Below are 115343 nucleotides of genomic sequence, written 5' to 3' on the forward strand. Positions count from 1 at the left end.
GGCGGCAAAGCTGGGTATTGCCAAAGAGCAAACCGTGGCTATTGGTGACGGTGCCAACGATCTTAAAATGATGGCAGTGGCAGGAATGGGTATCGCTTTCCATGCCAAACCGAAAGTTTACCAACAGGCTGAAGTCAGTATTCGCCATGCCGATTTGATCGGTGTGCTCTGTATTCTCAGCGGCAGCCTGGCGTAAATCGGAACAACCGGGCGTTCGCGTCCAAAATAAGAGGTTAGTTGTGGCAAAAGCAGCAAAACGCGCGTTTGTGTGTAATGAATGCGGCGCAGATTATCCGCGCTGGCAGGGGCAATGCAGTGCCTGTCAGGCCTGGAACTCCATTACCGAAGTCCGTTTGGCTGCCTCTTCTCCCGGCGTAGCGCGCCCTGACCGTCTTAGCGGTTATGCTGGCGACGCCGGAGTGAGTCGTGTGCAGAAACTGTCGGATATCAGCCTGGATGAGCAACCGCGTTTCAGTACCGGCTTTAAAGAGTTTGACCGGGTGTTGGGCGGCGGCGTGGTGCCTGGCAGCGCTATTCTGATCGGCGGCAATCCCGGGGCCGGTAAAAGTACGCTGCTGTTGCAGATCCTCTGCAAACTGGGCCAAAGCATGAAAACGTTGTACGTCACCGGTGAAGAGTCCTTGCAACAAGTGGCGATGCGCGCACACCGTCTCGGCTTGCCTACTGACAATATGAATATGTTGTCGGAAACCAGCATTGAGCAGATCTGCCTGATTGCCGATCAGGAGCAGCCGAAACTGATGGTTATCGACTCCATTCAGGTGATGCATATGGCGGATATTCAATCATCCCCCGGTACCGTAGCGCAGGTGCGGGAAACTGCCGCTTATCTCACCCGCTTTGCCAAAACCCGCGGCGTGGCAATCGTGATGGTCGGCCATGTCACCAAAGACGGCTCGCTGGCCGGACCCAAAGTGCTGGAGCACTGTATCGACTGCTCGGTGCTGCTTGACGGTGACGCCGATTCACGTTTTCGCACGCTACGCAGCCATAAAAACCGCTTTGGTGCCGTCAATGAACTGGGCGTGTTTGCCATGACCGAGCAGGGGCTGCGTGAAGTCAGCAACCCCTCGGCGATCTTCCTCAGTCGCGGCGACGAGATCACCTCCGGCAGTTCGGTGATGGTGTTATGGGAAGGTACCCGGCCATTGCTGGTGGAGATCCAGGCGCTGGTGGACCATTCGATGATGGGCAACCCGCGTCGGGTGGCTGTGGGACTGGAGCAAAATCGCCTGGCCATTTTATTGGCCGTGCTGCATCGCCACGGCGGTTTGCAGATGGCGGATCAGGACGTGTTCGTCAATGTGGTCGGCGGTGTAAAAGTGACGGAGACCAGCGCCGATCTGGCGTTGCTGCTCTCGCTGGTTTCCAGCCTGCGCGATCGTCCGCTGCCGCACGATCTGGTGGTATTTGGCGAGGTGGGTCTGGCTGGTGAGATCCGTCCGGTGCCCAGCGGCCAGGAACGTATTGCCGAGGCGGCAAAACATGGCTTTAAACGGGCGATCGTCCCCCATGCCAATGTGCCGAAAAAAGTGCCGGATGGCATGAAAGTATTTGGCGTCAAAAAATTGGCTGATGCATTGGCGATCCTCGACGATCTCTGAGCAGGGTTGACACTTTAGGCTATCGCGCATGTGTGATATCGCCAATCAATACGAGGACAAGGCATGCCGCAATTCGATTATCTGAAGGCAGCGATTAAACAACAGGGATGCACACTGCAACAAGTGGCAGAAGCCAGCGGCATGACCAAGGGCTATCTCAGCCAACTGTTGAATGACAAGATCAAAAGCCCCAGCGCACAAAAGCTGGAGGCACTGCACCGTTTTCTCGATTTGGAGTTTCCCCGTCGCGAGAAAAAGGTGGGTGTGGTGTTTGGCAAGTTCTATCCGCTGCATACCGGCCATATCTACCTGATCCAGCGTGCCTGTAGCCAGGTGGATGAATTACATATTATTCTTGGTTTTGATGAGCCTCGCGACCGGCAACTGTTTGAAAATAGCTCGATGTCCCAGCAGCCGACGCTGAGTGACCGCCTGCGCTGGCTTTTGCAGACCTTTAAATATCAGAAAAATATTCGCATCCATGCCTTTAACGAAGAGGGCATGGAACCCTATCCCTACGGTTGGGATATCTGGAGCGAGGGCATTGGCGCCTTTATGCAGCAAAAAGGTATTCAGCCCAATACCATCTATACCAGCGAAGCAATAGATGCGCCGCAGTACCGCGAACATCTGGGGATTGATACGGTGGTCATCGATCCGAAACGTTCCTTTATGAATATCAGCGGTGCGCAGATCCGTCGCAATCCGTTCCGTTATTGGGACTATATCCCAACGGAAGTGAAGCCATTTTTTGTGCGTACCGTGGCGATCCTCGGCGGCGAGTCCAGCGGCAAATCGACGCTGGTCAACAAGCTGGCCAATATTTTCAATACTACCAGCGCCTGGGAATATGGCCGCGAATATGTATTTTCCCATCTTGGCGGCGACGAAATGGCGCTGCAATATTCCGACTACGATAAAATTGCCTTAGGTCAGGCGCAGTATATTGATTTTGCAGTAAAATACGCTAATAAAGTGGCCTTTATCGATACCGATTTTTTAACCACCCAGGCGTTTTGCAAAAAGTATGAAGGGCGGGAACATCCCTTTGTGCAGGCGCTGGTGGATGAATATCGCTTTGACCTGGTGATCTTGCTGGAGAACAATACACCGTGGGTAGCTGACGGTTTACGCAGCCTGGGTAGCTCGCTCGATCGCACCGCCTTTCAACAGCTGCTGATCGAAATGATGAATAAAAACAATATCCCATTTACCCATGTGACTTCTGCCGATTACGATCAGCGTTTTCTCGACTGTGTCGAATTGGTGCAAAATATGCTCGGCCATGATGGTTCGACTATCGGTGCCTGAAATAAAAGAGCGACAAGGTTGTTGTAAAAAACTTTATTAATATTTCCTCATTTTATATAACATTTACCCTGATAGAGAATATTCTCTATCAGGGTAAGAATTTTCTTTCTTTACCCTGTAGTCTATTTTTTATATTGATTAATGTTATCCTGCCGCCCTTATATTGCATTCCGCAGTCAGTTTTTTTCTATTTCACGGTAGCATCATGACGTTCAATACTTTACTTAGAGGGCTGGTGTTTTCTACGGCTCTACTTTCTGCTAACACTTTTGCCCTAATTATCAATCACTCAACGTTTATAAAAAATGGCGGGGATATTAATAATATTCCTAATACGCTGGAGCATGCTTATGAACCTCTGCGCAAGCAGAGCATGTTGGCGCCATTTGCGGCCGTTGGCAAAATTTATGCCTGTACCGCCACCTGGTTAGGTGACAGTCCGGATGGTAAAAAAAGCTATATTCTTACCGCAGCCCACTGTGCGGAGTATAAAGATCCCTCTGTCTCCAGCGGGCGTTATAGCGGGCAATTTCGCGATCGTCACGATCGCCTGATTGCCCAAGACGGTGTCTATTATCTGGGTCCATATCGGGTGAATCGACCGGACGGTTTTGGCGGAGCCTCAACGGATATTGCCCTGCTGGTATTGAATAAAAAAGCCACCATGACCGATGATCAAGGCCAGCCACTGAGTCAGCCCTGGCTTTATGATGGCGCTGCCGAGCTGGGGCAGAACGTGAGTTTATTGGGCTATGGCAATTGGGGAACAGGCCAGGTTTCGCCACAAAGTAACGCCTCTTCAGCGGACCATTTTTTACCGGAGAAAGGCAGCATGCGTGCCTGGGGCGAGAGCTATATCGATGCTATCTGGGAGATGGACCACGGTATGAGTGCGCCTTATCAACCAGAACAGCCCTCAAAAGCCTGGGCGCGGCTGGCTCCAGGTGACAGCGGTTCCGCCTGGTGGCAACAGCATCAGGGATTCTGGACTATTGTTGGTGTCACCAACGGTGGATCGGAAAATTCATCCAATGCGGCACGCGTCAGCCAGTATGTTGGCTGGATCAAAAGCCTCTATCCGCAGGTCCGCACTTTAAGCGAGATGACCACGGTGACGGCCTCGCAGACGCTGGCCCTGCCCGATTTGGCCAAGGAAGTGAGTGAAGGTTCGGTGACTTACCGGGTTCCGCAGCAGGATAATGCGCGCGGACCCCATGATGTCCACTGGGATTTGGGACCGGGCGAGAGTGAAATACGTATTAACCTGCAAGATATTAATAGTGGTGAATATCATCCACTGACGCTGCGCGCCTGGCGTGATGTTGGCTGTGATAAAGCGCCAATGAACAGTGCTGTTAACTGCGGTAATAAGCAAAGTCCTTTGCTGCTGAAATATCTTGGTGAAGATAATAAAGCCTTGCCGTCGGGACATTATAAAGGGAGCTTTTATATTTTGGCCGAGGGTTGGCATGATAAGAGTTATAAAAACAAATTAATGTTGTCGGCGGATATTAATATCAGCGAGGGGCATAACAGTAAGCCGCGCTATCCTTTGTATCAACCCGGTCAGTATTATAAGGCTGGCGATCGGGTCACCGACAGGCAGGGGAATATTTATCGCTGCCGAAACTTCCCCTACAACCGATTTTGCCAGGGGGAGAGTCGTTTTTATGCGCCAGGTAGCGGCACGCACTGGTCAACGGCCTGGAGCCGGGTACGCTGATTTCTGAACATAACAGGCCATCATGCAGATGGCCTGTTAATTGCCGGAGGATATCAGCAGGTAACAACCACTTTACCCTGCATATGACCCGCCAGCACTTGATGGTGCGCGGCCTGGATACTGGCTACTGTCAAACCATTGAGCGTTGCGGTTAGCGTCGTTTTTACCTTACCGGCGTCAACCAGCTCGGCGACCTGCTGGAGGATCTTGCCTTGTTGTGCCATATCCGGCGTGCTGAACATGCTGCGGGTAAACATAAATTCCCAGTGCAGCGAGGCGCTTTTCAGCTTTAACTGGTTTTGATCCAGCGGTTGGGCGTTTTCTACAATGGTACAAACCGTCCCCAGCGGGGCGATCAGTTGACTGATGGCTGGCCAGTGACCGTCGGTGTCATTTAGACAGAAAATATAATCCACCTGCTTGATACCATGACTGGCCAGTTCGCCGACCAGATCCTGGTAATTGACGGTCAGGTTGGCACCGCGCTCCAGGCACCAGGCTGCAGATTCAGGGCGTGATGCGGTGGCAATGATCTTGACCTGACTGTTCAGCGCAGCAAAAGGGATAGCCAGTGAGCCGACGCCACCGGCACCGCCAATGATCAGCAGAGTTTTCTCGGCGCTGGCATCCTGAATTTTCAGGTGTTCAAACAATCCTTCCCAGGCGGTCAGTGCGGTCAATGGCATTGCCGCCGCTGCAGCCCAATCCAGCGAACGCGGTTTTTTAGCCACAATGCGGTAATCAATCAACTGCTGGCTGGCATTGCTGCCAGGGCGGGTAATATCTCCGGCGTACCAGACTTCATCCCCCGGCGCGAAGCCGCTGACGTTTGGCCCCACGGCTGTGACGATGCCGCTGGCATCCCAGCCGAGAATTTTAGGTGCTTGTAGGCCATTTTTGATCGCCCCCTGATGCACTTTGGTATCAACCGGGTTAATGGAAACCGCTTTTACGGTCACCAGCAGATCATTTTCCCCCACCTCGGGCTGCGGTAATTTAATGGCGATAAACTGCTGCGGATCTTTTGGGTCAACGGCAATAGCGTGAATGCTCATCAGGTCACTCCAATAATAAATGTGGGTTGTGTAGATAACATCAGTGTAGCCCCCGTCGGGGTAGCTGATAAGATGGACAATCATTAACAAAGTGTTCGTCTGAGGTGAACAATCATGTTTAAGCAGCTACAGGATATGGCGCTGTTTGCTTTGGTGGCGGAATGCGGCAGTTTTACCCTCGCAGCCCGACGCGCAGGTTGCCCCAAGTCCAGCGTTAGCCAGCGTATCAGTCAGCTTGAGCAGAAGTTGGGGATCCGTCTACTCAACCGCACCACCCGGCAGTTGAATCTGACCTTTGCCGGTGAACGTTATCTGGTGCACTGTCAGGAGATGCTGCAGGCCAGCGAACGAGCGGAACTGGCGATCCTGCGCCTGAAGGATAATCCCAGTGGTCGCTTGCGTATCACCAGTCCGGCAGGACTCGGGGCGACGTTGCTGGCGCGGATGAATGCGCAATTTGTGCAGCGTTATCCCGACGTTTCGCTGGAAGTCTCGGTGTCGGACAGCATGATAGACTTGGTGCAGGAAGGGTTTGACGTCGCGCTACGTACCGGTAAACCCCATGACTCATCGCTGATCGGCCGCCCGCTGGGACACTGCCCACGCTATTTGCTGGCCTCGCCGGACTATATTGCCCGTCACCCGGCGCTGACCACACCGCAACAGCTGGAAATGCATCGCTGTATCGCCCATCAGGCGTGGAGCGAATGGGTTTTACACCAGGGAGAGACCTATCACCGCTGGGTGCTGCCACCGGCGCACAATACCGACAATCTGATCTATGCGCGCGAGTGTGCCATTGCCGGAGCCGGGATCACCTTGCTGCCAGCCTTTTTATGTCATGATGAGGTGGCCAGAGGGTTGCTGGTTCGCGTGCTTCCAGAGTGGGAGGCAGAAAGTAACGATCTCTATCTGGTCTATCCAAGCCGTAAACTCAACTCCCCGGCACTGGCCTGCTTTATTGATTTTATGCTTAACGACTATGTTTTCTCCGACCACTATACGGCGACGCTGGCCTAGCCCCGGGCATAAAAAAACCCGGACTGACTGCGCCCGGGTTGCTTGCCGCTGACAAAAAGCTTATTTGGTGATCTTTTTGTATTTGATGCGGCGCGGTTCCAGGGCTTCGGCACCCAGAGTACGTTTTTTGTATTCTTCGTATTCGGTAAAGTTACCTTCAAAGAATTCCACTTTGCCTTCATCCTGATAGTCGAGGATATGGGTGGCGATACGGTCGAGGAACCAGCGGTCATGGGAAATAACCATGGCACAGCCCGGGAATTCCAGCAGGGCATTTTCTAATGCGCGCAGCGTTTCGATATCCAGGTCATTGGTCGGTTCATCGAGCAGCAACATATTGCCGCCAACTTGCAGCAGTTTTGCCAGATGCAGACGACCACGTTCACCACCGGAAAGCTCGCCAACGCGTTTACCCTGATCGACGCCTTTAAAGTTAAAGCGACCGACGTAGGCACGGCTTGGCATTTCAATGGTGCCGACGCGCATAATATCCTGGCCGCCGGAGACTTCTTCCCATACCGTTTTGCTATTGTCCATGGCATCACGGAACTGATCGACAGACGCCAGCTTAACGGTATCACCCAGTTCGATGGTGCCGCCGTTAGGTTGTTCTTCGCCTGCCATCATACGGAACAGCGTCGATTTACCGGCCCCGTTAGGACCGATAATACCGACGATGGCTCCTTTCGGTACCGAGAAGGAGAGGTCATCGATCAGTACGCGGTCACCGTAAGATTTGCTCAGATTCTTCACTTCTACCACTTTATCGCCCAGACGTGGACCAGGTGGGATAAAGAGTTCGTTGGTTTCGTTACGTTTCTGATAGTCGGTATTATTGAGTTCTTCAAAACGAGCCAGACGCGCCTTGCCTTTAGACTGACGGCCTTTTGCCCCCTGACGTACCCACTCCAGCTCTTTCTCGATAGATTTACGACGAGCGGCTTCCGATGAGGCTTCCTGCGCCAGACGTTCATCTTTCTGTTCCAGCCAGGAAGAGTAGTTACCTTCCCATGGAATGCCTTCACCACGGTCAAGCTCGAGGATCCAGCCGGCGACGTTATCAAGGAAGTAACGGTCATGGGTGATTGCCACCACGGTGCCTTCGAAGTCGTGCAGGAAGCGTTCCAGCCAGGCCACGGATTCGGCATCCAGGTGGTTGGTTGGTTCGTCGAGCAGCAGCATATCCGGTTTTTCCAGCAGCAGGCGACACAGCGCAACGCGACGACGCTCACCCCCGGACAGATTGGCAATTTTGGCATCCCAGTCTGCCAGACGCAGCGCATCGGCGGCACGTTCGAGCTGACTGTTGAGGTTATGACCATCATGGGCCTGGATAATCTCTTCCAGCTTGCCCTGTTCCGCAGCCAGCTTGTCGAAATCGGCCTCAGGATCGGCGTAGAGCGCATAAACTTCATCGAGACGTTTTAGCGCGCCGACTACTTCGGCTACCGCTTCTTCCACCGACTCACGCACGGTGTGTTCCAGGTTGAGCTTGGGTTCCTGTGGCAGATAACCGATCTTCAGCCCGGGCTGTGCGCGAGCTTCACCTTCGATATCGGTATCAATACCGGCCATGATCCGCAGCAGGGTAGATTTACCTGAGCCGTTAAGACCGAGTACGCCGATTTTTGCACCCGGGAAGAAACTGAGTGAAATATTCTTCAGAATATGACGCTTTGGCGGCACGATCTTGCCAAGGCGGTGCATGCTGTATACGTATTGAGCCACGTTGTTTTGAGCCTCTTGCTTGCAGGCCGGTTGCCGTGCGCAGGTCAGGTAGACGCCACGCGCGATCCGGCAGATTAACGCCAGCCCCGCCTGACTACGGCATGACTGATATGTGTTCCGACTGCGAAGTTTAGCCTGTTTCCGGTCGCGATCCCAACTATCAACCAGTAGTAAGGCAGAGAATATTGAGTAAGTGTGATTGTTACTGGGGAAGTTTGCCTGCTCAGGTTGAAAAATTCCTGAGCAGAGCATAAGCGTCTTCTGAGATTTACCCTGCCAGATTGGCTCTTTCTAATGAGTTTGCGGCCTCGAGGTAGGCACGCGAACGGTTGATATAGACGCCGGTGGTCAGGGTGTCCGTCAATTTAACAATATGATAAATCGCTTGTTTATTATGAATTTTAACTTTGCGTTTAATATTTCCCTTGTGCGAGGAAACTGTTTTTTCTTTGATATTCAACTGTCTGGAGATCACCACCGTATCCAGCCCCGACATCCACATTTTCAGGATATCCGACTCGGTGCGGCTCAGGCTGACCGGGGTCAAATCCAGCGGTTCCTGCTCTTCCTGCAGACGTTTTTGCTTGAGGTTATGCTCAAGCAGGCGATCGACAATCTCGGTGCGGATCGACTTTGACAAAATAATAATGTTGTTTCTGATCGGGATATAATTTTGATAATTCAGATTCTCTTTGGAGATAAAGATAAAGAACAGAGTATCTGGATGCGCATTGATGATGCTGCGTAAGCGTTCACCTTCGGCACTGTCCAGCAGGAAACATTGTTCATTAATGAAAATGATTTCAGGTGCTTGGGTGTTGCAGCACTCTTGCAGTGAGCTGATATCCGTAAGTGAAAGTATGTCTTTCTTTTTTAGTCCGTTATGTTGCAAAAGAGTCTGCAATGCCAGCTGCGTGTAATAGCACTTATCTACAATGAGCGATGACATTGTTTATCTACCTATCATTACGTACTTAGGCATCAAGTACAGGGGTGAGTATTCTCGTTTTTATCGACGCTTAAACATGCGTTTCTCTGCGGCGCTGTTCCGCTCAATATTGATTGAGTAAGGGAAATGTAATTGTTATACGGAAGCGGCCTTGGTAAAGAGTAATAATGGTCGTAGGCGAAGATGTAAATGACCGGTTATAACATTGGGACGTAGAGTGAGACATTTGAGACACTATGGTAGTTTTTGGTTTTTTTTTAACCTTACCCTGTTGGCGTACCCACTTTACTGCCCGCAGGGAGAATGCCGGGTTTACCGGCATATCAGCAGTGGCGGATCGCGAAGATAGGGCTTCGGGAGGGAAAACCGCCGTCGCTTAAATCTGACGGGTTTCACCGCCTAGTTCCAGATATATCTGCGCCAGATTTTCATATTGTTTCAGCAAATTCTCCTCTATGGCCAATTCGGCGCTCAGGCGTTGCTCTTGCGCATCAAGCAAAAAATTAAGCGCGATTTTTCCTTGCCGATAGCGTATCTCGGTCAGCCGTTCGGCTTTGCGTGCCAGCGTAAGCAGTGCCTGCAACTGCTGTTGCCTGGCCATAAGCTCGCTGCGTTGTGTTAGCGCATTATCGACATCTGCCATGGCTTTATATAAAACCTGGGTAAATTCGATGGCCTGTTGCTGATAGTTATTGCGGGCCAGCTGGTTATTAATTCCCATGGTTCGCCATTCCAGGAAAGGCAACGACAATGAAGCGCCCAAGGTGGCCAACGGCTGACTCAGTAGTTTTACCAGGGTTGCACTGCTGGTCCCCAACTGACCGGTCAGACTAAATGAGGGATAATATTCCAGGCGTTTGCTATCCATCTCATTGAGTGCTTTCCGCAACCGGTATTCTTTGGCTCTGACATCGGGACGGTTATGCAACACTTTGACTGAGATCCCCGCGCGGATACCGGGCAGCCGGTTTTGGGATAACGGGGGGGGATCTTCAACGTCACTGCCCGGTGGGGCACCCAGCAGCAGGCTTTGCTGGTTAAGCAGTCGTCGACGTTCATTCTGCACCTGAAGATAATTTTTTTCCTGCTCCAGCAGGTTTTTTTCGGCGGTGACTTTATCCAAAAAACCGACTTTGCCCGCCTGATAGCGCGAGTTGACCAGTTTTAACGTTCTTTCGGCATTCTCAATACGCTGCCTGGCCACAATGCGCTGTTGATTGATAAAACCCAACTGCCAGTAGTTTTTGCTGGCGCTGGCTAACAGCAGCAGACGCGCCGACATCAGGTCCTGCTCGCTGGCCTGCTTTTCCCAATCTGCCGCCTCGCGCTGGCGCGCCAATTTGCCCCACAGATCCAGCTCATAGCTGGTGGACAGGTTTGTTGTACCGGTTTGCGACCAGGAATCTGCAGTGGATAGCGCACGTCGTTGTGACCCCGAAAGCGTAGCCTTCAGACCCGGTGCCTGACCTGCAGCAGTTTTTTCTGCCGTTAACTGCGCCTGATAGAGTCGTAGTACGGCCAGCGCTACATCGTTGTTATTTGCCATTACCCGCTGTAACCAACGCGTAAGCTTGGGATCGGCGAAATCTTGCCAGGAGAACGGCAGATTACTGTCGCTGGATGGCGTGTCGTTGGGCCATTGTGGCGGGTAATTCAGCCTGGGTGGGTCCTCATGGCTTTTCAGCCAACTGCCACAGCCATTGAGCAGCAGGACCATAACAAGTAGATAGGAACGGGGTAATAATGTCATGCGGTTACTCGCTTGCCAGTGAAACAACCGGGTCCATCCTGGCGGCATGGCGCGCCGGAAGATATCCAAAAACCATGCCGATTAAGGTGGAGCAAGAAAAAGCGATAGCCGCGGTCTGCCAGGAAAATATGGTGGTCAAGATGCCCCCGGCCATTAAGGTAAACAGCGGACCGGCTACCAGGGAGAGGGCAATACCCTGGGTTCCGCCGATCAGACAGATCAACACCGCTTCAATCATAAACTGCTGCATAATGTCACTGCGTCGTGCGCCTACCGCCATGCGCACTCCAATTTCATGGGTGCGCTCGGTGACCGACACCAGCATGATATTCATCACCCCCAGACTGCCGATCATCAGGGCAATGGACGCGACCATCAGGATCAGCACGCTAAAGATCATCGAAGTGCGTTCAAGGGATTTTCGGTATTGATCGCGATTAAAGATCATAAAGTCTTTGACGCCGTGCCGCTGTAGCAACAGGCGGTTGATGGCCTTGACCGCGCTGACGCTATCGGTATTGTCCCTGAGGCGAATACTGATACTGGTGAGCTTGGGTTCTGCACTCATGCGGTAGAGCACCGTGGAGTAGGGCAGCCAGACGAAAAGCGCATTTGGCGGGGCGTTCTTGTAACTTTCGGCAATCGCTGTCACACGCACCGGTACCGCGCCAACAAAGATAATCTGGCCAAGTGGGTCAATGTTATGTTTGGCAAACAATGCCCTGCGGGTATTTTCATCAATGATCGCTTCCTGGTAAGCGTTACTGTCATTATGAAAAACAGCGCCCTGTAAAATGGTGATGCCATTGATACGGAAGTAATCACGGCCGACCCCGGTTACCGAGGCGTTAACCGATTTTTTAGCAAACAGCACCTGTTGTGAGTTGGCGATTTCCGGGCTGAGGCTATCAACATAACTTTGCGTGGCCAGTGCCTGTGCGTCGGCGAGCACCAGGGTCCGGTCAGATGCTGACCAACTGTCCATAAAGCTGTTACCGGGATAAATGCTGACCACATTGGCTCCCAGCCCTTCGATCTCGCTGAGGGTTTTTTGTTTCGCCCCTTCGCCCAGTGCGGCAACGGTGACCACGGCGGCAATGCCAAAGATAATGCCCGCCATGGTCAGCAGGGTGCGCAGTCGATGGGCGTTCATCGCCTTGAGTGCCATTTGCAGCGCGTCCTGTGTGCGGTCCAGTCGGCTCTGCCACAGGCTTTGCGTGGCGCGATGACGGGACGGTGACGAAAGCGTCGGCGGCGGCTCACTACGCGTATCGTCGACGATTTCGCCATCACACAGGGTGATCACCCGCTGGGCATGCCGGGCGACATTACTGTCGTGGGTGACGATGATCACCGTGTGGCCTTGCTGATTCAGTTTTAGCAGCGTTTGCAGCACCTCCTGGCCAGAGGTGGAATCCAGTGCGCCTGTCGGTTCATCCGCCAGAATAATTTCTCCGCCGTTGATCAAGGCGCGCGCAATGCTGACGCGTTGCTGTTGCCCACCGGAAAGTTGACTCGGTTTATGATGTTCACGACCCCGTAACCCCAACTGCGCCAGTAAATCCCTGGCTCGCTGACGACGCTCACTGCGCGCCGCGCTGGCATAGATGGCGGGGATCTCGACGTTTGCCAGCGCCGAGATATCGGGCATCAGGTGATAACGTTGAAAAATAAAACCGATATGCTCACGACGTATTTTGGCCAGTTTATCCGGAGTGAGTTGCGCGGTGTTCTGATTGTTGATTAATAATTCGCCGCCATCGGCAATATCCAGGCAACCGATAATATTCATAAGCGTTGATTTGCCCGAACCGGAGGCCCCCATGATCGCCACCATCTCACCGGCCGCGATAGTCAGATTGATGTTTTTCAATACTCTGACCGGCTCTTCCCCATTGGCATAGGTGCGATGAATATTTTTTAGCTCAATAATATTCGTCACTGGAAAATACTCTCTTGCCTGGTGGCGCCGTTGCTATCTGTCTGATCCACGATCAGCACGTCACCGACGTTAAGGCCTTCAGTAATTTCGATATCGACATTGTTGCTGATGCCGGTCTTTACCTCGCGTACGGTTATTTGCTGTTTTTTATCAATGAGTTGTACCTGGGATTTACCCTCGACGATCTGCACGGCATGGACGGGCACCAGCAGCGCATTTTTTGCCTGATTTAGAGGCAGCGTAACCTGGGCGGTCATGGCAATGCGCAGCTTGTTATCGGGATTGGGGACATCCAGCAGCGCATCATAATAAACCGAGGTGTTGGTCGATCCAGAACCGCTGCCAGAGGGGAGCGCATCATCTTTCATTACCGATTCCGGTGCCAATTCCACCGCCCGCAGCGTAGCGTCATAGCGTTTTTCCGGTTCGGCGAAAATGCTGAAGTAGCCTTTTTGCCCCGGTGCAATGCGGGTGATATCCGCCTCGGAAATTTGTGCTTTGATGGTCATCACGTCCAGTCGGGCAAGTTTGATAATGGTGGGGGCATTTTGACTGGCGTTAACGGTTTGCCCTTGCTGGGTGATCACGGCAATCACTATGCCATCCATCGGTGCCAGGACCTTGGTGTAACTCAAATCAAGTTTTTTCTTATCGACTTCAATTTGTGCCTGGATCAGGCGGGCACCCAAAGCAACCAACTCGGCCTGGGTAGTTTTTAGCGTGGTTTCGGCATTTTCATAGTCTTCGCGTGAGCTGGCGTCCTCTTTTAACATACGTTGCTGGCGGGCAAACTGGGCACGGGCCTGTTTCAGGACGGCCTGTTTGGCAAGCTGATCTGCCTGAACGACTTTTAACGCCGCCTCGGCATTACGCAGGTTATTACGTTGCTGCAGATCGTCAATTTCGGCAATCAGCTGCCCCTTAACCACTTTATCGCCCATTTTTACCTGCAGGGATTTGACTTGTCCGGTGACCTGGGCACCGACATTGACGCGTTCAATGGCATAGATTTTTCCGGTTGCCAGCACGGCGTTTTCAATATCGCCACGACGGACAGTGGCAGTATTATGATTGTTTTTTGCCGGTTCCAGTAACCAGGATAAATAAAAATAGAAAGAAGGAATAATAAGAAGGAGTAAAATAAATAGCGTCTTTTTTGACGTTAATTTTCCTTTTTTGATATTTTTCAATTTACTTTTCCAGGCATCTTATATTATCCAGCCTGAATGGTACATGGACAGGCTGGATGGGTGAATCAATAAAAGATAAACATCTTGCCAATTTCTACCGGTTACGGATTGATTTGCCTTTCGCAACTAATACTGAAGAGTATGGCTCTGCCGTGAAATACTGAAAATGCAGCAAAGGTTGCGCCGATGGGTGTAAAGGCACTGACGTAAACAGGCATCAGTTGCAAGCCGCTGAAACGGTCGGTGCCTTGACATTGATAGCTATTTAGCCAGAAAAAAAATGGGCTGGTGGCTGTGGCCTGTGTGGCAAACGAGCAGCCAAGGAGTAAAGAAGCCAACAGCGTTTTGATAATGATTTTCATCGTAACATCCTTATTTTATACTCTGTTTGGGAGATCTTTGCGTCTGTTGATAGCAGATTTTTTGTTAACCTGTTCCACCCTCTGCTATCGACCGGATAATATGTTTTTTAATGAATAATGATACTGAGTTTTGTGTGAAGAATGCTGATGTTTGTAATTTTTATATTATGAAAGTTGAAGCACCGGAAAATTCATGCTGTACTCATGATGGTAAATAAATTGTTATATTTGAATTTTTTAATTTCCCGATTTTATTTATTGCCTGGAATTTATTTTTAGAATGGATGCATTGATTGGGGTTATTTAGGTAATGTGGGTATCTCGCTAATATGATGATGGGATCTGCCCGGCGGTTCAGGGAGTAAGGGATATTTTTACTTTATCCTGTTATATGAGCGCGATGACCTGTCGCCGGCTTCTTTTATGCGCTGGGGGAGAGCAATGGCCGATCTTGCCGCCAACCTTTGCCGGTCTGCTCCGGGAAAGGGCTTTCGTTGGCTGCAGACACCGCGCATTGTTTCTCGTCTAAGGGTGCAAAGTGCGGTTGATCCCGTCACACTGTGTAAAGTTTGTGACGCCGCAAGGGCATTTCTTCATTTCTTGGTGCGAATAGATTAGCGTATGCATTATCAATCAGACTGCGCATTTTTGGCAGTCAGAGACATTTTTATCGGTGAACAGCCAGTGATACAACCAGCGAGGATAAAGGCAAGTATGGTCAAGGCGGACAAGTGGCGGTTTCTGGCAGTAGGTTTTTTGTTCGTTGCGGTATCAGGCGCGGCCAAGGCTGATTCTCTTGATGCCCAGCGGCAGCGTTATATGCAGATAAAACAGGCGTGGGACAGTAATCAGCTGGATGTCGTTGCGCAGTTAATGCCGACGCTGACGGATTATCCTCTCTATCCTTATCTGCAATACCGACAGTTGACACAAGATATCGCATTGGTAACGCCACAGCAGGTAACGGCTTTTGTACAAGCGAATCCGACATTACCGCCGGCGCGTTCCTTGCCGGCCCGCTTTGTGAATGAGTTGGCGCAACGTCAAGACTGGCAGGGTCTGCTATCTTTCAGCCCGCAGGCACCCAAGCCGGTAGCCGCGCGCTGTAATTACTATTTTGCCAAATGGTCAACGGGTCAGCAGCAGGTGGCCTTTGATGGTGCCAAAGATATCTGGTTGACCGGCACATCATTGCCGACAGTCTGCGATAAATTATTTACGGTGTGGCAACAGGCGGGCAATCAAACCCCATTGACCACCCTGCAGCGTATTGGTCTGGCGATGAAGGCGGGTAATACCAGTCTGGTTAGCTTCCTGGCCAAACAGCTGCCAGCGGATTACCAGACCATGAGTGATGCACTGGTGAAATTGCAAAACGATCCAACCAGCGTTGAAAGTTTTGCCCGCACCGTCGGACCGACCGATTTTACCCGCAATGCGGTCACCCTGGCCTTTGCCCGTATTGCTCGCGATGATGTTGAAAACGCCCGTTCGATGCTGCCGGTGCTGGTGCGCTTGCAGAAAATGGATGATAGCGACCGCCTGGTGCTGGAAGAAGCTGTTGCCTGGCGTCTGATGGGGTCTGATGCCACACCAGAGCAAGCTGCATGGCGTGACAGCGTGATTTTGCGCAGTCATTCCACCTCGTTGGTGGAGCGCCGTATTCGTATGTCGCTGGCCAGTGGCGATCGCAAAGGATTAAGTCAGTGGATAGCCAGATTGCCGGCTGACGCCATGCAGGAAGATGAATGGCGCTACTGGCAGGCATCGCTGCTGATCGATCAGGGGCAGCGGGCAGAAGGAGAGAGCATGTTGCGTTCCCTGATGCAGGGACGTGGCTTCTATCCGATGGCGGCGGCACAAAAGCTTAATGTTGCCTATCCGCTGACCATCTCTGTGACTGCCCGGCCGGACAGCAGCCTTGACCAGCTACCGGAAATTGCGCGCATTCGTGAGTTGATGTATTGGCAGATGAATAATCTGGCCCGTAGCGAATGGAGCTATCTGATACTCAGTCGCAGCAAGCCCCAGCAGGAAATGCTGGCGCGTTATGCCTATGAAAACAACTGGCCGGAACTGAGCGTACAAGCCACCATCACTGGCAAGCTATGGGACGCTTTGCAAGAACGTTTCCCGCTGGCCTGGTCAAACGAGTTCCGTCAGGCCACGGAAAACAAAGGGATCACGCAAAGTTATGCCATGGCCATTGCCCGGCAGGAAAGTGCCTGGGATCCGCAGGCGCGCTCGCCGGTCGGTGCTGCGGGGCTGATGCAACTGATGCCGTCCACGGCGGAGCATACGGTGCAGATGAACGGTATTCCCGGGTATATTAACAGCAGCCAGCTGTTTGATCCGCAGACCAATATCACCATCGGCACCGGCTATCTGGAGTATGTCTACCAGATGTTTGGTCGCAACCGTATTCTCTCCAGTGCGGCGTACAATGCCGGACCTTCACGGGTCAATACCTGGCTGGGTAATACCGGCGGTCAGGTAGATGCGGTGGCTTTTGTCGAAAGCATTCCTTTCTCGGAAACTCGCCGATATGTTAAAAATGTGTTAGCATATGATGCATTCTATCGCTACTTTTTGCATCAGCCAGCCAAAATTCTGACCGATGCAGAGTGGCAGCGGCGTTATTGATATTTACGCCATTATGGTATGCTGCTGTACTAGTTCAATAGTATGGCAGCGTATCGATGGCACAAATATCTCTAAACGACCCGGCTCTTTCCCAACAAGGCAATGAGGACTGGCAATGCTTTATGGCATTGCTACAGCAAGCTTTTGCTGAAAATTTGCACACTTCTCTGTTACAGCTGTTTTTAACGCCGGATGAACGTACCGCGTTGGGGACCCGGCTAAGAATTATTGAAGAGTTGATGAAAGGGGAACTGAGCCAGCGTGAGTTGAAAAACCAGCTGGGGGCGGGGATTGCCACCATTACTCGCGGCTCTAACGGCTTAAAAGCCGCGCCGCCAGAATTGAAAGCCTGGTTGGCAGCGCAGTTACTTGAGCCTGCAAAAAGGGATAATCCGCAGTAGGATGGCGATCAATGCGTTTGTGAACGCGTTTGATAAATCGCATTATGAAAAGGTGCCAGTGCTAACACCAATGCCTGATGATATACGCTGGTGCGCGTCAGTTTGCCGGCGGTAAAGATGCCAATCGCGCCGCCTTTTCTTTTTACTTCGGCAATACCGGTAAGTTTCTCCATTTCATCACCTAATTCCCCCCCCTGATTGATCTCCTGTAATATAATTTCAGGCAACATAAGGCTGGCAGAACGTGATTCGCCGCGTTGGTGCATATTTTCTATCACCATCCAGGCAAAGGTCATGTTGTCTTCTATACCGGCCTCAACGCCGACCCAAAAGTCAGCTTCCGGCCGCACCTGTCGAGCACTGATCACGCGATGGCGGGCACCGGTGCGGGTCTCGATGCTGCCAATCGGTTGAGCGGGAACGCCACTGTCGACGTCTACGCCTTCAATGCGAAAGGTGTCCGCGCCGAAAATGTCCGCAAATGCCAGCTCAATAGCTTTAATTTTGGCAGGGTTAGTCGTAGCAGCGATAACGTGATACATAGATTTTATTGTCCTTAAGCTTATTTCACGCAGTATAACGGAAAACACTCATGTTACAGGTATATCTCGTCCGTCATGGCGAAACCGAATGGAATGCCGCACGCCGAATTCAAGGCCAGTCTGACAGCCCATTAACCGAAAAAGGCATCTTTCAGGCACAACAAGTCGCCGAGAGGGTGCGTAATGAGGGTATCACACATGTGATAGCCAGCGATCTCGGACGAACTAAACACACTGCAGAAATCATCGCCGATGCCTGTGGTTGCCAGGTAGTGACTGAACCCAGATTGCGTGAACTGCATATGGGGGTGCTGGAAGCGCGCAATATCGATAGTTTGACGGCAGAGGAAGAAGTCTGGCGCAAGCAGATGGTTGATGGCACGCCGCGTGGCCGCATCCCTGAAGGGGAGACCATGAGCGAACTGGCAGCGCGCATGCGTGAGGCACTGAATAACTGCCTCAGTCTGCCGGCTGGCAGCAAGCCGCTGCTGGTCAGTCACGGTATTGCCCTCGGTTGCCTGATCAGCACCATTTTGGGCTTGCCGGCTTATGCCGAGCGTCGCTTACGCTTGCGTAACTGTTCGATCTCGCGAGTGGATTATCAGCAAAGTGACTGGCTGGCGTCGGGATGGATAGTGGAAACCGCCGGGGATATTTCACACCTTGATCTGCCGGCATTAGACGAACTGCAACGCTAAACTGAGGCCTGGCTTGTGTATTCACGTTAAGCCGGGTTGATTGCCTGCCTGCAACGACCATGATCAAAGGGCTTGTCTTCAAGTCATTGGCGTTGCGGCAGTTGACCCGCCAAGCACAGCGACTATGCTGTGATTAGCGTCTGATAGGGATCAGATAGTCGCACTCAAGTTCGGTAGGAGAGGTTGGACCCATCACTTTACGTTGCGTATGGAAACGCTCAATATCCTGACCTTTGCGGCGGATCAGTTTCAACATCGGCAAGCAGGTACCGTACAGGGTGAGAATAAATTCCTGCAGGCCTTCTGGCGAACCCTTAAAGCGGAATAGCGCGTATTCCCCCTCGTTGAGCACAATCTCCTGTCCTTCGGAGATATTGTCGGTGAGGTGGCTTGGCTCAATGGCGGTGGTATACATCACCTCCTGCTCGTCGTCCTTCTCCTGACTTGGTCGGGAATGGTGAAGACCATAGAGCAGTGGCGGCAGGGTGGTGTCTTCGCCAATATATTGTCGCCAGAAATGCTCGCGCATTTCATTACGATAGGTTGTAATTTGCTCCAGCGTACAGGAGTAGCTTTGTGTCACGCCAATCAGATGCTTCTCTGGCAGTGACAGGAACTCGGCCTGCGGCAGAATAAAGGCCCCGAGCCGAATGGGCGGACAGATGCCAAACGAATGCCAATCTTCAGAGCGACGATAAAGTGCCGGGGTTTGCGCAAATTGTTTTTTAAACGCGCGGGTGAAAGTCTGCTGCGAATCAAAACGGTATTGCAGAGCAATATCGAGAATAGGTCGACTGGTCAGACGCAGTGCTACAGCAGCTTTGGAAAGCCTGCGAGCCCGAATGTAAGCACCGATAGCATTATTCGTGACGTCTTTGAACATTCGCTGCAGGTGCCATTTTGAATAACCTGCTTTTGCGGCAACGTTGTCGAGTGATAACGGCTGGTCCAAATGTGTTTCTAACCAGCTGAGAAGATCACGAATGATTCCTGCTTGATCCATAGATCATCCTCGTTGAACTAATATGGCATAGAGTGTAAACCCGTCCATAATAGCAATTTTTTAACAGTAAAACTCTCAGATATTTTTTAGCTTACTGTGCGATTTGAAAGCGAATAGGGTGAAATGATTTCAACTTTGTGAACACGCGCAAGTTGTTACAGTAAGACGCTGCGCTGTTCGTTCAATAAATGGACTTGAGGTAACTCGATGAAAAAGTGTTGTATTTTTGTTATTGTAACATTGTCTCTGTGCGCAACATTTGCTCAGGCAGAGCAAGTCGGATCCGTGGACACGGTATTTAAACTGTTTGGACCAGACCATAAAATCGTGGTGGAAGCCTTCGATGATCCGGATATTAAAAATGTAACCTGTTATATCAGCCGGGCAAAAACCGGCGGCATAAAGGGGGGACTTGGGCTGGCGGAAGATACCTCGGATGCCGCAATATCCTGTCAACAAGTCGGAGCAATCGAGCTTGCTGATAATATCAAACAGGGCGGGGATAAAGGCACCGTTGTTTTCCAGAAACGGACCTCGCTGGTATTTAAAAAGCTGCAGGTGGTACGTTTTTATGATGCCAAACGTAATGCGCTTATTTACCTGAGCTACTCCGATAAAGTTGTCGACGGCTCCCCTAAAAATGCCATCAGCGCAGTACCGATTATCCCCTGGGGTAATCGCTAGTATTGGCAGATGCTCTCTTGGGGCAGTAACTAAAAAGGCCAGCATAAGCTGGCCTTTCAGACTGCTGACAAAGTCCATTATTAGGGAGAGTGCACCGTTGGGGTCGTAGCGGCTTGCCCGCCGGAGCGCCCCTGGGTGTGCTATGCCCGGGTATCTCGATCATCAAGACGACTTTGTCATCAAAGTCAAAGGCCAGCATAAGCTGGCCTTTTTTACTGTTACAAACCGGTTGGCAACCCGTGTGTTAACGATGTTATGTTCTGGAGAACTCGACCAGACGCTGAGTCAGCAAGCTGTCTCGATGGCGATTAGTCTTCCAGATCGCCGCAGAAACGATAGCCTTCACCGTGGATAGTGGCGATGATTTCCGGGGTATCCGGCGTAGCTTCGAAGTGTTTACGAATGCGACGGATGGTGACATCGACGGTACGGTCATGAGGTTTGAGTTCACGGCCGGTCATTTTCTTCAGCAAATCGCCACGCGTTTGAATTTTGCCCGGATTTTCGCAGAAGTGCAGCATGGCGCGGAATTCACTGCGTGGCAGCTTGTATTGTTCGCCAGTCGGGCTGACCAGTGAGCGGCTATTGATATCCAGCTCCCAGCCGTTAAAGCGATAGCTTTCAACCAGGCGGCGTTCTTCGCCTACCGGGCTCAGATTCATGGTGCGGGTCAGCAGATTACGCGCACGGATAGTCAGTTCACGCGGATTGAACGGCTTGGTCATATAATCATCGGCACCGATTTCCAGACCGAGGATTTTGTCGACTTCGTTATCACGGCCAGTCAGGAACATCAGAGCGACATTCGCTTGTTCGCGCAACTCACGGGCCAGCAGCAGGCCATTTTTGCCTGGCAGATTGATGTCCATAACAACCAGATTAATATTATTTTCGGACAGCAGGTGATGCATTTCTGCACCGTCATTGGCTTCAAATACCATGTAGCCTTCTGCTTCGAAAATACTTTTTAGGGTATTGCGTGTTACCAGTTCGTCTTCGACGATAAGAATGTGGGGGGTCTGCATTTTTGCTACCTAAGATTGCCAACAAATAGAAAACAGGAGTACAGAAGTCCTTGTTATCACGGTGATTTTTGGCAGTTTCTTATCCTGCCTCACTCGCTATATGACTAAAGTACGTAAACGCGTTCTTGATGCACTTTCCATCAACGGCAACAACATCGCCAGCTCAGTCAGGGATACCACTTCCTGCAGTCCCGTTGGTACCTTGAGCGGCGCATATCCTAACCCTATTAACAGCAATATAACAGCGAGTACCGTAACTACCACTCAACAAAACTACGCTTTGTTGACATATATCAATTTCAATTGTAGCACGGTAACAGAAAGGTGAAAAATACTTAAAATACGGGGCTTGAAGGCTACATTTCATCTTTTATTAACCCATATTGGCCAGTTCAATAACTTTAAGTTTCTTAAAAGTTAACCAGCTTTTTTAACTGTTATATCATTATGATTTGTAATGATAAATTTTTATCGTCATGGTGAAAAGTGCGATTGGCGTAGCGATGTCGCGGCAACGACCATTTCTTGCGGCTATAGGCAGACATAATCAAAGACTGTTAAACGGATGTGAATTATAATTCCCGTTTTCGGACCGGTCAGTGGGTATCAAAAAGGCCTATGGCGGTCTACTCTGTCATCTTTATTTTTCAGGTACTGCTCATGCAACTTCATATTGTTCTTGTCTCCCCGGCTCGGCCCGAAAATGTGGGCGCCGCGGCGCGTGCAATGAAAACCATGGGCTTTGCTTCGCTACGTATTGTTGATAGCCATGCCCATTTGCAGCCCGAGGCCGGTTGGGTTGCCCACGGCTCGGCGGAGATTTTGCAAAATGCCCAGCACTTCGACACCCTCGGTGAGGCTCTGGCCGATATGGATTTTACAGTGGCCACCACCGCCCGCAGCCGGGCGCGTTTTCATTACTACTGTACCCCGCAACAACTGGAAGTGCAGTTGACTGAGCGTCAGGCATGGGCCAACAACGTCGCGCTGGTATTTGGTCGCGAAGATTCGGGGCTGACCAATGAAGAGCTGGAGTTGGCTGATCTGTTAACCGGCGTGCCAATGGTCGCGGATTATCCGTCACTGAATCTTGGGCAGGCGGTGATGGTGTTTTGCTATCAACTGTCGGCATTGAACCAGATCGCGCTCAAGCAACCAGTGCCACCCCAGGCCGGCCAACTGGAGGCGTTGCGTGGCAGAGTTTCCCGTTTGCTGGTGGATCTCGGGGCGCAAGACGACCAAAAACTTGGCGATTGGCTGCATCAGCGATTGGGCGTTATCGAGCAAAGAGATGCGGCGATGCTGCATACCTTGTTGCACGATATTGAAAAAAAACTCGCTGACTGAGGTAGCAGGTCTTTGCCGCACTGCCGAGTGCTTTTTCTATACTTTTTGTCCATTAGTGGTATTTATTGCTGCCTGAATGGCTTTTTTCTGGTGTTATATGCTGTCCGTTGGTCGGGTGATTTTTGCCGCCAAAAGAGAAAAAAATTGACTTGTGATGCCTTATGCTTTAGCTAATAGGGTAGACAGCGTAAAAACCTATAAGACAAACACAAAACAAATGCGACACATCAGCCTGATTATCACAATTATTACCACCACCATTACCACAGGTAACGGGGCGGGCTGACGCGTACAGGAAAAACCAAAAAAAGCCCGCACCTAACCAGTGCGGGCTTTTTTTTCGGCTAATTTTTCTCGAAAAGAGAGCAGGAGAAACCAGAAATGCGAGTGTTGAAATTTGGCGGGACCTCAGTAGCAAATGCCGAACGCTTCTTGCGGGTGGCGGATATCATGGAAAGCAATGCAAGTCAGGGACAGGTAGCTACGGTATTGTCAGCCCCGGCTAAAATTACCAATCATCTGGTCGCGATGATCGAAAAAACCATAGTCGGGCAGGATATCCTGCCGATCATGAGCGATGCGGAACGCATTTTTGCCGATCTGATTAACGGACTGGCCGCGGCTCAGCCCGGTTTTGATCTGCCTGCGGTGAAAAAATTTGTTGAGCAGGAGTTTGCCCAGCTCAAACAGTTGCTGCACGGTATCAGCCTGTTGGGCCAGTGCCCTGACAGTGTTAACGCCACTATCATCTGCCGGGGTGAAAAGCTCTCCATCGCCATTATGGAAGCGGTATTCAAGGCCAAGGGTTACGGCGTGACCGTGATTAACCCGGTAGAGAAACTGTTGGCCGTCGGTCACTACCTGGAGTCCACCGTCGATATCAACGAATCTACGGCGCGTATTGCTGCCAGCGCCATTCCTCCTGGCGATATCGTCCTGATGGCCGGTTTCACCGCCGGTAACGATAAAGGCGAACTGGTGGTGCTGGGTCGTAACGGTTCCGACTATTCCGCAGCGGTATTGGCTGCCTGTCTGCGCGCCGATTGCTGCGAAATCTGGACCGACGTTGACGGGGTTTACACTTGCGATCCGCGCACCGTGCCGGACGCCCGCTTACTAAAATCCATGTCCTACCAGGAGGCGATGGAGCTGTCCTACTTTGGTGCCAAGGTGCTGCACCCGCGTACTATCACTCCTATCGCGCAGTTCCAGATCCCCTGTCTAATCAAAAACACCGCCAATCCACAGGCCCCCGGTACGCTGATTGGCAGTCAGGGCGTCGATAAAGATGCCGAAGATAAAAACACCCCGGTGAAAGGCATCACCAACCTGAATAATATGGCGATGATCAACGTTTCGGGACCGGGAATGAAAGGCATGATCGGCATGGCAGCCCGCGTGTTTGCGGTGATGTCCCGTTCCGGCATTTCGGTGGTGCTGATCACTCAGTCTTCTTCCGAGTACAGCATCAGCTTCTGCGTACCGCAAAGCGAATTGCTGCGTGCGCGCAAAGCGCTGGAGGATGAGTTCTATCTGGAACTGAAAGACGGCCTGCTGGAGCCGCTGGACGTGATGGAAAAACTGGCGGTGATCTCGGTGGTTGGCGACGGTATGCGCACACTGCGCGGTATCTCTGCCAAATTCTTCTCGGCGCTGGCCCGCGCCAATATCAATATTGTTGCTATTGCGCAGGGTTCGTCCGAGCGTTCTATTTCCGTGGTGGTCAATAACGATGATGCCACTATGGGCGTGCGTGTCAGCCATCAGATGCTGTTTAATACCGATCAGGTTATCGAAGTCTTTCTGATTGGTGCGGGCGGCGTGGGCGGCGCGCTGATTGAGCAAATTCGTCGTCAGCAGGCATGGCTGAAAGCCAAACATATCGATTTGCGCGTATGCGGTATTGCCAACTCCAGCGCCATGCTGACCAATGTGCACGGTATTGCGCTGGAAAACTGGCGTGAAGAGCTGGCGGTAGCAAAAGAACCCTACAATATTGGCCGTCTGATCCGCCTGGTAAAAGAGTATCACCTGCTTAATCCGGTGATCGTCGACTGTACCTCCAATGAAAGCATTGCCGGGCAGTATGCCGATTTCCTGACCGATGGCTTCCATGTGGTCACCCCGAACAAACGCGCCAATACCTCATCAATGAACTATTACCATCAGCTGCGCAAGGCGGCGGAAGGTTCTCGTCGCAAGTTCTTGTATGACACTAACGTCGGTGCCGGGCTACCGGTGATCGAAAATCTGCAAAACCTGCTCAATGCCGGTGATGAACTGGTGCGTTTCAGCGGTATCCTGTCCGGGTCTCTGTCGCTGATTTTTGGCAAGCTGGATGAAGGCATGTCTTTGTCGGAAGCCACGCTGGCAGCACGGGAAAGCGGTTTTACCGAACCGGATCCGCGTGACGATCTGTCGGGAATGGACGTCGCGCGCAAGTTATTGATCCTGGCCCGCGAAGCCGGTTACAAACTTGAACTGTCCGATATTGACGTCGAGTCGGTGCTGCCTGCCTCCTTTGATGCCAGCGGCGATGTTAACCGCTTCCTGACCCGCCTTCCCGAGTTGGATGCCGAGTTCCGCCAGCGCGTCGCCGATGCTACGGCAGCGGGTAAAGTGCTGCGTTATGTCGGTGCCATTGATGAAGGGCGTTGTAAGGTGAAGATCGAGGCCGTTGACGGTAACGATCCGCTGTATAAAGTAAAAAATGGCGAGAATGCGCTGGCGTTCTATAGTCGCTATTATCAACCTATTCCTTTGGTTTTGCGCGGCTACGGTGCCGGTAACGACGTTACCGCCGCAGGCGTCTTTGCCGATCTTTTGCGAACGCTGTCATGGAAGTTAGGAGTTTAATATGGTTAAGGTATATGCCCCAGCCTCGATAGGTAATGTTAGCGTCGGGTTTGATGTGCTGGGTGCAGCCGTCTCGCCGGTAGATGGTTCGCTACTGGGTGACTGCGTCAGCGTAGAAGCAGCGTCGGAGTTTACGCTGACCAACTCCGGGCGCTTTGTGTCCAAGCTGCCCGATCGGATGGAAGAGAATATCGTTTATCAATGCTGGCAGCGTTTCTGTCAGGAGCTTGGCAAAGAGATCCCGGTGGCCATGACCCTGGAAAAGAACATGCCCATTGGTTCCGGTCTCGGATCCAGTGCCTGTTCGGTGGTCGCCGGTCTAATGGCGATGAATGAGTTTTGCGGCAAGCCGCTCAGTGAAACCACCATGCTAACGCTGATGGGCGAGCTGGAAGGTCGAATTTCCGGCAGCGTGCACTATGATAATGTGGCCCCTTGCTATCTCGGTGGCTTACAGCTGATGCTCGAAGAGTTGGGGATTATTTCCCAGCGCGTTCCCTGTTTTGAAGATTGGTTGTGGGTGATGGCCTACCCGGGCATTAAAGTGTCCACTGCCGAAGCACGGGCTATTCTTCCGGCGCAATACCGTCGTCAGGATTGCATTAGTCATGGCCGCTATCTGTCGGGGTTTGTGCATGCCTGTCATACGCAACAACCGGCATTGGCCGCTAAATTAATGAAAGACGTCATTGCTGAACCTTATCGCACCCGTTTGCTGCCGGGTTTTGCCCAGGCGCGAACCGCCGCCGAAGATATTGGCGCGCTGGCCTGCGGTATTTCAGGTTCCGGCCCGACGCTGTTTGCCGTCTGTGATGACAGCGCCACGGCAACGCGCATGGCTGATTGGTTGCAGAAAAACTATCTGCAAAATGACGAAGGTTTTGTTCATATTTGTCGCCTGGATACCACAGGCGCGAGACTATTGGGATAATCGATGAAACTGTATAACCTGAAGGACCACAACGAGCAGGTCAGCTTCGCGCAAGCCGTGAAGCAGGGGCTGGGCAAACAACAAGGACTGTTTTTCCCGCTGGAGCTGCCGGAGTTTGAGCTGACGGAAATCGACCGCCTGCTTGATCTGGATTTTGTAACGCGCAGCAGCCGTATTCTTTCCGCTTTTATTGGTGACGAAATTCCGGAAGCGCAGCTGTACCAGCGGGTGAAAAATGCCTTCGCTTTTCCGGCGCCGGTAGCAAAAGTACAAGATGATGTCGCCGCGCTGGAGCTGTTCCATGGTCCAACCCTGGCGTTCAAGGATTTCGGCGGCCGTTTTATGGCGCAGATCCTGACTGAAGTCTCAGGCGATCAGCCGGTGACCATTCTGACCGCCACTTCCGGGGATACCGGTGCCGCTGTCGCTCACGCTTTCCACGGTCTGAAAAATGTACGTGTGGTGATCCTGTATCCGCGTGGCAAAATCAGCCCGCTGCAAGAGAAACTGTTCTGTACCCTGGGTGGCAATATTCACACCGTTGCCATTGACGGCGATTTTGACGCCTGCCAGGCGCTGGTGAAACAGGCTTTTGACGACGAAGAGCTGAAAGTGGCCCTGAGCCTCAACTCCGCCAACTCGATCAATATCAGCCGTCTGCTGGCGCAGATCTGTTATTACTTTGAAGCCGTGGCCCAGTTGCCGCAAGAAGCGCGCAATCAGCTGGTGGTCTCGGTGCCTAGTGGTAACTTTGGCGATTTGACTGCCGGGCTGCTGGCTAAATCATTGGGGCTGCCAATTAAGCGTTTTATTGCCGCCACCAATGCCAATGACACCGTGCCGCGTTTCCTGAGCAGCGGCGAATGGACGCCAAACAAGACGGTTGCCACCCTGTCGAACGCCATGGACGTCAGTCAGCCTAATAACTGGCCGCGAGTAGAAGAACTCTATCGCCGCAAGATCTGGCAACTGAAAGATCTGGGTTATGCCACCGTCAGTGACGAGACGACCAAAGAGACCATGCGTGAGCTGGCCGATCTGGGCTATATCTCTGAACCACACGCTGCCATTGCCTACCGTGCGTTGCGCGACCAGTTGCAGGCCGGTGAGTTTGGTCTGTTTATCGGTACTGCCCATCCGGCCAAATTCAAGGAGAGTGTTGAAGCCATTTTGGGACAAACGCTGCCGTTACCGAAAGAATTGGCCGATCGCGCGGACTTGCCGCTGCTGTCGCACAACCTGCCAGCGGAATTTAGCGCCATGCGTCAGTTCCTGATGGCACTGCCGAAATAAGCGCTGCTCTTTGGGGCGTTATCAAAAAAAGGCCATCAATGATGGCCTTTGCTCTTTTTGCGGGGCAGGGCGTTATTGCTCCGGGCGGGTAAAGACCAGCTCATTGCCTTGCGAACGTGAGGCATCATACTGATAGCCTTCCAGGCAGAACTCTTCCAGCTGTTTACGCTGGGTCAGACGCTCTTTGATAATAAAGCGGCTCATCAGCCCGCGCGCTTTTTTGGCGTAGAAGCTGATCACCTTGTAGGTGCCGTTTTTCTCATCAAGAAATACCGGCTTGATCAACTCCGCCTGCAGTTTGCCCGGTTTTACCGCTTTGAAGTATTCGTCCGAGGCCAGATTTATCAGGATATTATCCCCCTGTTCCTGCAGAGTGGCATTGAGCTTTTCGGTCAGCAGTTCGCCCCAGAAGGCATAAAGATTGCTGCCCTGCGGATTATTCAGGCGGATCCCCATTTCCAGCCGATAAGGCTGCATCAGGTCCAGCGGACGCAGCAGACCGTAAAGGCCCGACAACATGCGCAGATGCTGCTGGGCAAAATCAAAATCCTGCTCGCTGAAATCTTCGGCCTGTAGCCCGGTATAAACATCGCCTTTAAAGGCCAGAATCGCCTGACGTGCATTCTCCGGGGTAAAATCCGGCTGCCAGTCGTTAAAACGCTGGGCGTTAAGGATCGCCAGTTTGTCGCTGATGCCCATCAGGCTGGAGAGGTCAGCCGGGGTCAGCTTTTTGGCAATGGCAATCAGCTGGCTGGATCGGTCGAGCAATTCCGGCTGGCTAAAGCGCTGGGTGGCAAGCTCACTTTCATAATCGAGAGTTTTGGCTGGGGAGAGAATAGTCAGCATATTGGCGTCCGGTTAGTCTGTGAAGTCAGGGTGCCGCAAATGGCGTATTTCCTTACTTTAACAAAAAAGTTACCTCGGCGGGCGGTGAAGCGCAATCACCGCCATTGCCTCTTTTATTGCGCGGAGGAGTCGGCCCTTGAAGCCGGTTTTTCTGGCTGCCAGATACCGGGCTGGCAATGATCTTTCAACTCGGGAAAGCTTTGCGGATTAAACACCGGTTCTTTGCCGATCAACAACTGGCGTTCATAGTCCTTCACCACTTTTAACGCCAGACCGGAAAGCAGCAGCAGGGCGGTCAGATTGATGATGGTCATTACCGCCAAAAAGATACTTGCCGTCTGCCATAGCCAGGTCATTTGCGTTAGACACCCCACGAGCAACATCAGCATCATCGCCAGCCGCAGCAGGTAAACGGACCCGGTGCGACCATGTTGTAAAAACAGCAGGTTATTTTCGGCATACAGATAACCGGCAATGATGGTGGTAAAAGCAAACGCCAACACAAAGAGAGCCACCCACTGCGGGCCACCGCCGCCAATGCTGAGTGTAATCGCCCGTTGCAGCAGGTCGGCACTGTTGTGGTCGCTGGGCGCATTGAGCAGACCCGAAGAGAGGATGATCATCGCCGTGGCGCTACAGAGCACAAAGGTATCAACAAACACCCCCAGCATTTGCGAGAAACCTATTTTCGTCGGATGTCGCACCGCTGCCAACGCGGCGACATTAGGCGCTGACCCCACCCCGGCTTCATTGGCAAACAGGCCCTGTTGAATGCCCTGAGTCATGGCCAGGGTGACGCCATAGCCAAATGCGCCGGCGACAAATTCTTGCAGGCCAAAGGCGCTTTTAAAGATCAGCAGGAATACCGCGGGCAACTGTTGCAGATTGGCAATCATCACCCAACTGCCCAGGGCGAGATAAGCCAGACTCATGATCGGCACCAGCCAAACGGACATGCTCACTATCGCGCGCAGACCGCCAAAAATAACCAAACCGAAGATTATCACCAGACCCAGGCTGGAATAGAGCGGTGGAATTTGAAACGCCGCGTTTAGCGTCGCGGTGATGGCATGGGCCTGCAGCGTATTAAAAATGAGCCCCACCGAGAAAATCATCAGCAGGGCAAAAAGTACGCCCATCCAGCGCATACCCAGACCACGGCTCATATATTCCGCCGGACCGCCGCGGAAACGTCCTTGCTGATCGCGGGTTTTAAATACTTGTGCCAGGGTGGTTTCAATTAAGGCGATGGGCATACCCAGCAGCGCGATAACCCACATCCAGAAAATGGCCCCGGGCCCGCCTGCGGTGAGCGCCATGGCCACGCCAAACAGATTACCTACGCCGATTTTGCCCGATAGTGTGACGGACAGAGTTTGCCAGGCGGACAGACCGCGCGGATCGCTATCAGTTTGCGGTTTCAGGCTGGTAAACATTTCCCGCCAGCGTCTGAACTGAATAAATCGAGTCCTGATGGTAAGATAAATACTGTATCCCAGCAGGAAATAAATCAGTATTGATTCCCAGAGGATCTCGTTGAGAAGGTTAAACAAACTTGCCATTTACTGCCCTATTCCCTGAAAAATGCCAGGTTCTATCCCATTGGTCATTCTGTTGGCAACCTGCCAGATTTGCCTGGCGGCCATCTGAAATCCAATGACGATAACTCCTCATTCTTCGCTTTTTTATTCTTCAATTATTGAGTTGATTAACGGCTTTTATCGCCGAAAATATTGACCGCCATAACTGCCTTGCGGATGTCTTCGTGCATGTTATCATCAGGAGAAGGCAAGGCATGAAAATGCCTCAACGATAATCTACAAACGATGAGATATGCCATAATGACCGATAAACTTACTTCTCTACGCCAACTGACCAAGGTAGTTGCTGATACCGGGGACATCGCGGCAATGAAGTTGTATCAACCGCAAGATGCAACGACCAACCCATCACTGATCCTCAATGCAGCGCAGATCCCTGAATACCGCAAACTAATCGATGAAGCTATTGCCTGGGCACGTGATCAAAGCAGCGATCGCGCTCAACAGATTATAGACACCGCCGACAAGCTGGCGGTAAATATCGGTCTCGAGATCCTCAAACTTATCCCGGGCCGTATTTCTACCGAAGTCGATGCACGTCTGTCTTATGATACCGACGCCAGCGTTGCCAAAGCCCATCGTCTGATCAAACTTTACAACGATGCCGGCATCAGCAACGATCGTATTCTGATCAAACTGGCTTCCACCTGGCAGGGTATTCGTGCCGCCGAGAAGCTGGAAAAAGAAGGCATCAACTGTAACCTGACCCTGCTGTTCTCCTTTGCTCAGGCGCGTGCTTGTGCAGAAGCGGGTGCTTATCTGATTTCTCCGTTTGTTGGCCGTATTCTTGACTGGTACAAAGCCAATGGCGACAAGAAAGAGTTCGCGCCACACGAAGATCCAGGCGTGGTTTCCGTTACCGAAATCTACGAATTCTACAAACAGCATGGTTATGAAACCGTGGTGATGGGCGCCAGCTTCCGTAATATCGATGAAATCATCGAACTGGCTGGTTGCGATCGCCTGACCATCGGGCCTGGGCTGCTGAAAGAGCTGTCAGAAAGCGAAGGCGCGTTGGAACGTAAACTGTCTTATACCGGTGAAGTGAAAGCCCGTCCGGCACCACTGACCGAAGCACAGTTCTACTGGGACCACAACCAGGATCCAATGGCCATCGACAAACTGGCTGACGGGATCCGCAAGTTTGCCGTAGACCAGGGCAAGCTGGAAAAAATGATCGCCGACCTGCTGTAATCAGGCAGGGGTTAAGCATTAAAAGGTGGCTAAGGCCGCCTTTTTTTATCTCTGCGTTTATGAAATCCCGATCCCCGCTCTACCGCCTGGCAAGGTTATCGATATACTTAGCTTTTAGATGTCCTGGAGGGGAACAATGGATAAATTACGTATAGGTCTGGTATCGGTATCCGATAGGGCTTCAAGTGGGGTCTATGAGGATAAAGGCATTCCGGCATTGGCTGCCTGGCTGGAAGAGGCGTTGATTACCCCTTTCTGTCTTGAACAACGCCTGATCCCTGACGAACAGCCGTTGATTGAGCAGGCGCTGTGCGAGCTGGTGGATGAAGCGGGATGCCATCTGGTACTGACCACCGGTGGCACCGGCCCGGCCCGCCGCGATGTCACGCCAGATGCCACGCTGGCGGTGGCCGATCGTTTAATGCCTGGCTTTGGCGAGCAAATGCGCCAGATCAGCCTGCATTTTGTGCCTACCGCGATTTTATCGCGTCAGGTTGGGGTGATCCGCAAGCAGGCGCTGATCCTCAATTTGCCTGGTCAGCCGAAATCGATCAAAGAAACCCTGGAAGGACTGAAAGATCCGCAAGGCAAGGTTATCGTGTCAGGAATATTTGCCAGCGTCCCCTATTGTATACAGCTGCTGGATGGCCCGTACATTGAAACGGACAGCCAGCTGGTAGCAGCATTTCGCCCAAAGAGCGCCATACGCGACACAAAAATCTAAAGATCGATTATTTCTAAGATAAGATCCAAACTGGGTGGTGTGAAAATTATTTGCCGCTTATGGTAATGTTTAGTTTACATAATAGCGGCAAAATTTTACTTCAACCTGGTGCGATACGGTATCTTATGCAACACGACAATCATCGCCGACTGAATCGGCAGGACTACAAAACGCTCTCTCTCGCTGCCTTGGGTGGCGCGCTGGAGTTCTACGATTTTATCATTTTTGTCTTCTTTGCTGCGGTCATCGGCGATCTGTTTTTCCCGGCGACTATGCCGGACTGGCTGCGCCAGGCGCAAACCTTTGGCATTTTTGCCGCCGGTTATCTGGCTCGTCCGCTGGGCGGCGTTGTGATGGCGCACTTTGGTGATTTGGTCGGTCGTAAGCGCATGTTCAGCTTAAGCATACTGTTAATGGCGCTGCCCACCCTGGCCATTGGTATGCTGCCGACCTATTCCTCGATTGGCATTGCCGCTCCCTTGCTGTTGTTGCTGATGCGTGTGCTCCAAGGGGCGGCGATTGGTGGCGAAGTGCCGGGGGCCTGGGTATTTGTCGCCGAACACGTTCCTCGCCAGCGCATGGGCTTTGCCTGCGGCACCCTGACGGCAGGCCTGACTGCCGGGATTCTACTTGGGTCAGTCGTTGCCACCCTGATTAACACCCTGTTGCCAGCAGCGACCATTGTGCATGGCGGCTGGCGTATTCCCTTCTTTCTCGGCGGTATTTTTGGCCTGGTTGCCCTCTATTTACGCCGCTGGCTGCAGGAAACCCCGGTTTTTATCGCCATGAAATCCCATAAAACCCTGGCCGAAGGCTTGCCGCTCAAGTCGGTGATTGCTCATCACAAGAAAGCCATTGTGGTATCGATGCTGATGACCTGGCTGCTCTCTGCCTGCATTGTGGTGGTGATCCTGATGACCCCCACCTATCTGCAAAAACAGTTGGCCATCCCTGCAACTTTGACTTTGCAGGCCAATAGCCTGGCGACCATTGCGCTGATTTTTGGCTGTATTACCGCCGGTTGGGTGGTCGATCGTCTCGGGGCGAGTAAAACCTTTATTATTGGCAGTCTGTTTTTTGGCGTCTGTAGCGGGTCGTTTTACTATCTGGTGGCGCAAAATCATGAGCTGCTGAGAGTGATGTATACCCTGGTTGGTTTCAGCATTGGGGTGGTGGGGGCGGTGCCCTTTGTGCTGGTACGGGCCTTTCCGGCGGAGGTGCGCTTTAGCGGTATTTCCTTTTCTTATAATTTGGCCTACGCCATTTTTGGTGGCTTGACGCCGATTTTTGTCACACTGATTATGCGACTGACGCCAATGGCACCCGCCTATTATGTGCTGGCACTGGCAATGATCGGTCTGGGGCTGGGGATTTACCTGCGTCGGGAGGTCAATCCGCTCTCGCAGATTGAAACCCGGCTGGCGGATCCGTTGTCATCGGGGAACTGAAGCATTAAAACCGCATCCTTGCGGTAGGGGGGCTGCCTTATTTGGCGCCCACAGGCATAAGCGCGTAACCGCATTGCGCGTTTATCACCTCTGCCATTGCCAGATAGATGGCGCTGGCGCCGCAGAAGATACCTTCATAGCCAGCCAGGTGCAGCAGGGCGGCGTTATCGGTGAGATGTCCAACGGCCAGCATGCCGAACAGCACCGTCAGGGTACCAAACACCACCTGCAGGCCACGGCTATGTTGCAGTGAGCCAATAAACATAAACAGGGTGAAGATGCCCCACAGAGCGAGGAAAGCGCCGAGTTGTTTGTCATCGGCGGCTTCTGCCAGACCCATTTTAGGCAGCAGCAAGATACCAACCAGGCTTAACCAGAAAGCGCCGTAGGAGATAAAGGCAGTCATGCCGAAGGTATTACCTTTTTTATACTCCAGCAGGCCGGCCAGGATCTGGCTGATGCCACCAAAGAAAATGCCCATACTGATGATGACTGAAGTCAGTGGGAAAAAACCGGCATTGTGCATATTCAGTAAAACGGTGGTCATGCCAAATCCCATCAGACCGAGGGGGCCTGGATTGGCCAATTGTGTGTCGCGCATAAGATATCCCGAAGTGTTTGAATGTGAATTAAAATCTCAGAAACAAGAAATCGGTGATTATCCAGTCATGATCTGAGCGACGGGCATCATAGAGAGGGGCGCAACGAGATATATTGATCTTAAAGGGCAATTAAGACGATTTTTTTTTGTCTTCCCCCTTGATGCTGCGTTGCATGACCCCATCTTATTCTCAACCGCAGTTGTTACCGCCGGTCTTATGCAATATCGGACAGTTGAAAACCAAGAAACCGTCCGCATATAGAGTAGCAACCTGAACGAATATGAATTTTAGTGGAGACGTTTTAGATGGGTAAAATTATTGGGATCGACCTGGGTACTACCAACTCTTGTGTAGCGATCATGGATGGCACTACGGCACGTGTGCTTGAAAACGCTGAAGGCGACCGTACAACACCTTCTATCATTGCTTATGCGCAAGATGGCGAAATCCTGGTTGGCCAACCGGCTAAGCGTCAGGCTGTCACTAACCCGCAGAACACGCTGTTTGCTATCAAGCGTCTGATTGGTCGTCGTTTTCAGGACGAAGAAGTTCAGCGTGACAAAGGCATTATGCCTTACAGCATCGTCAGTGCTGATAACGGTGACGCCTGGATTGACGTAAAAGGTCAAAAAATTGCACCACCGCAGATCTCTGCCGAAGTGCTGAAGAAAATGAAGAAAACGGCTGAAGATTACCTGGGTGAACCAGTGACTGAAGCGGTTATCACTGTTCCGGCCTACTTTAACGATGCGCAACGTCAGGCAACCAAAGACGCCGGCCGTATCGCAGGTCTGGAAGTAAAACGTATTATCAACGAACCTACCGCCGCTGCACTGGCCTATGGCCTCGACCGCGAAGTGGGTAACCGCACTATCGCCGTTTATGACCTCGGTGGTGGTACTTTCGATATCTCTATTATCGAAATCGATGAAGTTGATGGCGAAAAAACCTTTGAAGTTCTGGCAACCAACGGTGATACCCACTTGGGTGGTGAAGACTTCGATAGCCGTCTGATCAACTACCTGGTTGAAGAATTCAAGAAAGACCAGGGTATGGATCTGCGTAACGATCCGCTGGCAATGCAACGTCTGAAAGAAGCCGCAGAGAAAGCCAAAATTGAGCTCTCTTCTGCACAGCAGACTGACGTTAACCTGCCGTACATTACTGCTGACGGCAGCGGTCCGAAACATATGAACATTAAAGTAACCCGTGCAAAACTGGAATCTCTGGTTGAAGACCTGGTTGCCCGTTCTATCGATCCGCTGAAAGTGGCACTGAAAGATGCTGGCCTGTCTGTTTCCGAAATCCAGGACGTTATCCTGGTTGGTGGTCAGACGCGTATGCCAATGGTTCAGAAGAAAGTCGCTGATTTCTTCGGTAAAGAACCACGTAAAGACGTTAACCCAGATGAAGCAGTGGCCATTGGTGCTGCGGTTCAGGGCGGCGTGTTGTCAGGTGATGTCAAAGACGTGTTGTTGCTGGATGTGACTCCACTGTCCCTGGGTATCGAAACCATGGGCGGCGTGATGACTCCGCTGATCACCAAAAACACCACCATCCCGACTAAACACAGCCAGGTGTTCTCTACCGCAGAAGACAACCAGTCTGCGGTAACCATTCACGTGGTTCAGGGTGAACGTAAACGTTCAATCGACAACAAGTCGCTGGGTCAGTTTAACCTGGATGGTATTCAGGCTGCACCACGCGGTATGGCGCAGATCGAAGTGACCTTCGACCTCGACGCCGACGGTATTTTGCACGTGTCTGCCAAAGACAAGAATACCGGCCGTGAACAGAAGATCACCATCAAGGCTTCTTCTGGTCTGAGTGAAGAAGAAATTCAGAAAATGGTTAACGATGCCGAAGCCAATGCGGAATCGGATCGCAAGTTTGAAGAGCTGGTGCAGACCCGCAATCAGGCTGACCATTTGATCCACGGTACGCGCAAACAGCTGGAAGAAGCCGGTGACAAACTGCCTGCTGAAGACAAGACCGCGGTTGAAGATGCACTGAAAGCGCTGGAAGTATCAGCAAAAGGCGAAGACAAAGCGGATATCGAAGCGAAAATCCAGGCGCTGGTCCAGGTTTCTGGCAAGCTGATGGAAATGGCTCAGCAGGATGCACAGGCTGCAAGCGGCGATGCCAGCGCGAAGAAAGATGACGACGTTGTCGATGCTGAATTTGAAGAAGTCAAAGACAAAAAATAATTGCCCTTAAGCGGGCACAGTAATCGCGGTATGGCCAAATATCTTCAAGAGAGAGAAAGTTAACACTACTCTCTTTTGAAGAATAAAGAGGATACTCGGTTATTGATAACCAGCACGGGCGTCGAGGAAACTCTGCGCCCGTGCACGCATGTTGAGGGTAGCAAAGGCATGGCTAAGCAAGACTACTATGAGATTTTGGGCGTCGCCAAAACAGCGGATGAGCGTGAAATCAAAAAGGCTTATAAGCGCCTGGCGATGAAACATCACCCGGATCGCAATCAGGGTGATAAAGCATCAGAAAGCAAATTTAAAGAAATTAAAGAAGCCTATGAAATTCTGACCGATGCGCAAAAGCGTGCGGCTTATGATCAATACGGTCACGCAGCCTTTGAACAAGGCGGTATGGGTGGCGGTGGCGGTTATGGCGGCGGCGCAGGCGGCGGAGACTTTAGCGACATCTTTGGTGACGTCTTTGGCGATATCTTTGGTGGCGGCCGTCGTCAACGCGCCAGCCGTGGCTCAGATCTGCGTTACAACATGGACCTGACGCTTGAAGAGGCGGTGCGTGGCGTAACCAAAGAAATACGCATTCCAACACTGGAAGAGTGTGACGTTTGCCACGGCAGCGGTGCCAAAGCCGGCAGCAAGCCTGTCAGTTGTCCAACCTGTCACGGTGCCGGCCAGGTGCAGATGCGCCAGGGCTTCTTTACCGTACAGCAGGCCTGTCCGACCTGTCACGGCCGCGGCAACATCATCAAGGACCCTTGCACCAAATGTCACGGTCATGGTCGCGTAGAGCGTGCCAAGACCCTGTCTGTCAAGATCCCGGCGGGTGTGGACACCGGTGACCGTATTCGTCTCGAAGGTGAAGGCGAAGCCGGTGAGCATGGTGCGCCAGCGGGCGACTTGTACGTACAGGTTCAGGTCAAAGCGCATAAAATCTTTGAACGTGAAGGCAATAACCTGTACTGCGAAGTGCCAATCAATTTTGCGATGGCAGCCCTGGGTGGCGAGATTGAAGTGCCGACCCTGGATGGCCGTGTCAATCTGAAGATCCCTTCAGAAACGCAAACCGGCAAACTGTTCCGCATGCGTGGACGTGGTGTGAAATCCGTTCGCGGTGGCGCGCAAGGCGATCTGCTTTGTCGCGTGGTGGTTGAGACGCCAGTGAGTCTCAACGATAAACAGAAACAGCTGCTTCGCGACCTGGAAGAGAGTTTTGGTGGTGTGTCGGGAGAGAAAAACAGCCCGCGCTCTAAAAGCTTTCTGGACGGTGTGAAAAAGTTTTTCGATGATCTAACGCGTTAAATTTTAAATATATTTAATGTGTTGAAACTCAATCCCTGACTGCAAAGTCGGGGATTTTTATTTATGTATATAATTATAGGGTAAATTTCCCAGACCCTCACCCGGTAAGCGCATAAACGGCTTTTGCTGTCGTCGACATCTGAGTACAATTCGCCACTTATTCCGTGCGATGTGATTTCACGGGTGTCATTTTTAAAAGGAGTACAAAAGAGTGACAAACTTGATTCGTCAATTCTTACGTATGGAAGCCTCGGGCGGTATTGTGTTGATTGTTGCCGCTGTTATTGCCCTGCTGATGGCGAATACTTCGTTAAGCAATCTCTATCTTGAGTTTCTCAATACGCCGGTGACTGCGGGCATTGGGCATTTTATGCTTAACAAACCGCTGTTGCTGTGGGTCAATGATGGACTGATGGCCATTTTCTTTCTGATCGTTGGCCTGGAAGTGAAACGCGAGCTGCTGGAAGGTGCGTTATCCAGTCGTGAACAGGCGCTGTTCCCGGCGATTGCCGCTTTGGGGGGAATGATTGCTCCCGCGCTGATTTATCTGTCATTTAACGGTGCCGATGAGCTGGCGCGTCACGGCTGGGCGATCCCTGCGGCGACCGATATTGCCTTCGCCCTCGGGGTGATGGGGCTGCTAGGCTCACGGGTTCCAACCAGCCTGAAGGTCTTTTTGCTGGCGCTGGCCATTATTGACGACCTCGGTGCTATCGTGATCATTGCCGTGTTCTTCAGCCACGATGTTTCCATATTGGCGCTCACGCTTTCGCTGCTGTCGATTGCTATTCTGGTCTGGCTTAACTGGCGCGGGGTCAGCCAGTTAACCCCATACGTGATTATGGGCATTATCCTCTGGCTGTGTATTCTGCAATCGGGGATCCACGCCACGCTGGCCGGGGTGATCCTTGGTTTCCTTATCCCATTGAAAACGCCAGAAGGGAAGTCGCCGGCACGCCGCGTCGAGCATGGTATTCATCCCTGGGTTGCCTGGCTGATTTTGCCGCTGTTTGCGTTTGCCAATGCCGGGGTCTCCTTGCAGGGTGTCTCGACCGAAGGCGTGTTGTCTCTGTTGCCAATGGGCATCGCTGCCGGGTTACTGATTGGTAAACCGGTGGGTATTATGCTGTTTTGCTGGATCTCGATAAAACTGGGTATTGCCCAGTTGCCGTCGGGGGTTCGCTTTAAGCATATTGCCGCCGTTTCGGTACTTTGTGGTATTGGCTTTACGATGTCGATATTTTTGGCATCGCTGGCATTTGGCGACGCGGACGCATCGATGATGATTTATGCCAAGATCGGCATTTTGCTGGGATCGGTGTTGTCGGCGGTGGCGGGCTATCTGTTGCTGAGTCAGGTGTTACCGGCAAAATCGGTGCAGAAGGCGGGGTAAAATGCGGGGGCCTTGGCCCCCGTTTTACTGCCAAGGGTGCTGGCGCTGATAATCTTGCTTGCCAAAATTTGGGCATAAAAAAACCGGCAAAGCCGGTTTTTTTATCAAGCTCTCAACAGAATGCGATTATTGCATTGCGTTGATTTGCGCAGTCAGGTTTGACTTATGACGCGCAGCTTTGTTCTTGTGGATCAGGCCTTTACAGGACTGACGGTCCACAATTGGTTGCATTGCGTTGAATGCATTTTGTGCAGCTTCTTTGTCACCAGCTGCAATAGCCGTGTGTACCTTCTTGATAAAGGTACGCATCATTGAACGGCGGCTAGCGTTGTGCTGACGGCGTTTTTCTGATTGTACGGCGCGTTTCTTAGCTGATTTGATGTTAGCCAAGGTCCAACTCCCAAATATTTTTCTATTGAGGACAATTCGAAGGCCGAGGAATATGCCTTTTCGGACTTCTTTTGTCAACGGATTTGTGCAAATAAGCGCCGTTTCTCTATGTTCGAACTTCAGATTATTTCATCCGAACTTCAAGCGACACTTGTTACGTTGTGATGGCGCAGGATTTTAACAGCTTCCAGCCACAGAATACAGCCCATCGCAATAAAATTCAGTCAAGAAGTGATTATTCTTCCAACAGAGATTGTTAATGCTGAGTTTTTTTGAGAAAACAGAGAAGGCGTGATGAAAAAGGGGTTTCAACGAAGCCCCGCTGTTTTTCAGGACCCAGTATAGAGATAATCTGCCGACAAGTCGCCCTGATAGCAAAAAAACTGCGTTATCACTGAGAGAATCCTGCGATCCCGCCAATCGCTGGTTAACCTTATGGGCTGTACAAGGTATAATCCGCCGATTTCCTCTGTTTTGAGCCAGCTATGGATTTGAGCCTGTTATGGAGCTAATTCGCGGGATACACAATATTCGGGCACGTCACCACGGGTGCGTACTCACTATTGGCAATTTTGACGGTGTACACCGTGGCCATCAGGCATTGATCGAACAGTTGAAACTGCAAGGTCTACGTCTGGGGTTGCCGGTGATGGTGATGATTTTTGAACCTCAGCCGCTGGAGCTTTTTTCAGCCGAGAAAGCGCCTGCACGCTTGACCAACCTGCGCGATAAGGCAAAGTATCTCGCCGAATGCGGGATTGACTATTTGCTGTGCGTGAAATTTGATCCGCGTTTTGCCGCCAACAACGCGCAGGCATTTGTCTCGCAGCTGCTGGTAGAAAAACTGGGGGTCAAGTTTCTGACCGTTGGCGATGATTTCCGCTTTGGCGCAACGCGTCTCGGGGATTTTACTCTGTTGCAAAAAGCAGGGACGGAGTACGGTTTTGACGTGGTCAGCACGCAGACCTTCCGTGAAGGCGAACGACGCATCAGCAGCACGGCGATCCGTGATGCGCTGCGCGATGACCGCCTCGATCTGGCCGAAAACCTGTTGGGTCATCCCTTCAGTATTTCTGGACGGGTAGTCCACGGTGACAAGCTGGGACGTACGATCGGTTTTCCCACGGCCAATGTGCCGCTAAAACGCCTGGTCAGCCCGGTGAAAGGGGTCTACGCGGTAGAGGTACTGGGCGTTGCGCCACAGCCTATTGCCGGCGTAGCCAACATTGGTACACGGCCTACGGTCAACGGTGTCCGCAAGCAGTTGGAAGTCCATCTGCTTGACACCACATTAGATTTATATGGGTGCCACATTGATGTGGTGCTACGCGCAAAATTGCGCAGTGAACAACGTTTTGCATCGCTCGATGCGTTAAAGCAGCAGATTGCCAACGACGAGCAGACAGCCCGGGAATTTTTTGGGCTAAAGACTTTTTTGGGCTAAAAACCTAGCGCAATCCCCAATAGTAGCCCGGCATTGAGCCGAAAAATGGAACCGAGAATCTATGAGTGACTTTAAGAATACCCTGAACTTACCGGAAACAGGGTTCCCGATGCGCGGCGATTTGGCCAAGCGCGAACCTGCCATGCTGGATAACTGGTATCAGCAGGATCTGTACGGGATTATCCGTGCTGCCAAAAAGGGCAAAAAATCCTTTATTTTGCATGACGGCCCTCCGTATGCGAATGGCAGCATTCATATTGGTCACTCAGTTAACAAGATCCTCAAAGACATTATCGTCAAGTCAAAAGGCATGGCGGGTTTTGATTCGCCGTATGTCCCTGGCTGGGATTGTCACGGTCTGCCGATCGAGCTGAAAGTTGAACAACTGATTGGCAAGCCGGGCGAAAAAGTGACCCCTGCCGAGTTCCGCGCTGCCTGCCGTAAATATGCTGCCGAACAGGTTGAAGGCCAGAAGGCCGACTTTATCCGTCTGGGTGTGCTCGGTGACTGGGATCATCCGTACCTGACCATGGACTTCAAAACTGAAGCCAATATCATTCGCGCATTGGGCAAAATCATCGGCAATGGTCACCTGCTGAAAGGCGCCAAGCCGGTGCATTGGTGTACCGACTGCGGCTCTTCACTGGCAGAAGCCGAAGTGGAGTATTACGACAAGACCTCTCCGGCCATCGATGTGGCATTCAATGCCGTCGATGCCAGTGCCGTTGCGGCGAAGTTTGCCGTCACCACCTTTACCGGACCTATTTCACTGGTTATCTGGACTACCACGCCGTGGACCATGCCAGCCAACCGCGCGATTTCCCTTAACGCCGAGTTTGCTTATCAGCTAGTGCAGATTGCCGATCAATGTCTGATCCTGGCAACGGAACTGGTAGCCAGCGTAATGAAACGCATCGGCGTCAGCGAATGGACAGTTCTTGGCGAGTGCAAAGGTGCCGATCTGGAACTGTTGCGCTTTACGCATCCGTTCCTGGCATTTGATGTGCCGGCAATCCTTGGCGATCACGTTACCCTCGACGCCGGTACCGGTGCGGTGCATACCGCGCCAGGCCACGGTCCTGACGACTTTGTTATTGGTCAGAAATACGGTTTGGAAGTCGCCAATCCGGTCGGCCCGAATGGCTGTTACCTGCCGGGCACCTATCCGTCTCTGGATGGCAAGTTTGTCTTTAAAGCCAACGATCTGATCGTGGAAATCCTGCGTGAGCATGGTGCCTTGCTGCATCTTGAAAAACTGCTCCACAGCTATCCATGCTGCTGGCGTCATAAAACGCCAATCATTTTCCGTGCGACGCCACAGTGGTTTGTCAGCATGGATCAACAGGGTCTGCGTGCCAAATCGCTGCAAGAGATCCAAGGTGTGCAGTGGATCCCGGATTGGGGCCAGGCACGTATCGAAAGCATGGTGGCCAACCGTCCTGACTGGTGTATCTCCCGTCAGCGCACCTGGGGCGTGCCGATGTCGCTGTTCGTGCATAAAGAGACTGAGCAGTTGCATCCGCGTACCCTTGAGCTGATCGAAGAAGTCGCCAAACGCGTGGAAATAGACGGTATCCAGGCCTGGTGGGATCTCAACCCGGAAGATATTCTCGGTGCCGATGCTGCCCATTACAGCAAAGTCCCGGATACGCTGGACGTATGGTTTGACTCGGGTTCAACCCACTCTTCTGTGGTTGATGCCCGCCCTGAATTCCATGGTCACGAACCCGATATGTATCTGGAAGGTTCCGACCAGCACCGCGGCTGGTTTATGTCATCGCTGATGATTTCAACGGCAATGAAAGGCCGCGCGCCTTACAAGCAGGTACTGACTCACGGCTTTACCGTGGATGGCAATGGCCGCAAGATGTCAAAATCTATCGGCAACACCGTCAGCCCGCAGGATGTGATGAACAAGCTTGGCGCTGATATTCTGCGTCTTTGGGTCGCCTCAACCGACTACACCGGCGAGATCGCGGTGTCCGACGAGATCCTCAAACGTGCTGCCGACTCTTACCGTCGTATTCGTAACACTGCCCGCTTCCTGCTGGCTAACCTTAACGGTTTTGATCCGGCGCAGCATAGGGTAAAACCGGAAGATATGGTGGTGCTGGATCGTTGGGCGGTAGGCCGCGCCAAAGCCGCACAGGAAGAGATCGTTGCCGCTTACGATCGCTACGATTTCCACGGTGTGGTGCAGCGTCTGATGCAGTTCTGTTCAGTGGAGATGGGATCCTTCTATCTGGATATCATCAAAGATCGTCAGTACACCGCCAAGAGCGATGGCGTGGCGCGTCGCAGTTGCCAGACCGCGCTCTACTATATCTCCGAGGCGCTGGTTCGCTGGATGGCACCGATCATGTCCTTTACGGCTGACGAAATCTGGGGCTTCCTGCCGGGTGCGCGTGAGAAATTTGTCTTCACCGAAGAGTGGTACGATGGCCTGTTTGGTCTGGCTGACAACGAAGCCATGAACGATGAGTTCTGGGACGAGTTGCTGAAAGTACGTGGTGAAGTCAACAAGGTGCTGGAGCAGGCTCGTGCCGACAAACGTCTGGGCGGCTCCCTCGAAGCCTCGGTAACGCTGTATGCGGACGATGCTTTGGCTGGCAAACTCAATAGCCTTGGCAACGAACTGCGCTTTGTGCTGCTGACCTCTGGCGCGAAAGTGGCAGCACTGTCTGCGGCTGACGACACGGCAATCGCCAGCGAATTGGTGAAAGGCCTGAAAATCGGTCTGGAAAAAGCGCAAGGCGACAAGTGTCCGCGCTGCTGGCATTACACCACTGACGTCGGTCATGACGCTGCCCAGCCAGAAGTTTGCGGGCGTTGTGCCACCAATATTGCCGGTGATGGCGAACAGCGTGAATTTGCATAATGACTAAAGTAATGTGTTCAACCGGACTCCGCTGGCTTTGGCTGGCGGTTATCGTGCTGGTGCTGGATCTGGGCAGCAAAATATGGGTTATGGGACATTTCCAGTTGGGCGAATCAATGCCGCTGATCCCGTTTTTCAATCTGACCTATGCCCATAATCCAGGGGCGGCGTTTAGCTTTCTGGCCGATAAAGACGGCTGGCAACGTTGGTTTTTTGCGGGGATTGCCCTGGCCATTGTGATTGCCCTATTGGTGCTGATGTATCGCAGCAGCGCCGCGCAACGCCTGAATAATATCGCCTTTGCGATGATTATCGGCGGTGCGTTGGGCAATCTGTTTGACCGCATGGTCCATGGCTTTGTTATCGACTTTATTGATTTTTACGTCAATGACTGGCATTACCCTATATTCAACCTGGCCGACAGTTTTATCTGCGTCGGGGCGGTGTTAGTTATCCTTGAAGGCTTTATCGCCTCCAAGGATAAAACGGCAAACAATAAGGGATAAGACAATGGCCGAGCAGGTGAAACACGATAGCGCGGTACTGGTGCATTTTACGCTAAAGCTGGAAGACGGTTCGACGGCGGAGTCGACCCTGAGTCACGGCAAACCCGCGTTGTTTCGACTGGGGGATGGCAGTTTGTCTGATGCGCTGGAAAACCAACTGCTGGGGCTGCGCGTAAAGGATAAAAAAGCCTTTACCCTCTCTCCGGAATCGGCGTTTGGCATGCAAAGCCCGGATTTGGTTCAGTTCTTTTCTCGTCGTGACTTTATGGAAACCGGCATTCCCGATGTCGGTACCATTATGTTATTCACTGCCCGCGACGGCAGTGAGATGCCCGGCGTGGTGCGCGAAGTGACAGAAGATTCGATCACTGTCGACTTTAATCACCCTTTGGCCGGGCAGCATATTGATTTTGATATTGAAGTGCTGGCCATCGATCCGCAAATGGAGGCATCCCATGCAAGTGTTACTGGCTAATCCTCGCGGTTTCTGTGCCGGTGTCGACCGCGCCATTACCATTGTGGAACGTGCCCTTGAACTCTATGGCGCACCGATTTTTGTGCGCCATGAAGTGGTACACAACCGTTATGTGGTCGATAGCTTGCGTCAGCGCGGCGCGGTATTTATTGAGCAAATCGATGAAGTGCCGGACGGTTCTATTCTGATTTTCTCCGCCCACGGCGTGTCACAGGCGGTAAGAACGGAAGCCAAATCGCGCGATCTCACGGTATTTGATGCCACTTGCCCGTTAGTGACCAAAGTACATATGGAAGTGGCGCGCGCCAGTCGTAAAGGCACCGAGGCTATTCTGATTGGCCATGCCGGACACCCGGAAGTAGAAGGCACCATGGGGCAGTATAATAATGCTCGTGGCGGGATGTATCTGGTGGAGTCACCGGCGGACGTTGCCCGGCTTCAAGTGAAAGACCCGAATAACCTGTGTTTTATGACCCAGACCACGCTGTCCATTGATGATACCTCGGAAGTGATCGACGCCTTGCGTAGTCGTTTTCCCAAGATCGTCGGGCCGCGTAAAGACGATATCTGTTATGCCACCACTAACCGTCAGGAAGCGGTGCGTAATCTCGCCGATCAGGCTGATGTGGTACTGGTGGTCGGCTCTAAAAACTCTTCCAATTCCAATCGACTGGCGGAACTGGCCCAGCGCGTGGGCAAACCTTCTTACCTGATCGATTCTGCTGCCGATATTCAGGAGCACTGGGTAAAAGGCGCGCTTGGCGTTGGCGTAACGGCGGGCGCTTCGGCTCCGGATATTCTGGTGCAGGAAGTGATTGATCGTCTCAAGACATTGGGTTGTCTGGAGGTGATCAATATGAGCGGACGCGAAGAAAATATCGTGTTTGAAGTGCCGAAAGAACTGCGTATCGATGTGAAGGCGGTTGACTGATCACGCCGACTTGAAAAATCAATTTTAGTAGCAGTCTGATGCCGGTGTTTATCACCGGCATTTTTTTATCTGTAAAAACTGCTAGTGGTTGGCAGACAGACGGAACAGATGCTGTCCCGCGCCCCGAGTGGCAGTGTTGACCTGCAACAGTGCGCCATCGATATCGCCAGGAGTCGCCAGGCCTTTGCGCGCCGAGGTAATAAACAGCTGACGCATATCGGCACCGCCAAAGGTACAGCAACTGGGTTGCGCTACCGGCAGTGACAAGGTATCCAGCGTCAGCAATTCTCCCTGATTAATTTGCTGACGGAGCAGGCAGTGACCTCCCCAACAGGCGGTGAGCAGCAGGCCATCTTCGCTTAATGTCGAACCGTCTGGCGTTTTGTCACCGGAGGAAAAACAGGAAATTTTCAGCGGGTTGATACGACGGGCATTACCAGAATAGAAGCGGTTTTGCATACTGTCAGCAAACCAGACTTTACCTTCATACCAGGCCAGCGTATTGGGGATCCCCACCTTATCCATCATCACTAGCGGTAGTTCATCACCCATTTCAAAACGATACCAGGCACCAATTTTCGCCTCTTCTTGCCGATCCATGGTGCCAAACCACAGTGAGCCATCTGGCGCAATGGCCGCTTCATTAGGTCGCGTCCCTGCTTCTCCGGGATAACCGCACAGTAGCTCGGTGTGCTCAGTCTGGTAGTCATACAGTGACAGGCCATTCTCGGCGACCAGCAGAAAGGTCTCCGCCTTCTCGGTTAACAATGCAGCGCTGCATAAGGCGGGCAGGGTGCGTTGTTCAAACGCTTGCGTATCCGGCCAGTAACGCAGCAAACGCTGGTTGAGGATATCCATCCACAGCAGGGATTGACTGCGCTGACACCATACCGGGGTTTCGCCCAACTCGGCACGATAGTCGCAGACGGCGGTGATCGCAGACCGTAAAAATGTGGACATAAACAGTTCTCCTGCAGGGTGTAAAAGGTTGCTGTTGAATAAGTTTAGTCGCATGGGGTGGCAAAGGGGAGACCGGCAGGCAAGATTACCCACAGAACAGATAAAAAAAGGCCTGCTGAAAATTCAGCAGGCCATTCAATCGACAATAATCGAAGGCTACAATTATTAGAAGTTGTAGTACAGGCGAACCAGGTTGATATCGCCGATTTTATCAGTAGAGTTGGTGATCACGTGTTCAACGTCAACCTGGAAGCCATAGTTAAGCTTAAGGGATACGCCCAGGCCGTTATCGGTACGTTGGTAGTTACGACCGCTAACGTATTCCAGATGGTCACCCATAAAGTAAGGTTTGACGCTCTGAATCGCATAGCTATTAATCGGGAAGGTATAGCCAGCGTTATATTCTACGCCGTAGGCATTGCCCGCGAAGTAGTTCTGGTCATTGGCGATTTTGGTCATCAGGAAGTTATGATACCAACCGCCGCCAGCAGAGAAGCTCCAGTTGCCTGGGGTCCATGCCAATGCAGTACCGAGAATGCTTTGGTCATAATCTTTAGAATCGACTTTGGTGCGGCTCTTAACTTCAGCACTAGTGAAGTTATAAGCTGTACCCCATGCCAGATTTTTGGTGATATGCCAGTTGGTACCCAAAGAACCGCCGCCTTTACGTTTATAGGCCAGGCTGTTGCCGTTGACCAGCAAATCGTCGTCAGGTAACAGATAGGCACCATACAGATCAACTGGACCAGCAGCATATTTATATTTCAGCATCTTACGTGAACGATAAGAACCATCGTAGTCACCGTTGATACCGTTACCTGGTGCCTGGGCCAACATATCGTAGTCCCAAACGTCGGTTTTAGCGCCGACTACATCATAGTAAATGCTGTTTTGCTGACCAAAGGTCAGAGTACCGTAGGTGTTGCTTTTGAAACCGGTATACAGTTGACGACGGGTAGTGTCATGTACACCTTTCTGGTAGTGCTGATCCCAACTGAATACAGCCGGAATGTTTACACCAACTTCGTAGTAGTTAACCCAGTGAATGTCATCAAACAGGTAATAGTCAGCGCTGAAGCGGAAACGGGTGCCGCCGTCATAGCCGTTGTTTTTGAAAGAACCCTTATCGGAACCACCCATAGTGTTCTGGAACTGCGGACGGATGCTACCACCGACTTTAAAATCAAGGCGGCTAAGCAAATCATAAGGTTTTGGATCTTGTTTGATAAGTGTGATTTCTGCCTGTGCAGCAAAAGATGCACCACCTAATAACACCCCGGCGGCGACAATTTGTGAAACCCTATTCATTTTAAATTTCATAAAGACTCCAGGTGCCAATCATTTGTTAGCATCCTAATGTTCCCCTGTTGCGAGCAGAGAAGGATTAACGAGCATATTAAAATCGCGGTTCAATTTTATCTAATAGATAAAAGAAAAAATTGCGCCAGCGCGTGTTTATTACAATTTTATTAATGACTAATTCAATAACATGTCGTGATTATTCTTAAGCTTATTAAACGGCTGCTTTTAAAATAATATTTCGACTTAAAATTAGTCAGCTAGTTATTAACATATTCAGACAATAAAATCCAAGAACCAAATATGAATTATTTATATAATCACTAATTAATAGGCACAGAGTGCTAAAAAAACCATGATTAGACGCTGATTAATTGACTGATTATTCACTGATGTGAATGATTATTCACGGAGGCCGTGCTGAGGAAATCTTGTTGCTAATCGTTGGTTTATGTTGTCTGGCATGGGTGAGATCGGACATTCTGCTGTCAACGGGCCGATAGATTTTACTGATGTTAGCGAGCCTATAACATAATTTTCTAATTATGCGCCAATTTTACTAGCCGTGATGCGTCGGGGTGGTTAACCTGATTTGAGTTTTACGGCAGTACACATTTAAAAAGAGAGAGATTATGACTAAAGCTGATATCCGCATGGCGATAGCCGGTTCCGGTGGGCGAATGGGACGCCAACTGATCCAGGCCGTACAACAAGCGGAGGGCGTAGTCCTCGGCGCGGCATTAGAGCGCAAAGGTTCTTCATTAGTCGGTACCGATGCGGGCGAACTGGCTGGCGTGGGTGCACTAAATGTCGTGGTGAGCGATGATCTTGCTGCCGTGGCAGACCATTTCGATATCCTCATTGATTTTACGCGCCCTGAAGGCACGCTGGAGCATCTGCGTTTTTGTCAGCAACAGGGTAAAGGCATGATTATCGGCACTACCGGCTTTGATGATGCGGGTAAGGCGGCAATCAGGCAGGCGGCGACCGAAATCCCAGTGGTTTTTGCCGCCAACTTTAGCGTTGGCGTTAATGTGGTACTCAAGCTGCTTGAGAAAGCGGCGAAAGTGATGGGCGATTATACCGATATTGAAATTATTGAAGCCCATCATCGCCATAAGGTTGATGCACCATCAGGTACTGCACTGGCCATGGGCGAAGCTATCGCCGGGGCGCTGGGACGGGATCTGAAGGAGTGCGCGGTCTATGCGCGGGAAGGCTATACCGGCGAGCGCGATCCCAAGAGTATTGGTTTTGCTACCATTCGTGCCGGTGATATTGTCGGCGAGCACACCGCCATGTTTGCTGATATTGGCGAACGGGTAGAGATTACACACAAGGCTTCCAGCCGCATGACCTTTGCGAATGGGGCTGTTCGTGCAGGAAAGTGGTTATCATCTAAGAAATCAGGTCTTTTTGATATGCGAGATGTCTTGGGTCTCGATGATTTATAAGGTTCTCCAACAATCGTGATGTGGTTGTTTTAATCATAGTGTTTTGATAAAAGGGCAGTTATTTTATTGCCCTTTTCTTTTATTGTAATAATCAGGTCTTCCCTCCATTTTTCATCTTTGCTCCCCATTTGTTCATGTCTTCCTGTCTGTTATTGCCGTTTTGAACAAAAAACAACCAGCCCGTTTCACTGCTCGCTGCCTAAAATGAGGGTAATGCCGAATTTTTCAGACAAACGGTCTCGCAAACGTTTACTATGCTTACTTATCCTGTCCTTTTATCGCTATCAGACGCTCATTTCGCTGAGTGAAGCAAAAAACAGTAAAATAATGGTGCTTTTGGTGGACAAAGCCAACGCCCATCATTAGAATGCGCGCAATTTGCCGAAAATTAGCTCTGAGGGCGATTTTTGCATTGATTTAGAGCGATGAATCTGAATTAATATGCAAATATTATGATTGATTATTCCTGGAGGATGCTTTGATAAAGTCAGCGCTATTGGTTCTGGAAGACGGAACCCAATTCCACGGTCGTGCCATCGGGGCAGAAGGAACGGCAGTGGGGGAAGTGGTCTTCAATACCTCAATGACCGGTTATCAAGAAATCCTCACTGATCCTTCCTATTCTCGCCAGATCGTCACTCTTACTTATCCCCATATCGGCAATGTCGGCACGAATTCCGCTGATGAAGAATCCTCCGCAGTACACGCTCAAGGCCTGGTTATCCGCGATCTTCCCCTTATTGCCAGCAACTACCGCAATGAAGAAAATCTGTCTGATTACCTGAAACGCCAAAATATCGTCGCCATCGCCGATATTGACACACGCAAGCTGACGCGTCTGTTGAGTGAAAAGGGTGCGCAGAACGGCTGTATTATTGCCGGGGATTCGCCTGATGCCGCATTGGCATTGGCAAAAGCCAAGGGCTTCCCGGGTTTGAAAGGGATGGATCTGGCGAAAGAAGTGACGACTAAAGAGTCATATGACTGGCTGCAGGGTAGCTGGGAGCTTGAAGGCGGATTGCCGGACGCGAAAAACGCCGACCAACTGCCGTTCCATGTCGTCGCTTATGACTACGGGGTTAAGCGTAATATTCTGCGCATGTTGGTGGATCGCGGTTGCCGTCTGACGGTGGTTCCGGCACAGACCCCGGCTGCAGAGGTACTGAAACTTAATCCAGACGGTATTTTCCTGTCTAACGGTCCTGGTGACCCGGAGCCATGTGATTATGCCATCGAGGCCATCAAAGCCTTTTTAGCCACCGAGATCCCGGTATTTGGTATCTGTCTCGGTCATCAGTTGCTGGCTTTGGCCAGCGGTGCCAAAACGGTCAAAATGAAGTTTGGCCACCACGGCGGTAACCATCCGGTTAAGAATCTTGATAATAATACCGTGATGATCACCGCGCAAAACCATGGTTTTGCTGTTGATGAAGCCAGTCTGCCAGCCACATTACGCACCACGCATAAATCGCTGTTTGACGGTTCATTGCAGGGGTTGCACCGCACCGACAAGCCTGCGTTCAGCTTCCAGGGACACCCTGAGGCGAGCCCAGGTCCGCACGATGCCGCACCTTTGTTCGATCACTTTATTGAACTGATCGAAAACTACCGTAACAGCGATAAGTAACTGAACAGGAGCGAAAAAGAATGCCAAAACGTACAGATATTAAAAGCATCCTGATTCTGGGCGCCGGTCCGATCGTGATCGGCCAGGCCTGTGAGTTTGACTACTCGGGTGCTCAGGCGTGTAAAGCGCTGCGTGAAGAAGGTTACCGCGTCATTCTGGTGAACTCTAACCCAGCCACCATTATGACTGACCCGGAAATGGCCGATGCCACTTACATCGAGCCAATCCACTGGGAAGTGGTACGCAAAATCATAGAAAAAGAACGTCCAGACGCCGTGCTGCCGACCATGGGCGGCCAAACCGCGCTGAACTGTGCGCTGGAGCTGGAACGTAAAGGCGTGCTTGCCGAGTTTGGCGTCACCATGATTGGCGCCACCGCCGACGCCATTGATAAAGCGGAAGACCGTCGTCGCTTTGATCAGGCCATGAAAAAAATCGGTCTGGGTACCGCCCGTTCCGGTATTGCACATAATATGGAAGAGGCCCTCGCCGTGGCGGCGGACGTCGGTTTCCCGTGCATTATTCGCCCTTCCTTTACTATGGGCGGCACCGGCGGCGGTATTGCCTATAACCGCGAAGAGTTTGAAGAGATCTGCGAACGCGGTCTGGATCTCTCCCCAACCAAAGAGCTGCTGATTGATGAGTCGCTGATTGGTTGGAAAGAGTATGAAATGGAAGTGGTGCGCGATAAAAACGACAACTGCATCATCGTCTGCTCCATTGAAAACTTTGATGCCATGGGCATCCATACCGGTGACTCTATCACCGTGGCCCCGGCGCAAACGCTGACCGACAAAGAATATCAAATCATGCGTAACGCCTCGCTGGCGGTGCTGCGTGAAATTGGCGTCGAGACGGGCGGTTCCAACGTCCAGTTCTCCGTTAACCCAAAAGATGGTCGTCTGATCGTTATCGAAATGAACCCGCGTGTGTCGCGCTCTTCTGCGCTGGCTTCGAAAGCGACCGGTTTCCCGATTGCCAAAGTGGCCGCCAAGCTGGCAGTGGGTTATACCCTCGACGAGCTGATGAACGATATCACCGGTGGTAAAACTCCGGCGTCGTTTGAACCGTCCATTGACTATGTGGTTACCAAAATTCCTCGCTTTAATTTCGAGAAATTTGCCGGTGCCAATGACCGTCTGACTACCCAGATGAAATCCGTCGGTGAAGTGATGGCCATTGGCCGCACCTTCCAGGAATCAGTGCAGAAAGCGCTGCGCGGTCTGGAAGTCGGTGTCAGCGGTTTTGACCCAAAAGTCAGCCTGGATGATCCCGAAGCGCTGACCAAAATCCGTCGTGAATTGAAAGACGCCGGTTCCGATCGTATCTGGTTTATCGCCGATGCCTTCCGTGCCGGGATGTCTGTTGACGGTATTTTTAACCTGACCAATGTCGATCGTTGGTTCCTGGTGCAGATTGAAGAGCTGGTGCAGTTAGAAAACAAGGTTGCCGAAGGCGGCTTTACGGCTCTGACCTATGATTTACTGCGCACGCTGAAACGCAAAGGCTTTGCCGACCTGCGTCTGGCAAAACTGGTGGGCGTTTCTGAAAGTGAAATGCGCAAACTGCGCCACAAGTATAATCTGCACCCGGTGTATAAGCGTGTTGATACCTGTGCTGCCGAGTTTTCTACCGACACGGCATATATGTACTCCACCTATGAAGAAGAGTGCGAGTCCAACCCGACCCACGACAAACCAAAGATTATGGTGCTGGGTGGCGGTCCAAACCGCATTGGTCAGGGCATCGAGTTTGACTACTGCTGCGTTCATGCTTCTTTGGCGCTGCGCGAAGATGGTTATGAAACCATTATGGTCAACTGTAACCCTGAAACAGTATCTACGGACTATGACACCTCCGATCGTCTCTACTTTGAATCGGTGACGCTGGAAGATGTGCTGGAAATCGTGCGCATTGAACAGCCGAAAGGCGTTATCGTGCAGTATGGTGGCCAGACTCCGCTGAAACTGGCCCGTGAGTTGGAAGCTGCCGGGGTGCCGATTATCGGTACCAGCCCGGATGCTATCGACCGTGCCGAAGACCGCGAACGTTTCCAGCAGGCGGTTAACCGTCTGGGACTGAAACAACCTGCAAATGCCACCGTCGCTACTATCGACGTGGCGGTAGAAAAAGCCAGCGTGATTGGTTATCCACTGGTGGTGCGCCCTTCTTATGTCCTCGGCGGCCGCGCAATGGAGATTGTCTATGACGAAATCGACCTGCGTCGTTACTTCCAGAATGCAGTCAGTGTGTCTAACGACGCGCCGGTATTGCTGGACCGCTTCCTTGATGATGCCATTGAAGTCGACGTAGATGCCATCTGCGACGGTGAGCGCGTACTGATTGGCGGCATTATGGAACATATCGAACAGGCGGGGGTACACTCCGGTGACTCGGCGTGTTCACTGCCGGCTTACACCCTGAGCAAAGAGATTCAGGATGTAATGCGCCAGCAAGTTGAAAAACTGGCGTTTGAACTGTCCGTTCGTGGCTTGATGAATGTGCAGTTTGCGGTGAAAAACAACGAAGTCTACCTGATTGAAGTTAACCCGCGCGCCGCGCGTACCGTACCTTTTGTATCAAAAGCGACCGGTGTAGCGCTGGCTAAAGTGGCAGCCCGCGTCATGGCTGGCCAAACGCTGACCGAGCAGGGGATCACCGTAGAAGTTATCCCGCCATACTACTCGGTTAAAGAAGTGGTGCTGCCGTTTAACAAGTTCCCTGGCGTTGACCCGATCCTTGGGCCAGAGATGCGTTCGACCGGTGAAGTGATGGGCGTTGGCCGGACTTTTGCCGAAGCCTTTGCCAAAGCGCAATTAGGTAGCCAGTCAGGCATGAAGAAAGCCGGTCGTGCTTTACTCTCTGTGCGTGAAGGCGATAAGGCCCGCGTGGTCGATTTGGCCGCCAAACTGCTAAAACGCGGCTTTGAACTGGATGCCACTCATGGTACTGCCGTGGTTCTGGGCGAAGCGGGGATTAATCCGCGCCTGGTCAACAAGGTGCATGAAGGTCGTCCACATATTCAGGATCGTATCAAAAACGGTGAATACGTTTATATCGTCAATACCACCGCCGGTCGTCAGGCGATTGAGGACTCTAAACTGATCCGCCGCAGCGCACTGCAGTATAAAGTGCACTATGACACCACCCTGAACGGCGGTTTTGCTACCGCGATGGCGTTATCTTCTGACCCGACAGAGCAGGTGACGTCGGTGCAGGAAATGCATGCCAAAATCAAAGCCATGTAATTTGGCTGGCTGACGCCACCTAGTGGCGTCAAAGAGTTGAAGGCGCAGCATTATGCTGCGCCTGAGTTTTATGACCAAGTCGTCTTGATAATCGAGATACCCGGGCATAGCACACCTAGGGGCGCTCCGGCGGGCAAGCCCGCTACGACCCCAACGGTGCACTCTCCCTAATAACGGACTTTGTCAGCCGTCTGAGGCGCAGCATAATGCTGCGCCTTTGTTTTTTTATCAGCCCGGGTTTTTCCTGGCGGGCAAAGTTGCGTATGCTGAATAAAAACCATTTTTACCTGGGAGCGATATGATCCTGATTATTTATGCCCATCCTTATCCGCGACATTCTCACGCCAATCAACTGTTGCTGGAGGAAATAAAGGATCTTCCGACGGTAAAAATCCGATCTCTTTACGATCTCTATCCGGACTTTAATATTGATATTAAGGCGGAACAACAAGCCGTCGAGCAGGCTGATTTGGTGGTTTTTCAGCACCCCTTACAGTGGTACGGCATGCCGCCGTTGCTGAAATTATGGATCGATAAAGTGCTGGAGCACGGCTGGGCATATGGTCATGACGGCAATGCCCTGCAAGGCAAATCCTGCCTATGGGCGGTGTCCAGCGGCGGTAATGAGCAGCATTTCGAACTGGGTAGCTATCCCAATTTTGCCGCGCTGGCGCAGCCACTTGAGGCGACAGCGATTTACTGCGGCATGAAATGGCTGCCGTATTTTGCTTTGCACAATACCTTTACCTGTGACGAAGTCGCATTGCGCGCGGGGGCACAAGCGTACCGACAACGATTACTACAGTGGCAGTCGACCTGCCAGCCACAAGCGGGAGAGAGCAGCCATGGATAATCACCGCATGATGATTGAAGGGCTGATTTATCTCGGTTCGGCGGCGCTGTTTGTGCCTATTGCCGTACGTTTGGGTTTGGGATCGGTACTGGGCTATCTGATTGCCGGTTGTATTATCGGCCCTTGGGGACTGAAATTGGTTGCCGATGCCGAGTCTATTTTGACCTTTGCCGAAATTGGCGTGGTATTGATGCTGTTTATTATCGGCCTGGAGCTGGATCCCAAACGGCTATGGACTTTGCGTGCCTCGGTGTTTGGCGGCGGTAGTATGCAGATGCTGTGTTGTGGACTGTTGCTCAGCCTGTTTTGTGCCTTACTGGGACTGGACTGGAAAATTGCCGTATTAATTGGCCTGACACTGGCACTTTCTTCCACGGCGATCGCCATGCAGGCCATGAGTGAGCGCAGTCTGACCCCGGCCCCCATTGGCCGCAGCGCCTTTGCCGTATTGCTGTTTCAGGATATTGCCGCGATCCCGTTAGTCGCCATGATCCCCTTGCTGGCCAGCAGCGGCGGGACGACGACGCTACTGGACTTTGGTTTGTCAGCGGCAAAAGTAGTTGCGGCACTGGCGGCGGTGATCCTGCTGGGGCGCTACGTGACCCGACCTTTGCTGCACTTTGTTGCTCGTTCCGGTATGCGCGAGGTATTCAGCGCCGTGGCGTTATTTTTGGTGTTCGGGTTTGGCATTTTGCTGGAAATGGCCGGACTATCGATGGCGATGGGTGCGTTTCTGGCCGGTGTTATGCTGGCCAGCTCCGAATATCGCCATGCTCTGGAAAGTGATATTCAGCCGTTTAAAGGCTTGCTGCTCGGTTTGTTCTTTATTGGCGTTGGCATGTCGATCGATTTTGGCACTTTGGTTAACCATCCACTGCTGATTGCCGGGCTGCTGCTGGGCTTTATGCTACTCAAGGCCGCCATGTTGTGGCTGATCGCGCCCTGGTTGGGCGTGCCAAAACGCCAGCGCGGTCTGTTTGCCATCCTGGTGGGTCAGGGGAGCGAGTTTGCTTTTGTTATCTTCAGCGCTGCGCAACTGGCAGGGGTGTTGCCTGACGACTGGGCGAAATCGTTGACACTGGCCGTGGCTTTATCAATGGCGGTAACGCCGCTGCTATTGGTTGTTGCCAACCGGCTGGAGCGCTATGCACCACAGGATGACCGTCCGCAGGATGTTATTGATGATGAACATGCCAGCGTCATTATCGCCGGCTTTGGCCGTTTTGGACAAATTGCCGGACGTCTGTTGCTGGCTAATAACGTGCATACGGTGGTCCTCGATCATGATCCTGACCATATCGAGACGCTGCGCAAGTTTGGTACCAAAGTGTTTTATGGCGACGCCACGCGCGTTGATTTGCTCGAGTCGGCCGGCGCGGCGCAGGCTAAGGTATTGATTAATGCCATTGATGACGTTGAAGCCAATCTGGCGCTAACCCGTTTGGCCAAAGAAAACTTCCCCAATCTGAAAATTATTGCCCGCGCCCGTGACGTTGATCACTGGTATCAATTGCGTCAGTTAGGGGTAGAAGCGCCGGAGCGTGAGCTGTTTGAAGGCTCGCTGCGAGTCGGGCGCGAAACCCTGGAAATCCTCGGCCTGGACCCTTACGAAGCCAGAGAAAAAGCGGATATTTTCAAACACTACAACCTGAAAATGCTGGAAGCGACGCTGGATAATTATCAGGACACCGAGTTCCGTATCGCCAGTATGCAACGTGCGCGGGATATGTTGTCGGCGGCCATTGAACAGGACCATATGCGCCAGGGAGAACAGCAGCAAAGCTGGCGGGGTAGCATAGATGGTAAAGCGCCTGAAAATGAAGTAATCGAGGCAAAGTAAGCCGGGAGCGGCATTCGTAAAATAGCGAGCATAGTATTATTTTTATGCTCGCTATTTTATTAAGATAATTCTTTGCAGTAATGAGGGTTTTCTACTTCTTATTGTGAAGCTGTTAAATCTGATAATTTATCCTTATATTAATAGTGAACTGTTATTTTAAAGTTGATTCATTAAAAAGGATTTATTGTGAATAAAGCTTACATTGCAAAAACGATTAATATCACACTGCTACCGGTGGCAATATTGTTATCCGGCAATCTGATGGCGGCGGAAAGTCATGATCATATTTATATTGCGGGTCCTACGCATTTTTCCGAAAATGAACAAGGAAATTTTGAATTAAAAAATTTGCCAGAAACCGTCAGCAAACAGGATATTCACTGGTTCTCAACTTATAGCGACTACGATGCGGCACGCTATTTTAAACCCAATGGCTTCTCTGTACAGGCGGGGGCACCATATAAACTGGCAACCGGTAATATTCGGTTAACGGCCGCGGTTAAAATTGCGGGGCAATACCAGGCCGTTAGTCACTATTTTTGTCAGGATAGTTCGGTGGTGAAATGTGATGGCATCATTGCGCCGCAGCGCGCCAACGCCGGGGAATGGGTCACCGTCGATGCGGCGTCCAGGGTTATACCTGCCAGAGAGCAGCGTCAAAGCTATTTGTGGCAGTTTGATCAGAATGCCAATAGCTATTTAAAAGATGTGGTCATAAATCGCGGTCAGCTGTCATTTACCGTTCCGGAACTGAAAGAAAGCAAGAAGATTTCTCTGTCTGTAACAATAAGTGAAAAAAATGCGGCCATGCCGCAAACGCGTACTTCCGTGGTCAAACATGATATCTGTCTGATTGGGAAAAATGGTGATGATTGCGGTGCCATTGATAATCCGCGACCGGTGGTAGAACTCACCGCTTTTGATTATCAGTATAACGATAGCAATTTAGCTAAATTTAAAACAGGTACCAAGGTGCTGGATAAAGGTACGGTTTATACCTGTGTTGAAGCCGGGAAATGCCAGGATCCGCAGTATCGACCCGCTACAGTGCATAGCAATCAACCTTCAAAAGGTGCTGAAGCCTGGATTAGAAGTTATTTCTAAATGCATCAGTTGGTGATAAAAAATCGGGGAGCGCAGGCTCCCCGATTTTTTATTGAAGCATAGAATTAGCTAAGCGCTACTTTAATTCCCAGAGCAATTAATACACCGCCCAACAGTTTATCTATCAGCTTCTGCGCCTTGGCCAGTCCGCGACGCACTGGACCGCTCTGGATCAGGATCACCAGCAGTGGCCACCAGATCATTGACAGGCAGACTATAATCGAGGCATACCAGAATTTTTCGCCAAGACTCGAATCCACTTGCAGCACCTGGGTGAACATGGCCAGAAAGAACAGCGTGGCTTTGGGATTGAGCAAATTGCACAGATAGCCCTGCACAAAGGCTTTATGCAGCTTGACCGGCTGTTGCGTCAGGTTATCGAGGTTCATTTTGCTATTGGTGTGTGAAAATAATGCCTGTATCCCGACCCAGATAAGATAAGCCGCGCCAACATATTTCAGCAGGCTAAACAGCCAGGGGGTGGTGGTGATCACCACCGCCAGCCCGGCCACGCAATAAGACATATGGGTGATAACCCCGCAGACCACGCCCAATGACGTCATCATTGCCGCCAGCCGCGGATAACGTGCCGCATTTTTAATGACCAAAAAGAAATCCGGACCCGGGGAGATCATGCCCAACGTCGCGATTGTGGCGATAAATAAAGAGGTTTCAAGCATTAAACGGACCGTTCTCAACAAGCAAAGAAAATTTTGCCGGGATCATACGCTAATTGTGTTTTTTTAACAGGGGGGAGGCATGGTCGGCCATTTCGTTTGTATACTAAATAGACCAGGATGTATTAGTGGCTTTACACGCAGGATAGCTCCGGGTGTGATGGCAGTTTTATTCGCTGCTTATTTTTACTGGTGCAGTGCTATTAAGTCGGGATTTACGATTTATTTAGCGTGTTACGCTAAATTGCCTGCTGTTGGCTAAGAGCTATCTTATATCTTTATCACCCTGGCTCGTCGCTATCGACGAGAGATTGGCCTTTCCGTATAGTGACAGCACTTTTCGTTCTGGCAGAAATTTCTCATTTTTTGAGAAAATTACTGCGTTTCTCTAGCTGATCAGTGAGCTGTTTACATTGATCGGTTATAGGCCGGTGGTCTTGCTGGCAGCGCCAGAGTATTGGGTCGAGAATTTTTTCCTGGTCTGCTGGTTGTCGGCCAACCACGAACAGATTCTTATTTGCACTTCTACACAAGGTTTCACCATGATTATCAGCCTGATCGCTGCAATGGCAGCGGATCGCGTTATCGGTATGGAAAATGCCATGCCATGGCATTTACCCGCTGACCTGGCCTGGTTCAAACGTAATACGTTGAACAAACCGGTCATTATGGGGCGTAAGACGTTTGAGTCTATCGGTCGCCCCCTGCCTGGTCGTTTGAATATTGTCATCAGCAGTCAGCCGGGTACCCATGAGGGTGTCACTTGGGTGACGTCGGTAGAGGCGGCCTTCCTGGCGGCGAATGAAGCCGAAGAAGTGATGGTGATGGGCGGCGGCCGGGTCTATGCCCAATGCCTGGACCTCGCCAATCGCCTGTATCTGACCCATATTGATGCTGAAGTTGAAGGGGATACGCATTTCCCGGACTACGAGCCCGACGAATGGGAAAGCGTGTTTAGCGAGTTCCATGATGCTGATGAAGCCAATTCTCACGGCTACTGTTTCGAGATCCTCGATCGTCGCGGCTAACCGGCGACAGGGGACAAAAAGCACCTTGGCAGTTAATTCCGGACAGTTTAGGAATTGAAAGCCAAGAACCGTAGTTTCTGGCTGAGGCAAATATCGCTGTAAGCCAGATTTCTACGTGCAATAAAATAAATTTTTATAAAACTGCATTGAATGATCGCCATATCAGGATTTATCGCCGATTTTGACCGTGCAGCACCTTGGTAATCTGCCTTATTTCTGCATACGCAATAAACGACACACCATCAATCCCTATCTGAAGTGCTCTATTCTGTGATATTACTCATTCTATACTTTAGTTCAGCAAACTATACTTAAGAATAGTAAATGGAATAATATGCATTTAAATCATACACAATAATGATCTTACTGAGCTATTCGCAATTTCTCAGGGGCATAAACACAGCTCGATAAAAATAGCATAATTAACCGATTGGATATTTACCATTATTTAACAAGGAGTTTTAATATGGTGGTTAAATTTGAATTATTTAATTTTAATGATATACATAGCAAAGATCTCAAAGATTTTTATTGTCTCAGGAAAAAAATATTTAAAGATAAGTTAGACTGGTTGGTAAAATGTAAAAACGGAATGGAGTTTGATGAATATGATAGTAAAAATGCATCATATCTTATGGGAAAGAGAGAAAATGAAGTCATCTGCGGTTGTAGGTTTATTGATATGAAACTACATAACATGTGTACGGGAGTTTTCTATAAATATTTCGATAATATAAAAATACTCAAAGGGAATTATGTTGAAATGACTCGCATACTTATTGATAAGGAAAAGGTTTTTGATTTCGAACATATAATTAATCTTAGGCTGAATTTTTTCCTTAACATTCATACTGTCGCAAAAGAGTCAGGCTATGAAGGAATTTATGCTGTTGCCACTGAACAACTCCTAAAAAGTTTGATTAAATCAGGATGGGAGATAAAAATACAACAGCGGGGAATGTCAGAAAAAAATGAATATCTATATTTAATTATTATGCCAACAGATGAAAAGGCCATCATTGGGCTGAAGGAAAAATTAAAAAAAATTACCGTTTAATTATAGTATACAATAATGTATGCACTTTAAAATATTTAGAATTTCATATAATTATTGGTGACCTGCTGCATATTAAAGGTTATCGTGTAGACGGTCACCGAACGTAATAATAAGATGGCGCATTGCTAACCGTTAGTTTAGAATGTCATCATGACTTAACATGTTGAATTAAATCATTTTATTGGTGGGGTGGTAATTAGTTTTGCATCAGAAGCTAATCTTATAGCATGCTTGGCATTAACCGCTGCTAACTTATTCACGACTTTGGCCATATGGAATTTAACTGTATACTCAGTTATGCCTAAAATTATAGCAATCTCTTTATAGGTTTTACCTATAGCAGCCCAATAAAGAATCTCATTTTCTCTTTTGGTGATATTTATGCTGCTGGTTTTATTGTTTTTTTCGAAAAACTCATATAAGGATAATAATTTTTGGTGTATCTTTACAAAGAGTGAAAATTGTTTTTCAATATTTAATAAAGTCCCTCTCTCCTTTTTAATGGTTTCATGATTGAATATTGAAAGTAGCGCAAGGTTGTTTTTATAGTCATGAATTATAAAAGTGTGACCACTATTAATAAGGTACTCTTTTGCATGAAGCATCACTTTTGGCAGAACCAGTTTAGATGAAATCATAATTTCTTCATCCCAGTCAAAACTCTCCACTCTTGACAATGCTTTCAGTACTACTGGGTCGACCATTTGATGGCGATGTTTCACATATAAATCAAACCATTCAGGGTGATTGTTTATAATACAAATATCATTTAAATCTTTTTTACTGATGATAAAGTATCCAAATTTAATTTCTTTATTTTCTAAAAGCTTCTCATTTAAAATAAATTCTATCTTGCTATTTATCTCTTCGTTAGCATAAAAATTTGACATTATATTCATTCTCTCATAATTAATATTTATGATATTTAAAACATGTAATGACGCCCTCGAATTTTAATTACATAAATGACCCTTGAATCTAATTATTTTAAAAGTATTCACAACCCATACAAAAAGTATATAACATAGCACAATTTCACAAGCGGGTGAAATAAAGTAAATGGTTTTAGTTGTTGAGGTTTTTTTATTTGATAGCATAGATATAATAAGACGGGAGCTGTATTTTAGCGGTATTGAATCTGTAGCCGTAAATATCCGATTAGGGCGAAACCGCAACCGCGTTTTGCGGTGCGGCTAATCAGGTTGTGCACGTTTAAATATAAATTTATTTCTGTGTTTGTAAGGATCACGAAGGAATTTGGCGTTCAGTGCCGTTTTGCTTTATTGCCGACTGGTCGCTCAGGTTAAGTCGTCTGCATTAACCTGGCGATAGCACAAAGCTTACAGGGCGCTCGGTGCCTGTAGGTCGTCTTTTTCTTCGCGGCGGTTAGAGGGCTGAGTAAACCAGGCCTGATCTTCCCAGCGCAACATGGTTAAATCACCGCCCCAGCAGCAGCCGGTATCCAGCGCATAAATGCCTTCTGGCGTGCCTTTACCTTCCAGCGATGCCCAATGGCCAAAGAGAATGCTATAACCCTGCTCTACCACCGGACTCGGCAGTGCAAACCAGGGTTTCAGCGGACGTGGTGCATTCTCTGGCGTATCTTTGCAAATCATATCCAACTGACCGTTGGGGAAGCAGAAGCGCATACGGGTAAATACGTTGCTGCTAAAGCGCAAGCGGGCCAGGCCACTAAGCTCTTCGGACCAGTTATTGGGCATATCGCCATACATGGCATCGAGAAACAGCGGATAGCTGTCGCTGCTTAAAATCGCTTCCACTTCACGCGCGCACACTTTGGCTGTTTCGAGATCCCACTGCGGCGTAATGCCGGCATGAGCCATCACCAGCTTCAGCTCATCATCAACCTGCAACACCGGCTGGCGACGCAGCCAGTTAATCAGCGTATCCGCGTCTTCGGCCTGTAACAGCGGCGTTAAGCGGTCTTTCGGTTTATTAGGGCTGATACCAGCGTAGATCGCCAACAGATGTAGATCGTGATTACCCAGCACCATACGTACAGACTCGCCGAGGCCACTGACAAAACGCAGCACTTCCAGCGAGTTTGGCCCGCGGGCCACCAGATCACCGGTCAGCCAGAGGGTATCCTGTACAGGATTAAAATCAACCTGGGCCAAAAGCGCTTTAAGCTCATCAAGGCAACCGTGGATATCACCAATAAGATATGTCGACATGTACCCTCTTACTTGCAACTGCGACAGCCTGGCTGCGCTTGTTTACCCAAATCACAGACTGTTGTGCGTTCATCGGGACTCATTTTCGCTGTTTTGCAACAGCGCCAATCACTGGGGGAAAGCGGGGTTAATTGATCAATGTCGGTAGTGCCAGACGAAAGACCGGGATGGCCACGCGAAAGATTTCTCCTTCCTGGTCGACCATTTCGTAATGCCCTTCCATTGTCCCCATCGGCGTTTCAAGAACTGCGCCGCTGGTATAGTGAAATTCACCACCGGGCTGGATTAGCGGTTGTTCACCAACCACCCCTTCACCCAATACCTCAGTTCGGTGCCCGTTGCTGTTGGTGATTAACCAGTAACGACGGAGTAACTGTACGTTGAAACGGCCCAGATTGCGGATGGTAATGGTATAAGCGAAGACATAACGCTCCTCTTCAGGTATCGATTGTGACTCGATATAAATACTCTGAACCTGAATAATCACTCGCGGCGCATCAAGCATAATGTCACTCCTGCGGTTTACCCTTTGGTGATTGACGTGGCCTTCAGTTGCCAGAGCTACGGAGGGTTCTCTGCTACCACGTCCACCAAGGGAAGATCGAAGATTTATGAGTTATCAGTTTTACGCGTCGATAACCAATTTGCCAGTTTGCAGTACTGTTCAACAGAAATATTTTCGGCACGCATCGACAGATCCAGACCCAATTCGAGCATCTGTTCCGGGGTAAATAGATGTCCCAGGCTGTTGCGTATCGTTTTACGGCGCTGGTTAAAGGCATCCGTAGTCAGGCGCGCCAGAATACGGATATCAGAAACCGGATAAGGGATCACGGCATGCGGGGTCAAACGTACCACCGCTGAGTCAACTTTTGGCGCGGGTGTAAAGGATTCCGGCGGTACTTCCAGCACCGGAATAATATTGCAGTAATACTGCGCCATTACGCTCAGGCGGCCAAAGGCTTTGCTGTTCGGGCCGGCAACCAGACGGTTGACCACCTCTTTTTGCAACATAAAGTGCATGTCGCTGATGGCATGCGTATAGGTAAAGAGATGGAACATCAACGGCGTCGAAATATTGTAAGGCAGGTTGCCAAACACGCGCAGTGGCTGACCAATCTCTTCTGACAGCTCGCCAAAATTGACCTGCATGGCATCTTGCTGAATAACGCGCAGCTTGTTGGCCAGTCGTGGATTGACTTCAAGGCGTGCGGCCAAATCACGGTCAAGTTCGATAACCGTCATATGATCGATGCGTGCCGCAACAGGTTCAGTCAGCGCTGCCAGGCCGGGCCCGATTTCAACGATGGCTTGCCCGGGCATAGGGTGGATAGCGGAAACGATACTGTCGATGACAAACTGATCTTTTAAAAAGTTTTGTCCAAAACGTTTACGGGCGAAATGGCCTTGGTGGACTCGATTATTCATTGCTGTGCTTTATCACTACGTTGTTGTCATCACTGGCTGACTGCACCATGGCTGACTGATTGTTGTCATTACTGACAGAAGCCATATTGATGGCAAGATTTAAAGCTGTAATAAAACTGCCAACATCGGCTTTGCCGGTTGCAGCCAGATCCAGCGCGGTTCCATGGTCGACCGAGGTGCGGATAAACGGCAGCCCCAGAGTAATATTTACTGCGCGACCGAACCCTTGATATTTTAGCACCGGCAGACCCTGATCGTGATACATGGCCAGCACGGCATCGGCATGTTGCAGATATTTCGGTTGAAAAAGCGTATCCGCTGGTAATGGGCCAATCAGATGGATGCCTTTTTCACGCAGCGCATTGAGCGCCGGGATCAGGGTGTCGATCTCTTCACGGCCCATATGGCCGCCTTCACCGGCATGAGGATTCAGGCCACAGACATAAATTTGTGGGGCGCTGATACCAAATTTGCTTTTAAGATCGTGATCGAGAATGGTGATCACTTCATGCAGACTCTGCTGAGTGATCGCCGCAGAGACTTCGGATAACGGCAGGTGAGTGGTTGCCAGTGCCACCCGCAGTTCTTCCGTTGCCAGCATCATCACTACACGTGAGCAGTGGCTGCGATCGGCAAAAAATTCGGTATGGCCGCTAAAAGGGATGCCGGCATCATTAATAATGCTTTTTTGTACCGGACCGGTAATTAACGCGGCAAATTCGCCGCGCAGGGCGCCATCACAGGCGCGCGCCAGTGTTTCTACTACATAGGGACCGTTAGCGACGTTCAACTGTCCAGGCACGGCGGCAGCGGCGAGTTTGACCGGAAGGACGGTCAGGGTTCCTGCCGCCTGCGGTTTGGCGCAACCCGGCCGATAATCCAGCAGGCGGATCGGCAGGTTTAACGCTTTGGCTCGCGCCAATAGCAGCGACGGGCAGGCACACACCACCAGCTCAACGGGCCAGTCTCGCTGAGCCAGAGCCAGTACCAGATCGGGCCCAACCCCGGCAGGTTCGCCGGGGGTAATGACCACTGATTGCGTCAGGCGGGAATTATTGTCCATTGCCGTCCAGAATTTTTACGTAGGACTGAGCGCGCTGTTCTTGCATCCAGGTTTGTGCTTCTTCGCTGAACTTGCGGTTAAACAGCATGCGATAAGCTTTGTCTTTCTGCACTGCATCGGTTCTGTCGACCTGGCGGCTATCGAGCAGTTGAATCAAATGCCAACCAAATGATGAACGTACCGGGGCACTGATTTCGCCTTTTTTCAGTTTCAGCAGCGCATCGCGGAATGCCGGGTCGTACATATCAGGTGATGCCCAACCTAAGTCGCCGCCAAGATTGGCTGAACCGGGATCCTGGGAAAGTTGTTTGGCTTCATCGGCAAAATTGGCATGGCCATTTTTGATATCAGTGGCCACCTGTTGCAGTTTGGCACGTGCCTGATCATCGGTCAGTACCACTGAGGTTTTCAGCAGAATATGACGGGCATGCACTTCAGTGACCGATACTTTCTGGTTGTCGTCACGCATATCGTTGACTTTCAGGATATGGAAACCAACACCGGAGCGGATTGGGCCGATGATTTGCCCTTTCTTGACATCGGTCAGCGCCTGGCCGAACAGCGATGGCAGCTCTTGACGCTTGCCCCAACCCATGTTGCCGCCTTTCAGCGCTTGCGGATCGGCGGAGTAGGTGATGGCCATTTTGCCAAAATCTGCGCCGTGTTGCAGTTCGCTCACCAGTTTTTTCGCCAGAATTTCTGACTGATCAACCTGGTCCTGCGTTGGGTTTTCAGGTAAAGGCAGCAGGATATGGCTGAGGTTGAACTCGGCGCTATCACCGCCCTGTGCGGCCATCTGTTTTGCCAGCGCATCCACTTCCTGCGGAAGAATGGTCACGCGACGACGAACTTCACCATTACGCACTTCCGAGATCAGCATTTCTTTACGGATCTGGGCGCGATAGGTGTTGTAGTTAAGTCCTTCATAAGCCAGGCGGCTACGCAATTGATCGACGGTCAGATGGTTTTGATCGGCTATATTGGCAATGGCCTTGCTGACGTCATCATCCGTAAGGGTGATGCCCATCTTGGTCGCCATCTGTAGCTGGATATTGTCCATAATCAGGCGATCGAGGATCTGATGACGCAGGGTGGCATCATCCGGCAACTGCTGGTTGGCCGATTTTGCCTGCTGCTTCACAGACTGCAGCAAGCTGGTAACCTCGCTTTCCAAAACGACCCCGTTATCAACAACGGCGGCAACTTTATCAACTTCTTGCGGTGCTGCGAACGCGGTGTTAGCACAAAGCACCACGCCGAGGAGAAGTGTTCTCCAGTTCTTCATACTTTATCCATTTATTTTAATCCGCAAAGGCGGGTTCAAGTTTCAAGTTTACTGAATTCAACATGCCGTAGGGCATCAGAATGCACGTTGATAAGGCAGTATGCCACTGGCTAACATCTCTTTGGTACCCAGGCTTTGATTATTGCTCAGGCCACGAAGTTCAATGTTAAATGAAATACGGTTGTCATAGTTGCTGGTTTGCGGTGTTGCTGTGTAATTCCAGTCGGTGATCTTGCGTTCATAACCGAAATTAACTGCCCAGCAACAGGTACTGTACTGCAGACCGAGCAATTGATCAGCTGCCTGCTGCGCCTTGGTATCGTAATAATAGGCACCGACAATAGCCCAGCGGTCGGCAATCGGCCAACTGGCGATAATACCGGCCTGGGAGATCCCTTGCTGGTAGCCAGGGTTGGTGACGCCAGGCAAGGTCGCTTCAATATATTCCGGGCTGGCATAACGGTAGCTCAACTGGATCATTCTTTCCGAGTCAGCGCGGTATTCCAGAATGGCATCACCCAGAGCCAATGCATTCAGGCGCGTGTCGTACTGCAAGCCACCGCGGAGTGCCCAGAAGTTATTGATTTTATAATAGCTGTCCCCAGCCCACACCAGACTGCCGGTATCTTTGCTTTGATCCAGACTGCTGTTGGTATCGCCGGTGCGCGGACGAGAGAAATAGTAAATCTGACCGGCTGAAGCGTTAAAGCGTTCTACCAGGCTATCATCATAGATACGGGTGGTGACACCTGAGGCTACCTGATTGGCGGAGGCAATACGGTCAAGACCGCCGTAGCTGCGATCGCGGAACAGGCCGGTATAGTCCGTTTGCAACAGCGTGGAGTCATAGGTCTGCACACTGCTCTGATCGCGATAAGGAATATAGAGGTACTGCAAACGCGGTTCCAGGGTTTGCGTGTAGTCTTTATTCCAGTCCATGGTGCGGTCAAACACCATCTTGCCATCGGATTTGAATTCTGGCATTACCCGGTTGACCGAGCTTTTTAACTGCGGATTGGCCGCGGCATAGCTGTCAGAAATATCCTGCTGGTAATGGGTAGCCATTACCTTAACGTTGTTATCCCAGCTTCCCCAGCGGTTGCTTAACGGCAAATCGAGTTCCGGGGCAACGTGCCAGCGGGTGGCATCGGGATAGTAAGGATTGACGTTGGTGAATTTGGCAACCTGGCCGTAGGTATGGAAATCAAACGGGCCGACGTTCTCTTTATAGTAATTCATGTCCAACTGCGGCATGGCGCGGTAGACATTGGCGCTCGCCTGTTCGGCAAAGATCTGGAATTGCTTGGTCGACAGCGTAGCGTCCCAGTTCTCATTGGCGTAACCAACGCTGAATTTTTGCGTAGCATAGCCGTCGGTGGTTGAACCGAATTTGGAATCAAGGTCGGTAAAATAGTAAGGATCGCTGACTTTGGTATAGTCAACGTTGAAGCGCCATACCTGATTATAAACGCCGTTGTGGTTCCAGTAGTAGAGCCAGCGTTTGGTCTGGATATCGCCAGGGTGCGCGGCTTCTACCAGCTTGTCGTTACCCAGGTAATCCAGTTCCATAATACCGGCACCGGCCACGGTGAGGTAGCGGAACTCGTTTTGCAACTGGGTGCCGCGCTTGCTCATATAATGAGGCGTAATAGTGGCATCGTAATTTGGGGCAATGTTCCAGTAATACGGCAGCATCAACTCGAAGCCGTTATTACTGCCGTACTTGGCATTCGGGATCAGGAAACCCGAACGGCGGCGGTTGCCAATAGGCAACTGCATATAGGGGCTGTAAAACACCGGTACCGGGCCAATATGAAAACGGGCATTCCAGATTTCGGCCAGTTCTTCCTGACGGTCTTCGACCACCGTGGTACCGACTACGCTCCAGCTGTTATCACCGGGCAGACAGGAGGTAAAGGTGCCGTTGTTCAAAATGGTATAACGGTTATTATCACGCTGTTTCATGGTATCAGCGGTACCGCGGCCTTGACGGCCAACCATTTGATAGTCACCTTTTTCTACGTCGGTATCTTTGGTATTCAGATTAGAGAAGGCTTTGGGGCCTTTAAGCTTGATCTGATTATCAAAATAGAGCACATCGCCGGTAGCCGTAACCGTACGCAGGGGCGTAGCTTCACCAGGATGTTTAATCTGGTTAAGCTGAACCTCGTCGGCATTCAGTGAGCTGTTACCCTGTTGCACATCAACGTTGCCGGTATAGAGCGCACTATCAGGATAATTACCCTGCAGTTTGTCAGCGTTGATGGTGACTGGCAGCTGGTTGGGATCGCCCTTGACCAAAGGCTTGTCATAGGTCGGCACGCCGAGCATACACTGTTCAGTGAGATCGGCCAGTGCGCCCTGGCTATAAAGTGCCGTCCAAATCAGTGTGGCCAGCAGGGTGGGGAAGCTAGTTTTCATACGTCTATTTTTCATACGTAAAATGTGTGTTCCGTCATCAGAGGCGTCATGCCGGCAAACGGTCAGAGACTATCTCACTCATCATCGTTGCGCTAGTGTTAAATCCACAGGGTTAACGCTGTCGCCGTTAGGCACAACGGTAAATGCCGGTTATGATAAAGCAATTCTTACGCGACGGCATTGTGAATTGAGGAGTATATGCAGTATTGGGGAAAGCTGCTCGGACTTATACTGGGCTTAATGTCCGGCATGGGCTTCTGGGGGATCGTATTGGGGTTACTGGTCGGACATATGGTAGATAAGGCACGCGCCGTAAAAAGCCGTGGTTATTTTTCCGATCAGCAAACGCGACAGTCACTTTTTTTCCGCACCACCTTTGAGGTGATGGGGCATTTAACCAAATCGAAAGGAAGGGTTACCGAAGCGGATATTCAAATGGCCAGCCTGTTTATGGACCGCATGCAACTGCACGGCGAACAGCGAGACGCAGCGCAGCAGGCATTTCGTACCGGTAAAGAGGGCAGCTATCCGCTTCGTGAAAAAATGCGTGAAATGCGCAGTATCTGCTTTGGGCGTTTTGATTTAATCCGCACCTTTTTGGAGATTCAGATCCAGGCAGCCTATGCCGATGGTTCGCTGCATCCCAATGAACGCCAGGTGCTGTATGTTATCGCCGAAGAGTTGGGCATCTCGCGCCAGCAGTTCGATCAGTTCCTGAGCATGATGGAAGGCGGTCAGCAATTTGGCGGCGGTCAGCAGCAGCAGTATCACTCTAACGGCGGTTATCAGCGTAGTTCGCAAGGACCCACGCTGGCAGATGCCTGCAAAGTGCTGGGTATCAGTCCCAATGATGATGCCACCACCATCAAGCGCGCTTATCGCAAGTTAATGGGCGAGCATCATCCGGATAAGCTGGTGGCAAAAGGTTTGCCGCCAGAAATGATGGAGATGGCCAAGCAGAAAGCGCAGGCGATCCAGGCCGCGTATGACTTGATCAAACACGAGAAGGGTTTTAAATAAACCTCCGTGTATAAAAAATCCCGGCAGGCCAGGCAGGCTGCCGGGATTTTTTTGTCATTGATTACGCCAAAAGTCTTATCTTGAACGCCACGCGTGAGCGTTTCAGAAATCCGGCTCACAGCAAAAAGTCAACGGCTGGTCGGTGATCGGATGATACAGCGACAACTCCTGGGCATGCAGTTGCAGTCGGGAGGCCATTGCCAGCGCTGCCGGGCTGGCGTAAAACTTGTCGCCGAGGATCGGATGCCCCAGGGCCAGCAAATGCACGCGCAGCTGATGCGATCGTCCGGTGATTGGCCGCAGCTTGACGCGCGTAGTGCCATCGTTATCCCAGGACAGTACTTCGTACTGGGTCAGCGCTTTTTTGCCGGTCTCATAACAGACTTTCTGTTTCGGACGGTTTGGGTAGTCGCAAATAAGCGGCAGATCGATAATGCCGTAATCTTCGGCCATATGTCCCCAGACACGAGCAATATAGGCTTTCTTGGTTTCCCGCTCGCGAAACTGACGCTTCAACTCCCGCTCGGCGACTTTGGTCAACGCCACGGCAATCACGCCGCTGGTGGACAAATCCAGGCGATGCACCGATTCTGCCTGCGGATAATCGCGCTGGATACGGGTCATCAGACTATCCTGATGCTCGGCGGCTTTGCCCGGCACCGAGAGCAGCCCGCTGGGTTTGTTGACCACCATCATATGCTCGTCCTGAAACAGGATCTGCAACCAGGGATCGGTTGGCGGATGGTAATCCTCAAGCGGCAGGACGTTTGACGGGATCGGCACGATCGGGCTGTTGGCGTTCATTATGGGCATCGTTAGTATTCAGAGATAACCGGTTAAAGGCGGGATGCAGAGCGGACTCCACACCCCGGACCGTTATTGATGGCTGACCACCACCAGGCGGATAGCATCCAGACGCCATCCGGCATCGTTAAGACTATCTAGCACCTGTTGGCGATTGGAGACAATCGATTCCAGTTCGTCGTCACGAATATTCGGATTAACCTCTTTCAGCGCCTGCAGACGTTGCAGCTCGGCACTGAGTTGCTGATCGGCATCGATTTTTGCCGCCGCAATCAGCGCCTGGGCTTCAATGGCAACCAACGGTTCAGCCTGTTGCAGCATGGCGTGAACATCCTGCTGTACGGCATTGACCAGCTTGCTCGAGGTATGACGGTTCACTGCATTAAGCTGGCGGTTAAAGCTCTCAAATTCTACCTGAGCCGCCAGATTGGTGCCTTTTCTGTCCATTAACATCCGTACTGGCGTTGGTGGCAGGAAGCGGGTCAGCTGCAGGTGTTTAGGGGCCTGACACTCGACCACATACACCAGTTCCACCAGCAGCGTACCTACTGGCAGCGCTTTGTTTTTCAGCAGAGAAACCGCACAGCTGCCAGTGTCGCCGGAGAGGATCAGATCCAGACCGTTGCGAACAATCGGGTGTTCCCAACTGATAAACTGCGCATCCTCGCGGGACAGCGCCTGTTCACGATCGAAAGTCACGGTACAGCCATCCTGCGGCAAGCCAGGGAAGTCCGGCACCAGCATATGATCGGACGGGGTAAGGATAATCAGGTTATCGCTGCGATCTTCCTGATTAATACCGACAATATCAAACAGATTTAGCGCGAAGTTAACCAGATTAACGTCGTTATCCTGCTCGCCAATGGCTTTTGCCAGCGCTTGTGCCGGTTCGCCACCGTTGGAGTGCATTTCCAGCAGACGGTCGCGTCCCTGCTCCAGCTGTTGCTTGAGAGCATCATGCTGCTCACGACAGACGACAATAAACTCGTCGAGACCGGTCTGTTCTGCCGGAACGGCCAGGAAGGCGATCAGTTGCTGATAGTGGTTGTCATAAATAGTGCGACCGGTTGGGCAGGTGTGTTCGAAAGCATCCAGCCCTTCATGGAACCAGCGCAGCAAGATCGCCTGGGCGGTCTGTTCCAGATAAGGCACCATAATTTCGATATCATGCTGCTGACCAATACGGTCAAGACGACCAATACGCTGTTCCAGCAGATCCGGGTTAAACGGCAGATCGAACATCACCATTTTGCTGGCAAACTGGAAGTTGCGGCCCTCGGAGCCGATTTCAGAACAGAGCAATACCTGGGCACCGTTCTCTTCCGAGGCAAAGTAGGCGGCGGCGCGGTCACGTTCGATAATCGACAGGCCTTCGTGGAATACCGCAGCACGAATGGCTTCGCGCTCGCGTAATACCTGCTCCAGCTGCAGCGCAGTGGCGGCTTTGGCACAAATCACCAGAACTTTTTCGTCGCGATTGGCGGTCAGGTAGCCCAGCAGCCATTCGACGCGTGGGTCAAAGTTCCACCAGGTGGCATTGTCCCCTTCAAACTCCTGATAAATCTGTTCCGGATAGAGCATATCCAGTGCGCGCGCTTCCTGGCTCTTTTTGCTGCCCATAATGCCCGAGACTTTAATGGCGGTCTGGTACTGGGTGGGCAGCGGCAATTTTACTGCCGACAAATGACGTGCCGGGAAGCCTTTGACGCCGTTACGGGTATTGCGGAACAGCACGCGGCTGGTACCGTGGCGATCCATCAACATGGCCACCAGTTTTTTTGCCGCCGCTTCATCGCCCTGATTGGCAGCGCTCAGCAGGCTGTCGACATCTTTATTGCCGACGCTTTCGCCCAGCAAAGCCAGCGCTTCTGGCGTCAGCGGCTGTTGATTGAGCAACAGGGTGACCGCATCGGCCACTGGCTGGTACTGTTGCTGTTCGGCGATAAATTCTTCGTAATCGTGAAAGCGGTCGGGATCGAGCAGGCGCAGGCGGGCAAAGTGGCTTTCCTGGCCGAGTTGTTCCGGGGTTGCGGTCAATAGCAGAACGCTGGGAATGCTTTGCGATAGCTGTTCAATCACCTGATATTCGCGGCTCGGTGCTTCTTCGCTCCACACCAGATGGTGGGCTTCGTCAACCACCAGCATATCCCATTCCGCTTCGGTGAGCTGTTCCAGACGCTGTTTGTTACGGCGTACAAAGTCCAGCGAGCAGATCACCAACTGTTCGGATTCAAACGGGTTGGTGGCGTCGTGCAGTGATTCGGCATAGCGATCGTCATCAAACAGAGAGAAGCGCAGGTTGAAACGGCGCAGCATTTCCACCAGCCACTGATGTTGCAGGGTTTCCGGTACCACGATCAGCACGCGTTCTGCGCGACCAGACAATAGTTGCTGGTGGATAATCATCCCGGCTTCAATGGTTTTACCCAGACCCACTTCGTCAGCCAGCAAGACGCGAGGCGCATGGCGCTGACCCACTTCATAAGCAATATGCAATTGGTGCGGGATCAGGCTGGCGCGCATACCGCGCAGGCCGCCAAATTCCAGGCGGAACTGTTCGCGCTGGTATTTGCGGGCGCGAAAACGCAGCGCAAAACGGTCCATACGGTCAATCTGACCGGCAAACAGACGATCCTGCGGTTTGCTAAACGTCAGTTTGCTATCGAGCAACACTTCGCGCATGGCGACACCCGCTTCCTCGGTGTCCAGACGTAGGCCCACGTAGGTCAGCAGACCTTTATCCTCAATGACCTCTTCGACTTGCAACTGCCATCCCTCATGACAGCTGATGGTATCACCGGGATTAAACATCACGCGGGTGATCGGGGAATCATTTCGTGCATACAGGCGGTTTTCACCGGTAGCGGGGAAAAGCAGGGTCACCATGCGCACATCCAATGCGACGACAGTACCTAATCCTAATTCGCTTTCCGTATCGCTGATCCAGCGTTGACCAAGTGTAAAGGGCATAATGTCTCTCTGTCTCTGACTGATTGGGGCGTCCCGTTGTTTTCCGACTACGGCGCGTGGGCTTCTCTGGCTTATACCGCTAACTTACTGAAGTAAGCTGCCGCTATCCGCGCGATTGCCGCATTGCTGTAATGCGAAGGACTCGGGGTGTAATGCCCTTGCTTGAACTTTATGTAATAGCTTTTCTTTCCCCGCCAACAAGGCGCGGAGTTATTAATTGTGTGAGGTTGGTTGGAAACGGGAAAGGGCGCTATGTTAATTGATGGCTGGCCTTTCGTCACCTGACATTCGGCCTTCGGGCTAAAACAATCCCATTTGACCTGTAATCAGTGTAGCAAAATCATCGTGAAGGAAAGGCAGAATGCCATCGGCAACCGGTTCGAGCTGACGTTCGATATAGTGATCGTAGTCTATTGGCGAATGTCGGTTTTCCAGCGGTTCCGGGCCGGAGGTGGTCATGATATAGCTGATCCAGCCACCGTTTTGATACTGCATGGCGCGGCCATTGGCCTGATTATATTCGTCTGCCAGACGCGCGGCACGCACATGGGGCGGCACGTTGCGCTGGTACTCGCTTAGCCGACGACGCAGACGCTTGCGGTAAACCAGCCGATCGTCGTACTCACCATTGAGGGTGCGGCTGACGTAATCGCGCACATAGTCCTGATAGGGTTGCTGGTGGAAAATACGCTGATACAGCTCCTGTTGGAAGGTCTGAGCCAGCGGCGTCCAGTCGGTGCGCACGGTTTCCAGTCCCTTATAGACAATATGTTCTCCCTGGTCATCTTTGACCAGGCCGGCATAACGTTTCTTGCTGCCAAGCTCGGAGCCGCGAATAGTGGGCATTAAAAAGCGCTGATAGTGAGTTTCAAATTCCAGCTCTAGCGCGCTCTCCACTCCCCACTGCTGCGCCAGATGGTTTTGCCACCATAAATTGACCTTGCTTACCAGACGTTGACCAATGCTGTCAGCCTCTTCGCTGTTATGGGCGCGGTTGAGCCAGACAAAGGTCGAATCGGTATCACCATAAATCACTTGATAGCCTTCTTCCTCAATCAGCCGCCGCGTCTGCTGCATGATCTCGTGGCCGCGCAGGGTGATCGACGACGCCAGGCGCGGATCAAAAAAGCGGCAGCCGCTGGATCCCAGTACGCCGTAGAGGGCATTCATAATGATCTTCAGCGCTTGTGACAACGGCTGGTTGTGGTGTTTTTTGGCGGTTTCGCGCCCTTGCCAGATCTGCCTGACGATCTCCGGCAGGCAGTGTTGTGTGCGCGAAAAACGAGCCTGGCGAAAGCCGGGGATCGAATGATCATCATCGGGCTGCGCCAGACCGGCGACCAGTCCTACCGGATCGATCAGAAAGGTGCGGATAATTGATGGATACAGGCTTTTATAGTCGAGCACCAGCACCGAGTCATACAGACCCGGCTGCGAGTCCATCACAAAGCCACCGGGGCTATTCTCTTCCGGCCGTTCGCCCATATTGGGCGCCACATAGCCAATACGATGCATGCGCGGCAGATAAAGATGAGTAAAAGCGGCCACCGATCCACCGCTGCGGTCGGCGGCCAGCCCGGTCACGCTGGCCCGCTCCAGTAAAAATGACAGCAGCTCGGTTTTGGCAAATACCCGGGTTACCAGCTCGCAGTCTTTGAGGTTGTAACGCGCCAGCGCCGGTTTGTCCTGGCGAAAACGCTGTTCTATCTCCGCCAGTCGCTGATAGGGATTATCACTGTCCTTGCCTTCGCCCAGTAAGGTTTGCGAGACATATTCCAGACTAAAAGAGGGAAAACTCCAGGTCGCCGATTTTAATGCTTCAATACCGTCAATCAGTAAACGGCCGCTGGCCTGAGCAAAAAAATGCCCTTGTTTAAAACCGTGCTCGCGCCATTCGAGGGCGCTGCCATCGCGGCCAAAGCGGAGCGGGATCTGATAACGTTCGGCGTGTTTTTGCAGCACCCGCAGGTCAAACTGCACCAGATTCCAGCCGATAATGGCATCGGGATCGTAGCGCTGCAGCCAGTGATTGAGTTTATTTAACAACATTGGGCGGCTATCGACATATTCCAGTACGAAATCCGCGGCACTGTCGGGCGTGCCGTTGGCCGGACCGAGCATATAGACGTGTCGCTGGCCGCAGCCTTCCAGCCCGATACAATACAGCTCACCGTTGCCGCTGGTTTCAATATCGAGCGAACATAGCCTGAGTGTGGGGCGATAGTTTTCGGCGGGCTTCATTTTACTGTTGATCAGCAGGCCATCGGCGGCGGCTGTACCGGTAAACCACACCGGCGCAGTAATATAGCGCTCCATCAGATAGCGTTCCGGGGGGCGGATATCGGCTTCATAAAGCGTGACACCGCCCTCTTTAAGGATTTTTTCTATGCGCATCAGTTGGCGATGGCCCGGGCAATAGAGACCAACCACCGGACGTAAATGGAAATCCCTCAGTGGCAGCGGGCGCAGGCTGTAGCCCCTTTCGCTGGATAACAGGGTTTGCGCACGAGCCTGCTGTTCTACCGGCAGAAAGGCGACGGACTCCTGCGCAGGCAGCCTGACTCTTTGCGGGCCCTGTTCCGTTGCCAGCCAGAATTCCACTTCCGTCCCCTGCGGGGTATCGCGCCAATGGCGGGTGAGGACAAAACCCTGGCGTGGAGCTGATGGTTGATTTTGCTGTGCGCTGACGTTATTGATAATGGCCTCGGTAAACAGCGATAAAGAGTCTTGGGCGAGGGCATAGCCACCAGGTCGAATCAATTTTGAGGTGTTTCCGCTACCGCCGCCAACTGCCCAAGTATAGCATGGTTATTTATACAGTTCTTAGCCCCGTGCTGCGCTGGCGGAACCGCAAGATAAATGCGCATACAATTCCCGGGTTGACTCCCCTTAACCATTTCCCGACAATTCAGCCGCCTTCATTTTCATTGCTAAACTCTATGATGTTTGTTGTGCCTTACGTATCTTGCTTACCTTAACTCTGGAATTTTATGGAAGCCTATCTACAACATTTGGTCGGTCAGTCAGTGGGTTTCGCACTTATTATTGTTTCTGTGGTGGCTTTTTTTGAGTCGCTGGCGCTGGTGGGATTATTGCTGCCGGGCACAGTAATGATGGCGACCCTGGGAACGCTGATTGGCAGTGGCCAAGTGGGCCTGTATGAAGCCTGGATCGCGGCGGGGTTGGGCTGTTTCTGCGGTGACTGGGTCTCTTATTTTATTGGTCGTCGCTTTAAAGAACCCTTGCATCGCTGGTCGTTTCTGCGGCGTTATCATTCACTGATGACCAAAACCGGCTATGCCCTTGAACGCCACAGCTTTGCCACGGTGATCCTCGGCCGCTTTATTGGCCCGACGCGCCCTCTGGTGCCGCTGGCGGCGGGTATGCTCAATTTGCCGCCTTATAAGTTCGCACCCCCCAATATTGTTGGCTGCATTACCTGGCCACCGGTCTACTTCTTGCCGGGCATTTTAGCGGGCGTGGCGATTGATATTCCCCACAGCCACAACGCCACGGTGTTTAAAGTGTTGCTGTTTGCCAGCCTGGTATTGCTCTGGCTGAGCGTCTGGTTACTCTGGCGCTGGCATCGTGCAGGCAAAGGGCGACGTGATGCGCTTTCCGCCTGGCTGACGATACCGCGTTTACCCTGGATCAGCCTGTTCAGTGGGCTGGTAACCCTGATTACGCTGTTTATGCTGTTCCGGCAGCCGCTGTTATCGGTTTATAGCGGTTTGCTGTATCAGGTGATAGTCAGATAGTTTTGGCAATGCCCAACACCCCGGCCTGCGGTGCGCTGCCATCCACCAGGGCCTGCGTCGGGCCGTCATAGACAATACGCCCGTCAACAATCAAAAAGGTGCGGGCGGCAATGCGCGCTGCATCATCGAGATTATGCGACACCATCAGCAAGGTCAGCTGTCGCTGTCGGCAGACTTCGTCCAGCAGCGTCAGCATTTCACCGCGCAAAGCCGGATCCAGCGCCGAAAAAGGCTCGTCGAGCAGTAAAATGGGCTGGCTACGCAGCAGACAGCGCGCCAGCGCCACCCGTTGTCGCTGACCACCCGACAGCTGGGCCGGGAGTCGATCCAGACAATCAGCCAACCCTACCTGTTGCGCCAGCTGTTGCAGCGCCTGCTTTTGTTGGCTATTGAGCGATAGCCCCGGATGCAGCCCCAAGCCCATATTTTGTCGCACGGTCAAATGGGCAAAGAGATTGTTTTCCTGAAATAACATCGAGACCGGCCGTTTGGCGGGGGCGGTCCAGGTATGATCCTGCCTGTTCAGAACAATCAGTTGCTCATTGGGCAGCCCTTCCACCGGAGTAAGAAAACCGGCGATCAGACTAAGCAGGGTGCTTTTACCTGCGCCACTAGGGCCGAGGATCGCCACGCGTTCACCCGCCGCAATATGAAAATCAAAGCGCATTGGCAGATGTTGATACAGATAGACGACGTTATTAAGTGTCAGCATGACGGCCCGGTAATTTTTCAATAAGACTAAACAGCAGGAAGCAGAGAAGCAGCAAAAGCATGGCCGTCACCGCCCCTTGCTGGCTGCGATAGGATCCCATCTGTTGGTAGAGATAGAAGGGGAGCGTGCGGAAATTTTCATTACCAAACAAGGCGATCACCCCAAAATCTCCCAGCGACAATACGCAGGCAAAGGCCAGCGCCTGGGCGAGGGGACGTTTTAGTGCACTAAACTCAATCCAGCGCAAACGGTGCCAGCCGCGGATATCCAGCGAAACACACAGCAGAGTGTAGCGCTCGGCGACGTCGCGCATCGGGTTTTCCAGCACCTTGAGCGCATAAGGGATCGCCATCAAGCCATTGGTCAGGATCACCAGTAGCCACGGGGATTGCGGTAATCCGCCGCTATCAGAAAGCAGTAAAAAAAAGCCGGTCGCCAGCACAATCCCCGGCATCGCCAGGATCAACATGCCGCTCAGTTCCATCCCTTGCCCCCAGGCAGGATGCTGGCGCAAACGCAATTCGCGGCTGCTCCATAGCAGCATCATACTTAGCAACAGGCAAAGCAGGCCGCTGCCCATCGCCAGACGCAGCGACAGCCACAGAGCCTGCCACAGTACGCCCTGTTGCAGGACCTCGGGCAGCGTGCGATTAAGGCCGCCGACAATCACCGCCAGCAACGGCGGCAGGATCAGCAGCAGGGCTAGCAGGATCAACAAGCTATCGTTGATCCTGCGGAAAAAGGAATCTGCCGGATCGCGCCAGCGTTGCGCATGGGTATATCCCACAGGCAGCGCCTGACTGAGCTTTTGGCTGAGCAACACCAGTCCCAGGCAGCAAACGAGTTGGATCAGCGCCAATAATGCCGCGCGTCCCGGATCGTAGTCGTAGCTAAGGGCCTGATAGATAGCCAGTTCAATGGTGGTGGCTTTGGGGCCGCCGCCCAAGGAGAGCACGGTGGCAAAACTGGCAAAGCACAGCATAAAAATCAGCGCTGCGGTGGGTAAGATCTGCCGTCTTAGGGCGGGCCATTCGACAAATCTGAACTGCTGCCAGCCATTCATCCCCAGCTGGGCGGCGATCTGTCGTTGTTCAATGGCAATATTTTCCAGCGATTGCAACAGCAGGCGGCTGGCTAAAGGCAGATTGAAAAACACATGCGCCAGCAGGATCCCTTGCAGGCCATAAGGCGAAAAACGATAGTTGATGCCGAACCAGGTACATAGCTGAGCCAGCCACCCTTCGCGGCCATAGACCGTCAAAAGACCAAAAATAGCCACCAGCACCGGTAATACCAGCGTCATGGCGCACAGCCGCAGCAGCCACGCTCTGCCGGGAAAGCGGCGGCGATACAGGCTTCTGGCTAACAGGATCGCCGGTATCACCGAGCAAAGGGCGGAGAGCAGCGCCTGCCAAAAGCTAAAGCGGATCACGTGCCACAAATAGCTATCCTGCCAGACCTCTGTCAGTGAGAGGTCTGGCGCGTGACGTAATAGTGAGCCCAGAGCCAGCAAGGCGACCAGCAAGATCCCTATCCCGGCAATCGCCCCAGGCCACAGCCAGACAGGGATCAGTGGCTGACGGCGTTCTGCCATGCCTGCACCCATTTGCTACGATTTTCAGCGACCGTTTTTGCGCTGTACTGCAAGGCGATGGCAGGTACGGTCAGTTGGTCATAACCGGCTGGTAGCGGTGTTTTCACCACCGGATACATCCAGTTGCCGCCAGGAATGGCGTTCTGGAAGCCAGCGGTGGTGACAAATTGCATAAATTTGGCCGCCAGCTGAGGTTGCTTGCTACCGGCGAGCTGCCCGGCAACTTCAACCTGCAGATAATGGCCTTCGCTGAAATTGGCCGCAGCGTAATTGTCTTTTTTCTCTTCAATAATATGGTAAGCCGGAGAGGTGGTGTAGCTCAGTACCAGATCGCTCTCGCCTTTCAGGAACAGACCATAGGCCTCGGTCCAGCCTTTGGTGACGGTAACGGTCTTTTTGGCCAGTTTTTGCCAGGCTTGCGGTGCCTTGTCGCCATAGACTTTCTGTACCCACAGCAACAGACCTAAACCCGGCGTACTGGTGCGCGGATCTTCGTAAATGATCTTCCAGGGTTGCGGGCTGTTGACCAGTTCATCCAGGCTTTTTGGCGGATTCTTGAGTTTGTCTTTGTTATACACAAAGGCAAAATAGCCATAGTCGTAAGGCACAAAGGTGCTGTTGTTCCAGCCGCCGGGGATTGCCAGTTTGGCGGTAGTGGCCGCTGGCTTGGCAAATAAACCGGTTTGTTCGGCGGCTTGCAGCAGATTGTTGTCCAGGCCGACGACTACGTCAGCCGGGCTGTTTTTGCCTTCCATACGCAGACGATTGAGCAGTGAGACGCCATCTTCCAGCGGCACATATTTCAGTTCACAGCCACAGTCCGCTTCGAAGGCTTTTTTGATTGCCGGGCCTGGACCCCAGTCTGCGGAGAATGAGTCGTAGGTGTAAACGGTCAGGACAGGTTTGGCGGCCAGCACCGGGGCAGTAACCAGCAACAGGCAAGGCAGTAATTTTTTAAACACTTTGCACTCCATCTTTTGTCTTAAAAAGAACAGGCGTGGCAAAGGACTTTGAGTCAGCAAATTGCACTCTCAAATCCCTTCGCCGGTATTAACCGGATCAGGTTCGACGGGTTTATCTCAGCCTGTTACCTAAGCCGCCAGGCGGCTCGGGTCAATCAGCACCCCGTTGAGAACGGCATTATTGTAGAGATTTAGTGTAGCGGTTGAAAGCGGGTTATGCTTCGGACGGCAAATCACCCGCTTGGGCGCGTGGCAGCACTGTTTTGCAGCCACACGGCAAGTAAAAAGGGGAGCCAAAAAATTCTTCAGCTCAGATAAGCACAATGGTTATCTACAGGTCCCGAGCTTAGACAAAATAAATTTTTGTGCCCGCCGGCAGAGGGGTATGTAGATGTTTACCAGCAAAAACAGCTTTGTTTTTCATATAGAAATCTCCCATGTCAATGTTCTTATCTGGAAAACGCCGCTGATTTTCTTCCAGGGCCGACAATCCGGTATCCCCTTCTTTGCAGATATAGACTTTGTTGGCTAATTGTTCAGGTGACCGTTTGAAATTAAAAATAATTATGTCGTTATCAGAGACATTTTCCGGTAAATGCTCTTTAGGGAGGAGACTCGCTGGTACATGGGCCTCAATTTCGCCCCCTTTACCTAATAATGGTAAAGCCCCCAGGTAGATCTCCTTAAAATAGAAATCATTGAGATTGGTTTCTTTATTAACGGTAAAGTTGAATGTTGATTTTTTCATTTTACCGACAATTTCTGCAGTAACTGTAAAGTCTGCTTCTCCATTGCTATCTTCAACAGGTTCTCCCGGTTTTATAATATAATAACTTACCCCATTTACGCGCTTGGCCGGTTCTGATGATGTTACGACCGGTGACTGCGCCACACTCTGCGGTGCGCTCTGGACTTGGGGATTTTCTGCGCTGGTGGCTGTGTTTTGATAATATAAAAGATATTTATTGTCATTTTCATCTTGAACAACCAAACCTTTTACGGGATCAACAAACCAATTTAACTCACTTAAATTGAATTTTTTCCAGCCAGTGGCATCACCAAGGATAAAATTATTAGTGCCTACCGCCTCTCCCTTCTCCAGGTGCAACATAATATGTTGCATGCTGTTATTATGTTCACTCACAAAGGCAAGGGGAGCGCCAGAAGGTATCTGTTTTATTTTGTCCAGACTGTCAATGCGCGCGGCTGGCTCGAGAAAACTCTGGTAAGTTTTTTCTTTCGACAAACGACTGGCAGTCAATATATCAATAAGTCCTGCCTCTCGCAGCAGACTAATAACGGCTATTTTAGCCGAAGGGGCATGCGTCGAGTTGGTCAGTTTGTCATTAACCAAAGCAAAAAGTTTATTTAATGCCTGCATATGCGGACTTTCTACTGCTGCGGGTCCCGCTTTTGTCGTGCTGGCAGGATAAATATTATCATTCGTTTCTACTAACGATTTGTATTTTTTTGTTGCAGGGTCATACATTTCTGCATAATTGCCTTCAAAATTAAAACGAATAAAAGGTATCGGGCTTTTATTGTCAGAAGCTTTATTATTCTTGCCGTTAGTATTGGATTTTGTTTCCATGGTGGAATACATAGAGCTTTTATCAATAATATTCGCTGACACATCCTCTGCTTTGCGTAGGAAGGGTTTTGCCTTGCTCAAAAACTTAGAAGCCGCTTTTAAACCGATGGGGATACCATCAAGTATCACGCCTTGTAATATGTCTTTCATTGCCCCACTGAGTATTTTCTGGGACTCCTCGTGACTATCGGCATTATTTGCCAAAAGCAGTCCTTTTGTCCAGGTAATGCCCGCTGATAATAACATTTTGGCAACCATAGCGACTATCGGGTAAGCCGGAACGAACACCAGTCCTACGGTGGCAGCATTACCCATTAAGGTCAATAGATTATCAAAGGTGGTTTCTGCCTGGGTCTTTACTAACTTATCCATATTAATTTTCATATTATTAATAATGTTAGTAATGGTCTGTTTACCCAAGTTAGTGGTAGATTGCAGCTCTAGTGCACTGGCGTAAAACTTCGTTTTTGTCATCGGACCAAGTGATTTGGTAAGCGCAATGAAAGACTTAAAGGCATTATTTCTTATTTCGTCACTTTCATTATAGAGAGACTGGCTTTGCAAGTTGAGATGTTTAATTATCCATTGTTGGATAGTTTTGTCGCCATTGAATAATTCGCTATCTTTAAATTGCTTATACTCTCCATAAATATTCCAGGCCAGAATATCATCACCATAACGCAGGGCCGTCACCCCCGCCAGCGGCTCACCACGGAAGTTCAACTGAAGAGCGTTTGTCTCTCCTGATACATGGCTTTCAAGCACCACTTTAAGTTGCGGGAGAATATCTGCTTGTTGGAGAAGACCTTTCGCCATTGACTTAAATGAAAGATGGCAAAAATCTTCGGCCCCCTTCATAAAGTAAGGACTGTTCTCCAGTTTGGCGATATCCTCATTGAACTTGTCCATTACTCCGGTGACAAAGAAGCTTCCGGTAGTGGCCGCAGTGGCATTTGGCATAAGTTTATTAATCAGCCCCTGCGGTGTGCCAACTGGAAATTGGGGTATGTAATTATTACCACGATAATCAAATTTCCCGGTGACAATATCGCGGAGAATGACATATTCATTGGCGCTGTGAAATGAACCACCATTGTTTCTATTCATGGTGATGACCGTGTCGGGCGTTAACGTGACTCCCTCTGCGGGGTAATCATTAATACTGTCGAAAATATACTGATCGATATAAGCAAGCGGATCAAATATACTCCCGCTCATAATAAGGGTCGCGGTTTTTAATTGTTTAATTTCCTGGTTGAGACGGTTGCTGATTTGGGCCTCCGTCCAGTTATTTCGGGTAGTTTCTATGCGTTCTTGTTCCGCTTTTATCCGATTGGCTTCCTCTTCAAAATGCGTATTTTCCGCTTCAACGATCTCTTCAATTATCGCAGAGATGTATGGTCCTCGCCGTACCCGCGAACTTTGCCCGTCGTCTTGCTGAATAATTCCTTTGCTGACGCCATCCTCTCCGGTAACCAAATGCAACTGGCCTGGCCCGCTCAGAGCCGCCATGCAGTTTGGCTGCCCATTTTCATCACGTTTTTCCCGAATAGCCGGCTTCACTGCCGCCGCAATCGCCGCACCCGTTGCGGCACCAGCCGCAACCGGCAGGGCCATTAGCAGCCATTTCTTCCAGGCCACACCGGCATCTGCTACCGGCTCGGTGGTGGTTTTATATATATCCGCATGCGAGGGAGTCAGTAGCACGGTCTGCGGGCCTGTTTCTTCGTTAATATCAGTGGCGGTTCTGCGCATGGTGACTGAGCGATTGCTGTCATCACCCCTTTGCATACCCGGTATCCCCTGTGCGGACAGCAGCAGGAATACCGATGACAACAGTGCGCCTGACGCCGCACCGGCAGCACCACCTGCCAGCAACTGTCCCGTCGAAAAATCACGCTCGACGACAAACCAACCCTGTGCCTTTTCCTCCGGCGTTAGCTCGACCTCTTTGGTAAACAGCTGTTTGGTCTTGTCGGTCATCCAGTGAACGCCATCAGTAATAAAATCTGATGCACTATTGGTGACCAGCGTTTCCAACTGCGCCTGCGCCGCTTGCAGGCCCGGTTTTTTACTGCTCAGTAGCAGAGCCATAAAATCCATGGCCAGGGTTGGCAGGGATGACAGCGAGGTAAAAGAGGAAAGGGATGGCAGACTGAGTTTTTCCGGCACCTCGTTGAGCATTTTTTCCATGTTCTCAAGCTGCGCCAGTTCAAGCTTATTGGCTAAAACCTCCTCCTTCATCAGCGTGCTGCGTGTCGTTTTATGCAGGTGTTGCTGAGCTTGCAACAGCTCGGCAACATCACCATCCTGCCGCTCCACGGCAGCCTTTAGGGTCGCCAGCCCCGGTTCCAGCGTAGCCAGTTCTCTTTCCAGTTGGTGGCGCAGCTCCCCTTGCCCAAGCCGGGCGATAGCTGCGCGCATCACCTCAAGGTCAGCCTGCAGCCGTTCTGTGGCAGTCGGTTGGATACCGGTTTTCTGTTGCAGAAGGGTCAGCTCTTGTTGCAGCAATTTAAGGGAGGGTAATGTGTGAAGCCTCTCCGGCGTGGCCGCCAGTACCTTCTTGCGCAGTTTCAACTTGCCGAGCAGCTCACTGCACGGGGTTTTAATGTCTTTGAGCTCCTGGTGAATATCACACAACGCCGGGAGCGACTCCACAAGGCAGGCCATCCTGCGCAGGAACAGGTGGTCTCCGGCACAGCTTTCCAGCACCCTGCGCAGCGGGATCAGCAGTTTCTTTGCCTGAACGTAATCTTCTTTCTGCAAGGCGTCACGGATTTCAAACGCCAGCCTGGTATCCAGCACCGCATGGATAAGCGTGTGCTCCAGCCGCGAAAATTTTGCCGGGTCGCTGTGGGTATATTCTTCGAGCAGCTCGGCGGTGTTTTTACCCATCAACGCCCGAAGACCGTTGGTACATTTCAGAGTCCCGGAGAGCATTGCCGACAACGTGTTCAGAGTTTCCAGGGTGTAGTCTGACGGGTTGGTTTTATAATCATCACTAATATAGTGGATAAGGCCACGGTAAAAGGTATTGATACTGGTGGTGCTGCCGGGAGCATATTCGCTTTTGTAAAATCCGTAGGCTTTTTTAGCCGGCAGGCTGAACGCCTGAGCAATATCATAAATGGCGCCGCCAAATTTCTTTAGCGCCGCCAGGCTGCCGCCAAGCAGGGCTTCTGCGGCGGCATAACCGACTTTTTTGCTATCTGCCAGTCTGGCGAGCTCTCTGGTTATTTGCCATGTACCGGACGCTGCCGCCACCCCTTGCAGATCTGACAACTGCAGGCCATCTTTCAGTAGCGGACCGAGGTGCGGGATTTTGTCATTGACGCTAACGTCCATCTGCCCAAACAGATTTGCCAATTCGGGCATCTGCGTCAGCGCTCGGAACTGCTCTGCCAAACTGCCTTTAAACGGAAAACTGGCCAACTGCCTGGTGTGCTTTAACAGCCCCTGTTGCATCAAGGCGGCTTCTTGATCATCCAACTTCAACGCATTCTTGAGCCGCTGCCCGTCACTGGTCTCCAGCCTTTCGCGCAGGGCGGGAGACTGCATGGCTGCCAGCATCCAGCGCAGTGCGGCGATGGCCGATTTCTCCTTTGGCCAACTCGGGAGTTCATGGCTTATTGCCGCCAGGGCACCGTGCTTACCGGCGGCATCTTTTACTTTCCTGGCAATACTCAGCAGCAGAGTAAACTGTTTCGGTGCCACGTTTTCCAACACCTTAATTGCCAGCGCGTCGTCGGTCAGCTCGCCTTTTTGCCACTGTTGAAATATTTCAGCCTGCTTAATCAGCGAGAGCACATTCTCGCCGATGGTCGACAATGGCTGAATATTCTGCATTTTTGCCAGCGAGTCCTGCAGGGAACCCGAGGTGAGGCCATGGCTCAGTACATCCACGACATCACAGAGGATGTTTACCCAACGGCAGGCGGTCGAGTGAGGACTGGCTGTCTTTAACGCGAGATGTGCGGCATTCAGCTTACCGGTGATCGCCTGCAGCCGGTCGGCCAAGGGGCTCTGTTTTTCATTAACCACCGCCAGCGAGTCCCGGACGAGTTTTATCACCGGCAGGACTGTCTGCGCCGTTTCTCGGGACATTCCGCTCAACTTTAATCCGCTTTCCAGCAGGATATTGAGCGCCATGCCCTGCAATGCGTCGGTAATGATTTGGCCAGAGGTGGACTCTTCCTTCGGGGGCGCGGCGGTCAGACTCAGGAGCGTGGCTTTGAGTGTATTGCGGCTTTCATCAAGGTTGAGGTGAGCCGAGTCCAGCAGGTCCTCGATTTTTTGCGGATATGCGGGCAGGGATTCGGCAAAAGATAGCCCAGTGGCGGCTTGCAGTTGTTGTCTGAAATTGGCGGATAATTTCAGCATATCCTTTAGTGCGCCACAGACCTCTGGACAGTCTGGCCAGCTTTCGCCAGCGCGCAGAATTGTGCGCTGCAGTTCAGCGCTGGCCTCAGGAAGGGGGGTCGCTGTTTGGCTGCGGACAGGAGGAATACCCTGACCAACAGTCCTGCGAGGCTGGGTGGTAATTGTTGTAGAAGTATTGGCCAGGGAGGTGTTGAACATGGGTAAATCTGCCATGAAAAATTAAACGATGGGGGTAATATGGCAGAGTCATCGGCACCGAGCTTTGGTGATCCGGCGCAGAAATTATAGTTTTTGACAGCATAATGGGGGAGCAGGGAGCCTCAATAGCAAGGCGATCCCCGTTGAGCATGGCATCTTTGCCGCGGTTGAAAGCGGGTTTAGGCATCCGGTGGGGCAAACCAGGCAGATTTAAAATCAAACCAGCCGAGGGTATTCATTCTGACGCCGCGCATGCTACGCTGCCCCTGCAATAACAGCCAATGATGAAATAGCGGATGGATATGATTGCCGTCAACCAACTGCTGTGCCCACTCCGCCAGGGGAAGTTCACCGGCACGCCATTTTTCGGCATCCAGCGCCAGCTTGTCGCCGAGGCAAAAGTGCATTAGCGGCAGTTCATACAGGGTGGCAAATAGTGAAAACTCAATGGGTAATGTAAAGTTGGCGCTTCCCAGCCAGAGATCGCTTTTGGCTTCGCCTTTATGCCAGCAGGCGTAATCCACCACCTGGATCTTGAGTTCAATGCCGTGGCGGGCGAGCAGTGGCATCAGCGCCAGGCAAATATCCTGATACTCAGCGTGATCGCTATAGAAAGTGATGGTCAGTTCGCTGATCGCAACGGGTTTGGCATGTTGTTCCTGCGGTCGCCGGTGATGCCAGCGCGGCAATAATCCGTAGGCTGGGGACCAGTAACGCTGATACTCCGCTGCCGAAGCATTAAGCAGGGCAATAGGATTAAGCACTTCGGCCAGCCATTGGCGCAAGGCGGCATCAGCGCCAAGCGGCGAGCGTCGATCAAATAGAATAAAGTAACAGCCTTCTTCCAGCCGACTTTCCAGCTCATTTTTGACCGTATCATCCGCCTGAAGCTGCACGCCGGAATGCATCAATTCTTCGGTCAGTTCCGGCAACACCCAGATATTGACCTCATCGAGCAGCGCACGGTAACCAAAATAGTCGTCAAAGGCGCGGATTTTAAGCTGGGTAGACTGATTGCGTATTACCGCGTAAGGGCCGGTACCCAGGGGGTTACGCGCAAAGTCTTCCCGCGTTTGCCACTCCTGCGGCAGGATCAGTGCATGGACGCTGCCCATTAGCCAGGGCAGCCAGTGATCGGGGGATTTCAGGTGAATATCGATAACGTTAGCGGTCAAAGACTCGACGCTGGCGATATGGCTAAACAGCGGATGGCTTTGCAGACGGGTAAAAGTGCTAATGATGTCGGCCATTTGCAATTCACGGCCATGATGAAAACGGATCGCCGGGCGAAGGTAGAATCGCCAGTGCCGCGCTGAGATCTCCTGCCAGTGATGGGCCAAATCGCCGCGTAGTTCCCCGTTTTCCTCATTTATCCCCATCAGACCGCTAAAAATCTGTTTGGCCAGGTGGGTCTCTGAACGGCGCAGCGCGGTGCCGGGCAGCAGGTTAAACAGCGAACGATAATAGAGTACCCGCAGAATGTGTTTACCCTGTCGGAAGCTACGCCCCAACTGAGAAAGCAGCATTTGCCGTACCGCTGTTTTATCGCCGACCAGTTGCACCAGCTGATCGACGCCATCTTGCTCGATCAGCTCCTCTGCGCGCAACTGTTGCAGTTGCAGGCCACTAATCAGAAACGTCAGTCGTGATTTTTTGCCGCGCCCGACCTCGGCTTCCCACTGCAGCCAGCCCTGGGCTTGCATCATATTGAGCAGGGAGCGCATATGTCTGCGTGAGCAATTTACTACCCCGGACAAGTCTTGCAGAGTTGTTTCTGTCGACTGGCCCTGGCTGTTTTGCCATAAACGAATAAATTGCTGCTGCAGACGTGGTGAGGACATAAAAGAGGAACTCCTGTTGGAAAACTCATCAATTTATCTTTCCTCATATTACGCAGATACTTTGCTCTAGCCAAGAAAACTGTGCAGTGCGGTGGATGACCGCATTGTCGATTAACCGCTTTTCTGAGTAATGGTGAAATGTCGCCAGCCAGTGAGTTTACTCACTGGTTTTTTTCTGTCGTCGATCCACGATTTACTTGTCGCTGCCGGGATTTTCGGCACGGAGACGTTTCGCCGCAGGGCCTGGCTGTGGACTATCGCCCCCCGAACTTCGCCGGGTGCCCATTTCCTGGTTGGCCTGTGCCGCGGGGACTGCTGCGCCGACGGCATGGTGATCGCTTACCTGACTAAGCGGAAGTCTTTCTCCTTGCGGGAGTTGCATCAGAGCATTATGCAGTTCAGTGCCTGAAAGCCCCGAGGGTCGGTCTGGCCGGGTCAGCAGCAGGTTTATCCTCGCTTCAACGGTGGGCTCGGTGGTCGCTGAGCTGCTGGTCGCAGCGGTCGAATCCCAGTGTTTGCGGATCCACGCCACCACTTCCGCTCTCGGTGCCGCGTTCGAGCGTGCGAGAGCAATCTGAACGGTGCTGGCACTGACCTGAGGTTTTTCGTTTGGCGGCAATTGCATCAGGGCATGATGCAATTGCGGTCCGGAAAGCGCGGTGGGTTTGTCCGTGCGTGAAAGCAGTACCTCAATCCTGGCCCCCACCGAAGGGCCGACCGAAGTGGTGGATGCCCAGTTGCGCCGAACCCAGTCGACCACTTCAGGACTGGCCTGGGCATTGGCCAGTGCCAGAGCATTTTTGACGGTGCCGACACCGATCACCGGTCTTGTCTTTTTGGGGAGTTGCATCAGCGCATTATGCAGTTCCGTGCCAGAAAGCCGGGCGGGTCGGTCTTCCCGGGCAAGCAGCACTTCGATCCTGGCCACCGTTGAGCGGCCCCGCGCCGCTGTCGCTGCCCAGCGATCCGCGACCCACGCCACCACTTCCGGCCTGGGCTGCACATTAATTTGTGCCAGAGCAATTTGTACCATCCCCAGTTTTAGCTTTGGTGTTTCGCTTTCCGGCAGTTGCGTCAGGGCATTATGCAGCTCTGGGGCCGAGATCCAATCGGGTCTGTCCACCTGGTTAAGCAGGCTCTCTATCCTGGCGGGGACGGAACGGGCAGGGGCAGCGGTCGATGGCCAGTGCTCTCTGACCCAGGCGAGCACTTCCGCTCTAACCTGAACATTCGACTGGGCCAGCGCATTTTGCACTGTCTTCAGATTCACACCTTGTTTTTCCGCTTCCGGCAGTTGCAGCAGGGCATGATGCAGCTCCAGGCTGGAAAGCCCCTCAGGCTTGTCTGCCCGGGCAAGCAGCGCTTCTATTCTGGCTGGCACTGGGCGGGCTGCGGTGGCGGCCCAGTGTTGCCGGACCCAGTTGACCACTTCTTGTCTGGCGTGAATATTTGATCGTGCCAGGGCGTTTTTGACGGTTCCTAGGCCCACAGTGGCCCTTTCCGCCAGCGGCAGTTGTCCGAGCGCATGATGCAGTTCTGCGCCGGAAAGCCCCTCGGGTCGGTCCGCCCGGGCAAGCAGTGTTGCTAATCTGGTCGTCGCTGAGCGACCGGCTGCGGCGGTTGCTGCCCAGTGCTGCTGCACCCAGGCGATCACCTGTGGTCTGGCCTGAACATTCAACTGTGCCAGCGTGTTCTGCACCGCACCCAGACTGATGACCGGTCTTACACTGGGCGGCAGTTGCATTAGCGCCCTATACAGTTCCGGGCCAGCAATATCGCGGGGGCGATCCTCCCGGGCAAACAGCGCTTCTATGCGGGTCGCTGCGGAACGGCCTGCCGCTGTGGTGGATGCCCAGTGCTCGCCGACCCAGGCGGTCACTTGCGGCCTGGCCTCAGCCTGCAACTGGGCGATAACCTTATGAATGGTTTGCAGGCTTATGCCGGGCCTTTCCATTGGCGGCAATTGCGTAAGGGCCTGGTGCAGTTCCGTGCCTCGCAGCAGGACGGGTTTGTCCGCGCGCTTAAGCAGCATGGCTACCCTGGCCCCCGCTAAACGGCCAGCGATGGCGGTGGATGCCCAATGCTCGCAGACCCAGGCGATCACTTCCGGTCTGGCCAGCACATGTGATTGTCCGAGAATATGCTGCACCGTGCCCTGGGTCACTTCCGGCGCTTCTCCCGCTGGCAACTGCATCAGGGCGCTATGCAGTTGCGGACCTGAAAGCCCGGCAGGGCGTTCTTCATGTTCAAGCAGCGCACGGATCCTGGCACTGACTGAGCGGCCTGCGCCGGTGGTGGCGGCCCAGTGCTCAGCAACCCAGGCGACGATATCTGGTCTGACGCCTCCCGCCAACCCGATAATGCGTCCCTCTGCATCTACCGACTGTCCGGTCTGGTGGAAATTGCCGCTGTCGGCATCAAATCGGTAAATCGTTTTTATTTCGTCATTGCACAGCGGCACATAGCCAAGACTTTTGCCCCCGCCGGTGTCGGTTATCTCTATTTCCCGGTAATGTTTGGCTGAAAGCTGTTCTCGGGACGGACGCAACGGTTTCGGCTGGTTTTTTGCCGCTGCGGGGACTGCCGCACTGTCGGCTGCTGGCCGGGAAGGGGCAATGTTATCTGTGTTGCTCGGCGGGGCAGCCATCTCCTCGGTTTTCCTGGACGGCGCTGATAGGCCTTTGGCATCGCTGGCGGCCGCGATTGCCGACAGGGCGATATTGATCCCGCCGTCGGCCATTTCCAGCAGCCCTTCACTGATATTGCCTTGGGCGATATCGTAGCCGCCCACCCCTGCTTGCGTCAGGCCGCTGGTCAGTAACGCCGCATTGGTCGCCGCCGCCAGTGGCGGTACAACGGCAGCCAGCGGGGCAAAGAGCAGCATCAACGTATTGATATCACTGAGCCGCTGTTTAATGCTGCGCTCTCCGGCGTCGGCGTCAGAGACAATCAGCGTATCGGCATCTGACTTTAGTCTTGCGGTTTGTCGGCGGGCCATTTCAGCAAAGGGATCGTGCTGTTGTTTGGTGGTTAGCCCCAGGCTGATCTGCAGATCCAGCTCTCCTTTACGCATTTTCGCCAGCGCCAGCTCAACGCCGTAGGCCATCACAAAGTCGCGAAACGGGTGATCGGTACGGGTATCTTTACGGCTGAAATGGGATAACAGCGCCTGCATTTTTTGCGGGGAATCGGCATGTCGCAGCAGATATTCTCTGAGCTTTTGCGCCGAACTGAACTCAATTAATGGCGGCGAGCTGCCTGGTTTCCATAGCAGCAACTGCCCACTCTTTTTGTCGCGAAAGGTCATTAGGTCGGTGGAGGCTTTACCGTTGATTGACACCATCCCGATGTCCACGCTGGCATCTGGCCGGGCGCTTTTGATGCGACTGGCAGTCAGCGAGGACCAACTGGCGGCATCCCCGACGCGTTCCTCCGGCAAACCTGCCGCTCGGGCGGCAAGCTGCATGGCGCTGTCACTGAGTTTGCCGCCCTGATAGGCCAGCTTGTAGGTTTTAATCAGCGCCGCCTTATTGAGAAAGGCCTTATCCTGCTGATAGCCCGGCGTTGCTGTTTTCTGCTGCAGATGTTGCAGGTAATAGCCTTTAAAATCCACTTGCCAGATGATAGTGCGCCAGGTCTCCGGCGACAAAGGACATCCGGTGCCTGTAACCTGGCCTTTGCTGTCGAGCAGGACAATTTTTTCGGTGGGCGCGGTGCTGCTATCTAGCCATGACTTATTTTTTTGCGTATTGAGCAGCAGCATATCGGTCAGGGAGAGGACAGTTTTCTCGCCGCTGTGGGGGGCGATCGCCAGCAGATAGCTTTTATCGGCGTCAGCCTGGGGATAGCCCAGTTTTATCAGCTCTTCGTGACCCAGTGCGCGGGCTAGCTGGCGGGGTGTTTCTGCACTTTTGAATTTGCCTGCCACGTCGGCCACCGAGTGGTTGCTGGCCATGGCTTTGCTGATCACCTTAAACGGACGCCGCGGGGTCGCTTGGTTATCCGCTGTATTCTGCGCGGGGATCGGGTTGCCGGATAGGGAGATGTTTATATTGTTCATAAGTAACGGATACCAAAAGAGATGGAAGTAAAATCTATATAATGGATTGTTTTATATAGTGTTAACTCTAGCCCTGTCAGTTCCTGACTGATTATGCAGCTCCCCGGTGCCGTTAGCCTGACGACGCAGGAACAATCAGAAATTGTCAGCCTGTGCCGTGCTTTCCTCCCCATCTGGCAAAACTGTGACTACACTGCAGTTTTACCCGATGCACGGGTTTACTTTTCATTGCCAATGCTTTGTTGTTATCAGGGATGGTTTTATGCCAGCACGCCGCTTAACGTTTATTTTTGCCACCTTTTTACTGGTTTCCTTTCTGATTGGCATTGCCGGTGCGCTGCAGGCACCGACGCTTAGCCTGTTTCTCACCCATGAAGTACAAGTCCGTCCGTTATGGGTGGGTATGTTCTACACTGTCAATGCTCTGGCGGGGATCGCTATCAGCTTTCTGCTGGCCAACTATTCCGATAAACAGGGCGATCGGCGCAAGCTGCTGTTTCTTTGTATGTTGATGGCGATTGGCAACAGTCTGGTATTTGCTTTTAGCCGCGACTATTTATTGTTGATTAGCGTAGGCGTATTGCTGGCGGCAATGGGAAATGCCGCCATGCCGCAGCTGTTTGCCCTGGCGCGGGAATATGCCGATCGTTCGGCCCACGAAGTGGTGATGTTCAGCTCGATGATGCGGGCGACCCTGTCGTTGGCATGGGTGTTGGGTCCCCCCATCTCCTTTATGCTGGCTCTGAATTACGGCTTTACCTTGATGTACCTGTGTGCCGCCGCGGTGTTTGTGTTCAGCGCGCTGCTGGTATGGTTTTTTCTGCCCTCGGTGACAAGGATCCCCCAGCCGATTGATAAGCCGGTGGTGCACGTCAGCGCCTGGAAGAACCGCGATGTCAGGCTGTTGTTTTTTGCCTCGCTGCTGATGTGGACCTGCAATATTATGTACATCATTGATATGCCGCTGTATATCACCGCAGAGATGGGATTGCCCGAGGGGTTGGCTGGCTTGCTGATGGGCGCGGCCGCCGGGATGGAGATCCCGGTGATGTTGCTGGCTGGCTATCTGGTTAAAACCACGGGCAAACATCGACTGATGCTCTGCGCCGCCGCCTTTGGCGTGCTGTTCTATCTGGGGTTGATCCTGTTTCCCTTTAAAGCCGCCTTAATGGTCCTGCAGCTGTTTAACGCCATATTTATCGGCATTATTGCCGGTATTGGCATGCTCTACTTTCAGGATCTGATGCCGGGACGCGCCGGGTCGGCTACCACGCTGTTTACCAATAGCATTTCGACGGGTGCCATTCTGGCGGGGATGTTGCAAGGGGCGATTGTCGAGAATTTTGGCCATTATCAGGTGTACTGCGTGGCGACGGGATTGGCGGTGGTGGCGTTGCTATTGATGATGCGGGTTAAAAATGCCTGACCCGTCAAGCAGGCGGGTCAGGGATAAAGCGAGCCAGTCTGGGCCTTAGCGCATAAACGCCGGCACCTTGGCTTCATAGGCAGAGATATTTTCTTCATGCTGCAGGCTAAGACCAATGCTGTCGAGGCCGTTAAGCATGCAGTGGCGTCGGAAGCTGTCTATCTCAAAGGGATAGGTTTTGCCACCGGCGATAACGATCTGGTTTTGCAGATCCACCTCAAAGCTGATGCCTTCGTTTTGCTGGGCCAGGGCAAACAGCTCGTCAATCTGTGCTTCTTCGAGGGTTACCGGCAGCAGTTGGTTGTTAAAGGCATTGCTATAGAAAATATCGGCAAAACTCGGGGCAATCACCACATGAAAACCGTAGTCGGTTAATGCCCAGGGCGCATGCTCGCGTGACGAACCGCTGCCAAAATTTTCCCGTGCCAGCAGAATACTGGCCCCCTGATACTGGGGTTTATTAAGGATAAAATCCGGGTTAGCCGTATAGCCCTGGCCCGGCAGATAGCGCCAGTCGTAAAACAGAAACTGTCCAAAGCCGACGCGGGTGACCATTTGCAGAAACTGCTTGGGCACAATGGCGTCGGTATCGACGTTGGCAATGTCCAGTGGCAGCACCAGACCGCTATGTTGCGTAAATTTTGCCATGATTATTCCCCCAGTTTCAGTTCACGGATATCGGCAAAGTGACCGCTGATGGCCGCCGCCGCCGCCATCGCCGGACTGAGCAAGTGCGTACGTCCACCGCGCCCCTGACGCCCTTCGAAATTGCGGTTACTGGTAGACGCGCAACGCTCGCCCGGATTAAGGCGGTCATTGTTCATCGCCAGACACATGGAGCATCCCGGTAATCGCCACTCAAACCCGGCAGCCAGGAAAATCTTGTCCAGACCTTCCTGTTCCGCCTGGGCTTTGACCGGGCCAGAACCTGGCACCACAATCGCCTGCACGCCAGCGGCCACTTTGTGACCTTTGGCAATAGCCGCCGCCGCGCGCAAATCTTCAATTCGCGAGTTGGTACAGGAGCCAATAAACACTTTATCAATGGCGACATCGGTCAGTTTGATGCCCGGCTGTAAATCCATATAGGCCAGCGCTTTTTCTGCCGAGGCACGCTCTACCGGATCGCTGAACGAAGACGGATCAGGGATGGTCTGGTTGACCGCTATCACCTGACCCGGATTGGTGCCCCAGGTGACCTGCGGCGCGATATCGGCAGCATCCAGGGTGACGACGCGGTCAAATACGGCATCTTCGTCGGACTTCAGCGTATTCCAGAAGGCGATGGCATCGTTCCAGTCCTGCCCTTTCGGCGCAAACTGGCGACCCTGCAGATAGGCAAAGGTGGTGTCATCAGGAGCAACCAGACCGGCTTTGGCACCCAATTCAATGGACATATTGCACAGGGTCATACGGCCTTCCATGCTTAATGCCGTTACTGCCGGACCACAGAATTCCACTACATGCCCATTACCGCCGGCCGTGCCGGTTTTACCGATCACTGCCAATACAATATCTTTGGCGGTGATCCCGACCGGAGCCTGGCCGGTGATTTCAATTTTCATGGTTTTGGCACGACCCTGTTTCAGGGTCTGGGTGGCCAGCACATGTTCCACTTCCGAGGTGCCAATCCCAAATGCCAGGGTGCCAAAGGCACCGTGTGTCGAGGTATGGGAGTCACCGCATACCAGGGTCATGCCCGGTAATGTCAGGCCTTGTTCCGGCCCCATTACATGGACGATCCCCTGAAACGGATGCTGGAGATCGTATAATTCAATGCCATATTCAGCGCAGTTTTTAATTAATGCCTGCATCTGAATACGCGCCATTTCGCCGCTGGCATTAATGTCTTTGGTCTGCGTTGAAACGTTATGATCCATAGTGCCAAAGGTTTTACCCGGTTGGCGCACCCCGCGATTCATGGCCCGCAAGCCGTCAAAGGCCTGCGGCGTGGTGACTTCATGAATCAAATGGCGATCGATATACAACAGCGGTGTTTCGTTTTCTGCTTCAAAAACCACATGCGCATCGAATAACTTTTGATATAACGTTTTGGACATTACGCCCCCTCAATCACAGCGCGGGCGATAATGTCGCCCATTTCGCGGGTGCCCAACGCCGTCTGGCCATTTGCCAGATCACCGGTGCGATGTCCCTGTTCCAACACCTGATTCACGGCGTGCTCAACGGCGGTCGCCGCTTCTTCTGCGCCCAGACTGTAGCGCAGCAGCAGGGCGGTCGACAGGATCTGCGCAATAGGGTTGGCAATGTTTTTACCGGCAATATCCGGTGCAGAACCGCCCGCCGGTTCAAACAGACCAAAGGCCTGCTCGTTCATGCTGGCCGAAGGCAACATGCCCATGGAACCGGTGATCATCGCGCATTCGTCTGACAGGATGTCGCCAAACAGGTTGGAGCACAGCATGACGTCAAACTGCGAAGGTTCTTTGATCAGTTGCATGGTGGCATTGTCGATATACATATGGCTCAGGCTGACGTCGGGATAGTCTTTGGCCACTTCGGTAACCACTTCACGCCACATAATTGAGCTTTGCAGCACATTGGCCTTATCAATCGAGGTGACTTTGTGACGACGTTTGCGGGCAGATTCAAAGGCAATACGGGCAATACGTTCGATCTCGAAACGGTAATAGACTTCGGTATCAAAGGCTTTCTCATGCATGCCCTGGCCTTCACGGCCTTTGGGTTGACCAAAGTAGATGCCCCCGGTCAGTTCGCGCACGCACAGAATGTCAAAACCCTTGGCGGCAATATCGCTGCGCAGCGGGCAGAAAGCTTCCAGACCCTGATATAAACGGGCAGGGCGCAGGTTACTAAACAGTTTGAAATGCTTACGCAATGGCAGCAATGCGCCGCGTTCTGGCTGATCGTTTGGCGGCAGGTGTTCCCATTTCGGGCCACCCACCGAGCCGAACAGGATGGCATCCGCTTGTTCACAGCCGGCAATGGTGGCCGCTGGCAGTGGCGTACCCTGTTTGTCGATGGCGGCGCCGCCGATATCGTATTCGCTGGTACTGATTTTCAAACCAAAACGCTGGCGGACGGCATCCAGAACTTTGTACGCCTGGGCCATAACTTCCGGGCCAATCCCGTCACCGGGTAAGACAGCAATATGATGGGTCTTGCTCATGTTCACACCGTTTCCTGATTATTTTGATATTTGCACTGGCTGTTATCTTGCCCCATGGCGCGGCGTTGGCGACATAGGGCAAGTTGTGGCGAAATTTTACGATACGCGATCGTTATGCAGACGCTGTTTTTCTTTTTCGACCTGCTTGCTGCGCCAGATGCTATTGAGTACATGCACCATCGCTTTGGCCGAGGACTCGACGATATCTGTTGCCAGGCCCACGCCGTGGAAACGACGTCCTTGATACGACACCACAATATCAACCTGACCCAGCGCATCGCGGCCCTGACCTTTGGCGGTCAGCTGGTATTTGATTAATTCAATCTGGTAGCCAGTGCAGCGGTTGATAGCCTGATAAACGGCATCAACGGGACCGTTACCGGTGGCCGCTTCGGTTTTGATTTCTTCGCCACAGGCCAGATTGACTGACGCCGTTGCAGTGATGCTGGAACCTGACTGGACGCTGAAGTTGTCCAGACGATAAAACTCCGGCTCTTCCTGCTGTTTATTGATAAACACCAATGCTTCCAGATCGTAATCGAAAACCTGACCTTTTTTGTCGGCCAGCTTCAGGAAGGCGCTATACAGGTGATCCATATTATAGTCGGATTCCTTATAGCCCATCTCTTCCATACGATGTTTCACCGCCGCGCGACCGGAACGTGAGGTCAAGTTTAACTGCACCTGATTCAGACCAATCGATTCCGGGGTCATAATTTCATAGTTTTCACGATTCTTCAGAACACCATCCTGATGAATTCCTGAAGAGTGAGCGAAGGCATTTGAGCCGACAATGGCTTTATTGCCCGGGATCGGCATGTTGGTGATCTGGCTAACGATCTGGCTGGTGCGGTAAATTTCCTTGTGATTGATATTGGTATGTACCTGCATATATTGCGAGCGGGTCTTGATCGCCATAATCACTTCTTCCAGCGCGGTATTGCCGGCACGTTCGCCAATGCCGTTCAGCGTACCCTCTACCTGACGGGCACCGGCCTGCACCGCGGCAATCGAGTTGCCGACCGCCATGCCCAGATCGTCGTGGCAGTGCACGGAGATAATGGCTTTGTGGATATTGGGGACACGCTCATACAGATTGGTAATGATGCCGCTGAATTGATGCGGGGTGGTATAACCGACGGTATCCGGGATATTGATGGTGGTTGCTCCAGCGTTAATGGCGGCTTCCACTACGCGGCACAGATTATCCAGCGGGGTACGCCCGGCATCTTCGCAAGAGAATTCAACGTCATCCGTATAATTACGTGCGCGCTTGACGGAGTGCACCGCCATATCCAGAACCTGGTCAAACGAACGTTTTAACTTGGATTCAATATGCAGAGTCGAGGTGGCCAGAAACACATGGATACGGAAAGCTTCCGCTACGCGCAACGCTTCTGCCGCGACATCAATATCGGCGTCCACGCAGCGTGCCAGTCCGCAAACGCGACTATTTTTGATCTGACGGGCGATGGTTTGCACTGATTCAAAATCACCAGGAGAAGAGACCGGGAAGCCGACCTCCATCACATCTACGCCCATTCTTTCCAGAGCGATGGCGATTTGCAGTTTATCTTTAACGCTCAGACTCGCTTGCAGAGCCTGTTCACCATCACGCAGCGTGGTATCGAAAATAATGACTTGTTCGCTCATGTTGTTATTCCTTGCCTTGGTTACTTTCGCGCTGTGCGGATAAAAAAAAACCCGCGCATTTGCGCGGGTTTGCTGTCTGTGGAAGCTGAAACTAGTTGTAAATTTCACCCACTGGCATACCGCGCACTTTTTCTGCGTTGAGTAGTAGGCCTGGTAGACGGGTGAATTTAAACATGTATTTGTCAGCTTCTCATGTATGGGTGGCGTTGTGCCTGTGGCCTAAATTGATACGTGAATGCGGCGGCGATGTCAACTTAAGAATGCTTTAAAGGATAGAATAGTCACCAGATGAGGGGAATTATCATTCAGAGTAATATTCTGAATTATTCGATAACGGCAGCGTTATGATTTGTGAGGGTTTGGCACCAAATAATGATGAAAACCGTTCTCAGTTTTCACTCATTATCTGCGAGCTAACGCCTTCTATTATCATAAATTACTCATATGGATTTATAAGATTTTAGCGGTAATCTATTTAGCTGTAATATTAATTCAACCAGTGATTTTGTCTATTCATTGGCAGGCTATTTAACCATAGCGGATTAAGATTGACAGCGTTTATACCTGTCATACTTCAAGCTGCAGTTGCGTTGGCTTCTCTCGTTCACCCGAATGACTTACGTAATGTAAGCTCATCGGGATTCACTCGTTTGCCGCCTTCCTGCAACTCGAATTATTTTAGGTATGGCACTGCTTCAAATGGACTTAAGAATCTAATCAGGAGGCGCGATGACCGATATTACTGTAGAAAAATCTCTGGGTAAAATCCCCGGCGACGAAAAGAAGCATGAAGCGGGTCATGAGGACAATCATCTGCGCCGAGCAGATTTAAATTTGTTAACAGTATTTGATGCAGTGATGCAATTACAGAATATTACCCGGGCGGCGCAAATGTTGGGTATGTCCCAGCCAGCGGTCAGCAATGCCGTATCGCGTTTAAAAAATATGTTTAATGATGAACTCTTTGTTCGTTGTGGACGCGGTATTGAACCAACGGCGCGCGCCCATCAGCTTTATGGGCCCATCCGCCAGGCGTTGCAACTGGTCACCAATGAACTCCCTGGTCTGGGTTTTGACCCGCTGACCAGTAAGCGACAGTTTTCCATCACCATCAGTAGCCCCCTTGATCTGCTGCTTACCCCAAAGGTGCTGGCCATGCTCAAGCGCTGTTCCGAGGGGGTGACGCTGAACATCGAGTCATTGATTCACGAAAATATTGAAAACCAACTGCGTTACCACGAGCTGGAATTTGCCATCGACTATCGCAGTATTGATCGTGCCGATTTTTATAATCAGCGGTTGTTTGAAGATGAGCTGGTACTTATTTCATCCAGAAACCATCCGCGATTACCCACGCAGATCGATTATGACTGTTTCTTAAATGAAAAACATGCCGTGGTCAGATTGCATGGCTACTCTTCTTTTAGTTTCCCTTATTACAATGCGCCGGAATCTCAGGCCAGAGTCTGTTATCAGGGGGCCAGTCTGATAAGCGTGATGGAAATTGTGTCGCGCACCGAAATGATCGCCTTGGTGCCACGCTGGTTGGCGTTGCATAATGCGGAGAGGCTTAACCTGAGAATCGATACGGTTCCCTGGTTTGATAACAAGCTGCATTGTTATTTGTCGTGGCACGAGTCAGCCAGTAAAGATAAAGGCAATCTGTGGATGAAGGATCTGCTTATCCAATCCGCCAGTCTGGCGTGAAACCGGCTTGTATCGCACGCCTCAATACCGGTGATTAATGTTACCTATCTTTAATTATCAAGTTTCTTACGCTGCTGTTAAGGGAGGTTTTTGTTTTTTATGCTGTGCAGTGATCGCCATTTGAGCTCATCTCTTTTTATCGTTTAAAAAAAGAGATGAGCTCAATAAAAAAAAGCGAGATTCAGGCAGTTGTTAAAAGATCAAGACCATAGCCATTGAAAATCATCATATCGTGAACTGGATCACCCTAATTAACATTAAAAATATAAGTCCGCTGCGGTCATAATTTAATTCTGTATTTACCTTTCCTTTCCTTATATACCCCAGATCTAAGTACCCTGATGTGGTTTTTTATAGCGATAAACCGTTAAATAACAGCGGCTGGCGGTAGGCTTGTTAAAAATGGGGTCTTTTGCCGTTTGCCTGGCCCAAATTCTGACGTTAAGGTAATCAGTTATATTCAACAAAAAAAGTACAGAAGGGCGCACAGCCCTCATACCCGGGATTAGGGAAATGATTTCCGACATCCATTAGAAACGAGTCGTCCTAAAGAACAAAAGCCTGGAGGCAAACCCATGGAGATGTTGTCAGGAGCCGAGATGGTTGTCCGATCGTTGATCGATCAGGGCGTAAAGCACGTATTCGGTTATCCCGGCGGAGCGGTGTTGGATATCTATGATGCCCTGCACACGGTCGGCGGGATTGATCATGTGCTAGTGAGACATGAACAGGGCGCAGTGCATATGGCCGATGGCTATGCGCGCGCAACGGGCGAGGTCGGCGTGGTGCTGGTCACTTCCGGACCTGGTGCCACCAATGCCATCACCGGGATCGCCACCGCTTATATGGATTCTATTCCCCTGGTGGTGCTTTCCGGACAGGTTCACAGTTCGCTGATTGGCTATGATGCCTTTCAGGAATGCGACATGGTGGGGATTTCCCGCCCGGTGGTCAAACACAGCTTTTTGGTAAAAAGAGCCGAAGATATCCCGACGGTGATCAAGAAAGCCTTTTATCTGGCGGCGACCGGCAGACCTGGGCCGGTGGTCATTGACTTGCCGAAAGATGTGGTTAATCCGCAGATCAAACTGCCTTATGCCTATCCTGAACAAGTGGCCATGCGCTCTTATAACCCGACGGTGCAAGGTCATCGCGGGCAGATCAAGCGTGCGCTACAAACCCTGATGGCGGCCAAAAAACCGGTACTGTATGTCGGTGGTGGGGCGGTGAATTCCGAGTGTCACGGCGAGTTGCTCAAACTGGCCGAGACGTTGAATTTACCGGTAACCAGTACGCTGATGGGTTTGGGGGCATTTCCTGGTACTCACCGTCAAAGCGTTGGCATGCTGGGTATGCATGGTACCTACGAAGCCAATATGACCATGCATAACGCCGATTTGATTTTCGGTGTTGGCGTGCGTTTTGACGACCGTACTACCAATAATCTCGAAAAATACTGTCCTCATGCCACCATTATGCATATCGATATTGACCCGACGTCGATTTCGAAAACCGTCAATGCCGATATCCCGATTGTTGGTGATGCCAAACAAACGCTGACGCAAATGCTCGAACTGCTGGAACACTCTGAGGATAAGCAGGAGTTCGATGCCCTGCGCGACTGGTGGCAGGATATTGAACAATGGCGGGCGCGTAACTGCCTCGGCTATGACAAGAATAGCGGCACCATCAAACCTCAGGCAGTCATTGAGACGCTGCACCGCCTGACCAAAGGCGACGCCTATGTTACGTCCGACGTCGGACAACATCAGATGTTTGCTGCGCTTTACTATCAGTTTGATAAACCGCGCCGTTGGATTAACTCTGGTGGTCTCGGCACCATGGGCTTTGGCTTGCCTGCCGCCCTGGGGGTAAAACTGGCATTACCTGATGAAACCGTGATTTGTGTAACCGGTGACGGCAGTATTCAGATGAATATTCAGGAGCTTTCCACGGCTTTGCAATATGATTTGCCGGTGGTGGTGGTCAACCTGAACAATGGTTATCTGGGCATGGTCAAACAGTGGCAAGACATGATTTATTCTGGCCGCCATTCGCAGTCTTATATGCAATCTCTGCCTGATTTCGTCAAGCTGGCCGAGGCGTACGGTCATGTCGGTATCGCCATCCGTCATCCTGATGAGTTGGAAAGCAAGCTGGCGGAAGCGTTGGCACAAAAAAATCGTCTGGTATTTGTCGATATCAGCGTCGATGAAACCGAACACGTTTATCCGATGTTGATCCGTGGCGGTGGAATGGATGAAATGTGGTTAAGCAAAACGGAGAGGACATAATCATGCGCCGGATTTTATCTGTATTGTTGGAAAATGAATCAGGCGCACTGTCACGCGTTGTCGGGCTGTTCTCACAGCGTGGATATAACATTGAAAGCCTGACGGTGGCGCCAACCGACGATCCGACCTTGTCGCGGATGACCATCCAGACCATGGGCGATGCCAAGGTGCTGGAGCAAATCGAGAAGCAGTTGCATAAGCTGGTGGACGTTTTGCGCGTTAACGAGCTGGTGCAAGGTTCGCACGTTGAGCGCGAAATCATGCTGGTGAAACTGCAGGCATCGGGATATGGCCGTGAAGAGATCAAACGTTCTACCGAGATCTTTCGTGGGCAAATTGTCGATGTCACTGCTACGCTTTACACGGTTCAGCTAGCAGGTACCAGTGACAAACTTGATGCTTTCCTTAACTCGATCCGCGACGTGGCCGAAATTGTCGAGGTAGCGCGTTCCGGCGTGGTGGGTGTCTCGCGCGGTGATAAAGTCATGCGGTAACGCCGACTGATTTGCCTGGCAGCCAGACTGCCTTGTCACCAGAAAGCTCAACATGCGTTGGGCTTTTTTATTAATTGTGATAATCCGTTAGCGTAAAACACCTTGCCGAGTAGGGTCTTAACAGGTTATATCTCTCATCAGTAAAGTTGCATCCGCACTGACTGCTTTCGCAGCCGCTTGCCGCTTTTGCGCCACGCGCGTTCTGGCGTGTGAGAGAGTAGAGTACTTACTTATATTAAGGGGTTATTGGTGAAACTGGATGAAATCGCGAGGTTAGCGGGTGTTTCGCGTACCACTGCCAGTTATGTAATTAATGGCAAGGCGAAGCAGTATCGTGTCAGCGATAAGACAGTTGAGAAAGTGATGGCTGTCGTCAAGGAACATAATTATCACCCTAATGCCGTCGCGGCAGGATTGCGCGCGGGCCGAACCCGTTCTATCGGGCTGGTGATCCCTGATTTAGAAAATACCAGCTATACCAAAATCGCCAATTATCTCGAGCGACAGGCGCGACAACGCGGCTACCAGTTGCTGATTGCCTGCTCCGAAGATCAGCCGGATAATGAGATGCGTTGTGTTGAGCACCTGCTGCAACGCCAGGTGGATGCCATTATCATCTCCACCTCGTTACCCCCTGAGCATCCTTTTTATCAGCGCTGGGCCAAAGATGATTTTCCGATCATTGCCCTCGATCGTGCCCTTGATCCCGAAAATTTTATCAGCGTGGTGGGTGCCGATCAGGACGATGCCGTTATGCTGGCGCAAGAGCTGCGTGAGTTTCCGGGGGAGAGCGTGCTCTATCTCGGCGCCTTGCCCGAGTTGTCGGTGAGTTATTTGCGAGAACAGGGTTTTCGCCAGGCGTGGCAAGGCGATCCCCGTCAACCCGACTATCTGTATGCCAACGCCTATGACCGTAACTCAGCCGCTCTGGTGTTTGCCGAATGGCGCAAAACTCATGCCATGCCCAAGGCCTTGTTCACCACCTCTTTCCCGCTGTTGCAGGGGGTGATGGATGTTACGCTCAAGCAGGAAGGCCGCTTGCCGGTTGATTTGGCGATTGCCACCTTTGGAGACAATGAGCTGCTGGATTTCCTGGAATGCCCGGTTTTGGCGGTGGCGCAGCGTCATCGCGACGTTGCCGAGCGTGTGCTGGAACTGGTGCTCGCCTGTCTTGATGAGCCGAAAAAACCGAAAGCCGGATTGACCCGCATTCGCCGCAATTTGTTTCGCCGTGGCCGTCTGAGCCGGAAATAATCCCCGAGTTCAGGTAATTTCAACAAATTATCTGAACTCGTCCTTCGCAAATCTTCTTTCTGATGCAATCCTTACATAACAATACAAAATGCATGGGTAAAATCCGCGCAACGTGATGCGTCATTGTCTTAAAAAGAGACAGCGGGCAAAGAATAAGAGCATTCTCAGGAAAATATCCATTTGAAAATGTTTTGGCTAATAAAAATGGAATAATCAATTTTAAAAATACGTTAATACTAAGGGCTATTCTGCTGTAGAATTCCGGCCTTAATTTGATCCGACATTTTTGGTCCGCACGTCAGTCCTGACAAAGGCTGGTGGCAAGGGGCCTGGCGAGTTGTCTGGAACATTTTTGCGGTAAAACGTTGGGGCTTTGCATTAAGTCAAACTCAACGGCCGTGGTTTAAGAAATGAGAGATCGATAGCAGAAGAATATAAATAGATAAATAATGTACAAATTGTTCCCTTTTTGAGCGTTGTTATTATTTAATTGAAATTTCCTCATCTAATCATGACGTTATTTTTTATACCCCACCGTAGAAAACTCCTTTCATCGGTTCCTGCTTAACTCATCGCCTGTAAATAATCAGAATCCACTGCCTGTGCGGCTTGACAAGGTTTTAAAAGCATCCGTAAACTCCTTTAAGTGGGAATTTGTGGTGTAAAGTGGTGAAAAGGGTCATTGAGGGGTAGCTCGAGTATGTTCCGTGGGGCAACGATGGTTAACCTCGACAGCAAAGGGCGGCTTGCCGTACCTACCCGTTATCGGGATTTGCTGAGCGAAGAGTCGCAAGGTCAGATGGTTTGCACCATCGACCTCCATCACCCATGCCTGCTTCTTTACACCTTGCCCGAGTGGGAAGTGATTGAACGAAAATTGTCCCGTCTGTCGAGCATGAATCCCGTTGAGCGCCGAATTCAGCGTTTGTTACTCGGGCATGCCAGTGAATGTCAGATGGATAGCGCCGGACGCCTGCTGATCGCCAGTACTTTGCGACAGCACGCTGGGCTTGCCAAAGAAGTGATGCTGGTTGGGCAGTTCAACAAGTTTGAACTGTGGGATGAACAGACCTGGTATCAACAAGTCAAGGAAGACATTGACGCTGAACAATCGGCTCGAGAACCGCTTTCCGAGCGATTACAGGACTTGTCACTATAAGTATGCTTGAAAATTATAAACATACCTCCGTGTTATTGGATGAAGCCGTTAACGGGCTGAATATTCGCCCAGATGGCATTTACATTGATGGGACCTTTGGTCGCGGTGGACACTCGCGTCTGATTTTGTCTCAGTTGGGGCCGCAGGGACAGTTGCTGGCCATCGACCGCGATCCTCAGGCGATCGAAGCGGCAAAAGCGATCGACGATCCGCGTTTTTCCATTGTGCATGGTCCGTTCTCCGAGCTGGCACAGTACGTACAGGATCGTGGGTTGGTGGGCAAGATCGACGGTGTATTACTGGATCTTGGCGTGTCATCGCCGCAGCTTGACGATCCGGAACGCGGTTTTTCGTTTATGCGTGACGGACCTCTGGACATGCGCATGGATCCCAGCCGGGGATATTCCGCCGCCGAATGGTTGCTGAAGGCTGAAGCGGATGATATCGCCTGGGTGCTGAAAACCTTTGGTGAAGAACGTTTTGCCAAGCGCATTGCGCGTGCCATTGTTGATCGCAACCGCGAACAGCCGATGACGCGGACCAAAGAGCTGGCTGATTTGATTGCCAATGCCTCGCCGTTTCGTGAAAAACACAAGCATCCGGCGACGCGTAGCTTCCAGGCAATCCGCATTTATATCAACAGCGAGCTGGAAGAGATTGAACGTGCGCTCGACGGCGCACATGAAGTGCTGGCAGCCGATGGACGTTTATCCGTCATCAGTTTCCACTCGTTGGAAGATCGTATTGTGAAACGGTTTATCCGTCAGCACAGTCGTGGACCGCAGGTGCCTGCGGGGATCCCGATGACTGAAGCACAATTGCAAAGTCTTGGCGGACGGACACTGAAATCCCTCGGCAAGATGATGCCTTCGGACGCCGAAGTGGCAGAAAACCCACGGGCGAGAAGTTCAGTACTGCGTTTTGCGGCGAGGAGCGCGTAATGATAGGTAATGAGCGTCATGGTTTGGTCGGCGTTATTTTCAGCGACATTATGCGCAATGGGAAAATACCGATGCTATTGCTGATTGCGACTTTGGTCAGCGCCATGGCGGTTGTCACCGTATCACATAAAACGCGGCTATTAACGGCGCAGCGCGAGCAACTGGTATTGGAAAAAGATGCGTTGGACATTGAATGGCGCAACTTGATCCTGGAAGAGAATGCCCTCGGCGACCATAGCCGGGTTGAGCGCATCGCCACCGAAAAATTGCAGATGCAACACGTAGATCCGGCACAGGAAACCATTGTTGTGCAGCCATAGGATAACGATTCAGGGATCGAGGTAACTTAGCCACCAGCTCATGGAGATGATAAGCGACAGATGAAAGCAGTCAGGGCCGCGAAGTTCAAGCGTCAGGAAGATAAAGCCAGCTTTGTAAGCTGGCGTTTTGCGTTGCTCTGCGGCTGTATTCTTTTTGCTCTGCTCGGTTTGATGCTGCGCGTGGCCTATCTCCAGGTGATCAATCCCGATCGTTTGGTGAAAGAGGGCGATCTGCGATCTTTGCGCGTGCAAACCATTCCGACCTCGCGCGGCATGATTAGCGATCGTGCCGGCAGGCCGCTGGCAGTCAGCGTACCGGTCAATGCCATCTGGGCCGATCCGAAAGAAGTCAACGAGCGCGGTGGCATTACGGTGGATAGCCGCTGGAAGGCGCTGGCCGATGCACTGGGTATGCCGCTCGATCAACTCACTGCGCGGGTCAATGCCAACCCCGCTGGCCGTTTTGTCTATCTGGCGCGTCAGGTCAATCCGTCGATTGGTGAATACATCCACAAGTTGAAACTGCCGGGGATCTTCCTGCGTCAGGAATCGCGTCGTTATTATCCTGCCGGTCAGGTTACGGCGCACGTGATCGGCGTGACCAATATTGATGGCCAGGGGATTGAAGGCGTTGAAAAAAGCTTTGACCATTGGCTCACCGGGCTCCCGGGAGAGCGTACGGTGCGCAAGGATCGCTTTGGCCGCGTGATTGAGGATATCTCTTCGGTGGACAGCCAGGCGGCACACAATCTGGTGCTGAGCATTGATGAGCGCTTGCAGGCCCTGGTCTACCGTGAACTGAATAACGCCGTCGCCTTTAACAAAGCCGAGTCCGGCACCGCAGTGTTGGTTGATGTGCGCACCGGCGAAGTACTGGCGATGGCTAACAGCCCGTCCTACAACCCGAATAATCTGGCGGATACGCCGAAAGATACCATGCGTAATCGCGCTATCACCGACATCTTTGAGCCGGGTTCAACGGTTAAACCGATGGTGGTTATGACGGCGCTCAAGCAGGGTGTGATCAGAGAAAATAGTGTCTTAAACACCCTGCCCTATCGAATTAATGGCCATGAAATCAAAGATGTGGCCAGATACTCCGAGCTTTCGGTGACGGGTATTTTACAGAAGTCGAGTAACGTCGGTGTGTCAAAGCTGGCGTTAGCGATGCCATCCGCAGAGCTGGTAGATACTTACTCGCGATTCGGATTGGGTAAACCGACCAATTTGGGACTGGTTGGAGAAAGCAGTGGCTTATATCCCAAAAAACAACGGTGGTCTGACATAGAGAGGGCCACCTTCTCTTTCGGCTACGGGCTAATGGTGACACCTCTCCAGTTAGCGCGAGTCTATGCAACCATCGGCAGCCTGGGCATTTATCGTCCGCTGTCGATTACCAAAGTTGATCCACCGGTTTCCGGTGAGCGTGTTTTTCCTGAACCTCTGGTGCGGACCGTGGTCCGCATGATGGAAAGCGTTGCCCTGCCGGGCGGTGGTGGCGTTAAGGCTGCTATCAAAGGCTATCGCATTGCCATTAAAACCGGGACCGCCAAGAAGGTCGGCCCCGACGGCAAATATGTGAACAAATACATTGCTTACACCGCAGGCGTTGCGCCAGCGAGTAATCCTCGATTTGCTCTGGTGGTCGTGATTAACGATCCCCAGGCGGGTAAATACTACGGTGGTGCAGTTTCTGCACCGGTATTTGGCGCCATTATGGGCGGCGTACTGCGCACGATGAATGTCGAGCCAGATGCTATACCGACGGGCGTGAGCGATGAAATTGTCAATAATCAAAAAGAGGCTTCAGGTGACAGATCGTAATTTACGCGACTTACTTGCACCGTGGGTGAGTGATGCCCCGCAAGCGGTGCTGAAAGATATGGTTCTCGACAGCCGCGCTGCGGCTGCCGGGGACCTGTTCGTCGCGATTTCCGGCCATAGCAGCGATGGCCGTCACTTTATTCCTCAGGCTATTGCGCAGGGTGTAAGTGCGGTAGTGGCAGAAGCGCAAGGTCAGGCTGAACATGGCTCCATCAGCATGCAGCACGGCGTTCCTGTTATCTACCTGCAGAATATCAATTTGTTGCTGTCGGAGATTGCCGGGCGTTTTTATCAGCAACCGGGTGCGGCGCTGCGTCTGGTGGGCGTCACCGGCACCAACGGTAAAACCACCACCACGCAACTGTTGGCCCAGTGGACGCAAATGCTCGGCGAGACCAGTGCGGTGATGGGGACCGTCGGTAACGGCCTGCTTAATCACGTGGTTCCTGCGGAAAATACCACCGGTTCGGCGGTTCAGGTACAGCAAATTTTGCGCGATCTGGTGCAGCAAGGGGCGACCTTTGCGGCCATGGAAGTCTCTTCACACGGCCTGGTGCAGCATCGCGTTGCCGCGCTGCCGTTTGCCGCCGTGGCCTTTACCAATCTCAGCCGGGATCACCTCGATTACCATGGTGATATGCAAAATTATGAGTTGGCGAAATGGCAGTTGTTCTCCAGCCATCAAAGCGGTCAACAGATTATCAATGCTGATGACAGTGTTGGGCAACGTTGGTTGGCCAAACTGCCGGGTGCGGTTGCCGTCAGCATGGAAAATAAATTACCTACAGATTGGCAAGGGCGCTGGTTATCGGCGCGTAGCGTAAGCTATCACGATAAAGGTGCCTCGCTGATCGTCGAGTCCAGTTGGGGCGAAGGTACCCTTGATAGCCGCTTGTTGGGGGCCTTTAACGTCAGCAATCTGTTGGTAGCGCTGGGGACCTTGCTGGCGCTGGGTTATCCGCTGAAGGCGTTACTGGAAACCGCGCCGCAGTTGCAACCGGTGTGCGGTCGTATGGAAGTCTTTCACGCCGCAGGAAAACCTACCGTGGTGGTCGATTATGCCCATACCCCGGATGCGCTGGAAAAAGCGCTGGCGGCGGCGCGTCTGCACTGTCACGGTAAACTCTGGTGTGTCTTTGGCTGCGGCGGTGACCGCGATAAAGGCAAGCGTCCGCTGATGGGCGGTATTGCCGAGCAGTATGCCGATCGCGTAGTGGTCACTGATGACAACCCGCGCAGTGAAGATCCTCGTGCCATTATTAACGATATCCTTGCCGGCTTCCTCGATGCCGGACGAGCATTGACCATTCCCGGCCGCGCGGAAGCGGTAACCAGCGCCATTATGCAGGCGTCAGAAAACGACCTGGTATTGATTGCGGGTAAAGGCCATGAAGATTACCAACTGGTCGGCAAGCAGCGTCTGGATTACTCCGACCGCCTGACCGCGGCAAGTTTGCTGGGGGTGATGGCATGATCCCGGTTTCTTTGCAGCATCTGACGCAAATTCTCGATGCCGAACTGGTGGGTAGCGACAAGCAGATTGACCAGGTCACCACCGATACCCGGCAGATTGTTGCCGGTTGCCTGTTTATCGCCCTCAAGGGCGAAAAATTTGATGCTCATGATTTTGCCGCCGACGCGGTACAGGGTGGGGCAGGGGCGCTGTTAGTCAGTAAGCACTTACCTATTGACGTACCCCAGCTGGTTGTGGCCGATACGCGAATTGCACTGGGTAAACTCGGTGCCTGGGTTCGTCAACAAGTGCCCGCGCGTATTGTGGCGCTGACCGGCTCGTCGGGCAAAACCTCGGTAAAAGAGATGACCGCGGCCATTTTGCGCCAATGCGGTAATGTGCTCTATACCGCAGGCAACTTTAACAACGATATCGGCGTGCCGTTGACCTTGCTGCGCTTAACCGCAGAGTATGATTTTGCCGTGGTGGAGCTGGGTGCCAATCATCCCGGTGAGATTGCTTACACTACCGAACTGACCCGTCCGCAAACGGCGCTGGTGAATAACCTTTCTGCTGCCCACCTTGAAGGTTTTGGCTCACTGCAAGGTGTAGCCCAGGCCAAGGGCGAAATTTTCTCCGGGCTGCCGGCTGACGGCATTGCCATTTTAAATGCCGATAGCCATGATTGGCCGCGCTGGCAAACCCGTATCGGCGACAGAACCGTCTGGCGTTTTTCACCAGACAAAGCTGCCGGCATCGACTTCTTTGCCAGCAATGTCCAGGTCAGTGCCTTCAACACCGTTTTCCGGCTTCACTCCCCGCAAGGTGAAATCGATGTCAGTTTGCCACTGCCTGGCCGCCACAATGTGGCCAACGCGCTGGCTGCTGCGGCGCTTTCGCTGTCGGTCGGTGCCACCCTTGAGGCTGTGCGCCAGGGGCTGGCTACGCTACAGGCGGTTAAAGGCCGTCTCTATCCTGTACAGTTGGCCGCAGGCAAAACGCTGCTTGATGACAGCTATAACGCCAATGTCGGTTCAATGACCGCCGCGGCGCAGGTTCTGGCCGATATGCCCGGATACCGCGTGATGGCATTAGGGGATATGGCAGAACTGGGTGACGAAAGTGAAGCCTGCCATCGGCAGGTCGGTGAAGCCATTCGTCGGGCGGGGATCGATAAGGTTTTGACGGTGGGTCGCCTTAGTCAGGCAATCAGCGACGCCAGCGGTTGTGGCGAACATCTTGAAGATAAAGCGGCTTTAACATCTCGTTTAGCCAGCTTGTTATCTGAACATGCGGTAATTACCGTGCTAATTAAAGGTTCACGTAGTGCCGCGATGGAGCAGGTAGTACGGGCATTACAGGAGAATGCAACATGTTAGTTTGGCTGGCCGAACATTTGGTCAAATATTATTCAGGCTTTAACGTCTTTTCCTATCTGACGTTTCGCGCCATTGTCAGCCTGCTGACGGCTCTGTTTATTTCCCTGTGGATGGGGCCGCACCTGATTGCCTATCTGCAAAAACTGCAAATCGGCCAGGTGGTACGTAACGACGGGCCTGAATCGCATTTCAGCAAACGCGGGACCCCGACGATGGGGGGCTTGATGATCCTGTTCTCCATCACTGTGTCGGTACTGATGTGGGCCTATCCGTCAAACCCTTATGTCTGGTGCGTGCTGTTTGTGCTGGTGGGCTATGGCATCGTTGGTTTTGTTGATGATTATCGCAAAGTGGTGCGCAAGAACACTAAGGGGCTGATCGCCCGCTGGAAATATTTCTGGCAGTCGATTATTGCGCTGGCGGTGGCTTTCACCATGTATGCGGTAGGCAAAGATACCCCGGCTACCGAGTTGGTGGTGCCGTTCTTTAAAGACATCATGCCCCAGTTGGGATTGCTCTATATCCTGCTGAGTTACTTCGTGATTGTCGGTACCAGCAACGCCGTCAACCTTACCGACGGTCTCGATGGACTGGCGATTATGCCCACGGTGTTTGTGGCTGGCGGCTTTGCTCTGGTGGCCTGGGCCACTGGTAATATGAACTTTGCCAATTATCTGCATATTCCGTATCTGCGTCACGCCGGTGAGCTGGTGATTGTCTGTACGGCTATCGTCGGTGCCGGGCTGGGATTCTTATGGTTTAACACCTATCCCGCTCAGGTATTTATGGGCGACGTCGGCTCTCTGGCACTGGGCGGCGCGCTCGGGACTATTGCCGTGTTGCTGCGTCAGGAGTTTTTGTTAGTGATCATGGGGGGCGTGTTTGTGGTTGAAACGCTGTCGGTGATTTTGCAGGTCGGGTCCTTTAAGCTGCGTGGCCAGCGTATTTTCCGTATGGCACCAATTCATCATCATTATGAACTTAAAGGTTGGCCAGAACCGCGCGTGATCGTGCGCTTCTGGATTATCTCGCTGATGCTGGTGCTGATTGGCCTGGCGACGCTGAAGGTGCGTTAATCATGACTGACTATCTGGGTAAAAAAGTCGTCATTATCGGGTTGGGGCTGACAGGCCTCTCCTGTGTTGATTTCTTTGTTTCACGCGGCGTCACCCCCCGTGTTATCGATACCCGCGTCAGTCCGCCAGGACTCGACAAGTTGTCGGAAAATATTGAACGCCATTTGGGCTCACTGAACGAAGAGTGGCTGCTGGACGCTGATTTAATCGTCGCCAGTCCGGGTATGGCGCTGGCCACCCCGGCGCTGAGTGCCGCAGCCGATGCCGGTATCGAAATTGTCGGTGATATCGAACTGTTTTGCCGCGAAGTCCAGGTGCCGATTGTGGCGATCACCGGCTCGAACGGTAAAAGCACCGTCACGACCCTGGTGGGGGAGATGGGTAAAGCGGCCGGATGGCAGGTTGGCGTTGGCGGCAATATCGGTTTGCCGGTGCTGAGCATGCTCGGTCATGACTACCAGCTGTTTGTGCTGGAGCTGTCCAGTTTTCAGTTGGAAACCACCCACAGCCTGCATGCGGCGGCGGCCACGATTTTAAACGTGACTGAAGATCATATGGATCGCTACCCATTTGGACTGCAGCAATATCGGGCGGCAAAATTAAAAGTCTATGAAAACGCTAAATTATGTGTGGTTAATGCCGATGATGCTCTGACCATGCCGGTTCGTGGCGCCGATCAGCGCTGTGTCAGTTTTGGCGTTGACGTCGGTGATTATCATCTGACTCAACAGCAAAATGACATCTGGTTGCGCATTCGCGGGGAGAAAGTTTTTAACACCCGCGAAATGCCGCTGACTGGCCGCCATAACTATACCAATGCCCTGGCGGCGCTGGCGCTGGCCGATGCCGTGGGCATCCCGCGGGCATCAAGCCTGAAAGCGCTGACCACCTTTACCGGGCTGGCACATCGTTTTCAGGTAGCGTTGATCCATAACGATGTGCGCTGGATTAATGATTCCAAAGCCACCAACGTCGGCAGCACCGAAGCGGCGTTAAACGGCTTGCAGGTTGAGGGTACCCTGCATCTGTTGCTGGGCGGCGATGGCAAGTCTGCGGATTTCTCGCCGTTGATCCCTTATCTGCAGGGCGACAAGCTGGCGGTGTACTGTTTTGGCCGCGATGGCGGCGAGTTGGCCGATCTGCGTCCTGAAGTGTCTTCGCTGTATGACACCATGGAACAGGCGATGCGCGAGATTGCCGGGCGAGTGAAAGCCGGGGATATGGTGTTGCTTTCTCCGGCCTGCGCCAGCCTGGATCAGTTCAAGAACTTTGAACAGCGTGGCGATATCTTTACCGCACTGGCTAAGGAGCTTGGTTGATGCGTGTGCCGGGATTAGGCCTGCTGGGTCGCTTGGTTGGCAAGAGCAACGACTGGGTGATGGGGGCAAAAGAGAACGATAGCCCTACGCTAGTGCTTTATGACCGGACCCTGCTGTGGCTGACGTTTGGCCTGGCGATTGTCGGTTTTGTGATGGTGACTTCAGCCTCAATGCCGATTGGACAGCGGCTGGCCAACGATCCCTTTATGTTTGCCAAGCGTGATGCGATTTATCTGGTGTTGGCTTTTATTCTCGGCCTGATCACCCTGCGGGTACCGATGCTGGTCTGGCAGAAATACAGCAACGTTTTATTACTGATTTCCATCATTATGCTGTTGGTGGTGTTGGTGGTGGGTAGCTCGATTAACGGGGCTTCACGCTGGATCTCTCTCGGACCGTTGCGTATTCAGCCCGCCGAGTTTTCCAAGCTGTCGCTGTT

General features: G+C 51.9%; 86 protein-coding genes, 1 riboswitch and 1 other annotated feature (2 of these 88 running past the window's edge). Of the genes, 49 read left to right on the forward strand and 37 right to left on the reverse strand.

Going from position 1 to position 115343, the window contains the following annotated elements; genetic code table 11:
- The 4 genes from serB to GW590_RS12505 form a co-directional block, all read left to right on the forward strand.
- On the forward strand, positions 1 to 196 hold the 3' end of the coding sequence (gene serB / locus GW590_RS12490; RefSeq protein WP_169403381.1) for a phosphoserine phosphatase. The gene continues 770 nt to the left of window position 1, outside the view; 196 of the gene's 966 nt are visible here — the last part of the coding sequence; its start codon lies beyond the left edge, outside the window; its stop codon occupies positions 194 to 196.
- 43 nt (positions 197 to 239) lie between these two features.
- Positions 240 to 1625 (forward strand): DNA repair protein RadA, encoded by a 1386-nt coding sequence (gene radA, locus GW590_RS12495; RefSeq protein WP_169403382.1) that lies wholly within the window; start codon positions 240 to 242, stop codon positions 1623 to 1625.
- Positions 1626 to 1688: 63 nt separating this feature from the next.
- Entirely contained in the window at positions 1689 to 2936 is a 1248-nt protein-coding gene (gene nadR, locus GW590_RS12500) for a multifunctional transcriptional regulator/nicotinamide-nucleotide adenylyltransferase/ribosylnicotinamide kinase NadR (protein WP_169403383.1), read from the forward strand.
- A 205-nt stretch (positions 2937 to 3141) separates the two neighbouring features.
- Positions 3142 to 4659: a trypsin-like serine peptidase gene (locus GW590_RS12505; RefSeq protein ID WP_169403384.1), complete on the forward strand. Its 1518-nt coding sequence runs from the start codon at positions 3142 to 3144 to the stop codon at positions 4657 to 4659.
- A 53-nt stretch (positions 4660 to 4712) separates the two neighbouring features.
- Here GW590_RS12505 and GW590_RS12510 read toward each other — a convergent pair whose 3' ends face one another.
- The gene (locus GW590_RS12510) at positions 4713 to 5714 is read right to left on the reverse strand and encodes a zinc-binding alcohol dehydrogenase family protein (RefSeq protein ID WP_169403385.1); all 1002 of its coding nucleotides are present in this window, start codon (positions 5712 to 5714) and stop codon (positions 4713 to 4715) included.
- A 114-nt stretch (positions 5715 to 5828) separates the two neighbouring features.
- Here GW590_RS12510 and GW590_RS12515 point away from each other — a divergent pair, with 114 nt between their 5' ends.
- Positions 5829 to 6734 carry a LysR family transcriptional regulator gene (locus GW590_RS12515; RefSeq protein ID WP_169403386.1) on the forward strand — a complete coding sequence of 302 codons (906 nt, stop codon included), beginning with the start codon at positions 5829 to 5831 and terminating at the stop codon, positions 6732 to 6734.
- Positions 6735 to 6794: 60 nt separating this feature from the next.
- Here the strand turns inward: GW590_RS12515 and ettA are convergent, their stop codons facing one another.
- From ettA to GW590_RS12545, 6 genes are all read right to left on the reverse strand, one after another.
- Positions 6795 to 8462: an energy-dependent translational throttle protein EttA gene (gene ettA / locus GW590_RS12520; RefSeq protein WP_169403387.1), complete on the reverse strand. Its 1668-nt coding sequence runs from the start codon at positions 8460 to 8462 to the stop codon at positions 6795 to 6797.
- 268 nt (positions 8463 to 8730) lie between these two features.
- Positions 8731 to 9411 (reverse strand): transcriptional regulator RcsA, encoded by a 681-nt coding sequence (gene rcsA / locus GW590_RS12525; protein WP_169403388.1) that lies wholly within the window; start codon positions 9409 to 9411, stop codon positions 8731 to 8733.
- A gap of 376 nt (positions 9412 to 9787) precedes the next feature.
- The gene (locus tag GW590_RS12530; RefSeq protein WP_169403389.1) at positions 9788 to 11161 is read right to left on the reverse strand and encodes an efflux transporter outer membrane subunit; all 1374 of its coding nucleotides are present in this window, start codon (positions 11159 to 11161) and stop codon (positions 9788 to 9790) included.
- Positions 11162 to 11165: 4 nt separating this feature from the next.
- Positions 11166 to 13103, reverse strand: coding sequence for a MacB family efflux pump subunit (locus tag GW590_RS12535; protein ID WP_169403390.1), 1938 nt, complete (start codon positions 13101 to 13103; stop codon positions 11166 to 11168).
- The gene (locus GW590_RS12540; RefSeq protein ID WP_211186750.1) at positions 13100 to 14293 is read right to left on the reverse strand and encodes an efflux RND transporter periplasmic adaptor subunit; all 1194 of its coding nucleotides are present in this window, start codon (positions 14291 to 14293) and stop codon (positions 13100 to 13102) included. Before GW590_RS12540 ends, GW590_RS12535 begins: the two co-directional genes overlap by 4 nt.
- Before the next feature lie 101 nt (positions 14294 to 14394).
- Positions 14395 to 14655, reverse strand: a complete 261-nt coding sequence (locus tag GW590_RS12545; protein WP_169403391.1) for a hypothetical protein — start codon at positions 14653 to 14655, stop codon at positions 14395 to 14397.
- Between the two features lie 714 nt (positions 14656 to 15369).
- Between GW590_RS12545 and sltY the strand changes: the two genes are divergently transcribed.
- Together sltY and trpR are read left to right on the forward strand one after the other, a co-directional pair.
- Positions 15370 to 17298: a murein transglycosylase gene (gene sltY, locus GW590_RS12550; RefSeq protein WP_169403392.1), complete on the forward strand. Its 1929-nt coding sequence runs from the start codon at positions 15370 to 15372 to the stop codon at positions 17296 to 17298.
- A 56-nt stretch (positions 17299 to 17354) separates the two neighbouring features.
- Positions 17355 to 17699: a trp operon repressor gene (gene trpR, locus GW590_RS12555; protein ID WP_169403393.1), complete on the forward strand. Its 345-nt coding sequence runs from the start codon at positions 17355 to 17357 to the stop codon at positions 17697 to 17699.
- A gap of 8 nt (positions 17700 to 17707) precedes the next feature.
- On the opposite strand, the gene yjjX is transcribed toward trpR, so the two are convergent.
- Positions 17708 to 18241: an inosine/xanthosine triphosphatase gene (gene yjjX / locus GW590_RS12560; RefSeq protein WP_169403394.1), complete on the reverse strand. Its 534-nt coding sequence runs from the start codon at positions 18239 to 18241 to the stop codon at positions 17708 to 17710.
- Positions 18242 to 18291: 50 nt separating this feature from the next.
- Between yjjX and gpmB the strand changes: the two genes are divergently transcribed.
- Positions 18292 to 18939 (forward strand): 2,3-diphosphoglycerate-dependent phosphoglycerate mutase GpmB, encoded by a 648-nt coding sequence (gene gpmB / locus GW590_RS12565; protein WP_169403395.1) that lies wholly within the window; start codon positions 18292 to 18294, stop codon positions 18937 to 18939.
- 133 nt (positions 18940 to 19072) lie between these two features.
- Here the strand turns inward: gpmB and robA are convergent, their stop codons facing one another.
- On the reverse strand, positions 19073 to 19942 hold the full coding sequence (robA, locus tag GW590_RS12570) for an MDR efflux pump AcrAB transcriptional activator RobA (RefSeq protein ID WP_169403396.1): 870 nt from the start codon (positions 19940 to 19942) through the stop codon (positions 19073 to 19075).
- Positions 19943 to 20149: 207 nt separating this feature from the next.
- Here robA and creA point away from each other — a divergent pair, with 207 nt between their 5' ends.
- On the forward strand, positions 20150 to 20626 hold the full coding sequence (creA, locus tag GW590_RS12575; protein WP_169403397.1) for a protein CreA: 477 nt from the start codon (positions 20150 to 20152) through the stop codon (positions 20624 to 20626).
- Positions 20627 to 20934: 308 nt separating this feature from the next.
- Here the strand turns inward: creA and arcA are convergent, their stop codons facing one another.
- Positions 20935 to 21651 (reverse strand): two-component system response regulator ArcA, encoded by a 717-nt coding sequence (gene arcA, locus GW590_RS12580; RefSeq protein ID WP_169403398.1) that lies wholly within the window; start codon positions 21649 to 21651, stop codon positions 20935 to 20937.
- Between the two features lie 660 nt (positions 21652 to 22311).
- Between arcA and GW590_RS12585 the strand changes: the two genes are divergently transcribed.
- The 5 genes from GW590_RS12585 (at position 22312) to thrC (ending at position 28078) form a co-directional block, all read left to right on the forward strand.
- Complete coding sequence (locus tag GW590_RS12585) at positions 22312 to 22998, forward strand: tRNA/rRNA methyltransferase (protein WP_169403399.1); 687 nt, start codon at positions 22312 to 22314, stop codon at positions 22996 to 22998.
- Positions 22999 to 23215: 217 nt separating this feature from the next.
- Entirely contained in the window at positions 23216 to 23284 is a 69-nt protein-coding gene (gene thrL, locus GW590_RS24625; protein WP_169403604.1) for a thr operon leader peptide, read from the forward strand.
- Positions 23223 to 23340: a sequence feature (Thr leader region), on the forward strand. (Overlaps the previous gene by 62 nt.)
- Before the next feature lie 39 nt (positions 23341 to 23379).
- The gene (gene thrA, locus GW590_RS12595) at positions 23380 to 25854 is read left to right on the forward strand and encodes a bifunctional aspartate kinase/homoserine dehydrogenase I (RefSeq protein WP_169403400.1); all 2475 of its coding nucleotides are present in this window, start codon (positions 23380 to 23382) and stop codon (positions 25852 to 25854) included.
- 1 nt (position 25855) lies between these two features.
- The gene (gene thrB, locus GW590_RS12600; RefSeq protein WP_169403401.1) at positions 25856 to 26785 is read left to right on the forward strand and encodes a homoserine kinase; all 930 of its coding nucleotides are present in this window, start codon (positions 25856 to 25858) and stop codon (positions 26783 to 26785) included.
- Positions 26786 to 26788: 3 nt separating this feature from the next.
- Entirely contained in the window at positions 26789 to 28078 is a 1290-nt protein-coding gene (gene thrC, locus GW590_RS12605) for a threonine synthase (protein WP_169403402.1), read from the forward strand.
- Between the two features lie 72 nt (positions 28079 to 28150).
- Here thrC and yaaA read toward each other — a convergent pair whose 3' ends face one another.
- Entirely contained in the window at positions 28151 to 28924 is a 774-nt protein-coding gene (gene yaaA, locus GW590_RS12610) for a peroxide stress protein YaaA (RefSeq protein ID WP_169403403.1), read from the reverse strand.
- Between the two features lie 113 nt (positions 28925 to 29037).
- On the reverse strand, positions 29038 to 30486 hold the full coding sequence (locus GW590_RS12615; RefSeq protein WP_169403404.1) for an alanine/glycine:cation symporter family protein: 1449 nt from the start codon (positions 30484 to 30486) through the stop codon (positions 29038 to 29040).
- A 279-nt stretch (positions 30487 to 30765) separates the two neighbouring features.
- Between GW590_RS12615 and tal the strand changes: the two genes are divergently transcribed.
- From tal to GW590_RS12630, 3 genes are all read left to right on the forward strand, one after another.
- Positions 30766 to 31719 (forward strand): transaldolase, encoded by a 954-nt coding sequence (gene tal, locus GW590_RS12620; protein ID WP_169403405.1) that lies wholly within the window; start codon positions 30766 to 30768, stop codon positions 31717 to 31719.
- 136 nt (positions 31720 to 31855) lie between these two features.
- On the forward strand, positions 31856 to 32443 hold the full coding sequence (mog, locus tag GW590_RS12625; RefSeq protein WP_169403406.1) for a molybdopterin adenylyltransferase: 588 nt from the start codon (positions 31856 to 31858) through the stop codon (positions 32441 to 32443).
- A 125-nt stretch (positions 32444 to 32568) separates the two neighbouring features.
- Positions 32569 to 33891 carry an MFS transporter gene (locus GW590_RS12630; protein ID WP_169403407.1) on the forward strand — a complete coding sequence of 441 codons (1323 nt, stop codon included), beginning with the start codon at positions 32569 to 32571 and terminating at the stop codon, positions 33889 to 33891.
- A gap of 37 nt (positions 33892 to 33928) precedes the next feature.
- Here GW590_RS12630 and satP read toward each other — a convergent pair whose 3' ends face one another.
- Positions 33929 to 34492 (reverse strand): acetate uptake transporter, encoded by a 564-nt coding sequence (gene satP, locus GW590_RS12635; RefSeq protein ID WP_169403408.1) that lies wholly within the window; start codon positions 34490 to 34492, stop codon positions 33929 to 33931.
- Positions 34493 to 34798: 306 nt separating this feature from the next.
- Between satP and dnaK the strand changes: the two genes are divergently transcribed.
- From dnaK to nhaA, 3 genes are all read left to right on the forward strand, one after another.
- Positions 34799 to 36700, forward strand: a complete 1902-nt coding sequence (gene dnaK / locus GW590_RS12640) for a molecular chaperone DnaK (protein ID WP_169403409.1) — start codon at positions 34799 to 34801, stop codon at positions 36698 to 36700.
- Between the two features lie 168 nt (positions 36701 to 36868).
- Complete coding sequence (gene dnaJ / locus GW590_RS12645; RefSeq protein ID WP_169403410.1) at positions 36869 to 38008, forward strand: molecular chaperone DnaJ; 1140 nt, start codon at positions 36869 to 36871, stop codon at positions 38006 to 38008.
- 211 nt (positions 38009 to 38219) lie between these two features.
- Positions 38220 to 39401 carry a Na+/H+ antiporter NhaA gene (nhaA, locus tag GW590_RS12650; protein ID WP_169403411.1) on the forward strand — a complete coding sequence of 394 codons (1182 nt, stop codon included), beginning with the start codon at positions 38220 to 38222 and terminating at the stop codon, positions 39399 to 39401.
- Between the two features lie 126 nt (positions 39402 to 39527).
- Here the strand turns inward: nhaA and rpsT are convergent, their stop codons facing one another.
- Entirely contained in the window at positions 39528 to 39791 is a 264-nt protein-coding gene (gene rpsT / locus GW590_RS12655; protein ID WP_084982354.1) for a 30S ribosomal protein S20, read from the reverse strand.
- 502 nt (positions 39792 to 40293) lie between these two features.
- Here rpsT and ribF point away from each other — a divergent pair.
- The 5 genes from ribF to ispH all read left to right on the forward strand — a co-directional run bounded on the left by ribF (position 40294) and on the right by ispH (position 46025).
- Positions 40294 to 41235: a bifunctional riboflavin kinase/FAD synthetase gene (gene ribF, locus GW590_RS12660; RefSeq protein WP_169403412.1), complete on the forward strand. Its 942-nt coding sequence runs from the start codon at positions 40294 to 40296 to the stop codon at positions 41233 to 41235.
- 61 nt (positions 41236 to 41296) lie between these two features.
- Positions 41297 to 44113 (forward strand): isoleucine--tRNA ligase, encoded by a 2817-nt coding sequence (gene ileS / locus GW590_RS12665; RefSeq protein ID WP_169403413.1) that lies wholly within the window; start codon positions 41297 to 41299, stop codon positions 44111 to 44113.
- On the forward strand, positions 44113 to 44619 hold the full coding sequence (gene lspA / locus GW590_RS12670; RefSeq protein ID WP_169403414.1) for a signal peptidase II: 507 nt from the start codon (positions 44113 to 44115) through the stop codon (positions 44617 to 44619). The genes ileS and lspA overlap by 1 nt, the downstream gene beginning before the upstream one ends.
- Positions 44620 to 44623: 4 nt before the next feature.
- The gene (gene fkpB, locus GW590_RS12675; RefSeq protein ID WP_169403415.1) at positions 44624 to 45094 is read left to right on the forward strand and encodes an FKBP-type peptidyl-prolyl cis-trans isomerase; all 471 of its coding nucleotides are present in this window, start codon (positions 44624 to 44626) and stop codon (positions 45092 to 45094) included.
- Positions 45075 to 46025: a 4-hydroxy-3-methylbut-2-enyl diphosphate reductase gene (gene ispH / locus GW590_RS12680; protein WP_169403416.1), complete on the forward strand. Its 951-nt coding sequence runs from the start codon at positions 45075 to 45077 to the stop codon at positions 46023 to 46025. The genes fkpB and ispH overlap by 20 nt, the downstream gene beginning before the upstream one ends.
- Before the next feature lie 81 nt (positions 46026 to 46106).
- Here the strand turns inward: ispH and GW590_RS12685 are convergent, their stop codons facing one another.
- Both GW590_RS12685 and GW590_RS12690 read right to left on the reverse strand, forming a co-directional pair.
- Positions 46107 to 46985 (reverse strand): SMP-30/gluconolactonase/LRE family protein, encoded by an 879-nt coding sequence (locus tag GW590_RS12685; RefSeq protein ID WP_169403417.1) that lies wholly within the window; start codon positions 46983 to 46985, stop codon positions 46107 to 46109.
- Between the two features lie 165 nt (positions 46986 to 47150).
- Positions 47151 to 48305: a porin gene (locus tag GW590_RS12690; RefSeq protein ID WP_169403418.1), complete on the reverse strand. Its 1155-nt coding sequence runs from the start codon at positions 48303 to 48305 to the stop codon at positions 47151 to 47153.
- Positions 48306 to 48916: 611 nt separating this feature from the next.
- On the opposite strand from GW590_RS12690, the gene dapB reads away from it, so the two are divergent.
- From dapB to GW590_RS12720, 6 genes are all read left to right on the forward strand, one after another.
- The gene (dapB, locus tag GW590_RS12695) at positions 48917 to 49738 is read left to right on the forward strand and encodes a 4-hydroxy-tetrahydrodipicolinate reductase (protein WP_169403419.1); all 822 of its coding nucleotides are present in this window, start codon (positions 48917 to 48919) and stop codon (positions 49736 to 49738) included.
- 478 nt (positions 49739 to 50216) lie between these two features.
- Positions 50217 to 51365, forward strand: coding sequence for a glutamine-hydrolyzing carbamoyl-phosphate synthase small subunit (carA, locus tag GW590_RS12700; RefSeq protein ID WP_169403420.1), 1149 nt, complete (start codon positions 50217 to 50219; stop codon positions 51363 to 51365).
- A 20-nt stretch (positions 51366 to 51385) separates the two neighbouring features.
- A complete protein-coding gene (carB, locus tag GW590_RS12705; protein ID WP_169403421.1) occupies positions 51386 to 54613 on the forward strand; it encodes a carbamoyl-phosphate synthase large subunit in 3228 nt (1075 codons plus the stop codon).
- 298 nt (positions 54614 to 54911) lie between these two features.
- Positions 54912 to 55466, forward strand: a complete 555-nt coding sequence (kefF, locus tag GW590_RS12710; RefSeq protein ID WP_169403422.1) for a glutathione-regulated potassium-efflux system oxidoreductase KefF — start codon at positions 54912 to 54914, stop codon at positions 55464 to 55466.
- Positions 55459 to 57306, forward strand: coding sequence for a glutathione-regulated potassium-efflux system protein KefC (kefC, locus tag GW590_RS12715; protein ID WP_169403423.1), 1848 nt, complete (start codon positions 55459 to 55461; stop codon positions 57304 to 57306). Before kefF ends, kefC begins: the two co-directional genes overlap by 8 nt.
- A 186-nt stretch (positions 57307 to 57492) precedes the next feature.
- Positions 57493 to 58410, forward strand: a complete 918-nt coding sequence (locus tag GW590_RS12720) for a hypothetical protein (RefSeq protein WP_169403424.1) — start codon at positions 57493 to 57495, stop codon at positions 58408 to 58410.
- Positions 58411 to 58475: 65 nt separating this feature from the next.
- Here the strand turns inward: GW590_RS12720 and GW590_RS12725 are convergent, their stop codons facing one another.
- On the reverse strand, positions 58476 to 59090 hold the full coding sequence (locus GW590_RS12725) for a LysE family translocator (protein WP_169403425.1): 615 nt from the start codon (positions 59088 to 59090) through the stop codon (positions 58476 to 58478).
- Positions 59091 to 59629: 539 nt separating this feature from the next.
- Between GW590_RS12725 and folA the strand changes: the two genes are divergently transcribed.
- Both folA and GW590_RS12735 read left to right on the forward strand, forming a co-directional pair.
- A complete protein-coding gene (gene folA, locus GW590_RS12730) occupies positions 59630 to 60115 on the forward strand; it encodes a type 3 dihydrofolate reductase (protein WP_169403605.1) in 486 nt (161 codons plus the stop codon).
- A gap of 466 nt (positions 60116 to 60581) precedes the next feature.
- Entirely contained in the window at positions 60582 to 61172 is a 591-nt protein-coding gene (locus GW590_RS12735) for an acyl-homoserine-lactone synthase (protein WP_169403426.1), read from the forward strand.
- Between the two features lie 173 nt (positions 61173 to 61345).
- On the opposite strand, the gene GW590_RS12740 is transcribed toward GW590_RS12735, so the two are convergent.
- From GW590_RS12740 to lptD, 7 genes are all read right to left on the reverse strand, one after another.
- On the reverse strand, positions 61346 to 62062 hold the full coding sequence (locus GW590_RS12740; RefSeq protein WP_235955941.1) for a helix-turn-helix transcriptional regulator: 717 nt from the start codon (positions 62060 to 62062) through the stop codon (positions 61346 to 61348).
- A gap of 450 nt (positions 62063 to 62512) precedes the next feature.
- Positions 62513 to 63367 carry a bis(5'-nucleosyl)-tetraphosphatase (symmetrical) ApaH gene (gene apaH / locus GW590_RS12745; protein WP_169403427.1) on the reverse strand — a complete coding sequence of 285 codons (855 nt, stop codon included), beginning with the start codon at positions 63365 to 63367 and terminating at the stop codon, positions 62513 to 62515.
- A gap of 127 nt (positions 63368 to 63494) precedes the next feature.
- Positions 63495 to 63872 carry a Co2+/Mg2+ efflux protein ApaG gene (apaG, locus tag GW590_RS12750; protein WP_169403428.1) on the reverse strand — a complete coding sequence of 126 codons (378 nt, stop codon included), beginning with the start codon at positions 63870 to 63872 and terminating at the stop codon, positions 63495 to 63497.
- Between the two features lie 104 nt (positions 63873 to 63976).
- A complete protein-coding gene (gene rsmA, locus GW590_RS12755; protein ID WP_169403429.1) occupies positions 63977 to 64795 on the reverse strand; it encodes a 16S rRNA (adenine(1518)-N(6)/adenine(1519)-N(6))-dimethyltransferase RsmA in 819 nt (272 codons plus the stop codon).
- Entirely contained in the window at positions 64788 to 65858 is a 1071-nt protein-coding gene (pdxA, locus tag GW590_RS12760) for a 4-hydroxythreonine-4-phosphate dehydrogenase PdxA (RefSeq protein WP_169403430.1), read from the reverse strand. The genes rsmA and pdxA overlap by 8 nt, the downstream gene beginning before the upstream one ends.
- A complete protein-coding gene (surA, locus tag GW590_RS12765; RefSeq protein ID WP_169403431.1) occupies positions 65848 to 67143 on the reverse strand; it encodes a peptidylprolyl isomerase SurA in 1296 nt (431 codons plus the stop codon). Before surA ends, pdxA begins: the two co-directional genes overlap by 11 nt.
- A gap of 75 nt (positions 67144 to 67218) precedes the next feature.
- Complete coding sequence (lptD, locus tag GW590_RS12770) at positions 67219 to 69564, reverse strand: LPS assembly protein LptD (protein WP_211186753.1); 2346 nt, start codon at positions 69562 to 69564, stop codon at positions 67219 to 67221.
- Between the two features lie 198 nt (positions 69565 to 69762).
- On the opposite strand from lptD, the gene djlA reads away from it, so the two are divergent.
- Positions 69763 to 70584, forward strand: coding sequence for a co-chaperone DjlA (djlA, locus tag GW590_RS12775; protein ID WP_169403433.1), 822 nt, complete (start codon positions 69763 to 69765; stop codon positions 70582 to 70584).
- Positions 70585 to 70686: 102 nt separating this feature from the next.
- Here the strand turns inward: djlA and rluA are convergent, their stop codons facing one another.
- The 3 genes from rluA to GW590_RS12790 all read right to left on the reverse strand — a co-directional run bounded on the left by rluA (position 70687) and on the right by GW590_RS12790 (position 77055).
- Positions 70687 to 71388, reverse strand: a complete 702-nt coding sequence (rluA, locus tag GW590_RS12780; RefSeq protein ID WP_211186754.1) for a bifunctional tRNA pseudouridine(32) synthase/23S rRNA pseudouridine(746) synthase RluA — start codon at positions 71386 to 71388, stop codon at positions 70687 to 70689.
- A gap of 72 nt (positions 71389 to 71460) precedes the next feature.
- A complete protein-coding gene (gene rapA / locus GW590_RS12785) occupies positions 71461 to 74358 on the reverse strand; it encodes an RNA polymerase-associated protein RapA (RefSeq protein ID WP_169403435.1) in 2898 nt (965 codons plus the stop codon).
- Positions 74359 to 74658: 300 nt separating this feature from the next.
- Positions 74659 to 77055: a DNA polymerase II gene (locus GW590_RS12790; RefSeq protein WP_169403607.1), complete on the reverse strand. Its 2397-nt coding sequence runs from the start codon at positions 77053 to 77055 to the stop codon at positions 74659 to 74661.
- A gap of 293 nt (positions 77056 to 77348) precedes the next feature.
- Between GW590_RS12790 and GW590_RS12795 the strand changes: the two genes are divergently transcribed.
- Entirely contained in the window at positions 77349 to 78116 is a 768-nt protein-coding gene (locus GW590_RS12795) for a DedA family protein (protein WP_169403436.1), read from the forward strand.
- On the opposite strand, the gene thiQ is transcribed toward GW590_RS12795, so the two are convergent.
- The 6 genes from thiQ to GW590_RS12825 form a co-directional block, all read right to left on the reverse strand.
- On the reverse strand, positions 78109 to 78828 hold the full coding sequence (gene thiQ / locus GW590_RS12800) for a thiamine ABC transporter ATP-binding protein ThiQ (protein WP_169403437.1): 720 nt from the start codon (positions 78826 to 78828) through the stop codon (positions 78109 to 78111). The genes GW590_RS12795 and thiQ overlap by 8 nt on opposite strands.
- Entirely contained in the window at positions 78815 to 80422 is a 1608-nt protein-coding gene (gene thiP / locus GW590_RS12805) for a thiamine/thiamine pyrophosphate ABC transporter permease ThiP (protein ID WP_169403438.1), read from the reverse strand. The genes thiQ and thiP overlap by 14 nt, the downstream gene beginning before the upstream one ends.
- Positions 80398 to 81384, reverse strand: coding sequence for a thiamine ABC transporter substrate binding subunit (thiB, locus tag GW590_RS12810; RefSeq protein ID WP_169403439.1), 987 nt, complete (start codon positions 81382 to 81384; stop codon positions 80398 to 80400). Before thiB ends, thiP begins: the two co-directional genes overlap by 25 nt.
- A 56-nt stretch (positions 81385 to 81440) precedes the next feature.
- Positions 81441 to 81560, reverse strand: a riboswitch (TPP riboswitch).
- Positions 81561 to 81730: 170 nt separating this feature from the next.
- Entirely contained in the window at positions 81731 to 86689 is a 4959-nt protein-coding gene (locus GW590_RS12815) for a hypothetical protein (RefSeq protein ID WP_169403440.1), read from the reverse strand.
- 1043 nt (positions 86690 to 87732) lie between these two features.
- Complete coding sequence (sgrR, locus tag GW590_RS12820) at positions 87733 to 89394, reverse strand: HTH-type transcriptional regulator SgrR (protein ID WP_169403441.1); 1662 nt, start codon at positions 89392 to 89394, stop codon at positions 87733 to 87735.
- A 193-nt stretch (positions 89395 to 89587) separates the two neighbouring features.
- The gene (locus GW590_RS12825; RefSeq protein ID WP_169403442.1) at positions 89588 to 93454 is read right to left on the reverse strand and encodes a dermonecrotic toxin domain-containing protein; all 3867 of its coding nucleotides are present in this window, start codon (positions 93452 to 93454) and stop codon (positions 89588 to 89590) included.
- A gap of 247 nt (positions 93455 to 93701) precedes the next feature.
- Here GW590_RS12825 and GW590_RS12830 point away from each other — a divergent pair, with 247 nt between their 5' ends.
- The gene (locus GW590_RS12830) at positions 93702 to 94880 is read left to right on the forward strand and encodes an MFS transporter (RefSeq protein ID WP_408014936.1); all 1179 of its coding nucleotides are present in this window, start codon (positions 93702 to 93704) and stop codon (positions 94878 to 94880) included.
- A gap of 45 nt (positions 94881 to 94925) precedes the next feature.
- Here GW590_RS12830 and leuD read toward each other — a convergent pair whose 3' ends face one another.
- From leuD to leuA, 4 genes are all read right to left on the reverse strand, one after another.
- Positions 94926 to 95528: a 3-isopropylmalate dehydratase small subunit gene (gene leuD / locus GW590_RS12835; RefSeq protein ID WP_169403444.1), complete on the reverse strand. Its 603-nt coding sequence runs from the start codon at positions 95526 to 95528 to the stop codon at positions 94926 to 94928.
- A 2-nt stretch (positions 95529 to 95530) separates the two neighbouring features.
- Positions 95531 to 96940 (reverse strand): 3-isopropylmalate dehydratase large subunit, encoded by a 1410-nt coding sequence (gene leuC, locus GW590_RS12840; RefSeq protein ID WP_169403445.1) that lies wholly within the window; start codon positions 96938 to 96940, stop codon positions 95531 to 95533.
- A complete protein-coding gene (gene leuB / locus GW590_RS12845; protein WP_169403446.1) occupies positions 96940 to 98031 on the reverse strand; it encodes a 3-isopropylmalate dehydrogenase in 1092 nt (363 codons plus the stop codon). Before leuB ends, leuC begins: the two co-directional genes overlap by 1 nt.
- A gap of 96 nt (positions 98032 to 98127) precedes the next feature.
- On the reverse strand, positions 98128 to 99684 hold the full coding sequence (leuA, locus tag GW590_RS12850; RefSeq protein ID WP_169403447.1) for a 2-isopropylmalate synthase: 1557 nt from the start codon (positions 99682 to 99684) through the stop codon (positions 98128 to 98130).
- Between the two features lie 729 nt (positions 99685 to 100413).
- Between leuA and leuO the strand changes: the two genes are divergently transcribed.
- From leuO to ftsW, 13 genes are all read left to right on the forward strand, one after another.
- Positions 100414 to 101391: a transcriptional regulator LeuO gene (leuO, locus tag GW590_RS12860; protein ID WP_169403448.1), complete on the forward strand. Its 978-nt coding sequence runs from the start codon at positions 100414 to 100416 to the stop codon at positions 101389 to 101391.
- Between the two features lie 575 nt (positions 101392 to 101966).
- Positions 101967 to 103685: an acetolactate synthase 3 large subunit gene (gene ilvI / locus GW590_RS12865; RefSeq protein WP_169403449.1), complete on the forward strand. Its 1719-nt coding sequence runs from the start codon at positions 101967 to 101969 to the stop codon at positions 103683 to 103685.
- A gap of 2 nt (positions 103686 to 103687) precedes the next feature.
- Positions 103688 to 104179: an acetolactate synthase small subunit gene (gene ilvN, locus GW590_RS12870; protein ID WP_169403450.1), complete on the forward strand. Its 492-nt coding sequence runs from the start codon at positions 103688 to 103690 to the stop codon at positions 104177 to 104179.
- 249 nt (positions 104180 to 104428) lie between these two features.
- Entirely contained in the window at positions 104429 to 105433 is a 1005-nt protein-coding gene (gene cra / locus GW590_RS12875) for a catabolite repressor/activator (protein WP_169403451.1), read from the forward strand.
- Between the two features lie 700 nt (positions 105434 to 106133).
- Positions 106134 to 106592 (forward strand): division/cell wall cluster transcriptional repressor MraZ, encoded by a 459-nt coding sequence (gene mraZ, locus GW590_RS12880; protein WP_169403452.1) that lies wholly within the window; start codon positions 106134 to 106136, stop codon positions 106590 to 106592.
- 2 nt (positions 106593 to 106594) lie between these two features.
- Positions 106595 to 107533, forward strand: coding sequence for a 16S rRNA (cytosine(1402)-N(4))-methyltransferase RsmH (rsmH, locus tag GW590_RS12885; RefSeq protein ID WP_169403453.1), 939 nt, complete (start codon positions 106595 to 106597; stop codon positions 107531 to 107533).
- On the forward strand, positions 107533 to 107853 hold the full coding sequence (gene ftsL, locus GW590_RS12890; protein WP_169403454.1) for a cell division protein FtsL: 321 nt from the start codon (positions 107533 to 107535) through the stop codon (positions 107851 to 107853). Before rsmH ends, ftsL begins: the two co-directional genes overlap by 1 nt.
- Before the next feature lie 60 nt (positions 107854 to 107913).
- Positions 107914 to 109677, forward strand: a complete 1764-nt coding sequence (locus GW590_RS12895) for a peptidoglycan glycosyltransferase FtsI (protein ID WP_169403455.1) — start codon at positions 107914 to 107916, stop codon at positions 109675 to 109677.
- Positions 109664 to 111151 (forward strand): UDP-N-acetylmuramoyl-L-alanyl-D-glutamate--2,6-diaminopimelate ligase, encoded by a 1488-nt coding sequence (gene murE / locus GW590_RS12900; protein ID WP_169403456.1) that lies wholly within the window; start codon positions 109664 to 109666, stop codon positions 111149 to 111151. Before GW590_RS12895 ends, murE begins: the two co-directional genes overlap by 14 nt.
- Complete coding sequence (murF, locus tag GW590_RS12905; RefSeq protein WP_169403457.1) at positions 111148 to 112509, forward strand: UDP-N-acetylmuramoyl-tripeptide--D-alanyl-D-alanine ligase; 1362 nt, start codon at positions 111148 to 111150, stop codon at positions 112507 to 112509. The genes murE and murF overlap by 4 nt, the downstream gene beginning before the upstream one ends.
- Positions 112503 to 113585 carry a phospho-N-acetylmuramoyl-pentapeptide-transferase gene (gene mraY / locus GW590_RS12910; RefSeq protein ID WP_169403458.1) on the forward strand — a complete coding sequence of 361 codons (1083 nt, stop codon included), beginning with the start codon at positions 112503 to 112505 and terminating at the stop codon, positions 113583 to 113585. The genes murF and mraY overlap by 7 nt, the downstream gene beginning before the upstream one ends.
- A gap of 2 nt (positions 113586 to 113587) precedes the next feature.
- Positions 113588 to 114904 carry a UDP-N-acetylmuramoyl-L-alanine--D-glutamate ligase gene (gene murD / locus GW590_RS12915; protein WP_169403459.1) on the forward strand — a complete coding sequence of 439 codons (1317 nt, stop codon included), beginning with the start codon at positions 113588 to 113590 and terminating at the stop codon, positions 114902 to 114904.
- Positions 114904 to 115343 carry the 5' portion of a cell division protein FtsW gene (gene ftsW / locus GW590_RS12920; RefSeq protein ID WP_169403460.1) on the forward strand. The gene runs 775 nt beyond the window's last position, so only the first 440 of its 1215 coding nucleotides appear in the window; the start codon lies at positions 114904 to 114906; the stop codon falls past the right edge of the window. Before murD ends, ftsW begins: the two co-directional genes overlap by 1 nt.

The sequence above is a fragment of the Rouxiella aceris genome (assembly GCF_012933545.1).
Classification (GTDB): domain Bacteria; phylum Pseudomonadota; class Gammaproteobacteria; order Enterobacterales; family Enterobacteriaceae; genus Rouxiella; species Rouxiella aceris.

Excerpts from the sequence above, each read along its gene's own strand:
- nadR (WP_169403383.1), top strand. The coding sequence starts at position 1,689 with ATGCCGCAATTCGATTATCTGAAGGCAGCGATTAAACAACAGGGATGC.
- GW590_RS12505 (WP_169403384.1), top strand. The coding sequence starts at position 3,142 with ATGACGTTCAATACTTTACTTAGAGGGCTGGTGTTTTCTACGGCTCTA.
- GW590_RS12510 (WP_169403385.1), bottom strand. The coding sequence starts at position 5,714 with ATGAGCATTCACGCTATTGCCGTTGACCCAAAAGATCCGCAGCAGTTT.
- GW590_RS12515 (WP_169403386.1), top strand. The coding sequence starts at position 5,829 with ATGTTTAAGCAGCTACAGGATATGGCGCTGTTTGCTTTGGTGGCGGAA.
- rcsA (WP_169403388.1), bottom strand. The coding sequence starts at position 9,411 with ATGTCATCGCTCATTGTAGATAAGTGCTATTACACGCAGCTGGCATTG.
- GW590_RS12530 (WP_169403389.1), bottom strand. The coding sequence starts at position 11,161 with ATGACATTATTACCCCGTTCCTATCTACTTGTTATGGTCCTGCTGCTC.
- GW590_RS12545 (WP_169403391.1), bottom strand. The coding sequence starts at position 14,655 with ATGAAAATCATTATCAAAACGCTGTTGGCTTCTTTACTCCTTGGCTGC.
- sltY (WP_169403392.1), top strand. The coding sequence starts at position 15,370 with ATGGTCAAGGCGGACAAGTGGCGGTTTCTGGCAGTAGGTTTTTTGTTC.
- trpR (WP_169403393.1), top strand. The coding sequence starts at position 17,355 with ATGGCACAAATATCTCTAAACGACCCGGCTCTTTCCCAACAAGGCAAT.
- yjjX (WP_169403394.1), bottom strand. The coding sequence starts at position 18,241 with ATGTATCACGTTATCGCTGCTACGACTAACCCTGCCAAAATTAAAGCT.
- gpmB (WP_169403395.1), top strand. The coding sequence starts at position 18,292 with ATGTTACAGGTATATCTCGTCCGTCATGGCGAAACCGAATGGAATGCC.
- robA (WP_169403396.1), bottom strand. The coding sequence starts at position 19,942 with ATGGATCAAGCAGGAATCATTCGTGATCTTCTCAGCTGGTTAGAAACA.
- creA (WP_169403397.1), top strand. The coding sequence starts at position 20,150 with ATGAAAAAGTGTTGTATTTTTGTTATTGTAACATTGTCTCTGTGCGCA.
- arcA (WP_169403398.1), bottom strand. The coding sequence starts at position 21,651 with ATGCAGACCCCCCACATTCTTATCGTCGAAGACGAACTGGTAACACGC.
- GW590_RS12585 (WP_169403399.1), top strand. The coding sequence starts at position 22,312 with ATGCAACTTCATATTGTTCTTGTCTCCCCGGCTCGGCCCGAAAATGTG.
- thrA (WP_169403400.1), top strand. The coding sequence starts at position 23,380 with ATGCGAGTGTTGAAATTTGGCGGGACCTCAGTAGCAAATGCCGAACGC.
- thrB (WP_169403401.1), top strand. The coding sequence starts at position 25,856 with ATGGTTAAGGTATATGCCCCAGCCTCGATAGGTAATGTTAGCGTCGGG.
- thrC (WP_169403402.1), top strand. The coding sequence starts at position 26,789 with ATGAAACTGTATAACCTGAAGGACCACAACGAGCAGGTCAGCTTCGCG.
- yaaA (WP_169403403.1), bottom strand. The coding sequence starts at position 28,924 with ATGCTGACTATTCTCTCCCCAGCCAAAACTCTCGATTATGAAAGTGAG.
- GW590_RS12615 (WP_169403404.1), bottom strand. The coding sequence starts at position 30,486 with ATGGCAAGTTTGTTTAACCTTCTCAACGAGATCCTCTGGGAATCAATA.
- tal (WP_169403405.1), top strand. The coding sequence starts at position 30,766 with ATGACCGATAAACTTACTTCTCTACGCCAACTGACCAAGGTAGTTGCT.
- mog (WP_169403406.1), top strand. The coding sequence starts at position 31,856 with ATGGATAAATTACGTATAGGTCTGGTATCGGTATCCGATAGGGCTTCA.
- GW590_RS12630 (WP_169403407.1), top strand. The coding sequence starts at position 32,569 with ATGCAACACGACAATCATCGCCGACTGAATCGGCAGGACTACAAAACG.
- satP (WP_169403408.1), bottom strand. The coding sequence starts at position 34,492 with ATGCGCGACACACAATTGGCCAATCCAGGCCCCCTCGGTCTGATGGGA.
- dnaK (WP_169403409.1), top strand. The coding sequence starts at position 34,799 with ATGGGTAAAATTATTGGGATCGACCTGGGTACTACCAACTCTTGTGTA.
- dnaJ (WP_169403410.1), top strand. The coding sequence starts at position 36,869 with ATGGCTAAGCAAGACTACTATGAGATTTTGGGCGTCGCCAAAACAGCG.
- ribF (WP_169403412.1), top strand. The coding sequence starts at position 40,294 with ATGGAGCTAATTCGCGGGATACACAATATTCGGGCACGTCACCACGGG.
- ileS (WP_169403413.1), top strand. The coding sequence starts at position 41,297 with ATGAGTGACTTTAAGAATACCCTGAACTTACCGGAAACAGGGTTCCCG.
- lspA (WP_169403414.1), top strand. The coding sequence starts at position 44,113 with ATGACTAAAGTAATGTGTTCAACCGGACTCCGCTGGCTTTGGCTGGCG.
- fkpB (WP_169403415.1), top strand. The coding sequence starts at position 44,624 with ATGGCCGAGCAGGTGAAACACGATAGCGCGGTACTGGTGCATTTTACG.
- ispH (WP_169403416.1), top strand. The coding sequence starts at position 45,075 with ATGCAAGTGTTACTGGCTAATCCTCGCGGTTTCTGTGCCGGTGTCGAC.
- GW590_RS12685 (WP_169403417.1), bottom strand. The coding sequence starts at position 46,985 with ATGTCCACATTTTTACGGTCTGCGATCACCGCCGTCTGCGACTATCGT.
- GW590_RS12690 (WP_169403418.1), bottom strand. The coding sequence starts at position 48,305 with ATGAAATTTAAAATGAATAGGGTTTCACAAATTGTCGCCGCCGGGGTG.
- dapB (WP_169403419.1), top strand. The coding sequence starts at position 48,917 with ATGACTAAAGCTGATATCCGCATGGCGATAGCCGGTTCCGGTGGGCGA.
- carB (WP_169403421.1), top strand. The coding sequence starts at position 51,386 with ATGCCAAAACGTACAGATATTAAAAGCATCCTGATTCTGGGCGCCGGT.
- kefF (WP_169403422.1), top strand. The coding sequence starts at position 54,912 with ATGATCCTGATTATTTATGCCCATCCTTATCCGCGACATTCTCACGCC.
- kefC (WP_169403423.1), top strand. The coding sequence starts at position 55,459 with ATGGATAATCACCGCATGATGATTGAAGGGCTGATTTATCTCGGTTCG.
- GW590_RS12725 (WP_169403425.1), bottom strand. The coding sequence starts at position 59,090 with ATGCTTGAAACCTCTTTATTTATCGCCACAATCGCGACGTTGGGCATG.
- folA (WP_169403605.1), top strand. The coding sequence starts at position 59,630 with ATGATTATCAGCCTGATCGCTGCAATGGCAGCGGATCGCGTTATCGGT.
- GW590_RS12735 (WP_169403426.1), top strand. The coding sequence starts at position 60,582 with ATGGTGGTTAAATTTGAATTATTTAATTTTAATGATATACATAGCAAA.
- GW590_RS12740 (WP_235955941.1), bottom strand. The coding sequence starts at position 62,062 with ATGTCAAATTTTTATGCTAACGAAGAGATAAATAGCAAGATAGAATTT.
- apaH (WP_169403427.1), bottom strand. The coding sequence starts at position 63,367 with ATGTCGACATATCTTATTGGTGATATCCACGGTTGCCTTGATGAGCTT.
- apaG (WP_169403428.1), bottom strand. The coding sequence starts at position 63,872 with ATGCTTGATGCGCCGCGAGTGATTATTCAGGTTCAGAGTATTTATATC.
- rsmA (WP_169403429.1), bottom strand. The coding sequence starts at position 64,795 with ATGAATAATCGAGTCCACCAAGGCCATTTCGCCCGTAAACGTTTTGGA.
- pdxA (WP_169403430.1), bottom strand. The coding sequence starts at position 65,858 with ATGGACAATAATTCCCGCCTGACGCAATCAGTGGTCATTACCCCCGGC.
- surA (WP_169403431.1), bottom strand. The coding sequence starts at position 67,143 with ATGAAGAACTGGAGAACACTTCTCCTCGGCGTGGTGCTTTGTGCTAAC.
- lptD (WP_211186753.1), bottom strand. The coding sequence starts at position 69,564 with ATGAAAACTAGCTTCCCCACCCTGCTGGCCACACTGATTTGGACGGCA.
- djlA (WP_169403433.1), top strand. The coding sequence starts at position 69,763 with ATGCAGTATTGGGGAAAGCTGCTCGGACTTATACTGGGCTTAATGTCC.
- rluA (WP_211186754.1), bottom strand. The coding sequence starts at position 71,388 with ATGAACGCCAACAGCCCGATCGTGCCGATCCCGTCAAACGTCCTGCCG.
- rapA (WP_169403435.1), bottom strand. The coding sequence starts at position 74,358 with ATGCCCTTTACACTTGGTCAACGCTGGATCAGCGATACGGAAAGCGAA.
- GW590_RS12795 (WP_169403436.1), top strand. The coding sequence starts at position 77,349 with ATGGAAGCCTATCTACAACATTTGGTCGGTCAGTCAGTGGGTTTCGCA.
- thiQ (WP_169403437.1), bottom strand. The coding sequence starts at position 78,828 with ATGCTGACACTTAATAACGTCGTCTATCTGTATCAACATCTGCCAATG.
- thiP (WP_169403438.1), bottom strand. The coding sequence starts at position 80,422 with ATGGCAGAACGCCGTCAGCCACTGATCCCTGTCTGGCTGTGGCCTGGG.
- sgrR (WP_169403441.1), bottom strand. The coding sequence starts at position 89,394 with ATGTCCTCACCACGTCTGCAGCAGCAATTTATTCGTTTATGGCAAAAC.
- GW590_RS12825 (WP_169403442.1), bottom strand. The coding sequence starts at position 93,454 with ATGAACAATATAAACATCTCCCTATCCGGCAACCCGATCCCCGCGCAG.
- leuD (WP_169403444.1), bottom strand. The coding sequence starts at position 95,528 with ATGGCAAAATTTACGCAACATAGCGGTCTGGTGCTGCCACTGGACATT.
- leuC (WP_169403445.1), bottom strand. The coding sequence starts at position 96,940 with ATGTCCAAAACGTTATATCAAAAGTTATTCGATGCGCATGTGGTTTTT.
- leuB (WP_169403446.1), bottom strand. The coding sequence starts at position 98,031 with ATGAGCAAGACCCATCATATTGCTGTCTTACCCGGTGACGGGATTGGC.
- leuA (WP_169403447.1), bottom strand. The coding sequence starts at position 99,684 with ATGAGCGAACAAGTCATTATTTTCGATACCACGCTGCGTGATGGTGAA.
- leuO (WP_169403448.1), top strand. The coding sequence starts at position 100,414 with ATGACCGATATTACTGTAGAAAAATCTCTGGGTAAAATCCCCGGCGAC.
- ilvI (WP_169403449.1), top strand. The coding sequence starts at position 101,967 with ATGGAGATGTTGTCAGGAGCCGAGATGGTTGTCCGATCGTTGATCGAT.
- ilvN (WP_169403450.1), top strand. The coding sequence starts at position 103,688 with ATGCGCCGGATTTTATCTGTATTGTTGGAAAATGAATCAGGCGCACTG.
- mraZ (WP_169403452.1), top strand. The coding sequence starts at position 106,134 with ATGTTCCGTGGGGCAACGATGGTTAACCTCGACAGCAAAGGGCGGCTT.
- rsmH (WP_169403453.1), top strand. The coding sequence starts at position 106,595 with ATGCTTGAAAATTATAAACATACCTCCGTGTTATTGGATGAAGCCGTT.
- ftsL (WP_169403454.1), top strand. The coding sequence starts at position 107,533 with ATGATAGGTAATGAGCGTCATGGTTTGGTCGGCGTTATTTTCAGCGAC.
- GW590_RS12895 (WP_169403455.1), top strand. The coding sequence starts at position 107,914 with ATGAAAGCAGTCAGGGCCGCGAAGTTCAAGCGTCAGGAAGATAAAGCC.
- murF (WP_169403457.1), top strand. The coding sequence starts at position 111,148 with ATGATCCCGGTTTCTTTGCAGCATCTGACGCAAATTCTCGATGCCGAA.
- mraY (WP_169403458.1), top strand. The coding sequence starts at position 112,503 with ATGTTAGTTTGGCTGGCCGAACATTTGGTCAAATATTATTCAGGCTTT.
- murD (WP_169403459.1), top strand. The coding sequence starts at position 113,588 with ATGACTGACTATCTGGGTAAAAAAGTCGTCATTATCGGGTTGGGGCTG.